The 111019-nt window shown below is 68.2% G+C and carries 102 protein-coding genes, 3 tRNA genes and 1 riboswitch (2 of these 106 cut by a window edge); of the genes, 55 read left to right on the plus strand and 50 right to left on the minus strand.

The window, feature by feature from the left end:
- Nucleotides 1–363, plus strand: partial view of a DUF4336 domain-containing protein gene (locus AC1Q87_RS17430; RefSeq protein ID WP_492610101.1) — the 3' portion only. It extends 339 nt beyond the left edge of the window; only the last 363 of its 702 coding nucleotides appear in the window; the start codon falls outside the window, past its left edge; the stop codon is at nt 361–363.
- On the opposite strand, the gene AC1Q87_RS17435 is transcribed toward AC1Q87_RS17430, so the two are convergent.
- Nucleotides 360–926 (minus strand): TetR/AcrR family transcriptional regulator, encoded by a 567-nt coding sequence (locus AC1Q87_RS17435; RefSeq protein WP_492610102.1) that lies wholly within the window; start codon nt 924–926, stop codon nt 360–362. The genes AC1Q87_RS17430 and AC1Q87_RS17435 overlap by 4 nt on opposite strands.
- Nucleotides 927–1068: 142 nt before the next feature.
- On the opposite strand from AC1Q87_RS17435, the gene AC1Q87_RS17440 reads away from it, so the two are divergent.
- Entirely contained in the window at nt 1069–2529 is a 1461-nt protein-coding gene (locus tag AC1Q87_RS17440) for a flavin monoamine oxidase family protein (protein ID WP_492610103.1), read from the plus strand.
- Here AC1Q87_RS17440 and cuyB read toward each other — a convergent pair.
- The 3 genes from cuyB to AC1Q87_RS17455 all read right to left on the minus strand — a co-directional run bounded on the left by cuyB (nt 2526) and on the right by AC1Q87_RS17455 (nt 4681).
- Nucleotides 2526–3215, minus strand: coding sequence for a cysteate racemase (gene cuyB, locus AC1Q87_RS17445; protein ID WP_492610104.1), 690 nt, complete (start codon nt 3213–3215; stop codon nt 2526–2528). The genes AC1Q87_RS17440 and cuyB overlap by 4 nt on opposite strands.
- A complete protein-coding gene (gene cuyA, locus AC1Q87_RS17450; protein ID WP_492610105.1) occupies nt 3212–4216 on the minus strand; it encodes a D-cysteate sulfo-lyase in 1005 nt (334 codons plus the stop codon). Before cuyA ends, cuyB begins: the two co-directional genes overlap by 4 nt.
- 69 nt (nt 4217–4285) lie before the next feature.
- Nucleotides 4286–4681: a DUF6491 family protein gene (locus AC1Q87_RS17455; protein WP_492610106.1), complete on the minus strand. Its 396-nt coding sequence runs from the start codon at nt 4679–4681 to the stop codon at nt 4286–4288.
- Between the two features lie 89 nt (nt 4682–4770).
- Nucleotides 4771–4878: riboswitch (TPP riboswitch) on the plus strand.
- Nucleotides 4879–4933: 55 nt separating this feature from the next.
- Between AC1Q87_RS17455 and thiC the strand changes: the two genes are divergently transcribed.
- A complete protein-coding gene (gene thiC / locus AC1Q87_RS17460; RefSeq protein WP_492610107.1) occupies nt 4934–6754 on the plus strand; it encodes a phosphomethylpyrimidine synthase ThiC in 1821 nt (606 codons plus the stop codon).
- A 127-nt stretch (nt 6755–6881) separates the two neighbouring features.
- Nucleotides 6882–7625 (plus strand): pentapeptide repeat-containing protein, encoded by a 744-nt coding sequence (locus tag AC1Q87_RS17465; RefSeq protein ID WP_492610108.1) that lies wholly within the window; start codon nt 6882–6884, stop codon nt 7623–7625.
- On the opposite strand, the gene AC1Q87_RS17470 is transcribed toward AC1Q87_RS17465, so the two are convergent.
- The 4 genes from AC1Q87_RS17470 to AC1Q87_RS17485 form a co-directional block, all read right to left on the minus strand.
- Nucleotides 7626–7841, minus strand: a complete 216-nt coding sequence (locus AC1Q87_RS17470; RefSeq protein ID WP_183776850.1) for a hypothetical protein — start codon at nt 7839–7841, stop codon at nt 7626–7628.
- 83 nt (nt 7842–7924) lie between these two features.
- A complete protein-coding gene (locus AC1Q87_RS17475; protein ID WP_492610109.1) occupies nt 7925–9958 on the minus strand; it encodes a hybrid sensor histidine kinase/response regulator in 2034 nt (677 codons plus the stop codon).
- A gap of 139 nt (nt 9959–10097) precedes the next feature.
- A complete protein-coding gene (locus AC1Q87_RS17480; protein ID WP_492610110.1) occupies nt 10098–10739 on the minus strand; it encodes a hypothetical protein in 642 nt (213 codons plus the stop codon).
- A 235-nt stretch (nt 10740–10974) separates the two neighbouring features.
- Complete coding sequence (locus AC1Q87_RS17485; protein ID WP_492610111.1) at nt 10975–11709, minus strand: HAD family hydrolase; 735 nt, start codon at nt 11707–11709, stop codon at nt 10975–10977.
- 173 nt (nt 11710–11882) lie between these two features.
- On the opposite strand from AC1Q87_RS17485, the gene AC1Q87_RS17490 reads away from it, so the two are divergent.
- From AC1Q87_RS17490 to pgsA, 4 genes are read left to right on the plus strand one after another with little or no spacing between them, the layout of a single operon-like run.
- The gene (locus tag AC1Q87_RS17490) at nt 11883–13673 is read left to right on the plus strand and encodes a long-chain-acyl-CoA synthetase (RefSeq protein WP_492610112.1); all 1791 of its coding nucleotides are present in this window, start codon (nt 11883–11885) and stop codon (nt 13671–13673) included.
- A 46-nt stretch (nt 13674–13719) separates the two neighbouring features.
- Entirely contained in the window at nt 13720–15588 is a 1869-nt protein-coding gene (gene uvrC / locus AC1Q87_RS17495) for an excinuclease ABC subunit UvrC (protein ID WP_492610113.1), read from the plus strand.
- A gap of 42 nt (nt 15589–15630) precedes the next feature.
- Nucleotides 15631–15903, plus strand: coding sequence for a hypothetical protein (locus AC1Q87_RS17500; RefSeq protein ID WP_492610114.1), 273 nt, complete (start codon nt 15631–15633; stop codon nt 15901–15903).
- A 25-nt stretch (nt 15904–15928) separates the two neighbouring features.
- Nucleotides 15929–16552, plus strand: a complete 624-nt coding sequence (gene pgsA, locus AC1Q87_RS17505) for a CDP-diacylglycerol--glycerol-3-phosphate 3-phosphatidyltransferase (protein WP_492610115.1) — start codon at nt 15929–15931, stop codon at nt 16550–16552.
- A gap of 30 nt (nt 16553–16582) precedes the next feature.
- On the opposite strand, the gene AC1Q87_RS17510 is transcribed toward pgsA, so the two are convergent.
- The 3 genes from AC1Q87_RS17510 to AC1Q87_RS17520 all read right to left on the minus strand — a co-directional run bounded on the left by AC1Q87_RS17510 (nt 16583) and on the right by AC1Q87_RS17520 (nt 18710).
- Nucleotides 16583–17200 carry a glutathione S-transferase family protein gene (locus AC1Q87_RS17510; RefSeq protein ID WP_492610116.1) on the minus strand — a complete coding sequence of 206 codons (618 nt, stop codon included), beginning with the start codon at nt 17198–17200 and terminating at the stop codon, nt 16583–16585.
- 74 nt (nt 17201–17274) lie between these two features.
- Nucleotides 17275–18165, minus strand: a complete 891-nt coding sequence (locus tag AC1Q87_RS17515; RefSeq protein ID WP_492610117.1) for a pirin family protein — start codon at nt 18163–18165, stop codon at nt 17275–17277.
- Between the two features lie 47 nt (nt 18166–18212).
- A complete protein-coding gene (locus tag AC1Q87_RS17520; protein ID WP_293405526.1) occupies nt 18213–18710 on the minus strand; it encodes an Lrp/AsnC family transcriptional regulator in 498 nt (165 codons plus the stop codon).
- Between the two features lie 141 nt (nt 18711–18851).
- Here AC1Q87_RS17520 and AC1Q87_RS17525 point away from each other — a divergent pair, with 141 nt between their 5' ends.
- Entirely contained in the window at nt 18852–22268 is a 3417-nt protein-coding gene (locus tag AC1Q87_RS17525; protein WP_492610118.1) for an indolepyruvate ferredoxin oxidoreductase family protein, read from the plus strand.
- A gap of 15 nt (nt 22269–22283) precedes the next feature.
- Here the strand turns inward: AC1Q87_RS17525 and AC1Q87_RS17530 are convergent, their stop codons facing one another.
- Nucleotides 22284–23462: a serine hydrolase domain-containing protein gene (locus AC1Q87_RS17530; RefSeq protein ID WP_492610119.1), complete on the minus strand. Its 1179-nt coding sequence runs from the start codon at nt 23460–23462 to the stop codon at nt 22284–22286.
- Nucleotides 23463–23553: 91 nt separating this feature from the next.
- Here AC1Q87_RS17530 and AC1Q87_RS17535 point away from each other — a divergent pair, with 91 nt between their 5' ends.
- Nucleotides 23554–24666 carry an NAD(P)/FAD-dependent oxidoreductase gene (locus AC1Q87_RS17535; protein WP_492610120.1) on the plus strand — a complete coding sequence of 371 codons (1113 nt, stop codon included), beginning with the start codon at nt 23554–23556 and terminating at the stop codon, nt 24664–24666.
- Here the strand turns inward: AC1Q87_RS17535 and AC1Q87_RS17540 are convergent.
- From AC1Q87_RS17540 to AC1Q87_RS17550, 3 genes are read right to left on the minus strand one after another with little or no spacing between them, the layout of a single operon-like run.
- Nucleotides 24663–25889 carry a PQQ-dependent sugar dehydrogenase gene (locus AC1Q87_RS17540; protein WP_492610121.1) on the minus strand — a complete coding sequence of 409 codons (1227 nt, stop codon included), beginning with the start codon at nt 25887–25889 and terminating at the stop codon, nt 24663–24665. The two genes, AC1Q87_RS17535 and AC1Q87_RS17540, sit on opposite strands and share 4 nt — an antisense overlap.
- A 17-nt stretch (nt 25890–25906) precedes the next feature.
- The gene (gene asnB / locus AC1Q87_RS17545; RefSeq protein ID WP_492610122.1) at nt 25907–27598 is read right to left on the minus strand and encodes an asparagine synthase (glutamine-hydrolyzing); all 1692 of its coding nucleotides are present in this window, start codon (nt 27596–27598) and stop codon (nt 25907–25909) included.
- Nucleotides 27598–28626 (minus strand): glycosyltransferase, encoded by a 1029-nt coding sequence (locus AC1Q87_RS17550; RefSeq protein WP_492610123.1) that lies wholly within the window; start codon nt 28624–28626, stop codon nt 27598–27600. Before AC1Q87_RS17550 ends, asnB begins: the two co-directional genes overlap by 1 nt.
- A 125-nt stretch (nt 28627–28751) precedes the next feature.
- Here AC1Q87_RS17550 and AC1Q87_RS17555 point away from each other — a divergent pair.
- Nucleotides 28752–28828: transfer RNA gene (locus AC1Q87_RS17555), tRNA-Met, on the plus strand.
- A gap of 62 nt (nt 28829–28890) precedes the next feature.
- Here the strand turns inward: AC1Q87_RS17555 and AC1Q87_RS17560 are convergent.
- A complete protein-coding gene (locus tag AC1Q87_RS17560) occupies nt 28891–29553 on the minus strand; it encodes a DsbA family oxidoreductase (protein ID WP_492610124.1) in 663 nt (220 codons plus the stop codon).
- Between the two features lie 152 nt (nt 29554–29705).
- Nucleotides 29706–29891 (minus strand): hypothetical protein, encoded by a 186-nt coding sequence (locus AC1Q87_RS17565; protein WP_492610125.1) that lies wholly within the window; start codon nt 29889–29891, stop codon nt 29706–29708.
- Nucleotides 29892–30001: 110 nt separating this feature from the next.
- Here AC1Q87_RS17565 and AC1Q87_RS17570 point away from each other — a divergent pair, with 110 nt between their 5' ends.
- Entirely contained in the window at nt 30002–30331 is a 330-nt protein-coding gene (locus AC1Q87_RS17570) for a hypothetical protein (RefSeq protein WP_492610126.1), read from the plus strand.
- On the opposite strand, the gene AC1Q87_RS17575 is transcribed toward AC1Q87_RS17570, so the two are convergent.
- Nucleotides 30332–30505: a hypothetical protein gene (locus AC1Q87_RS17575; protein ID WP_492610127.1), complete on the minus strand. Its 174-nt coding sequence runs from the start codon at nt 30503–30505 to the stop codon at nt 30332–30334.
- A 65-nt stretch (nt 30506–30570) separates the two neighbouring features.
- Nucleotides 30571–30981 carry a glycine zipper domain-containing protein gene (locus AC1Q87_RS17580; protein WP_492610128.1) on the minus strand — a complete coding sequence of 137 codons (411 nt, stop codon included), beginning with the start codon at nt 30979–30981 and terminating at the stop codon, nt 30571–30573.
- A gap of 253 nt (nt 30982–31234) precedes the next feature.
- Here AC1Q87_RS17580 and AC1Q87_RS17585 point away from each other — a divergent pair, with 253 nt between their 5' ends.
- A complete protein-coding gene (locus tag AC1Q87_RS17585; RefSeq protein WP_492610129.1) occupies nt 31235–31441 on the plus strand; it encodes a hypothetical protein in 207 nt (68 codons plus the stop codon).
- On the opposite strand, the gene AC1Q87_RS17590 is transcribed toward AC1Q87_RS17585, so the two are convergent.
- The 5 genes from AC1Q87_RS17590 to AC1Q87_RS17610 form a co-directional block, all read right to left on the minus strand.
- Nucleotides 31438–33078 (minus strand): M10 family metallopeptidase C-terminal domain-containing protein, encoded by a 1641-nt coding sequence (locus tag AC1Q87_RS17590; protein ID WP_492610130.1) that lies wholly within the window; start codon nt 33076–33078, stop codon nt 31438–31440. The genes AC1Q87_RS17585 and AC1Q87_RS17590 overlap by 4 nt on opposite strands.
- Before the next feature lie 100 nt (nt 33079–33178).
- On the minus strand, nt 33179–33802 hold the full coding sequence (locus AC1Q87_RS17595; protein WP_492610131.1) for a class I SAM-dependent methyltransferase: 624 nt from the start codon (nt 33800–33802) through the stop codon (nt 33179–33181).
- A gap of 39 nt (nt 33803–33841) precedes the next feature.
- A complete protein-coding gene (locus AC1Q87_RS17600) occupies nt 33842–34951 on the minus strand; it encodes a response regulator (protein WP_492610132.1) in 1110 nt (369 codons plus the stop codon).
- 183 nt (nt 34952–35134) lie between these two features.
- The gene (locus tag AC1Q87_RS17605; protein WP_492610133.1) at nt 35135–37660 is read right to left on the minus strand and encodes a TonB-dependent receptor; all 2526 of its coding nucleotides are present in this window, start codon (nt 37658–37660) and stop codon (nt 35135–35137) included.
- A 393-nt stretch (nt 37661–38053) separates the two neighbouring features.
- Nucleotides 38054–40888 (minus strand): TonB-dependent receptor, encoded by a 2835-nt coding sequence (locus AC1Q87_RS17610; RefSeq protein ID WP_492610134.1) that lies wholly within the window; start codon nt 40886–40888, stop codon nt 38054–38056.
- 400 nt (nt 40889–41288) lie between these two features.
- Here AC1Q87_RS17610 and queC point away from each other — a divergent pair, with 400 nt between their 5' ends.
- The 3 genes from queC to AC1Q87_RS17625 are packed head-to-tail and all read left to right on the plus strand — an operon-like array spanning nt 41289 to nt 43073.
- Nucleotides 41289–42020 (plus strand): 7-cyano-7-deazaguanine synthase QueC, encoded by a 732-nt coding sequence (gene queC, locus AC1Q87_RS17615; RefSeq protein WP_492610135.1) that lies wholly within the window; start codon nt 41289–41291, stop codon nt 42018–42020.
- A complete protein-coding gene (gene queE, locus AC1Q87_RS17620; RefSeq protein ID WP_492610136.1) occupies nt 42017–42649 on the plus strand; it encodes a 7-carboxy-7-deazaguanine synthase in 633 nt (210 codons plus the stop codon). The genes queC and queE overlap by 4 nt, the downstream gene beginning before the upstream one ends.
- Nucleotides 42650–42692: 43 nt before the next feature.
- Nucleotides 42693–43073, plus strand: coding sequence for a 6-pyruvoyl trahydropterin synthase family protein (locus AC1Q87_RS17625; protein WP_492610137.1), 381 nt, complete (start codon nt 42693–42695; stop codon nt 43071–43073).
- 6 nt (nt 43074–43079) lie between these two features.
- Here AC1Q87_RS17625 and AC1Q87_RS17630 read toward each other — a convergent pair whose 3' ends face one another.
- From AC1Q87_RS17630 to AC1Q87_RS17650, 5 genes are all read right to left on the minus strand, one after another.
- A complete protein-coding gene (locus AC1Q87_RS17630; protein WP_492610138.1) occupies nt 43080–44060 on the minus strand; it encodes an NADPH:quinone oxidoreductase family protein in 981 nt (326 codons plus the stop codon).
- Between the two features lie 57 nt (nt 44061–44117).
- Nucleotides 44118–44327, minus strand: coding sequence for a hypothetical protein (locus AC1Q87_RS17635; RefSeq protein ID WP_492610139.1), 210 nt, complete (start codon nt 44325–44327; stop codon nt 44118–44120).
- A 65-nt stretch (nt 44328–44392) separates the two neighbouring features.
- Entirely contained in the window at nt 44393–44902 is a 510-nt protein-coding gene (locus AC1Q87_RS17640) for a response regulator (protein ID WP_492610140.1), read from the minus strand.
- A gap of 136 nt (nt 44903–45038) precedes the next feature.
- Complete coding sequence (gene aroC, locus AC1Q87_RS17645) at nt 45039–46163, minus strand: chorismate synthase (protein WP_492610141.1); 1125 nt, start codon at nt 46161–46163, stop codon at nt 45039–45041.
- A gap of 171 nt (nt 46164–46334) precedes the next feature.
- Nucleotides 46335–47042 (minus strand): DnaJ domain-containing protein, encoded by a 708-nt coding sequence (locus tag AC1Q87_RS17650; protein WP_492610142.1) that lies wholly within the window; start codon nt 47040–47042, stop codon nt 46335–46337.
- 76 nt (nt 47043–47118) lie between these two features.
- On the opposite strand from AC1Q87_RS17650, the gene pdxH reads away from it, so the two are divergent.
- Both pdxH and AC1Q87_RS17660 read left to right on the plus strand, forming a co-directional pair.
- Nucleotides 47119–47784, plus strand: a complete 666-nt coding sequence (pdxH, locus tag AC1Q87_RS17655) for a pyridoxamine 5'-phosphate oxidase (protein ID WP_492610143.1) — start codon at nt 47119–47121, stop codon at nt 47782–47784.
- A complete protein-coding gene (locus AC1Q87_RS17660) occupies nt 47781–49283 on the plus strand; it encodes a bifunctional aminoglycoside phosphotransferase/ATP-binding protein (RefSeq protein ID WP_492610144.1) in 1503 nt (500 codons plus the stop codon). The genes pdxH and AC1Q87_RS17660 overlap by 4 nt, the downstream gene beginning before the upstream one ends.
- Here AC1Q87_RS17660 and AC1Q87_RS17665 read toward each other — a convergent pair.
- A complete protein-coding gene (locus AC1Q87_RS17665) occupies nt 49280–50458 on the minus strand; it encodes a BaiN/RdsA family NAD(P)/FAD-dependent oxidoreductase (protein ID WP_492610145.1) in 1179 nt (392 codons plus the stop codon). The two genes, AC1Q87_RS17660 and AC1Q87_RS17665, sit on opposite strands and share 4 nt — an antisense overlap.
- 254 nt (nt 50459–50712) lie before the next feature.
- On the opposite strand from AC1Q87_RS17665, the gene AC1Q87_RS17670 reads away from it, so the two are divergent.
- The 6 genes from AC1Q87_RS17670 to AC1Q87_RS17695 all read left to right on the plus strand — a co-directional run bounded on the left by AC1Q87_RS17670 (nt 50713) and on the right by AC1Q87_RS17695 (nt 54478).
- On the plus strand, nt 50713–52557 hold the full coding sequence (locus AC1Q87_RS17670) for a long-chain-fatty-acid--CoA ligase (protein WP_492610146.1): 1845 nt from the start codon (nt 50713–50715) through the stop codon (nt 52555–52557).
- A gap of 56 nt (nt 52558–52613) precedes the next feature.
- Complete coding sequence (locus AC1Q87_RS17675) at nt 52614–52967, plus strand: hypothetical protein (RefSeq protein ID WP_492610147.1); 354 nt, start codon at nt 52614–52616, stop codon at nt 52965–52967.
- 240 nt (nt 52968–53207) lie between these two features.
- The gene (locus AC1Q87_RS17680) at nt 53208–53417 is read left to right on the plus strand and encodes a cold-shock protein (protein ID WP_492610148.1); all 210 of its coding nucleotides are present in this window, start codon (nt 53208–53210) and stop codon (nt 53415–53417) included.
- 61 nt (nt 53418–53478) lie between these two features.
- Complete coding sequence (locus tag AC1Q87_RS17685; protein WP_492610149.1) at nt 53479–53697, plus strand: hypothetical protein; 219 nt, start codon at nt 53479–53481, stop codon at nt 53695–53697.
- The gene (locus AC1Q87_RS17690; protein ID WP_492610150.1) at nt 53694–54053 is read left to right on the plus strand and encodes a DUF6481 family protein; all 360 of its coding nucleotides are present in this window, start codon (nt 53694–53696) and stop codon (nt 54051–54053) included. Before AC1Q87_RS17685 ends, AC1Q87_RS17690 begins: the two co-directional genes overlap by 4 nt.
- Before the next feature lie 164 nt (nt 54054–54217).
- The gene (locus AC1Q87_RS17695) at nt 54218–54478 is read left to right on the plus strand and encodes a hypothetical protein (protein WP_492610151.1); all 261 of its coding nucleotides are present in this window, start codon (nt 54218–54220) and stop codon (nt 54476–54478) included.
- A gap of 46 nt (nt 54479–54524) precedes the next feature.
- Here the strand turns inward: AC1Q87_RS17695 and AC1Q87_RS17700 are convergent, their stop codons facing one another.
- From AC1Q87_RS17700 to AC1Q87_RS17725, 6 genes are all read right to left on the minus strand, one after another.
- The gene (locus AC1Q87_RS17700) at nt 54525–55424 is read right to left on the minus strand and encodes an MBL fold metallo-hydrolase (protein ID WP_492610152.1); all 900 of its coding nucleotides are present in this window, start codon (nt 55422–55424) and stop codon (nt 54525–54527) included.
- Between the two features lie 273 nt (nt 55425–55697).
- Nucleotides 55698–56612, minus strand: coding sequence for an NAD(P)/FAD-dependent oxidoreductase (locus tag AC1Q87_RS17705; protein WP_492610153.1), 915 nt, complete (start codon nt 56610–56612; stop codon nt 55698–55700).
- A gap of 113 nt (nt 56613–56725) precedes the next feature.
- The gene (locus AC1Q87_RS17710; protein WP_492610154.1) at nt 56726–57283 is read right to left on the minus strand and encodes a hemerythrin domain-containing protein; all 558 of its coding nucleotides are present in this window, start codon (nt 57281–57283) and stop codon (nt 56726–56728) included.
- 150 nt (nt 57284–57433) lie between these two features.
- The gene (locus AC1Q87_RS17715; protein ID WP_492610155.1) at nt 57434–60136 is read right to left on the minus strand and encodes a beta strand repeat-containing protein; all 2703 of its coding nucleotides are present in this window, start codon (nt 60134–60136) and stop codon (nt 57434–57436) included.
- A 147-nt stretch (nt 60137–60283) separates the two neighbouring features.
- Complete coding sequence (locus AC1Q87_RS17720) at nt 60284–61033, minus strand: SDR family oxidoreductase (RefSeq protein ID WP_492610156.1); 750 nt, start codon at nt 61031–61033, stop codon at nt 60284–60286.
- Nucleotides 61017–61640 carry a TetR/AcrR family transcriptional regulator gene (locus AC1Q87_RS17725; protein ID WP_492610157.1) on the minus strand — a complete coding sequence of 208 codons (624 nt, stop codon included), beginning with the start codon at nt 61638–61640 and terminating at the stop codon, nt 61017–61019. The genes AC1Q87_RS17720 and AC1Q87_RS17725 overlap by 17 nt, the downstream gene beginning before the upstream one ends.
- A gap of 172 nt (nt 61641–61812) precedes the next feature.
- Between AC1Q87_RS17725 and AC1Q87_RS17730 the strand changes: the two genes are divergently transcribed.
- On the plus strand, nt 61813–62412 hold the full coding sequence (locus tag AC1Q87_RS17730; RefSeq protein WP_492610158.1) for a PEPxxWA-CTERM sorting domain-containing protein: 600 nt from the start codon (nt 61813–61815) through the stop codon (nt 62410–62412).
- Nucleotides 62413–62472: 60 nt separating this feature from the next.
- Here AC1Q87_RS17730 and AC1Q87_RS17735 read toward each other — a convergent pair whose 3' ends face one another.
- Nucleotides 62473–62883 (minus strand): protein tyrosine phosphatase family protein, encoded by a 411-nt coding sequence (locus AC1Q87_RS17735; RefSeq protein WP_492610159.1) that lies wholly within the window; start codon nt 62881–62883, stop codon nt 62473–62475.
- A 105-nt stretch (nt 62884–62988) separates the two neighbouring features.
- On the opposite strand from AC1Q87_RS17735, the gene oppB reads away from it, so the two are divergent.
- Together oppB and AC1Q87_RS17745 are read left to right on the plus strand one after the other, a co-directional pair.
- A complete protein-coding gene (oppB, locus tag AC1Q87_RS17740) occupies nt 62989–63912 on the plus strand; it encodes an oligopeptide ABC transporter permease OppB (protein ID WP_492610160.1) in 924 nt (307 codons plus the stop codon).
- On the plus strand, nt 63909–64808 hold the full coding sequence (locus AC1Q87_RS17745) for an ABC transporter permease (protein ID WP_492610161.1): 900 nt from the start codon (nt 63909–63911) through the stop codon (nt 64806–64808). The genes oppB and AC1Q87_RS17745 overlap by 4 nt, the downstream gene beginning before the upstream one ends.
- Nucleotides 64809–64813: 5 nt before the next feature.
- On the opposite strand, the gene AC1Q87_RS17750 is transcribed toward AC1Q87_RS17745, so the two are convergent.
- Nucleotides 64814–65359 carry a hypothetical protein gene (locus AC1Q87_RS17750; RefSeq protein ID WP_492610162.1) on the minus strand — a complete coding sequence of 182 codons (546 nt, stop codon included), beginning with the start codon at nt 65357–65359 and terminating at the stop codon, nt 64814–64816.
- Nucleotides 65360–65368: 9 nt separating this feature from the next.
- Here AC1Q87_RS17750 and AC1Q87_RS17755 point away from each other — a divergent pair, with 9 nt between their 5' ends.
- The 3 genes from AC1Q87_RS17755 to AC1Q87_RS17765 all read left to right on the plus strand — a co-directional run bounded on the left by AC1Q87_RS17755 (nt 65369) and on the right by AC1Q87_RS17765 (nt 71457).
- The gene (locus AC1Q87_RS17755) at nt 65369–67045 is read left to right on the plus strand and encodes a peptide ABC transporter substrate-binding protein (RefSeq protein ID WP_492610163.1); all 1677 of its coding nucleotides are present in this window, start codon (nt 65369–65371) and stop codon (nt 67043–67045) included.
- Between the two features lie 223 nt (nt 67046–67268).
- Nucleotides 67269–70247, plus strand: a complete 2979-nt coding sequence (locus AC1Q87_RS17760) for a TonB-dependent receptor domain-containing protein (RefSeq protein WP_492610164.1) — start codon at nt 67269–67271, stop codon at nt 70245–70247.
- A gap of 160 nt (nt 70248–70407) precedes the next feature.
- Entirely contained in the window at nt 70408–71457 is a 1050-nt protein-coding gene (locus AC1Q87_RS17765) for a retropepsin-like aspartic protease (protein ID WP_492610165.1), read from the plus strand.
- Between the two features lie 4 nt (nt 71458–71461).
- Here AC1Q87_RS17765 and sppA read toward each other — a convergent pair whose 3' ends face one another.
- Nucleotides 71462–73237, minus strand: a complete 1776-nt coding sequence (sppA, locus tag AC1Q87_RS17770; protein WP_492610166.1) for a signal peptide peptidase SppA — start codon at nt 73235–73237, stop codon at nt 71462–71464.
- A gap of 236 nt (nt 73238–73473) precedes the next feature.
- On the opposite strand from sppA, the gene AC1Q87_RS17775 reads away from it, so the two are divergent.
- From AC1Q87_RS17775 to AC1Q87_RS17795, 5 genes are all read left to right on the plus strand, one after another.
- Nucleotides 73474–75258: a CIA30 family protein gene (locus tag AC1Q87_RS17775; protein ID WP_492610167.1), complete on the plus strand. Its 1785-nt coding sequence runs from the start codon at nt 73474–73476 to the stop codon at nt 75256–75258.
- A gap of 329 nt (nt 75259–75587) precedes the next feature.
- Nucleotides 75588–78602, plus strand: coding sequence for a TonB-dependent receptor plug domain-containing protein (locus AC1Q87_RS17780; RefSeq protein ID WP_492610168.1), 3015 nt, complete (start codon nt 75588–75590; stop codon nt 78600–78602).
- Nucleotides 78603–78807: 205 nt separating this feature from the next.
- Nucleotides 78808–79023, plus strand: a complete 216-nt coding sequence (locus AC1Q87_RS17785; RefSeq protein ID WP_492610169.1) for a hypothetical protein — start codon at nt 78808–78810, stop codon at nt 79021–79023.
- Complete coding sequence (locus tag AC1Q87_RS17790; protein ID WP_492610170.1) at nt 79010–79360, plus strand: hypothetical protein; 351 nt, start codon at nt 79010–79012, stop codon at nt 79358–79360. The genes AC1Q87_RS17785 and AC1Q87_RS17790 overlap by 14 nt, the downstream gene beginning before the upstream one ends.
- A 149-nt stretch (nt 79361–79509) precedes the next feature.
- On the plus strand, nt 79510–79977 hold the full coding sequence (locus AC1Q87_RS17795; RefSeq protein WP_492610171.1) for an Lrp/AsnC family transcriptional regulator: 468 nt from the start codon (nt 79510–79512) through the stop codon (nt 79975–79977).
- Here AC1Q87_RS17795 and AC1Q87_RS17800 read toward each other — a convergent pair.
- Entirely contained in the window at nt 79974–80546 is a 573-nt protein-coding gene (locus AC1Q87_RS17800) for a TetR/AcrR family transcriptional regulator (protein ID WP_492610172.1), read from the minus strand. The two genes, AC1Q87_RS17795 and AC1Q87_RS17800, sit on opposite strands and share 4 nt — an antisense overlap.
- Nucleotides 80547–80655: 109 nt before the next feature.
- Here AC1Q87_RS17800 and AC1Q87_RS17805 point away from each other — a divergent pair, with 109 nt between their 5' ends.
- From AC1Q87_RS17805 to AC1Q87_RS17830, 6 genes are all read left to right on the plus strand, one after another.
- Nucleotides 80656–81804: an efflux RND transporter periplasmic adaptor subunit gene (locus tag AC1Q87_RS17805; RefSeq protein WP_492610173.1), complete on the plus strand. Its 1149-nt coding sequence runs from the start codon at nt 80656–80658 to the stop codon at nt 81802–81804.
- A 24-nt stretch (nt 81805–81828) separates the two neighbouring features.
- A complete protein-coding gene (locus AC1Q87_RS17810; RefSeq protein ID WP_492610174.1) occupies nt 81829–85053 on the plus strand; it encodes an efflux RND transporter permease subunit in 3225 nt (1074 codons plus the stop codon).
- Nucleotides 85050–86453: an efflux transporter outer membrane subunit gene (locus tag AC1Q87_RS17815; RefSeq protein WP_492610175.1), complete on the plus strand. Its 1404-nt coding sequence runs from the start codon at nt 85050–85052 to the stop codon at nt 86451–86453. The genes AC1Q87_RS17810 and AC1Q87_RS17815 overlap by 4 nt, the downstream gene beginning before the upstream one ends.
- A 158-nt stretch (nt 86454–86611) precedes the next feature.
- A complete protein-coding gene (locus AC1Q87_RS17820) occupies nt 86612–87847 on the plus strand; it encodes a dipeptidase (RefSeq protein WP_492610176.1) in 1236 nt (411 codons plus the stop codon).
- 120 nt (nt 87848–87967) lie between these two features.
- The gene (locus tag AC1Q87_RS17825; protein WP_492610177.1) at nt 87968–88291 is read left to right on the plus strand and encodes a hypothetical protein; all 324 of its coding nucleotides are present in this window, start codon (nt 87968–87970) and stop codon (nt 88289–88291) included.
- A gap of 42 nt (nt 88292–88333) precedes the next feature.
- Entirely contained in the window at nt 88334–89143 is an 810-nt protein-coding gene (locus AC1Q87_RS17830; protein WP_492610178.1) for a L,D-transpeptidase, read from the plus strand.
- Nucleotides 89144–89226: 83 nt separating this feature from the next.
- Here the strand turns inward: AC1Q87_RS17830 and AC1Q87_RS17835 are convergent.
- A tRNA-Pro gene (locus AC1Q87_RS17835) sits at nt 89227–89303 on the minus strand.
- Between the two features lie 144 nt (nt 89304–89447).
- Between AC1Q87_RS17835 and AC1Q87_RS17840 the strand changes: the two genes are divergently transcribed.
- Nucleotides 89448–89521: transfer RNA gene (locus tag AC1Q87_RS17840), tRNA-Gln, on the plus strand.
- Nucleotides 89522–89682: 161 nt separating this feature from the next.
- The gene (locus AC1Q87_RS17845; RefSeq protein ID WP_492610179.1) at nt 89683–90147 is read left to right on the plus strand and encodes a hypothetical protein; all 465 of its coding nucleotides are present in this window, start codon (nt 89683–89685) and stop codon (nt 90145–90147) included.
- A 95-nt stretch (nt 90148–90242) separates the two neighbouring features.
- On the opposite strand, the gene AC1Q87_RS17850 is transcribed toward AC1Q87_RS17845, so the two are convergent.
- Genes AC1Q87_RS17850 through AC1Q87_RS17860 form a run of 3 tightly spaced genes read right to left on the minus strand, consistent with a single transcriptional unit; the run spans nt 90243 to nt 93391 of the window.
- The gene (locus AC1Q87_RS17850) at nt 90243–90785 is read right to left on the minus strand and encodes a GNAT family N-acetyltransferase (protein ID WP_492610614.1); all 543 of its coding nucleotides are present in this window, start codon (nt 90783–90785) and stop codon (nt 90243–90245) included.
- Nucleotides 90785–92866, minus strand: a complete 2082-nt coding sequence (locus AC1Q87_RS17855; RefSeq protein WP_492610180.1) for a S9 family peptidase — start codon at nt 92864–92866, stop codon at nt 90785–90787. Before AC1Q87_RS17855 ends, AC1Q87_RS17850 begins: the two co-directional genes overlap by 1 nt.
- A gap of 39 nt (nt 92867–92905) precedes the next feature.
- Nucleotides 92906–93391, minus strand: coding sequence for a peroxiredoxin family protein (locus AC1Q87_RS17860; protein WP_492610181.1), 486 nt, complete (start codon nt 93389–93391; stop codon nt 92906–92908).
- Between the two features lie 184 nt (nt 93392–93575).
- On the opposite strand from AC1Q87_RS17860, the gene AC1Q87_RS17865 reads away from it, so the two are divergent.
- Nucleotides 93576–94400, plus strand: a complete 825-nt coding sequence (locus AC1Q87_RS17865; protein ID WP_492610182.1) for a trypsin-like serine peptidase — start codon at nt 93576–93578, stop codon at nt 94398–94400.
- A 61-nt stretch (nt 94401–94461) separates the two neighbouring features.
- Here AC1Q87_RS17865 and AC1Q87_RS17870 read toward each other — a convergent pair whose 3' ends face one another.
- A complete protein-coding gene (locus tag AC1Q87_RS17870; RefSeq protein ID WP_436062492.1) occupies nt 94462–94911 on the minus strand; it encodes a MaoC family dehydratase in 450 nt (149 codons plus the stop codon).
- A 102-nt stretch (nt 94912–95013) separates the two neighbouring features.
- Here AC1Q87_RS17870 and AC1Q87_RS17875 point away from each other — a divergent pair, with 102 nt between their 5' ends.
- Nucleotides 95014–96573 carry an aminoacyl--tRNA ligase-related protein gene (locus tag AC1Q87_RS17875; RefSeq protein WP_492610183.1) on the plus strand — a complete coding sequence of 520 codons (1560 nt, stop codon included), beginning with the start codon at nt 95014–95016 and terminating at the stop codon, nt 96571–96573.
- A 42-nt stretch (nt 96574–96615) separates the two neighbouring features.
- Here the strand turns inward: AC1Q87_RS17875 and AC1Q87_RS17880 are convergent, their stop codons facing one another.
- Nucleotides 96616–98154 carry an acyl-CoA synthetase gene (locus tag AC1Q87_RS17880; protein WP_492610184.1) on the minus strand — a complete coding sequence of 513 codons (1539 nt, stop codon included), beginning with the start codon at nt 98152–98154 and terminating at the stop codon, nt 96616–96618.
- Nucleotides 98155–98294: 140 nt separating this feature from the next.
- On the opposite strand from AC1Q87_RS17880, the gene AC1Q87_RS17885 reads away from it, so the two are divergent.
- From AC1Q87_RS17885 to mopJ, 4 genes are all read left to right on the plus strand, one after another.
- Nucleotides 98295–99179 carry a crotonase/enoyl-CoA hydratase family protein gene (locus tag AC1Q87_RS17885; protein ID WP_492610185.1) on the plus strand — a complete coding sequence of 295 codons (885 nt, stop codon included), beginning with the start codon at nt 98295–98297 and terminating at the stop codon, nt 99177–99179.
- 56 nt (nt 99180–99235) lie between these two features.
- Nucleotides 99236–100447, plus strand: coding sequence for a DUF2336 domain-containing protein (locus tag AC1Q87_RS17890; protein WP_492610186.1), 1212 nt, complete (start codon nt 99236–99238; stop codon nt 100445–100447).
- 221 nt (nt 100448–100668) lie between these two features.
- A complete protein-coding gene (locus tag AC1Q87_RS17895) occupies nt 100669–101091 on the plus strand; it encodes a Ros/MucR family transcriptional regulator (protein WP_056015959.1) in 423 nt (140 codons plus the stop codon).
- A 214-nt stretch (nt 101092–101305) separates the two neighbouring features.
- On the plus strand, nt 101306–101797 hold the full coding sequence (gene mopJ, locus AC1Q87_RS17900; RefSeq protein ID WP_492610187.1) for a motility/cell cycle regulatory protein MopJ: 492 nt from the start codon (nt 101306–101308) through the stop codon (nt 101795–101797).
- Between the two features lie 4 nt (nt 101798–101801).
- On the opposite strand, the gene AC1Q87_RS17905 is transcribed toward mopJ, so the two are convergent.
- Both AC1Q87_RS17905 and AC1Q87_RS17910 read right to left on the minus strand, forming a co-directional pair.
- Nucleotides 101802–102227 carry a SufE family protein gene (locus AC1Q87_RS17905; protein WP_436062484.1) on the minus strand — a complete coding sequence of 142 codons (426 nt, stop codon included), beginning with the start codon at nt 102225–102227 and terminating at the stop codon, nt 101802–101804.
- A gap of 59 nt (nt 102228–102286) precedes the next feature.
- Entirely contained in the window at nt 102287–103075 is a 789-nt protein-coding gene (locus AC1Q87_RS17910; protein WP_492610188.1) for a sensor histidine kinase, read from the minus strand.
- Nucleotides 103076–103291: 216 nt separating this feature from the next.
- Here AC1Q87_RS17910 and AC1Q87_RS17915 point away from each other — a divergent pair, with 216 nt between their 5' ends.
- Nucleotides 103292–104767 carry a sensor histidine kinase gene (locus AC1Q87_RS17915; RefSeq protein ID WP_492610189.1) on the plus strand — a complete coding sequence of 492 codons (1476 nt, stop codon included), beginning with the start codon at nt 103292–103294 and terminating at the stop codon, nt 104765–104767.
- Here AC1Q87_RS17915 and AC1Q87_RS17920 read toward each other — a convergent pair.
- Nucleotides 104764–105645 (minus strand): hypothetical protein, encoded by an 882-nt coding sequence (locus AC1Q87_RS17920; RefSeq protein WP_492610190.1) that lies wholly within the window; start codon nt 105643–105645, stop codon nt 104764–104766. The two genes, AC1Q87_RS17915 and AC1Q87_RS17920, sit on opposite strands and share 4 nt — an antisense overlap.
- 126 nt (nt 105646–105771) lie before the next feature.
- On the opposite strand from AC1Q87_RS17920, the gene AC1Q87_RS17925 reads away from it, so the two are divergent.
- The 5 genes from AC1Q87_RS17925 (at nt 105772) to AC1Q87_RS17945 (ending at nt 110896) form a co-directional block, all read left to right on the plus strand.
- On the plus strand, nt 105772–106104 hold the full coding sequence (locus tag AC1Q87_RS17925; RefSeq protein WP_492610191.1) for a DUF1491 family protein: 333 nt from the start codon (nt 105772–105774) through the stop codon (nt 106102–106104).
- Between the two features lie 159 nt (nt 106105–106263).
- On the plus strand, nt 106264–106584 hold the full coding sequence (locus AC1Q87_RS17930; RefSeq protein WP_492610192.1) for a hypothetical protein: 321 nt from the start codon (nt 106264–106266) through the stop codon (nt 106582–106584).
- 42 nt (nt 106585–106626) lie between these two features.
- On the plus strand, nt 106627–108225 hold the full coding sequence (locus AC1Q87_RS17935) for a peptide chain release factor 3 (RefSeq protein WP_492610193.1): 1599 nt from the start codon (nt 106627–106629) through the stop codon (nt 108223–108225).
- A 185-nt stretch (nt 108226–108410) separates the two neighbouring features.
- The gene (locus AC1Q87_RS17940) at nt 108411–109787 is read left to right on the plus strand and encodes a hypothetical protein (protein WP_492610194.1); all 1377 of its coding nucleotides are present in this window, start codon (nt 108411–108413) and stop codon (nt 109785–109787) included.
- A gap of 71 nt (nt 109788–109858) precedes the next feature.
- Nucleotides 109859–110896: a TonB family protein gene (locus tag AC1Q87_RS17945; RefSeq protein ID WP_492610195.1), complete on the plus strand. Its 1038-nt coding sequence runs from the start codon at nt 109859–109861 to the stop codon at nt 110894–110896.
- Here AC1Q87_RS17945 and AC1Q87_RS17950 read toward each other — a convergent pair.
- Nucleotides 110893–111019: the 3' portion of a DUF2336 domain-containing protein gene (locus tag AC1Q87_RS17950; RefSeq protein ID WP_492610196.1), read on the minus strand. 971 nt of this gene lie beyond the right edge of the window; 127 of the gene's 1098 nt are visible here — the last part of the coding sequence; its start codon lies beyond the right edge, outside the window; its stop codon occupies nt 110893–110895. The two genes, AC1Q87_RS17945 and AC1Q87_RS17950, sit on opposite strands and share 4 nt — an antisense overlap.

The raw sequence follows: 111019 nt of genomic DNA on the forward strand, positions 1-111019 counted from the left end.
CCGGGCGACTGGCCCGCGGACCTCGACTACGTGCTGATGGCCGGCAACGCGATCACCACCGAGGCGGTGTTCTTCCACCGCCCCAGCCGCACGGTGCTGTTCACCGACCTGCTGCAGCAGTTTCCGCGCGGCTGGTTCAGCGGCTGGCGGGCGCTGGTCGCGCGGCTCGACCTGATGACTCAGCCCGAGCCCACCGTGCCCCGCAAGTTCCGGGTCGCCTTCACCGACCGCGCCGCGGGCAGGGCGGCCCTGTCGCGCATCCTCGACTGGCCGAGCGACAAGGTGGTCATGGCGCATGGAACCCCGGTCGAACGGGAGGGCCGCGCCTTCATAGCCGGTGCGTTTGCCTGGCTGACGCGCTAGCCGCGGCGGGCGAACAGTCCGTCCAGCATGACGTCCAACAGCTGCGTTCCCGGCGACCAGCGATGCTCGCTGACGGTGATCAGGTTGTGCGCCACGCCGATCATCATGCAGAGCAGCGCCTCGCCCTTGGCGGTCTTGTCGCCCGGGGCGATCTCGCCGGCGGCCTGGCAGTCGGCGATGGCTTCCGAGAACACCGCGTGACGGTCCGCGGTCTCGGGCAGGTGGGCGTAGAACACCTCGCCGTCCTCCACGCGGTCGTCGTTCAGATAGACAAGCCGGTACTGGTCGGGATGCGCCAGCCAATAGGCGAGATAGGCCTGGCACATGGCGCGCAGGCGTTGCTGCGGGCTCGCCGCCTTCGCCGCGGCCGCGTCGACCGAGGCGAACAGCGGGTCGAAGAACTGCTCCCAGATGTGGCGCAGCAGCTCGTTCTTGTTGCGGAAGTAGCCATAGAGGGCCATCGGCGAGCAGCCGGCCTCGGCCGCGACCTTGCGCATCGAGACGCTCTGGAAGCCTTCGGCCGCGAACAGCCCGCGCGCCGTGGAGATGATGCGCTCGCGCATGGCGTCCACCTGCTCCGGCGAGCGCCGGGGCCGTCCCCTCCGAGCCTGCGTCATCCATCCTCCGCGACCGAGAGAACCCTATTGCACGATCGCCGTTCCGCCATTTAATTATACGCGTATAATAAAATAATCGGAGGCGAGGATGCAGAACCAACCTGACCGGCGCGCTGTGCTCACGGCGTCGATGGCCGGAGCTTCGATGGCTGGTGCGATGGCGGTCGGCGGATCGGCGGGGGCTTCGACGCCGGCGGCGCAGACCGCCGACGTGATCGTGGTTGGCGGCGGCTTTTCGGGCCTGGCCGCGGCCCGCGCGCTCAAGGCGGCGGGACGGCGGGTCGTGGTGCTGGAGGCGCGCGAACGCGTCGGCGGTCGCGTGAAGCCTGGCCGGATCGCAGGGCTGACCATCGATCTGGGCGGCATGTGGCTCGGCCCGACCCAGACGCGGCTGGCCGAGTTGGCCAAGGGCTACGGCGTGGCCACCTATCCGACCTTCCTGGACGGCAAGAACCTCTTCGAGGTGAACGGCGTGCGCGGGACCGGACGCGGCGAGGACGCCTTCTCGGCCCTGCCGCCCGACGCCCTGGCCGACTTTGCCGCCATGGTCGGCGAACTGGAAAAGTTGGCCGGCAAACTGCCGCTCCACGCGCCCTGGACGGCGCCCGACGCTGCGAAGCTGGATGCGGTCACCTTCGCCACCTGGCTCGACGATCACGCCAAGACCAAGGGCGCGCGCGGCGTGTTCGAGATGCTGATCCCAGCTCTGTTCTGCGCGGAGCCGCACGACATCTCGCTGCTGTTCATGCTCTTCTACCTGAAGTCGGCCGGCGACCTTTCGACCCTGATCTCCTCGGGACCCGGCGGGGCGCAGAACCTCCTGTTCGTCGGGGGGCTGCACCAGGTGGCCGCCAGGATGGCCGCCGAGCTCGGCCCGGCGGTGAAGCTGAACACCGCCGTCCGCACGATCCGCCAGGACGCCTCGGGCGTGGAGGTGATCTGCGACAACGGGCGCTACACGGCGCCGCGGGTGATCGTAGCCCTGCCGCCGCCGCTCGCCGGCCGCATCGACTATGAGCCGCTGATGCCGCATGCGCGCGACGCCCTGGCCCAGCGGATGCCGATGGGCTCGTGCATCAAGGTCTGGGTGGCCTACGAGACCCCGTTCTGGCGCCAGGCGGGCCTCAACGGCTCGCTGTTCAGCGACGCCTTCGGCTTCGGCCCGGCCTTCGACGTCAGTCCGCCGGGCCAGCCGCACGGCCTGATCGCCGGCTTCTTCGACGGCGCCCATGCCGGCGAGTGGAGCCCGCGTTCTCCGGCCGAGCGGCGCGCCGAGGTGCTGCGGCTGCTGGTTGAGGGGCTGGGGCCGAAGGCGGCGACGCCGCTCGACTATGTCGAGCAGGACTGGTCGACCGAGCAGTGGTCGCGCGGCTGCTACGGCGCCTTCGCGCCGCCGGGCGTCCTGTCGGCCTACGGGGCCTCGTTGCGCGCGCCGGTCGGGCGCGTGCACTGGGCGGGGACGGAAACCTCCGAGACCTGGACCGGCTATGTCGAAGGCGCGATCCGCGCCGGCGAGCGCGCCGCCGCCGAGGCGACGGCCGCCGCCTAGAGCGCGGGGACCGGTTCGAGGCCCAGGCACACCGCCACGCAGCGGCGAGCCAGGGCCTCGCCGGCGTCGATGAACGGCCGTCGGATGTCGTCGGCCTCAAGCACCAGCGGGACCTCGGTGCAGCCGGCGATGATCGCCTCGGCCCCGCCTGCGGCGAGGTCGGCGGCCAGGGCGGCCATGCGCTCGCGCACCTCCGCTCCGCGTTCGCCGCGCTTGATCTGGTAGATCAGCGTCATGAATTCCTCCTGGCGCTCCGGCTCCAGGGTGACCATGCCCATGCCCTGGGCGGCCAGATACTCGCGATAGAGCTTCAGCGCGTCGCGGGTGCCCAGCACCCCGGCCCGCCGCGCGCCGCTGTCGCGGGCGGCGGCCGAGGCGGTGCCGATCATGTCGATCAGCGGCAGGCCGCTCGACCGGGTGATCACGTCGGCATAGGCGTGGGCGGTGTTGCAGGCGATGGCCAGCACGTCGGCGCCCGCGCCGTGCAGGGCGCCGGCCATCTCGGCCAGCACCGGACCGGGCTTGTTCAGCGGATCGTTGCGGTCGGGCACCTGCGGGTTGATGTCGACCAGGGTGCGGATGTGGTCCTGGTCGCGCTCGGCCGGGGTCAGCGCCTGCAGCTTGGCGAGGAAGTCCAGCGTCGCCGCCGGACCCATCCCGCCGAGAACGCCCAGGACCAGGCTCACGTCAGCGATCCTTCGAGTTCGCCGTGATAGCCGAACAGGCCCTGCGCGCCGCCGGTGTGCAGCAGCACGACCGTCTCGTCCTTGAAGGTTCCCTTGCGGGCCAGGTCGATCAGACCCTTGACCGCCTTGCCGGTGTAGACCGGGTCGAACAGCAGCCCTTCGGTCCGCGCCGCGAGCTTCAAAGCGTCGATCACGCCCTCGTCGATCAGGCCGTAGCCGGCGCCGACATAGTCGCAATTGGCGACCGTCATCTCGCGGGTGACGCGTTCGCCGTGGCCGAGCAGGGTCGCCGTCTCGACCGCCAGTTTGTGAACGTTGGCTTCCTGGACATCTTTCGGCGCCCGGACCCCGATGCCCAGCACCGGGATGTCGGCCCCAAGCAGGGCAAGGCCCGCGACCAGTCCGGCATGCGTACCGGCGCTGCCGGTCGCGGTGACGATACGGTCGATGGTCAGGTTTTCGGCGTCGGCCTGGCGCACCAGCTCCAGCGCGCAGTCGACGTAGCCGAGCGCCCCGATCGGGTTCGACCCCCCGCCTGGAATGACGTACGGCTTGCCGCCGCGCTCGCGCACCGCCTGCGCGGACTTTTCGAGCTCGGCGTTCATGTCGGTCCCACCCGGCACGTTCCTGATGGCCGCGCCGAGCAACCTGTCGAGAAGCACGTTGCCCGAGCCGTTATAGTCGACCGCATTCGACCCGGTGCGCTCCTCCAGGATGACCTCGCAGGCCAGTCCGAACCGGGCCGCGGCCGCCGCCGTCTGGCGCACGTGGTTGGACTGAACGGCGCCTTGGGTGATCAGCGTATCGGCGCCTTTCGCCAGCGCGTCGCCGACCAGGAATTCCAGCTTGCGGGTCTTGTTGCCGCCGCCGGCCAGGCCGGTGCAGTCGTCGCGCTTCACGTAGAGCGACTTGATCCCGAGTTCGGCCGCGAGCCGCGGGGCGGGCTCCAGCGGGGTGGGGAGGTGCGCGAACCGCGCGCGCGGGAACTTGGCAAGCTGCATGGGGTACTCCTTGGCCGCCTGCCTAGCACGCGGCCAAGGTCGCTCGCGAGCGTAGATTCGCCGCTGCGGCTAGGGCTTCACCTTGGACGGCAGCGCCGCGACCTGCTCGGGCGTCAGCTTGGTTATGTCCTTGATGATGCAAGGAGAAAGCATTCCGGGGCTGGTGCGCACCTTCAGGTCGAGGTCCAGCGGGCGGCAGATCAGGTCGACCCCCGCGGTCGGCTGCATGACCAGGGCGTCGTTGGAGCTGGCGCCGGTCAGGCAATTGCCCGCCATGCCCAGGCGAAAGACGTCGCGATGGCGCACCGAGAGATACAGGGTCTGGTCGTCGCCCTTGGTGTGATTGTCGATCTGGCTCATCCGGAAGCACTGGTTGGGCGCGGCGGCGGGCTTGGCGGGCTCCTGGGCGAGCGCGGGCGAGGCGAACGCGGCGGCCAGGGCGGCGGCGAGGAACAAGCGTGACATGGCGATCCTCCTTACGGGCTCAATCTAGGACGCAAGATTGCGGCTGGACGGCGGCGCTTTCAATCGGCGGCGTTCGCGCCTATGACTGGCGCTTGTCCTCGGGGGGCCGCGCTTAGGCGGCTGAGAGGCGGGCGAGCCCGCGACCCGTAGAACCTGATCCGGGTCATGCCGGCGAAGGGAAGGCGTTCCGAGCATGCACATGCCCGGATTCCCGGTCGCCGGCAGGCCTTCTGGCCGCATAGGAGCTTGCCGGTGAACATCCAGACGCCCGTCAAAGACGCCATTCCCACCGGCGAGCGCCCCGGCTCGCGCAAGGTCTACCAGCCCGGCGTTCTGTGGCCCGACATCCGGGTGCCGTTCCGCGAGGTGGCGGTGCATCCGTCGGCCAACGAGCCGCCGGTGACCATCTACGACCCCTCGGGCCCCTACACCGACCCGAACGCCAAGATCGACATCGACCAGGGCCTGGCCCGGGTGCGGGAGCCCTGGGTGGTCTCTCGCGGCGACATCGAAGTGGTTGAAAACCCTCGCGAAGTGAAGCCCGAGGACAACGGCTTCGCCAAGGGCGAGCATCTGGCGCCGCAGTTCAACGCGCCGCGCCGCGTGTACCGCGCCAAGGGCGGGGCGGCCGTGACCCAGCTCGAATATGCGCGCCGCGGGATCATCACGCCGGAGATGGAATACGTCGCCATCCGCGAGAACCTGCGCCGCCAGGAAAACGACGGCGCGATCCGCGACGGCGAGGACTTCGGCGCCTCGATCCCCGACTTCGTGACGCCCGAATTCGTCCGCGACGAGGTGGCCCGCGGCCGGGCGATCATCCCGGCCAACATCAACCACACCGAACTCGAGCCGATGGCGATCGGCCGGAACTTCCTGGTGAAGATCAACGCCAACATCGGCAACTCCGCCGTGCTGTCGACCGTCGCCGACGAGGTCGACAAGATGGTCTGGGCGATCCGCTGGGGCGCCGACACGGTCATGGACCTGTCGACCGGCAGGAATATCCACAACATCCGCGACTGGATCATCCGCAACAGCCCGGTCCCGATCGGCACGGTTCCGATCTACCAGGCGCTGGAAAAGGTGAACGGCGTCGCCGAGGACCTGAACTGGGAGGTCTTCCGCGACACCCTGATCGAGCAGGCCGAGCAGGGCGTCGATTATTTCACGATCCACGCAGGCGTCCGGCTGCCGTTCATCCCACTGACCGCCAAGCGCGTCACCGGAATCGTGAGCCGCGGCGGCTCGATCATGGCCAAGTGGTGCCTGGCGCACCACAAGGAGAACTTCCTCTACGAGCACTTTGAAGAGATCTGCGAGATCATGCGGGCCTATGACGTCTCGTTCTCGCTGGGCGACGGCCTGCGCCCCGGCTCGATAGCCGACGCCAACGACGCCGCGCAGTTCGCCGAGTTGGAGACCCTGGGCGAGCTGACGCCGATCGCCTGGAAGCACGGCGTGCAGGTGATGATCGAAGGGCCGGGCCACGTGGCCATGCACAAGATCAAGGCCAACATGGACAAGCAACTGGCCGCGTGCGGCGAGGCGCCGTTCTACACGCTCGGCCCGCTAACCACCGACATCGCGCCCGGCTACGACCACATCACCAGCGCGATCGGGGCTGCGATGATCGGCTGGTTCGGAACCGCCATGCTCTGCTACGTCACGCCCAAGGAGCACCTGGGCCTGCCGGACCGCGAGGACGTCAAGGAAGGCGTGATCACCTACAAGATCGCCGCCCACGCCGCCGACCTCGCCAAGGGCCATCCGTCGGCGCGGATGTGGGACGACGCGCTCAGCCGCGCGCGCTTCGAGTTCCGCTGGGAGGACCAGTTCAATCTCGGCCTCGATCCGGAAACCGCGCGCCAGTACCACGACGAGACCCTGCCCAAGGAGGCGATGAAGACCGCGCATTTCTGTTCGATGTGCGGTCCGAAGTTCTGCTCGATGAAGATCAGCCAGGACATCCGTGAGGCGGCCGCCAAGCAGAACGACGTCGCCGCCGGCATGGAGCAGATGAGCGAGAAGTTCCGGGCCGAAGGCGGGGAGATCTACGTCAAGTCGGAGTAGTCAGATCCACCGCTCATCCCGGCGAAAGCCGGGACCCCTGCGGCCTTGCCGCTTGCGTCCGATTTCGACGTGGATAGGGCTTAGTCAGCTTGGGTCCCGGCATTCGCCGGGGTGAGCGGAGGCGAGGATGGCGATCGAACTCAAGGCTGGCGCGGCGTTCGCCGATCTGGACCTGTCGGATCTCGACTTCACCGACGTCGATCTGACCGACGCCGTCTTCGAGGGCTGCACGCTCAGGGACGGCCACGTGCAGGGCGCGGTGATGCAGGGCGCGCGGTTCGCCGGTTGTCGGCTGATCCGCTGCCGGTTCACCCACGCCGACCTGCGTGAGATCGTCTTTCAGGACTGCAGCTTCGCCGACGACGACGGCCACGTCGGGGCGGTCTTCGCCTTCTGCCGGCTGGAAGAGGCGCGGCTGCGGAAATGCGACCTGTCGTTCGCCCGCTTCGAGCGTTCGAGCCTTTGGGGCGTCGAAATGGAGGCCTGCAACCTGCGTGGTTCGGCCTTTCCGCGCGCCGACTTCAGCCGCGCCTTCGGCCGCAACGTCGTGCAGTGGGCCGGCGCGTTGAAGGGCTGCAACCTGGAGCTCGCCGACCTGACCCAGCTGCGGCTGCCCAAGGGCGATCTCAATCGCTCAAGCTTCCGCGAAGCCGTGCTGGTCGACGCCGACCTGGAGGGGGCGGACCTGCGCGAGTGCGACCTGTTCCAGGCCCTGACCGTCGGCGCAAAGCTGGCCGGCGCCGATCTGCGCGGCGCGGAGGTGAGCGGCCTGAACCTTACGGAACTGGCCACCCTGCAGGGCATGAAGATCACGCTGGATCAGCAGTACCGGCTGCTGAACGCGATGGGCGTGGACGTCCACGCCGAGTGATCAATCGCGGTCGGCGCGGGCCTTCACCGGCTCGTCCTTCCAGACGCGGACGGCGACAGCTGCGGTGATCGAAGCGAGCACGGCGGTGATCGCGCCGCACCACTGCAGGGTGTTCATGCCCTCGGCGGCGAACCGGCCGACGGCGGCGCTGACGAAGAACACCAGGGCCGCGGTGCCCCACTCGGCGCCCCAGCTCGAAAACAACAGCTTCAGCATCAACTAGACCTCACGATCGCGACTGCGGCGGCAAAAGCCACAGCGAACGGCGTTCGGGAATGTGGCAAGGGGTCGCTTGGCCGTTAGGCGGCGACCGCGACCGCCTGATGATCAGCCACGGCCTGCAGCACGCCGAACAGCTTGGCGGCCTCGATCGGCTTGGCCATGTGGAGGTCGGCGCCTGCCGCCAGGCTCGCGGCCTGATGCGCGGGCAGGGCGTTGGCGGTGAGCATCACGATCGGGGTGTGGGACATGCCGCGCAGCCGCTCGCGCTCGCGGATGGCGCGCACGGCGGTCAAGCCGTCCATCACCGGCATCTGCATGTCCATCAGCACCAGGTCGAAGCGCTGGAAGGCGAAGGCCTCGCAGGCCTGTTCGCCGTTCTCGACGCAGACCAGGTCGACCGGCAGGTCGGCGAACAACACCTGCACGACGCGGCGGTTGGTCGGGTGATCATCGGCCAGCAGCACGCGCAGCGGCCTGTCCGGCGCGGCGGCCGCTTCGATCTCGGGTTCGGCGTGGGCGGGGGCGGCGACTGGCGTCAACGGCAGCCGGACAGTGAAGGTCGCGCCTTCGCCCAGGGCGCCGGTGGCGTCGATTTCGCCGTCCATCAGGCCGACCAGGTGTTTGGCGATGGTCAGGCCAAGGCCCGCGCCGCCATAGCGGCGGGTCTGCGATCGGTCGCCCTGCTCGAAGCGGCCGAACAGGCGCTCCTTGTCGGCCGGGTCGAAGCCGATGCCGGTGTCCTGCACGTCGATCCGCCAGCGCCCGGCGCCTTCGGCGCGGACCGCAATGGCGACATAGCCCTCGCGGGTGAACTTCACGGCGTTGGAGACGAGGTTGATCAGCACCTGCTTTACGCGCACGGCGTCGCCGACCACGACGGTTTCGACCGCCGGGTCGAGGTCCAGGATGACGTCGATCGCCTTCTCCTGGGCGCGCAGGCTGGCCATGGCGGCGACGGCGCGGATCGCCTCGCCGAGATGGAACGGGCGGTTCACGACCTCGACGCCGCCGGTCTCCATCTGCGACAGGTCGAGCACGTCCGAGAGCAGCCGCTCCAGCGACTCGCCCGAGCCCTGGATGATCCCGACCATCTCGGCCTGGGATGCGTTGAGCGGCGTCTTGCCCAGCGCCGCGGCGATGGCGTTGACGCCGTTCAGCGGGGTGCGGATCTCGTGGCTCATATTGGCAAGGAACTCGCTCTGCGAGCGGTGGCTGGCCAGGAATTCGAGCGCCGCCTTGCGGATCCGGGCGATCATCACCGCGCCGACCAGGCTGAAGGCCAGCAGCACCAGCGCGACCGGCAGGGCGGCGGCCCGGGCCAGGGCGGCGCCCGGCTTCTGCGGCGTCCAGCTGAGATAAAGCGGGGTCTCGCCCTGGCTGGTCGGCAGCATCAGCTCAGCGTCGCCAGGCCTGGCCAGCGATGCGCCGACGCCCGAGCGCAGGTTCTGCAGTTGCAGCCGCTCCTGCAGCTTGCCGAGCGACGCCGGGTCGATCTTCAGGACCATGACGACGATCGGGGCATAGGGGCGGCGCGGCGCCGCGGTGGCGAAGTCCGGCTGTACGAGGGTGGCGGAGACCAGATAGACGGCGCCGTCATGGGCGATGAAGTCGCTGGCCTGGATGGCGCGCGAGACCAGTTGGCGCGGGGCGTCCGCGCTGCGCCGGGCGATCGGTCCGCGCGCGGCCTCGGCCTCGCGGACGCGGGCGATCAGCGGCTCGGCCCCGTGGAATTTGCGATAGCTGGCCGGATCGACGGTCTGGCGGTGCAGGCGCGCGTAGAGCGGTCGGTTGTCGCCGTCGAGGACGAACAGGTGCTCGAAGTCGATGTTCTGGGCGAAGTAGTCGTTGAGGTTGGCGTCGGCCCAGACGGCGCTGAAGCGATTGTCGAGATTGACCACCGCCTCGTCCCAGTTGGTCTCGGGCAGGATCGACCGTTCGATCTCGGCGATGTTGGTCCGCACGCCGCGCTCGACCAGCGCAATCTCGCGGGCGCGGACGTCGTCGTCCACCTGCTTGGCCCAGATCAACAGGCTGGCCGCGAACACGGCCATTGCGCCCAGGGCCAGCGCGACCAACGGCGCCAGCAACCTAAACTCGGACTCCCGGCGCATCTCTCCCCGGCCCCTGACTCGGCACTACGGATCGCGACAGTGACGCCAAGGTGGTTAAGGGAGGGTGTGGCCGCGCTTGTTGCACGAAAAAGGCGACTCCCGTGCGGGAGTCGCCTTCCTCCGTCGCGTTCGGCGTCCGTTAGGGCGTCGGCTCCCCAGGGCTCTCCGGAGTCGTCGCCGGGGCCGATGACGCGGCCGGATCAGGTGTGGCCGGGACCGCCGGAGTTTCAGCCGCAGGCGCGGTGGTCAGCGCCGGCGGCGCGGCGGCCGGGGTCTGGCCGATCGCCGAATAGGGGATCGGCGCTTCGGGCAGGGTGGCGCTGGTGTCGGTGGCCCAGGCCTCCGGACTATCGGCGACGGGCGCCGGCGCCGGGCGGGCGCGAGCCGTGCGGACCGGAGCGGCGGCGGCGGGCGCGGCCTCACGCGCCACCGGCGGCGGAGCGGCCGGCGGGGTCAGCGCCGCGACGCTGGTGGCCGGCGGCGCGACCTCGGGCATGGTCGCGATCTCGGTCACCGGGGCGGCGGCGGCCGGGGCGGTCGCGTCCTGCTCGGCCAGCAAGCCGTCGCGCGGCTGCATCATCAGGAACGCCGCGGCGGCGAGCACGCCGGCCGTCACCACGCCGCCGACGATCATCGGCACGGGCGGGCCCTGACGCTTCTTGGCGCGGCGGGCGTAGATCGGGGTGTAGGCCTCGGTATCGACCTCGGCGCGCTCCATGGCTTCACGCGAACGCGCAGCCTCGAAGTTCTGTCGGGCGATCGGATCGTAGGTCGTCGTCATTTCTGCTCTCCCAGTCAGGGTTCGAAATGAGCAACGGCCGATCAGGCTTTGGTGTTCCGAAGTTTAGACTTTGAGGTGGTTCCGAATACCTGCTTCAAAGGTGAAATGCCTTGAAAATATAAGGGAGTTAAATCGACCTTGGGAGGTCGATATTTCTCGATGTGATGGCGCGGTGTTGCGACGAATTCCTGACGCATATCGGTTTGTTCGGTCCGATTGTCGCCAGGATGTTGCCTCAATTTCCGATGTGCGGGTTGAGTTCGGCGATCGACCGAACGATCCGATCCGGCCGGATCGGACTGTCCGGCGGCAAGCCTTCACCAAGGTGATCGTGCCAGATGGCGTAGATGCCCAGGCGCTGCGGCGCGGCCACCTCCCACTCCAGATTGTCGCCGACCATCCAGGTCTCGTGCGGCTTCACGCCCAGCACCTGCATGGCGTGCAGGTAGGCCTGTTCCTCCGGTTTGCCGAAGCCGGCCTCGCCCTCGATCTGCACGTGGTCGAACATCGGCGCCAGGTTGAAGCGCTCGACCTTGGCCCGCTGCGGTTCGGCCGCGCCGTTGGTGACCAGGGCCAGCTTCACGCCGAGATCGCGGAACGCCTGGATGGTCTCCAGCGCCCCTGGGAAGAACTTGGCCTGCTCCTCGCGATAGACGTGGAAGCGCTCGCCGAACGTCCGGGCGAATTCGGCGGTGAGGCCGGGCGCCTGCGTGCGCAGCTCGGCGAAGCCTTCTTCGACCGCCAGGATGCGGCCGGCGCCGAGATCCTTCCGCCAAATGGCCGCGCGGGCCTCGTCGGACCAGAAGCGGCGGAACCCGGCCTCCATCACGACGCCGGCGTCCTCGGGCGTCACCGGCGCGAAGCGCTCGCTAAACTCCTCGATCACCGCCTGCAGGATCAGGCGGCGCGAGCCGAAGGAGATGATGGTCTCGTCCAGGTCGAACAGAATCGCTTTGGGCAGGGAGCTCATGGCCTGCTGGGATGCCAGCGAAAGGCCAGCGATTCCAGCCCTCGGGCGCGCCGGGTGAGTCCTTTCCGCCACGCTCGGGCTCGCCTGACGCGTGTGTGACCGGATGCGGCCATGGCCCAGCTTGACCCCCCTGACCGGGCGCCTCCAAGGTGGCGTTCAGTCGGAGGGAATGAATGCGACTCAAGGCGCGTCTGGAGCGTGATTGGCGGTTCTTTCGCAGTCTGAGACGCACCCTCAAGCGGGTGAAGTCGATTGCGCCGACCTCGGACAACCTGATCTGCGACGACATCCAGGCGGCGGTCGATCAGTGGCGCGAACGGCCGGCCCTGACCTTCGAACACAAGACGATCACCTACGGAGAGATGGACGCCGTCGCCAATCGCTTCGCCCATTGGGCCAAGGGGATCGGCGTGCGGCGCGGCCAGACGGTGGCGCTCTTCCTACCCAACCGGATCGAGTACTTTCCGATCTGGTACGGTCTGACCAAGATCGGCGCGGTCACCGCCCTGATCAACAACCAGCTGGCCGGCGCGCCGTTGGCCCACTGCCTGAACATCTCGGGCGCGGCGCACGTCATCGTCGACGGGGAGACGTCGCCCGCGTTCGAGCAGGCCAAGGGGCTGCTTGAGCGGCCGATGCAGCAATGGGTGCTGGGCGGCCAGGCGCATGGCGACCAGCGCGACCTCACCCAGGCGCTGAAGAGCTGCAGCCAGCTGCCGCCGGACCGGTCGGTGCGCAACGGCATGACCGCCAAGGACACGGCGCTCTACATCTACACCAGCGGCACGACCGGGCTGCCGAAGGCCGCGCGCATCACCCATGTTCGCGCCCAGCTCTATATGCGCGGCTTCGCCGGCTCGACCGGAGCGACGGAGAAGGACAGGGTCTACGTGACCTTGCCGCTCTATCACGCCACCGGCGGGCTCTGCGCGCTCGGCGCGGCGCTGCTGAACGGCGGCTCGGTGGTGCTGAAGAAGAAGTTCTCGGCCAGCCACTTCTGGGACGACGTGGTCGCTGAGAACTGCACCATGTTCGTCTATATCGGCGAGCTGTGCCGCTATCTCGTGAACCACGACGAGGTCGAGGCCGAGCGCGCGCACAAGATCCGGCTGGCCTTCGGCAACGGCCTGCGCGCCGACGTCTGGGCGCAGATGAAGAGCCGCTTCCGTATTCCGGAGATCCTGGAGTTCTACGGCGCGACCGAAGGCAACGTCTCGATGTTCAACTTCGACGGCAAGGTCGGAGCGATCGGGCGGGTGCCGAAGTGGCTCAAGGAGCGGTTCAACTTCCGGCTCGTGCAGTTCGACGTCGAGAAGGAAGAGGAGGTGCGCAGCGTCAACGGCCTGTGCATCGAGGCCGGCCCCGGCCAGATCGGCGAGTGCATCGGCAAGATCGGCCACGACGCGCGCAGCGAGTTCACGGGCTATGTCGACAAGGCCGCCTCGGACAAGAAGATCCTGCGCGACGTGTTCGCCAAGGGCGACGCCTGGTTCCGCACCGGCGACCTGATGAAGACCGACGTCGACGGCTACTTCTATTTCGTCGACCGGATCGGCGACACCTTCCGCTGGAAGGGCGAGAACGTCTCCACCGGCGAGGTGGCCGGCCACCTGCAGGCGATCCCGGGCGTGGCCGAGGCCAACGTCTACGGCGTCGCCGTCGAGGGGGCGGACGGCCGCGCCGGAATGGCGGGGCTGGTGGTCGAGCCTGAGTTCGACATCAAGGTTTTCGAGGAGATCGTGAACCGCGAGCTGCCGTCCTACGCCCAGCCGGTGTTTGTGCGCATCCTGCCGGCTATCGAGACCACGGGCACCTTCAAGTACCGCAAGATCGACCTGGTGGACGAAGGCTTCGACCCGGCTCGGTTCAAGGGACCCGTCTATTACAAGGACCCGACCAAGGGCTATGTGAAGATGACCAAGCCCGGCCACGCCAAGATCCTGGCAGGCGGGGTGAAGCTCTAGCGCCGCACGCCCTGCGCTGGCCCGCGGACTCGCCTATATTGCCGCCATGCCGACCGACACGACCGCTGAAGCGCCCCTGCAAGGCGCAGCCCTGATCAAGGACGAGGTGCGCCGCCTGCCGGACGCGCCAGGCGTCTATCGCATGATGGGCGAGGGCGGCGACGTGCTCTATGTCGGCAAGGCCCGGTCGCTGAAGAAGCGGGTGCTGCAGTACGCGCAGGGCCGCTTCCACACCCAGCGGATCGCCCTGATGGTCGACCTGACCCGGTCGATGGAATTCGTCACGGTCCGTACCGAGACCGATGCGCTGCTGCTGGAAATCAACCTCATCAAGCAGCTCAAGCCGCGCTTCAACGTCCTGTTGCGCGACGACAAGAGCTTTCCCGAGATCGTCATTCGCCGAGACCACGAGGCGGCCCAGCTGCGCAAGCATCGCGGGGCGCACACGATCAAGGGCGACTATTTCGGACCGTTCGCCTCGGCCCATTCGGTGACCAAGACGCTGAATACCCTTCAGAAGGCGTTCCTGCTGCGCTCGTGCTCGGACAGTGTCTACGAGAGCCGCACGCGGCCCTGCATGCTGCACCAGATCAAGCGCTGCGCCGCGCCCTGCACCGGGCTCGTCAGCCTCGAGGACTATGCGGGACTCGTCGAGCAGGCCGAGGACTTCCTGCGCGGCAAGAGCCGGGCCGTGGTCGGCAAGCTGTCGGCCGAGATGCAGGCCGCCTCCGACGAGATGGAGTTCGAGCGCGCGGCCCGCATCCGCGACCGCATCCGGGCCCTGGCCTCGGTGGCCCAGGAGCAGCAGATCAATCCGGAGACCCTGGAAGAGGCCGACGTCTTCGCCCTGCACGCCGAGGGCGGCCAGGCCTGCGTGCAGGTGTTCTTCTTCCGGGCCGGCCAGAACTGGGGCAACCGCGCCTACTTCCCGCGGATCGACAAGACCGACGAGGACGCCGACGTCATGGGCGCCTTCCTCGGCCAGTTCTACGACGACAAGCCGATCCCGAAGCTGGTGCTGGCGAACATCGAGCCGGCCGAGTGCGAACTGCTGTCCGAGGCGCTGGCCATCAAGGCCGGGCGCAAGGTCGAGATCAACCGCCCCAAGCGCGGCGAGAAGGCCCAGCTGGTCGAGCATGCCCTGACCAACGCCCGCGAGGCCCTGGGCCGCAAAATGGCCGAGAGCTCGGCCCAGTCGAAACTGCTGGCCGGGGTCTGCGAGGCGTTCGGCCTGGAGGCCAATCCCGAGCGGATCGAGGTCTACGACAACGCCCACATCTCGGGGACCAATGCGGTGGGCGGGATGATCGTCGCCGGCCCCGACGGCTTCCAGAAGGGCCAGTACCGCAAGTTCAACATCAAGGGGACCGACCTCACACCCGGCGACGACTACGGCATGATGAAGGAGGTGATGCGTCGCCGCTTCTCGCGCCTGGTCAAGGAAGAGGAGGCCGGCGAAAACCCGGTGCGCCCGGACCTGGTGCTGGTCGACGGCGGGGCAGGACAGCTGGCCGCGGTGCTGGAAGTGATGGCCGACATCGGCGTGGACGACATCAACGTCGTCGGCGTCGCCAAGGGGCCGGACCGCGACGCGGGGCTGGAGCGGTTCTTCATCGAGGGCAAGACGCCCTTCATGCTCGAGCCGAAGTCGCCGGTGCTCTACTACCTGCAGCGCCTGCGCGACGAGGCCCACCGCTTCGCCAACGGCAGCCACCAGACGCGCCGGGCGATGGACATCAAGAAGAACCCGCTCGACGAGATCGACGGGGTCGGGCCGGGGCGCAAGCGCGCGCTGCTGCACGCCTTCGGGTCTGCGCGCGGGGTCAGCCGCGCCTCGGTCGACGACCTGGCCAAGGTCGACGGGGTCAGCGAGGCCTTGGCTCAGCGCATCTTCGACTTCTTCCGCAAGAGCTGAGCCTCGGGATAAGGTGCTCGCTCGTTGCCGAGGAGAGGCCCCATGTTCCGCATCGCCGCCGTCGCCGTGTTCGCCGCCCTGGTTCCCGCCGCCAGCGAGGCGAGCTCTCCCGACGCCTGGGAGGAGTTCCGCGCCGACGTCGCCGCCAAGTGCCTGGCCGCGGCGAAGACCACCGGCATGAAGACCCCCGAGGTGCTGGTGCATCCGTTGGGTACGGAGACCTACGGGCTTGCCGTGCTACGGGAGGGCGCGGACAAGCGAATCTGCGTCTATGTCAAGCAAACCCAGAAGGTCGAGCTGACGCCGGCCACCTAAAGGACCGCACTGCGTTAAAGCCGCCATGAAAGCTCTGCCGAACATTCTGACCTCGCTGCGGCTGGTCCTGACCCTCTTCGTGTTCCTCGCGCTGGCGACGGCGGCGGGGGCGATGCCCTATCTCAGCGAGCGGCTGACGCCCGAGGCGCAGTTCTCACTGCAGCGCTGGGCGTTCTGGTCGTTCGTGATCGCGGCGGTGACGGATTTCTTCGACGGTTGGCTGGCGCGCAAGCTGGACGCGGTCACGGTCTGGGGCGCGATCCTCGACCCGATCGGCGACAAGGTGCTGGTCTGCGGCGCGATCCTTGGCCTGCTGGCCATGGGCGGCCAGCCGGCGGTGGTGCTGCCGGCCGGGCTGATGCTGTTCCGCGAGTTCACGGTCAGCGCCCTGCGCGAGGTCGGCGCCGGCAAGGGGATCAAGCTGCCGGTCACCCTGCTGGCCAAGTGGAAGACGACGCTGCAGCTGACCGCCCTGGCGGCCGAGCTGCTGGTGGCCTCCTGGGGCGCGTTCGGTCTGCCGGCCGACCCGGCGATCGAGCGGCCGGTCACCCTGTTCGCTCACGGACTGATGTGGCTGGCGACCATCGTCACCCTGATCACCGGCGCCCAGTATTGGGAGCAGACCCGCAAGGCGCTGGTCGGGAAGTAGGGGCCCGCCTGGCGGCGAGCCCCGCAGGCGTCAGGCCGACGCCTTCTCGGCGGCGCGGGCCTTCACGCGCTCGACCCAGGCGACGATGTTCTTGTTGTCGGGGTTGATCGGCTGGCCGACCGACGCGCCGAACTGCAGGAAGCAGAACAGCAGGATGTCGGCGAGGGTGAAGCGGTCGCCCGCCACCCAGGTCTTGCCGGTCATCAGGCCGTCCAGCCAAGTGATCTTTTCCTGGGCCAGCTCCTTCAGGTCGCCGGCCGCGTGCGGGATCGTGCGCAGGCGGCTCTGGAACAGCGGCAGACCCTCGGCGAACCGGAAGCCGTTGGCCATCGGCTCGCAGATGTTGAGGTCGATGCGGCGGACCCACATGCGGGTGGCCGCGCGCTCCTCAGGCGTCGCGCCGATCAGCGACGGACCCGGCAGCTTCTCGTCGAGGTACTCGCAGATGGCGGTGATCTCGGCCAGGTGCGAGCCGTCGTCGAGCTCGAGGCACGGCAGCTGGCCGGCGGGGTTCTTGGCGACATAGGGCGGCTGGCGGTTCTCGCCGGCCATCAGGTCGACCTTCTCGGTCGGGATTTCCGCGCCCTTCTCGGCCAGGAACATGGCCACGACGGCCGGATTCGGCCCCATCGACGTGTAGAGTTTCATGCCGTCCTCCCTGGACTTTTGTGCGGGCGGCATTTGGCGCGCTTTACGTTGGGGCTATCAAGCCCCAACCACCCTCAGGACATGGGATTGGCGGCCGGCGGCGGCTCGGGCAGGGGGATGAACTCCTGGTCGTCGGCGTCGGGGAGTTTCATGCGCCCGGCGCGCCAGTCGGCCTTGGCCTGTTCCAACCGATCCTTGGACGACGAGACGAAGTTCCATTCGATCAGGCGCGGGCCGATCGGCTCGCCGCCCAGCAGCATGACGATGGAGTCGCTGATCGCCGTGAACAGGATGGGCTGGCCCGGTTCGAAGACCAGCATCTGGCCCTCGTGGAACTGGCGGCCGTCGACCTCGACCATCCCCTGGGCGACGTAGGCCGCGCGTTCCGGATACTCGGCCGGGAGCTGCGCGTGCGCGCCGGCGCTCAGATGCCAGTGGACATAGAACATCGGCGAGTGCGTCTTCACCGGCGACGAGACGCCGAAGGCCTGGCCGGCGATCAGCCGCGCCCACAGTCCCTTTTCCTCATGGGTCGGCAGGACGTCCGGCGCGTAGTGGTCGAACGCCGGCGCCATCTCCTCGTCCTCGACCGGCAGGGCGATCCAGGTCTGGATGCCGTTCATGCGGCCGCCCTTCTCGCGCAGGGTCTCGAAGCGCTCGGAGTGGGTGATGCCGCTGCCGGCGGTCATCCAGTTGACCTCGCCCGGTCGGATCGGCTGCACCGCGCCGACCGAGTCCCGGTGGGTCATCTCGCCCTCGAACAGATAGGACAGGGTCGACAGGCCGATGTGGGGGTGCGGGCGGACGTCGACCTCGCGGCCGAAGCCGGGCTCGAAGGCGGCCGGACCCATGTGATCGAAGAAGATGAAGGGACCGATCATCCGCCGCTTGGCGAACGGCAGGACACGTCCGACCTCGAAACCGCCGAGGTCCTTCCGCCGTTGGTCGATGACGAGTTCGATCATGGTCCGCTCCCTGCGCTCATTCCTGCGGAGGAGCGCAGGAACGGAGGCTAGCCTTGCGCGCTCACATAGGGGCTGACAAGGCCGAGCGGGGCGGCGGTGGTGTTCTTCACCGAGCGGATCACGATGCGGCTTTCGATGTTCGAAACCAGGCCCAGCGACAGGATTTTCTCACGCAGGAAGTCGTCGAACGCATGCATGTCACGGGTGACGACGCGCAGCTCGTAATCGGCCGAGCCGGTGACCGTGGCGCACTGCACCACTTCCGGCAGCTTGGTGATCGCAGTCTCGAAGGCGTCGAGGTTGTCCTTGGTCGGCAGGCTGAGCTTGACGGTGCAATAGACCTCGAAGCCCAGGCCCAGCAGGTCGCGGTCGAGGATGGTCACCCGGCGCTGAATGACGCCCGTGTCTTCCAACCGCTTGATCCGGCGCCAGCAGGGGCTGGAGGACAATCCGACCCGTTCAGCGATCTCGGCGACCGACAATCCGGCGTCGTGCTGGATGAGATCCAGAATCTTGGCATCGACCGCATCGAGGGCCTCGGACAATTTTTCCTCCATCAAACCGCATAAACTGGCGTCAATCTTGCCCCAAACCGACCTTGCGGGGGCACGCCTTTGGCAAGCAATTCCATCGAACTTATATGATCTTCTATTGGCATTGGGGAGCCGAAAAGGAAAGATATTGCTATGCGGCACGCTGACGTGACGCTCGACGACAAATTCCTGCTCACGGAAGGTCGAGTTTTCATCACGGGCGTCCAGGCGCTGCTCCGGGTGATGATGGATCAGCACCGCCTGGACAAAGCCGCGGGCCTGAACACGGCCGGATTCGTCTCCGGCTATCGCGGCTCCCCCCTGGGCGGGCTCGACCAGCAGGCGCACCGCGCCGGCAAGTTCCTCAAGGCCGCCGAGGTCGTCTTTAAGGAGGGCCTCAACGAGGACCTCGCGGCGACCGCCGTCTGGGGCAGCCAGCAGGCCAACCTGTTCCCGGGCGCGAAGTTCGATGGCGTCACCGGCATGTGGTACGGCAAGGCGCCCGGCGTCGACCGCACCGGCGACGCCTTCAAGCACGCCAACTTCGCCGGAACCTGGGCCAAGGGCGGCGTCCTGGCCGTGGCCGGCGACGACCACAACTGCAAATCCTCCACGCTCCCGTCTCAGTCGGAATACGCGTTCCAGGACTTCGAGATGCCGGTGCTGTCGCCGGCCGACGTGCAGGAAGTGCTCGACTTCGGCCTGATGGGCATCGCCATGTCGCGGTTCTCTGGGCTGTGGGTCGGACTGATCGCGCTGGCCGACACCATGGACTCCGGCGTCACCATCGACGTCTCGACGAGCCGCCACCAGATCACGACGCCGACGAACTTCACGATGCCGTCCGGCGGGCTCGGCATCCGGCTGAAGGACCAGCCGCTGGAAAAGGAGCGCCGGCTCCGCAACTTCAAGATCCCGGCCGCCCTGGCCTTCGCCCGCGCCAACCGCCTGGACCGGGTGATGCTCGGCTCCTCGCGCCCGCGGCTTGGCATCGTGTGCCAGGGCCAAGCCTACAAGGACGTCATCGAAGCGCTGGCGGCCATGGGCATCTCGGCCAAGCAGGCCTCCGATCTCGGCGTCGCCATCTACAAGGTCGGCATGCCCTGGCCGCTGGAGCCGACCGGCCTGCGCGCCTTCGCCGCTGGGCTCGAGACCCTGATGGTCGTCGAGCACAAGCGGCCGCTGATCGAGACCCAGGCCCGCGCCGCGCTCTACGACCTGCCGGCCCACGCCCGCCCGAAGATCGTCGGCAAGGTCGACGAGCAGGGCCACCCGCTGCTGTCGGAGCTCGGCTCGCTCTCGGTCGCCGAGGTCGCCCTGGCCATCGCCGACCGACTTCCGCCCGGCCCGCACATGGAGCGGGTCCACGACTATCTGTCGCGCGTGTCGGCCGCTTCGGTCGCGGCCGTGACCCTGGCCGCCGAGCAGCAGCGCAAGCCGTTCTTCTGCTCGGGCTGCCCGCACAACACCTCGACCCGCCTGCCCGAAGGGACCCGCGCCCTGGCCGGGATCGGCTGCCACTACATGGCCAGCTTCTCCGACCCGCAGACCGACCTGAACAGCCACATGGGCGGCGAGGGGCTGACCTGGGTCGGCTCGGCGCCGTTCACGACCGAGCCGCATGTGTTCGTGAACCTCGGCGACGGCACCTACAATCACTCCGGCTCGCTGGCGATCCGCGCCTCGATCGCCGCGAATTCACACGTGACCTACAAGCTTCTGTTCAACGACGCGGTCGCCATGACCGGCGGCCAGGCGGCCGAGAGCGGCTTCACCCCGGCCCAGATCACCCGCCAGCTGGCCTCGGAAGGCGTGACCAAGACTGTGATCGTCGCCGATGATCCCAGCCGCTACGAGGGCGTCACCGACCTCGCCCCCGGCGTCGAGGTCAAGCCGCGGTCCGAGCTGATGGACGTGCAGAAGATGCTGCGCGAAACGCCCGGCACGACGGTGCTGCTCTATGATCAGGTCTGCGCCACCGAGAAGCGCCGCCGCCGCAAGCGCGGCTCGATGGAGGTTGCGACCAAGCGCGTGTTCATCAACCCGCTGGTCTGCGAAGGCTGCGGCGACTGCTCGAAGAAGTCGAACTGCGTCTCGGTCGAGCCGCTGAACACCGAGTTCGGCCGCAAGCGCAAGATCAACCAGTCGAGCTGCAACACCGACTACTCGTGCCTGAACGGCTTCTGCCCGTCGTTCATCACCATCGAGGGCGGCGAGAACGCCCAGGCCAAGACCCTGCCGGCGCTGACCGCCGACTCCACGCCGCTGCCGACGTTCGAGCCGCTGGAAGGCGTGCGCAACATCGTCTTCACGGGCATCGGCGGCACCGGGGTGACCACCGTCGCCTCGATCCTGGCCATGGCCGCCCACGTCGACGGCCGCGCCTCGTCGGTGGTGGACATGACCGGCCTGGCCCAGAAGGGCGGGGCGGTATTCTCGCATGTGCGCATCGGCGAGACCGAGGAGACCGTCGTCGGCGGGCGCGTGCCGGCGGCCTCGGCCCACGTGCTGATCGCCTGCGACATCCTCTCGGCGGCCGGGGCCGACGCCCTCGCGCTTTACGCCAAGGACCGCACCGCCGCGGTGGCCAACGAGGACTTCGCGCCGACCGCCGACTTCGTCACCGACCGCGACGTCCGCTTCGATAGCGGCTCGATGTCCCGGCGGATCAAGGCCGCGGCCAAGACCTTCGCCGAGTGCCCGGCCCACCACCTGGCCGAGACCAACTTCGGCGACGCCATCTACGCCAACATGATCATGGTCGGCTTCGCCTGGCAGAAGGGGCTGATCCCGCTTTCCAGCCGCGCGGTCTACCGGGCCATCCGCCTCAACGGCGTGCAGGCCGACGCCAACCTCCAGGCGTTCGAGCTGGGCCGCCGCGTGGCCCACGACCCGAGCCTGGCCGCGGCGGCCGAGGACCATACGCCGACGCCCGAGACCATGCCGCTGGACGAACTGATCGCCCATCGCACCCGCGAGCTGACCGCCTACCAGAACGCCGCCTACGCCCAGCGCTACGCCGACCAGATCGCCAAGGTCGCGGCGGCCGAAGCGCCGCTCGGCGGCGAGGCGCTGACCCGCGCCGTGGCCGTGAACCTCTACAAGCTGATGGCCTACAAGGACGAGTACGAGGTCGCGCGCCTCTACACTGACGGCCGGTTCGCGCAGGAGCGTGCCCAGACCTTCAAGGGCGGCAAGACCAAGATCCTGCTGTCCCCGCCGCTGATCGCGCCCAAGGGCCCGGACGGCAAGCCGAAGAAGATCGAGTTCGGCGGCTGGATGCTGGAAACCGCGTTCCCGATCATGGCGAGGATGAAGGGCCTGCGCGGCGGACCGCTCGACATCTTTGGCCGCACCGAGGAGCGACGCATGGAGCGCGGCCTGATCGCCGACTACGAGGCGGGGCTGGCCAAGCTGCTGACCGGCCTCGACGCCGAGCGCCTGCCGCTGGCGGCCAAGATCGCGGCGGTTCCGCAGGCCATCCGCGGCTTCGGCCACGTCAAGGAAGCCTCGGTGAAGGTCGCCAAGGCCGACGAGGCCAAGCTGTGGGCCAAGTGGGAGGCGGCCTAGCTCCGCCTCCGCCGGCTAGCGGGCGGCTTGGCGGATGGCCTGGGCGAAGGCCATCTGCGCTTGCCAGAGTTCGTCCTTCGACGCCGCCGGCCAGGCCGAGTTGACGGCGATGACCAGCTTTTCGGCCGGATAGACGAAGATCTGCTGGCCGAAGATGCCCTCGGCCGCATAGCCGTCGGGGATGATCCACCAGAAATAGCCGTAGCCGGTCTCGACGCCGCCAGGCGGGAAGGACTGGTGGGCGCGGGTGGCGTCGGCGACCCAGCCGGCCGGCAGCACGTCCTGGCCGTTCACCTTGCCGTCTTCCAGCATGAACTGTCCGAGACGCGCATAGTCGCGGGCGGTCATCGACATGCAGCAGCCGCCGCGCTCGTGGCCGGCGGCGTCGTTCACCCAGATGGCGTCCTGCTCCATCCCGTAGGGCGCCCAGATCTTCTCGGAGAGATACTGCGACAGCGGCTTGCCGACGGCGTTGGAGACCAGGATGCCGGCCAGGTCAGTCTCGCCGGTCTTGTAGACGAATTTGGCGCCGGGCTCGGCCTCGCGCGGCAGCTTGCGCATGTAGCTGACGATCGGGTTCATGCCCGGCTCGCCCGGCGTGGTTCCGGCCTTGGCGACGTCGGAATTGAGGTCGGTGTAGTCCTCGTTCCACTTCACGCCCGAGGTCATGGTCAGCAGCTGGCGGACCGTCACGCCCTCGTACGCGCCGCCCTTGAGCTCGGGGACGTAGGTGGTGACGACGTCGTCCAGGCTCTTGATCTTGCCGTCCTTGATCGCCGCCCCGACTAGGGTGGCGGTGACCGACTTGGCGACCGAGAACGAGGTCCAGCGTTCGTCCGGCTTGCGATCGAGGCCATAGCGCTCGAGCACGATCTGGCCGTCCTTCAGCACCACGACGCCGGAGGTGTTCATCGCCGTCATGTAGCTGTCCACCGTGTGGCCCTGGCCGTTCCAGGTCCACTTCGGGTCGATCTGGCGGGGGCCGAGCGGCAGTTCGCGCACCTGGGCGCCGCGCGGCACGACCTGGACCGGCGTGACCTTCTCCATGTTGCGGTAGCCGTAGCGTTGCTGCTCCGGCGTCCAGGCCAGGATCGCGCCGCCGGCGGGCGGCGGCGGCGGATCGGCGGCCAGCGCAGCGCCATGCAGGCCGAAGGCGGCCGCCAGGACCGTCAGTGTGAGTCTGCTCGCGTGCATGGGCGCCCTCCCGCTCTATTTGTGATTGACGGCCAAGCTAGAGAGGCCTGGGCGGTTTGCATACCGCCGTGCTTCGGCTAGGCCTTCGCGTATGGCGGATTTCGATTTCGACGCGGTGGTGGTCGGGGCAGGGGCCGTGGGCCTGGCCTGCGGCTATGCGCTCAGCAGGCGCGGGCTGGTGGTGGCGGTGCTCGAGGCCGGGCCGATCATCGGCGAGGGCGTGTCGGCCCGCAATTCCGAGGTCATCCACGGCGGGCTCTACTATCCGACCGGCTCGCTGAAGGCGCGGCTCTGCGTCCAGGGCCGGCGCGCGCTCTACGCCTTCCTCGACGCGCACAAGGTCGCCTACGACCGTTGCGGCAAGCTGGTGGTCGCCACCAACGCCGAGGAGGTCGGACGGCTCGACGGCATTCTTGAGCAAGCCCAGACCAACGACGTCGAAGGCATGGCGCGCCTCACCAAGGCGCAGGCCCTGGCGCTCGAACCGCAGCTCAACTGTGAGGCGGCGCTGATCTCGCCCGAGAGCGGCGTCTTCGACAGCCACGGCTACATGCTGGCCCTGCAGGGCGAGATCGAGGCGGCAGGCGGGGCGGTGGTGACCTCGACGCCGTTCGAAGGCGCGACCCCGCTGGATGACGGCGGCTATTCGATCCGGGCGGGCGGCGCCGAGCCGACGACCTTGACCGCGCGCCTGCTGGTCACCGCCCCCGGGCTGTCGGCCCAGGCGGTCGCCGGCGAGATCGAGGGTTTCCCGAAGGATACGATCCCGCCGCTGCACTACGGCAAGGGCGTCTACTTCCGGCTCAGCGGCAAGGCGCCGTTCGCGCGGCTGATCTATCCGCCGCCGATCCCCGGCGCGCTCGGTACTCATTACCGCCGCGATCTCGGCGGCCAGGCCGTGTTCGGCCCCGACCTGCACTATGTCGACGAGCTGGACTACAGCGTCGATCCGGCGTTGGGCGACGAGTTCTACGCCTATATCCGCAAGTTCTGGCCGGCCCTGCCGGACGGCGCCCTGGCCCCCGACTACGCCGGCATCCGGCCCAAGCTGCACGGCCCCGGCGAGCCGCAGCCCGACTTCCGCATCGACGGTCCGGAAAAGCACGGCCTGGCCGGGCTCGTGACCCTCTTCGGCATCGAGAGCCCGGGCCTGACCTCCTCGCTGGCGATCGGCGAAGAGGTCGCCGGGCGGCTGGGCCTCTAGCCCTTCGGCGTGACCTTCAAGACCCGGCCGTTCTTGCTGTCGGTCGCGAGGTACAGCGCGCCGTCCGGACCGACGATGACGTCGCGGATGCGCTCGTTGAGGTCGGTCAACAGCCGCTCTTCGCCGACCACCTTGCCGTCCTTCATGACCAGCCGCACCACAGCCTTGCTGGCCAGGCCGCCGATCAGGATGTCGCCCTTCCAGGCCGGGAACAGGTCGGCCTCGTAGAAGGCCATGCCGGCCGGCGCGATCACCGGGTCCCAGTAATAGATCGGCTGCTCCATGCCTTGCTTGGCGGTGATGCCGTCGCCGATCTGCTTGCCGGAATATTCCAGGCCGTAGGTGATGGTCGGCCAGCCGTAGTCCTTGCCGGCCTGCGGCTGGTTCAGCTCGTCGCCGCCCCGCGCGCCGTGTTCGACCTCCCACAGCTTGCCGGTCTTGGGATCGATGGCGGCCGACAGGATGTTGCGATGGCCGTAGGACCAGATTTCCGGCTTCACGCCGGCCTTGCCGACGAAGGGATTGTCCTTCGGGATCGAGCCGTCCGAATTGATGCGGACCACCTTGCCCAGCGTGCCGTCCAGGCGCTGGGCCTGAACGCGGCCTTCCAGGATCGAACGCTCGCCGGTGGTGACGAACAGCGTGCCGTCCGGCGCGAACACCAGCCGCCCGCCATAGTGCTTGGTCGAGTTCAGCGACGGCGTCTGGCGGAAGATGACCTGCACGTTCTCGACGCGGTCGCCGGTCAGCTTGCCGCGCGCGACGGCGGTGTTGTTGGTCCCGTCGGCGGCCGGTTCGGCATAGGCCCAGTAGACCAGGCCGTTCTCGGTGAACTTCGGATCCACCGCCAGGCCCAGCAGGCCGCCCTGGTCGGCGCCGACCACGGCCGGCAGGCCGAGCACGGGCCCCGACAGCTTGCCGTCAGTCCCCAGGATCCGCAGTTGGCCGAGGTGCTTCTCGCTGATCAGCAGCCGGCCGTCGGGTAGGAAGGCCAGCCCCCAGGGCATGTCCAGTCCCTCGGCGACGGTGGTCACCTGAAGCGCGACGTTCGACTTCGCTTCAGGGGCGCGGGTCTGGCCGGCGAACGCCGGCTTCTGGTCGGGCGCGTTGGCGGGTTTGGAGGCGACCGGCGCGCCGGCGGCGTTCGATTGCGCCTGGCCGTCGGTTCCGCCGCAGGCGGCGACCAGGGCGGCGAGGGCGGTGGTGATCAAGACGCGGCGCATCAGCGGCTCCTAGGGGTTCAAGGACGTCCGGCGACGGCGGCCAGGGCATCGGCCGGCGCGGCGCCTTCAAGGTGGATCAGCGACCAGACTGCAAAGAACAGCAGAGGCCACTGTCCGGTTGCCTGCGCCGTAAAGGCCTGGCCGGCGTCGGGCCCCAGAACGCGGCGCACGGCCTCGACCTGGCCGATCCGGGCGGCGATCTCGCTGGCCCGCGGCGCGATCCAGGCGTCGACCGGGACGGTGAAGCCCTTCTTGCGGCCCCAGGGATCGGCAGCAGGGCATGCCTGCTCCAGCCACTTGCGCAGCAGCCATTTGCCGTAGCGGCCCTGGACCTTCATGCGGTCAGGCAGCGGGAAGGCGAACTCGGCGACCCGTGGATCCAGGAACGGCGTGCGCCCCTCCAGTCCGTGCGCCATCAGGCAGCGGTCCAGCTTCAGCAACAGGTCGTTGGGTAGCCAGGTGGCGATGTCGGCCCACTGGGCCCGCTGCAGCCCCGACAGGCTCTTGGGCGCCTGCGCCGCCGCGCGCCAGCGCTCGACGACGCCCTTGTCGTCATGGCGCGGCTCGGCCGGACGTCCGCCGAGCCAGGCGGGCCGCAGTGCGCGGCGATAGCGGCCATAGCCGCCGAACAGCTCGTCGCCGCCCTCGCCGGTCAGCACCACGGTCAGCGTGCCCTTGGCCGCCTCGGCCAGCTTGTAGGTCGGCAGCGTGGCGTAGTCGGCGGTCGGGTCGTCCATCGCCCAGGCGACTTGCGGCAGGATCCGCCAGAAGTCCTCCTCTCCGAAGCTGGTCTCGCGCCAGTCGAGGTTCAGCGCCGCAGCGACCCGCTCGGCCTGGCCGCGCTCGTCGCGCGCGCCGGGCGCATCGAACCCGCAGGTGAAGGCGGTGACCGGCCGGGCGTTCAACCGCGCCATCAGGGTCGCGATGGTCGCCGAGTCGATGCCGCCGGACAGGAACAGGCCGTAGGGCACATCCGAGCGCTGGTGCACCCGCACGCTGTCTTCGAGCACGGCGTCCAGGCGCTGGATCAGTGGGGCTTCGTCGCCGCCCCGCGAGGGCGGCCCTGCGACGATGGCCGAGCGAACCTCGCGCGGGACGATCTTGCCGTCGACGATCTCGACGATTTCGCCCGGCGCCAGCCGGCGCAGGCCCTTGAAGATCGTCTCGCCGGTCAGGGTGTAGTTGAAGGCCAGCAACTCGCGTGCGCGGTCTTCCGACAGCTCGGCGCCGATCAGCCCGGCCGCCAGGAACGCGCGGGGCTCCGAGGCGAAGGCCACCGAGCCCTCGTGTTCGAGCAGGTAGAGCGGCTTGATGCCGAACGGGTCGCGCACCAGCCAGGTGCGGCCGTCGTTGCCGACCAGGCAGAAGGCGTACATGCCGCGCAGCCGATGGAACGCCGCGGGCCCCTCCTGGGCGTAGATGTGCAGCAGCGGTTCGAAGTCCGAGCCGGTGCCCATCCGGCCCTCGAGACCGAACTCTTGGGCCAGCTCGACGTAGTTGTAGATCTCGCCGTTGCCGATGACTGTCGACCCGGCGCCGTGCAGCGGCTGCCAGCCGCCCTCCAGGTCGATGATCGACAGCCGTGCATGGGCCAGCGAGCGGCCGTCCGTCTCCTCGACGAACACCCCGTCCGGCCCGCGGTGGGTGAGGGCTTCGATCATCGGGCGGGCCGAGCCGCCCGCGCCGAGGATCCCGGCGATGCCGCACATCAGCCGGCTCCGTAGTCGGCGAACAGCCGCCGCCATTGGGCGACCACGGCGGCGGAGGAGAACTCGGCTTCCACACGCTCGGACCCGTTCTGCACCATGCGGATGCACAGCATCGGATCGGCGATCATCCGGTTGATCGCCTCGGCCAGTGCTCCGGCGTCGTCGATCGGGACCAGCAGGCCGTCTTCTTCGTTGCGGATCAGCGCCGACGGCCCCTGGCTGGCGGCGGCGACCACCGGCAGGCCGTGCGCCCACGACTGGATGACCACGTTGCCGAGCGGCTCATAGCGTGATGGGAAGACGCAGATGTCGGCCGCCCGATAGAGCGCCGACGGATCGTTGCGCCAGCCCAGGAATCGCACGCGGCGCGTAACGCCGAGCGCTTCAGCCATCGCCTTCAGCTTGGTCTCCAGCGCGCCGGCCCCGGCGATCCAGAGGTAGGCCTCGGGGATCTTGACCAGGGCCTCGAGCGCCACGTCGTGGGCCTTGGCCTCGTGCAGCCGGCCCATGGCCAGCAGCAGCGGGACGTCTTCCGGAGTGTTCAGCGTGGCTCTGTCGGCCGGCGCGGTGTCGGGCGGGGCCAACGCGAAGTTCGGGATGTAGCGGACCTTGCCCGCCGGCCAGCCCTGGCTCACCACCCAGTCGGCGATGTCCTCGGTGTTGGCGACCAGTTCTTCGAAGCCCTTGTAATACTTCAGGCTGTAATAGCCGCCGAGCCGGCCGATCCGCGCCCAGGGGCCGGTCGGCGTATGGCGCGCCGCCCGGTTCATCCAGGCCAGGGCCAGCTTCACGTCGTTGCGTCCGGCGAACGCCTTGATCTTCGGGCGGGTCAGCAGGTCGATCGGGCCGCCGAAGCGGAACACGCCGGTCGGCACGTCCAGCCGCTGCAGGGCCGATTCGCGATTCGGATTGGCGCGGATAGCGGCGGCCTGCTTGACCCCGTCGTCGGCCAGGGCCGCGATCAGATCGAGGAAATAGGTCTCCGCGCCGCCTTCGCCGGCCGTTCCCAAAAGATGCAGGACGCTCATGCCGGGGCGACCCTAGTGTGGGCCGCGGCAAAACGGAATCCGCTTTTGGGCGACAGGTCGCATCCTACCCGCTTGAAGATGCGAAAAACCCAATCTATAACCCGCGCCTCGCCGAATGGCCCGGCGGCTGGGTAGCTCAGATGGTTAGAGCGGTGGATTCATAACCCACAGGTCGGCGGTTCGATCCCGCCCCCCGCCACCACTTCAAAACGCTTCGGCCAGACGGCCGGAGAGTCTCAAGACATCGGTGTTTGGACGGCAGCCTCAGCTGGCCGCTGCCGCCGTTTCCGCGGCGATCGTGCGAATGGCCCGCTCGAACGCAGCGGCCGGTTGTCCGCCTGAGATGAGGTAGCGGTCGTTGACGATCACCGCCGGCACCGAGTTGACCCCCGCCTGATACCAGTGGCGCTCGGCGGCGCGGACCTCGTCGGCGTAGCGCCCGCTCTCCAGCACCTCGCGGGCGGCGTCGGCGTCCAGGCCGGCGGCCTGCGCGGCGGCGACCAGCACCTCGTGGTCGGCCGGGCTCTGGTTGTTCGTGAAGTAGGCCGAAAACAGCGCCCGCTTCAGCGCGTGCTGACCGCCGACGATCCCGGCCCAATGCAGCAGACGGTGAGCGTCGAAGGTGTTGTAGATTCGGCTTTGCTCGTTGGTCTTCATCGCGAACCCGACCTCGGCCGCGCGGGCGTGGATCGCGGCGCGGTTGGCGGACGACTGCTCGGGCGTCGCGCCGTACTTCTGGCCGACGTGCTCGACGATGTTCTGGCCCTCCGGCGGCATGTCCGGATTGAGCTCGAAGGGATGGAAGGTGATCTGCGCCTGCACCAGGTCGCCGACATTGCGCAGCGCTTCTTCCAGGCCGCCCAGCCCGACGATGCACCAGGGGCAGGAGACGTCGGAGACGAAGTCGATCTTCATGGGTTGGGTCATGGCGTTTCCCTGGGCCTGAACGAACAACGCCCGCGCCGGGGGGAGAGGCGCGGGCGTTTCTCTGTGGACGCGAGACCCGGCGGGGGAACCGGGGAGGGGTGCCTCGCTGTCGAATTGAAGATTGGAATTGGACCTTGGCTTTTCAATGGCCCCTACTGCGTCAATTCCGCGACCCAACGGCCCAGCGCCGCCATTTCCTCGCGCGAGCGGGCGATGTCCTGGCGGATCACCACGCAGGTCGCGGGCTCGAAGGCGCCTTTCTCCATATGGATTTCCAGGGCGGCGATCAGGGCCTCCTGCGCGGCTTCAGCGCGCGAGACCGGATAGGTGTTGGACAAGCTACTACTCCCGATTGCAACAACCTTGGCCTTAGGCGAGGAGCTGCGTCAATTGGGGAAGGGCTGATCTGCTATGAACGCGCACGTTGCCCGTCGGGCGCCAGTGAGCGATGATCGCCGACATGAGACTTGGGGCGGATGTGTTGAAGTCGTGGACCTTGCTGGCCGTGGTCGCCGCGACGATTGCGGGATGCTCGCCGCGCGAGTTCAAGGACCGCGCCGGCGAAATTCAGCTGTGGGCCCAACGCGGATTCGCTGAATCCCAGGCCGATTACGGCGACAGCTTCGCGTCCAGCGGCGGCGGGGGCGGCGGGGTCTATCCGCGGCCGCAGACCGATCCGGCGGCGGAAAAGGCGGCTGCGGACAAGGCCGCGGCGGACGCAGCGGCGGCCGCCGCGCCGCCGGCGCCCCAGCAGCGGTACGTGGTCATCATTCCCTGATCAGCTAGGACGCTGGTCTTCCAGTTCGCGCAGGCGCGTGAGCCCCCGCGCGTCGGTGGCGTGCCAAAAAGCCGGCAGGAAGCGGCGCAGTCCCGTGCGCCAGCGCTTGCGATAGCGCCACCCCTCGCCGTCGGGGGCGATGTCGAGTTCGTAGGCCGGAGGCGCCTTGTCCATCTTTGATCCTCACCGCGGTCCGTTGAGGCGCGGTGAGCAGGAACGGCGCCAGCCGGCCCCTGTCGTCAGCGGTGGTCGTCGCGCAGATAGACGACGTTGGCGCGGCTGGCGCTCATCAGATGGCCGATCAGGAAGCCAGCCAGGGCGGCGGCGGCCAGCGCCACGTAAGGCTTTTCGTGCACGAACACGTCGGCCTCTTCGGCGCGCTGCTTGGCCTGGACCTTCAGCTTGCCGTACTGGATTTCGGCCTCGCGGCGGGCCTTGCCGGCCTTGTCTTCCATGACGGAGCGCGCGTCGCGGGCGAAGGTCGTGGCCGCCTCGGCCAGGGCCCCAGACGCTGCGACGGCGCTCTTCTGGGCGCGCTTGGCCGCCCGCTTGGTTTCGGAGCGCACGTCGCTGGCGGCGTCCTTGAAGGTGTCGGCGGCCTCGCGCACGGCGTCGCGGGCCTCGTCGCTAGTTCCATAGGCGTTGGTCATGGATGCTCTCCGCTCGGTGGACGCGCAGCGCCCGGGTCTCCTGGGTGAGCCCTTGAAACGAGAGCGGAAAGCGAGGGTTCCGGTCAGCCCGGCGAAAAGGCGCCGCAGCGGTGCAGGCGCCACGCGCCGCAAAAATCCTGGGCGCCTACATCAATCTGACATTGCGCTGCAGCAGAATGAGGTTACCTCGACTTTTGCAAGTGCACAGTTGCGTAGGCCCCCTGCGGGTCAAATTGAGGCAATTCCGATGATCATGACGTCCCTTCGCGTTTTCCCCAGCCTGTTCATCGGCCGGCGTGAAGTCCTCCAGGCGGTCGAAAGCCCGGTGGTTTCCGAGACCGAGGCGGGGTCGGCGTTCCTCTGCGGCGCCTGCGAAGAAGTCGTGATGACCGGCCGCGACAGCGCTCAGATGCGCGACGTGGTCGTGAAGTGCCGCTGCGGCGAGTACAACCAGCTCTAGATCGCGACGATCCAGCTTCCGGTCAGGCTGGCCGCCGCCACTCCGACCAGGACCATCTGAGCGCCGCCGCTCAGCGAAATGACGACGTCCGCACCGACCTGGGCCACGGTCCAGGTCGCGCCTTCGCTGACCAGCACGCGGTCGCCTTCGGCGCGGTTGAAGTCCATCACGCGGTCGACGCCGGCGTCGCCCCAGGTGTGGAAGCTGTCGGCCCCGGCGCCGCCCCACATCGTGTCGTCGCCGCGGTCGCCGGACATCCAGTCGTCCCCGGCCTCGCCGTACATGATGTCGTTGTGTTGGCCGCCGCGCATGACGTCGGCCCCGACGCCGCCGTACAGCGTGTCGTCGCCCATGTTGCCATAGACCAGGTCGGCGCCGTTCTCGCCGAACAGCAGGTCGTTGTGCTGGCCGCCGACCACCCAGTCGTCGCCGTCGCCGCCATAGGCGGTGTCCTGGCCCTGGTTGCCGTGGATGTCGTCGAAGCCGGCGCCGCCGACGATGTAGTCGTCGCCGGTTTCGCCGCGCAGGAAGTCCTGGCCGTCGCCGCCGCTCAGGCTGTCGTTGCCGACCCCGCCATAAAGCACGTCGTCGCCGGCGCCGCCGGTCAGCGCATTGGCTGCGGCGTTGCCGTTGATGGTGTCGGCGCCGCTGCCGCCGATGGCGTTCTCGATCGTCACGCCGACGGCGACCGCGACATTGCCGACCAGGCCGCCGACGTTGGAGAATGCGCCTTCGCGCAGGTCGATCAGCTGGCGGACCACGAAGCCCGAGAAGTCGAACGTGTCGACGCCGCCGGCGTCCCAGACCGCGAAGATCAGCTTCTGGCCGGACGCGACCGCGTCGAACCACGGCCGTTCGGCGGTGGAGTTGAAGCCGTAGACCGTGTTCCCGGTCCGGGTCGACATGTTCGCCCCGTACTCGAGCTGTGCTGCGGCGATGTCGTCGAGCAGCGGCGCGGCAGAGTAGCGGCCGCCGAAGTTGGCGCCGGTGTTCTGTTCGCTGAAGTAGCTCATCACCGTGAACTGGCGAGAGTCTTCGTAATAGATCGCGTCGGCGCCGTAGGTGGGCGAGCCGTCGGCGTCGTAGTCGGCCGGGTGGCCCAGGCCGATGGCGTGGCCGATCTCGTGCACCAGCACCATGGCGCCATAGTTGCCGACCGCCGGATTGGCGTTGGTGCCCTTGGTCACGTTCACCCACACGTCGCCCGCGCGCGCAGAGGAGGCGGTCGAGCCGGGATAGTAGGCGAAGGCGGTGGCGTCCTCGGCCCCGCTCGAATAGTTGCCGAACAGGATCGTGGCGGAATCCGAATAGGCCGCCTCGCTGCTGCTGCCGATCCCGACGTGCATGAAGCGGATGTTGGCGACGTCGCTCCAGCTCTGAAGGGCCAACTCTGTCTGGGCGATCTGGGCGGCGTTGAAGCGAGAGAAGCCGGCGGTGTCGTCCGGCATGCTGGTCGGGGCGGTGGCGCGGAACGCGTAGGTGACCGTGGCCGGCATGCCCAGCACGCCCGACCAACCCGGTTCGCCGCGGATGATCTGGTCGGCCGCCTGCGCCACGGTGTAGCTCTGCTTGCCGTCGATCAGGCCGCCGCGGGAGTCGGCGTTCACGAAGTACTGCGGGGCGGATTCAAGCGACATGGGTAAGCTCCGTGCGCCTCTGGCGGGCGCGTGCGGCGGGTCTGGCTACAAGGCGCCAGGGCGCTGATCCACTCCTAGCGCGCGGGACTTGCGAAACACTTTACGTGGGCGTGGCGGCCCCCCACTCGTTCCATCCGGCGATGCGGGGCGTCCCAGGCAGGTACATCGTCTCCGACCGTTCGATACGAAACCCGGCGTCCGCGATGGCGCGGGTCACCGGCCGGGTCAGATGGCAGCCGCCGGCTAGGCGCTTCCACAGCGGCTCGACCCGCCGTTGCCACTTGGCGACGTCAGGATCTGGGGCCAGGCCGTGCTCGCAATAGAGCAGCCGCCCGCCGGGCCTCAGCACCCGGCGGGCCTGGGCCAGGGCGGCGGCCGGGGTATGCACCGAGCAGAGCGTGAAGGTGCAGACGACGGTGTCGAACGCGCCGTTCTCGAACGGCAAGTTCTCGGCGGTCCCATCGGCGATCGTGACGTCGAGCCGTGGGTCGCGGGGCGCCGCCATCGCCTGGGCGCGCAGTTCGGCCGCGGGATCGACGCCGGCCACGCTGGCGACCTTGTCCGCATCGTAGAGCGCAAGGTTGAGGCCCATGCCGACGCCAAGCTCCAGCACCCTGCCTTGCGCCAGCGGCACGACCTTGGCGCGCTGCTTCATCATCGGCGGCGAGGCGCACGCGCAGGTCAGCAGCTTGGGCAGGATCCGGCGTTCGTAAAAGGTGGCCATGCGCCGACGATGGCCCCAGTCGACGGGCGCGGCTAGCCCTTACGCTGCGGCAGCGTCGTCGCTCGAGCCGCCGAGGTTTTCTTGCAGCGTGCGCAGCAGATGCTCGGGCTTCATCGGCTTCTCGACGACGCCGTTCATGCCGGCCTTCAGATAGCCGGCGGCGTCTTCGGGATCGGCGTTGGCGGTGAGGGCGATGATCGGCACCCGGCCAGGGGCGCCGGGCAGGGCGCGGATCTCGCGCGTGGCGGTGACCCCGTCCATGCGCGGCATCTTGATGTCCATCAGGATCAGGTCGAAGCGGCCGGTGCGGGCGGCTTCGACCGCCTCGACGCCGTCGGTGGCCGATTCCGAGGTGCAGTCGAACATTTCGCAGAGGGTCTCGGCGACCATGCGGTTGGTGGCGTTGTCGTCGACGACCAGGATGTGGGCGGCGCGCTCGGTCTGGCCCAGGGTCTCCTCGGCGGGGACCTCTTCATGGGCGGTCGGCACGTCGACTTCGAAGACCAGGGTCTCGCCGGTTCCGACATTGGCTTCGGCCCGGACCTGTCCCTGCATCGCGTCGACGATCTTGCGGCTCAGCGCGACGCCGAGCGCGGTTTCCAGCCCGAACAGCGCCTCGATCTCGCGCAGATCCAGGGCGCGGTCGCCCATAACCCGGTCGGCGGCGCCGCGAATGCGGCCTTCCAGCCGCGTGGAGTCGCCGTCGGCCACGGCCTTGAGCGTCGCTTCGACCGCGCCGCGGCGCACGCCGGCCAGCGCCTGGGCGATGAAGGCGTCGAAGATCTGGTTGATGCGCCCGCTGTCGACCATGACCAGGGCGTCGGGATCGCCGTCGTAGGAGACCAGCAGGGTGACGCCGCCGTCGGTGGCGCGTTCTTCCCAGCGGGCCTGGACGTCGTCGGCGAGTTCGGCCGCGCGTCGCGGCTGCAGGTCGAAGGACAGGCCGTCCGAGGCGGCCGCCTTGAGGTCGGAGGAGGACACCAGGATCTGGCGAACCGCCCGGGCGGCCTCGGTGACGCCGGCGACGCAGGCCTGCGCATCCGCGCCCATCGGTTGACGGGCAAGGCGTTCGGCCAGCGCTAGAACGCCCTCCATCTGCTGATGGATTTCGCTCGTGACGCGCTCGTAGAAGAACTCGGGCAGAGACATGAACGCCAGGGTCCAAAGGGAACTTATGCTCAGCATGGGCCTAAGCGCTTGCGGAGACGTTAAATTCCACCCAGGGTTAGCGTAAATTGACGCTATGGCGAAAAGGCGGGTCGGGTTCCCGACAGCAGAAAGGGCGGCGGGATTTCTCCCGCCGCCCTTCGCCGTTTTCGCCAGGGACCTGGCTTAGAAGCGGTACTGCAGCTCCACGCCGTAGGTGCGCGGCTGGATCAGGCCGCGGGTGATCGCGGTGCTGGTCTGGCGCAGATAGTTCGTTCCGCCGACCGACAGGCCCGGGTTCGGGTTGGCGAACACCGCCGTCGGGTTGGTCGACGAGGTCGAGGTGAAGCCCTCTTCGTCGGTCACGTTCTTCACGTAGCCGATGAGCGAGTAGCGGTCCTGGGCGTCCTTCCACAGCACCCGCAGGTCGGCGGTGCCGTAGGCCGGCACGGCGAAGTCGGGGTTGTCGAAGGGCTGGTAGGTGGTCTCGTCGGTCCAGGTGTAGCTGCCCGAGAGGATCAGCGAGCCCGGCTCGAAGTCGAAGGTGTAGTTGGCGTTCAGCGCGAACTTGTTCTCCGGCGACTGGTAGATCTTCGATCCGGCCAGGTCCTGGAACACCAGCAGCACGCCGTTGGTCGTCGCCGTGCCGCCCGACGGACGGGCCGTCGACTTCAGAGCGCTCGGGTCCGCCGGGTCGTAGAAGCAGCAGCCCTTGGTGATCTCGGTGTGCAGGTAGCCGTACGAAGCCGAGATCTGCAGCGGCTGGATCGGTTGCCACATGGCTTCCAGTTCCAGGCCGTAGGCTTCGGCGTCGACGTTGACGAAGTTGTTCGAGGCCGAGGTGCCGGCCGCGTTCAGCTGCGACAGGTTCAGCTGCAGGCCTTCGAAGTCGTTGTAGAAGGCCGAGGCGTTGAGGATCAGGCGCCCGCCGATGGTCTGCTTCAGGCCGATCTCGTAGGCGTTGACGGTCTCTTCGTCAGCGGTCGGCTTCGGCGCCAGGGTGCCGAGCAGGAAGCCGCCCGACTTATAGCCGCGGCTGTACTTGGCGTAGACCAAGGTGTCGTCGTTCGGCGTCCAGTCGAGGTTCAGGGTGCCGGTGACGGCCGACCAGCTGTCCGACAGGTTGCGGAAGTTCTGCACGCCAGGGCGGGTCGGGTCCATGTCGCTGGACACGTCCACGGCCGCGCCGCCGAAGGCGCTGGTCGGGTTGAACAGCACGAGGCGCTGGGACTCGTAGCCGTCCTTTTCATCCTTGGTGTAGCGCAGGCCGCCGGTCAGCGCCCATTGGTCGTTGAACTCGTAGGTCGCCTGGCCGAACGCCGCCCACGCCTTGGATTCCAGTTGCGCCTGGTTGTCGGCGAAGTTGCGGGTCGGGTTGGTCGACGGCAGGCCGGCCGCGGCCAGGCTGGCGACGCCCGGCGCCGCGCCGTTGATCGAGCCGTAGTAGAAGGACGGCGTCGCCAGCTGCGCCTGCAGGGGGCTGCCGAGCTGGATGCGCTGCTTGTATTCTTCCTTGTACTGGTAGAGGCCGAGGATCCAGTTCAGCGGGCCGTCGCTGTTCGACGACAGGTTGATTTCGTTCGAGAAGTACCGCTTGTGCTCGTCGAAGTCGGTGGTCAGGTCGCTGAAGACCGGCACGCCGTTCATCAGATACGACGTCGTGCGGTTGGTGCCGTCGTAGTCGCCGCCGGTCTGGTAGTTGTACTGCTGGAAGCCGCCGATGTACTTCAGGCTCGCCCAGCCCAGATCGTAGGTGATCGAGGTCGTGAACAGGTGGTTGCCGCGCAGCTGGCCATAGCCGTCGCGGTTGGTCGATTGCTTGTAGGGATCGGCGACGCCCGGATTGGCGGTGGTCATCCCATACTGACCGTTCGGCACTAGGCCGCCGATCGGCTGGAAGAAGCGGGTGGTGTCGTAGGGCGTGATTTGGTTGGCGAGGCGGTCGCCGACGCCGGTCGAGTCATCCCAATTCGAGCGCGAGTAGCGGGCCCAGACGTCCAGGTTGTCGCCGAGTTCGGCTTCGGCCTGGATCTCGAAGTAGGTGCGCTTGATGGTGGCGCCGTCGTTGGCCCCGCCGATGTTCTCGATGAAGCCGTCGCGCTGCCAGTCCTGGCTGCCGCCGATCTTGAAGCGCAGGTTGTCGGCCACCGGGATCGAGACGACGCCTTCGATCTTGGTGCGGTCGAAGTTGCCGTAGCCGGCGCGGATCTCGCCGCCGAACTCGTGCGACGGGCGCTTGGAGATGGTGTTCAGCGCGCCGCCCATGGCGTTGCGGCCGTACAGCGTGCCCTGCGGGCCGCGCAGGATTTCGGTGCGCTCGACGAACAGCGAGCTCTTGAACAGTTCCGACGACGAGGCCGAGTAGAAGCCGTCGGTGTAGGCGGCCACGCCCGGGTCGTTGCCGATGTAGAAGGTGTTGCGGCCGGCGCCGCGCAGCGAGACGCGGTCGGTGCCCGAATAGTTCATGCCCGGGGTGAAGTTCACGAAGTCCTGGATGCCGGTCATGCCGCGGATGTCGCGCTGCTCGGAGGTGTAGGCCGAGACCGCGACCGGCACGTCCTGCAGCGCCTGCTCGCGCTTCTCGGCCGTGACGACCAGTTCTTCGATCTGGAAATCTTCCTGGGCGAAGGCCGGCGCGGAAATCGCCGAGAGCGTCAGAACCGAAGCGCTCAGGGCCAGCATGGTCCGCAGACGCGGGGCGTTGGTAGCCATCAAGTATCCTCCCAGGGCGGAGGGGCGTGGAGCGCCCTCTTCAGTCCGCCCGCATGATGTGCGGTGACACGGCGCGGGGAGGCGCCGAGGCGGGGAAACTCCGCCGGGTTGGCGCGGGCGTCAATGTGACCCTCGATAACTGAACGTAATTCAGTTGTGCTTTTGAAAGTCTGTGGCCGAAATACCGCGCTTTCAAATCGCGCGTACAAAAATGACCGCCGGTTTTTGACGGATTATGAATCAAAGGAAAACAAGGGTCTTGCGCGTGCGCGCGCTGCGGCGCGCCGTACCTGAATCGCAAAATGGCGTTCGGATTCTGCGGTGACGCCAAAGAAAAAGGCCGCCGTCCCGAGGGGCGGCGGCCAAGGCCTTACGGCTGGGTAAAACTGGTCGTCAGAAGCGCTTCTGCAGCGACACGCCGTAGGTGCGCGGCTCCGTGTAGAAGGCGTTGCGGAACAGACCCGAGGAGTCGTCGGTCAGGTAGAAGTCGGTGATCGCCTCCTCGTCGGTGGCGTTCTTGACGTAGGCGCCGATCTCCCAGCCGTTGGCCGGATTGCTCAGGGTCAGCGTCAGGTTGACGTTCTGCCAGTCGTCGATCCGGTCCGGCTCGGTGTTGTAGATCCGGGCGAAGGTCTCGGTCTGCTTGTAGTAGTCGCCGCGCGCGGTCAGCGACCAGTCGTTGCCGAAGTCCCAGGTGTACTGGGCGCCCAGCGAGACGGTCCAGTGCGGGGCGTTCGGCAGTTCCTTGCCTTCGAGCGACATCGGCACGCCGTCGCTGACCAGGCCGCCGAAGGCGTTGGTGCCGACCGCCAGCGCGCCGCTGCCGATGTCGGTGCCCGCGCCGGCCGTCGAGGCCGGGGTGCAGACGCCGAGCAGGGCGAACGGGTTGTTGGTGGCGTTCGACACCGCCAGCGCCGTCTGGGCCGCGGCCATGTTGACCACGCAGTTCGACGCCGCGCTCGACTTCACCAGCACCAGGTTCGGGTTGCCGCCCGTGCGGTTGAAGGTGTCGATCGAGGTGCCCGAGCTGATCTCGGTGTCCAGCCAGCCGATCTGCGCGTTGAGGCGCAGGCCTTCCAGCGGTTGCCAGACGCTCTCCAGCTCGACGCCCTTGATCTTGGCGTCGATGTTCTCGTTGGTGGAGGCGCGGTTGACGATCTTCGAGACCTGATAGCCCTGGTAGTCGTAGTAGAAGCCGGTCAGGTTCAGGGTCATCGTGCCGTTCAGCACCGTGTTCTTGGTGCCGATTTCGTAGGCGTTGATGAATTCCGGCTCGAAGGTCGGCGGACCGCAGATCACGCCGGCGCCGCCGCTGCAGGGGGAGTTCAGGCCCCCGGCTTTATAGCCGCGCGAGAAGAAGGCGTAGATCAGGGTGTCGTCGGTGAAGTCGAGGTCCGGCTTCCAGTCGAAGCCGATGCGGCCGGTGGTTTCCTTGAACTCGACATGCAGGATGTCGGGCGTGCCGGGGATCGGTCCGGCGATGCCGACGCCGGGAATGCCCAGGTTGACCTGGTGGTTCTCGACCTCCTTGTCGTCGACCGTATAGCGCAGGCCGCCGGTGAACTTCAGGGTGTCGGTCGCCTGCCAGTAGAGCTCGCCGAAGAAGGCGTGCGAGCGCAGGTCATAGGGGCCGTAGGCGTCGTAGTAGTTGCGGCCGACGCGGGTCGGCTCGTAGTTCGGATCGATCGAGATGCAGGGCGCGGCGCCGACGCAGTTCGGGTTGCCCGCGGCGAGCAGGTTGTTGATCTGGTAGTAGCCGGTCCCGGTGTTGAACATCACGTAGTAGTCGCCGGTCGCCTGGTAGCGAACCATGATCCCGCCGACGTTGAAGTTGAACGGGCCGTCATAGGCCGACTGCAGTCGCAGCTCCTGGCTCCAGCCCTTGGTGTAGGCCGACGAGATGTCGCTGGTCGTGAAGCGGTTGTACGGGCGATTCTGCGCGTCGTTGATCACGCCCCCGGGGAACAGCGCGGCGTAGATGGCCGCGTAGCCGGGAACCGCCGCGAAGGCGTTGACCGGGTTGGGAGTCGAGTTGAAGCTCGAGCTCGGGACGTAGCGGTTGTAGTCCTGGCGGGTATAGAGATCGAAGTCCGTATAGGACGTCAGCCAGGTCAGCCGCAGTTCGTCTGTCACGTCCCAGTCGACGTTGAACTGATAGATGTCGGTCGTTGACTGGTAGATCGGGTCGAAGGTCGACTCGATGTCGCGGACGTTAGTCGTCTGCATCTTGCCAGCGTAGGCGTCGCCGGTCTGGAAGCCGCCGAGCGCGCCGAACAGGCCGCCCAGCGTCGCCTGGGAGTTCACCGTCCCCAACGAGCCGGCCGAGTAGAGCGAGGTCGCCGAGCAGCCCTGGCTGAACAGGCCGCGCTGGATCTGGCCGATCAGGCCGCCGGCCGCCGCCGAGTAGCCGAGGCCGCCGACGTTCGAGGGGCCCAGGTCCTTGGTGCAGAACTGCTTGCCGATCCGCGAGCGGTTGTCGTCCTCGTCGAAGTGATCCCACAGGAAGTAGGCGTGGAAGGTGTCGGTCGGGTTGAACGCCAGGGTGACGCGCGTGCCGAACAGGTCGCGGTCGTCGGCGTCGTTGCCGGTCACCAGGTTGTCGCCGAACCCGTCGCGCTTCAGCCACGAGCCGGCGACCCGCAGGGCGAACTGGTCGCCCAGCGGCACGTTGATCATGCCGCGCAGCTTCATGGTGTTGTAGTTGCCGACCTCGCCGCGGATCATCGCCTCGAACTCGTCGATCGGCTTGGCGGTGATCATGTTGACCACGCCGCCGGTGGCGTTGCGTCCGTAGAGGGTGCCTTGCGGCCCGCGCAGCACTTCGACCCGCTCGACGTCGTAGAACTCGGTCTCGAACAGGTTGTTGGACAGCAGCGGGGCGTTGTTCAGGTGGATGCCGGTGCCGGCGTCGCCCGACCCGGCGACCAGCTTGGAGCCGATGCCGCGGATCTGGAAGTTGTAGCCGGTGAAGTTCCCCTTCGAGAAGTTCACGTTCGGGACGGCGATGACCAGGTTCGGGCCGCCGTCGATCTTGGCCTTTTCAAGCGCATCCTGGTTGAACGCCGACACCGCGATCGGCACGTCTTGGAGGGCTTCCTCACGCTTCTGGGCGGTGACCACCAGTTCTTGAATGACGTTCTGGGACCAGGCCGGAGACGCAACTGAACTCAACGCTACAGCGGACGCGCCCACGATCAGCAGGCTCCGCAAATGCAGAGTATTGAACATTCCAGGTTCCTCCCAAGACGCCCGAGGCTCTCTACAAACCGGCCCGGTGCGTCACCTTGCGCCGCACGAGATTTCGTCAAAGGGGTGGCGGCCACTCCCCCGACCAGCAAGGCTCGCGCTCAGTTATGGAGTCTGTCAACGTGACGACGTTAAGTTATCGACGTTCAGGGCAAAACTAACCAAACGCTGTTGCTGAAATGCATAGGCGCGATTTCTTTCAATTGTAGGTGGTCGTGAAGAGGTTTCCGGGGCGGAAGCTTGATGCGTTCCGGTATTCGAGATGCTGCAAGTGCGAGATCGTTGTTTCGCCAGGCCTTTTGGATTCCCGAGTATGGAGAATGGCGCGATCCGGCGACGCGCCGGGCTTCCGATTTGCGCTGCGCGCGCGCATATGGGGCCGATGAGCCAAGCTTCTCCGCAGTCCCGCGCCCTGGTCCTGTTCTCGGGCGGTCAGGATTCCAGCGTCTGCCTGGCCTGGGCGCTGGCCCGGCACGACCATGTCGAGACCGTCGGCTTCGACTACGGTCAGCGGCACGCGGTGGAAATGGAACAGCGTTCTGTGGTTCGCGAGGCCGTGCGCGCGCGGTTCCCGCAATGGGCCGGCAAGCTTGGCGAGGATCACGTCCTCGACCTGACCGGCTTCGGCGCGGTCGGCGACACCGCCATGACCCAGGAGCGGGCTTTCGAGATCACCGAGAAGGGGCTGCCGAACACCTATGTGCCCGGCCGCAACCTCGTCTTCCTGACCTATGCGGCGGCTCTGGCCGATCGCCGCAAACTGAAATTTCTAGTAGGCGGCATGTGCGAGACGGATTTCTCCGGCTATCCGGACTGCCGCCGCGAGACGCTTGAGGCCCTGGAGCGCGCCCTGAACCTCGGCATGGCCCAGGACTTTGTCGTCGAGACCCCGCTGATGTGGCTGACCAAGGCGCAGACCTGGGCGCTGGCCAAGGGCCTCGGCGGCGACGACCTGGTCGACGTCATCGTCGCCGACAGCCACACCTGTTACCGGGGAACCCGCGGCGCGCTGCACGATTGGGGACATGGCTGCGGCGACTGTCCGGCCTGCGACCTTCGCGCCAGGGGCTGGGCCGAGTGGGTCGAGGCCGGCCGTCCGGAACTGACGTCATGAGCTACGCCGTCAAGGAGATCTTCCTGACCCTCCAGGGCGAGGGCGGCCAGGCTGGCCAGCCGGCGGTGTTTTGCCGCTTTGCGGGATGCAACCTGTGGTCGGGGCGCGAGGAGGATCGCGCCAAAGCGGTCTGCACCTTCTGCGACACCGACTTCGTGGGCATGGACGGCGAGGGGGGCGGCCGCTTCGCCGGCGCCGAGGATCTGGCCGCTGCGGTCGAGGCGGCCTGGACCGGCGGCCCCGACCACCGGCTGGTGGTCTGCACCGGCGGCGAGCCGCTGCTGCAGGTCGATGCGCCGCTGATCGCGGCGCTGCACGCCCGCGGCTTCCGCATCGCGCTCGAAACCAACGGCACTCTGCCGGTTCCCGAGGGGATCGACTGGATCTGCGTCAGCCCCAAGGCCGACGCCGAGGTCGTGCAGACCCACGGCCAGGAACTGAAGCTGGTCTTCCCCCAGGCGCTGGCCGATCCGTCGCGCTTCGAGCACATGGATTTCGAGCGCTTTCTACTCCAGCCGATGGACGGTCCGGCGCGCGTCGAAAACACCCAGGCGGCGATCGCCTATTGCCTTGCGCACCCCCGGTGGCGTTTAAGCGTCCAAACCCACAAGTACCTCGGCATTCCGTGACACGCGCGCCAGGCGCGGCCGGACGGCCCAAGACCCCTCCCAGATGACCCAGCCGATTTTCGAGATCACCAAGGCCGCGACTTTCGACGCGGCGCACTACTTCGCCGAGGGACCGGAGCACCGGCCCTACAGGAACCTGCATGGCCACTCGTTCAAGGTCGAGGCGACCGTCCGGGGCGCGCCGCAGGAGCCGGTGGGCTGGGTGGTCGACCTGGCCGATCTCGATGGCGAGCTGAAGGCCGTCGCCGCCGAACTCGACCACGGCCTGCTCAACGAGAAGCCGGGTCTGGAGCGCCCGACCCTCGAGCACATCTGCCTCTATTTCGCCGAGCGCCTGCAGCCCAAGTTCCCGGGCCTGTCGCGCATCGTCGTCTCGCGCCCGACCATCGGCGAAAGCTGCGCCATGGCGGTTTCGGGCGCCTGACGCGCCTCAGGGGTCGGCGACCTCGATCACCGTCTTGCCGATCCCCTGGCCGGTCAGCGCGAATTCCAGCGCCTGCGCGAACGCGTCGAGCGCAAAGGCCCGGCCGAGCGGCGGCGCCAGGCGTCCCTCGCCGACCCAGTCCAGCAGCCGGTCCAGGTGCGCGCGGGCCAGTTCCGGCTCCAGCAGCATGAACTGACGCACGTCGACCCCGACCAGGGCCGCGCCTTTCATCAGGGGCAGGTTGGCGGGCAGGGCGGGGATCGGCCCGCCGACGAACCCCAGCACCAGATGACGCCCGCGCCAGCCGAGCGAGCGGAAGGCCGGTTCGAACAGCGGGCCGCAGACCGGATCGAACACGACGTCCGGTCCGCGCCCGCCGCCAGCGGCCTTCAGCCGTTCGCGCCAATCGTCGGGCGACGTGTCCAGCACCTCGTCGGCGCCTAGGGCCCGGCAGAAGTCGCGTTTGGCATCGCTGGACGCGGCCGCGATCACCCGCGCGCCCAGCAGCTTGGCGACTTGCAGTCCCGCGGCGCCCAGCCCGCCGGCCGCACCCAGCACCAGCACGCTCTCGCCGGGCTGCAGGTTCGCCCGGTCGGCCAGGGCGTGCAGGGCGGTGACGTAGTTGATGTGAAATCCAGCAGCTTGTGCGAACGCCATGCGCTCGGGGATCGGCCGGACGGCGGCGGCCGCCGCCAGGGCCTGCTGGGCGAACCCGCCGCGGACGCTGGCCATGACCCGGTCGCCGGGGGCCAGACCGGTGACGCCGGACCCGACCTTGGCCACGCGGCCGGCCGCTTCCTGGCCCGGCGTGTGCGGCAGCGCCGGTTTGACCTGGTAGCGGCCGAGCGCCACCAGCGCGTCGACATAACCCACCCCGCAGGCCGCGACGTCGATCAGCACCTCGCCCGGACCCGGCTCGAGCGGGGCGGCGTCGATGATCCGATAGTCGTCGATCGACGACAAACTGGTCGCCTGGACGATGCGCATGGGCGGCCTCCCTCGAGCCGCGATCTGAGATCGCTGACGCCGGGGCAGTCCAGGGCGTTACTTGCGCTTCTCGTCCTTGTCGCCGTCGGGGATGACCGCGCCGACGACCATGCCCGCGCCCTTGGCGGTGACGCCGACGGCTGCGCCGGTGACGCCGACGGCCGTTCCGACTACCGCGCCGGTGGCGGCGACCGCCAGGCAGCCCGACAGCGCCAGGGCCGCGCCCGCCAGCAGCGACAGCTGGGCGAGAATGCGAAGGGCGGGCATGCAGGGGTTCTCCGACAGGGACGCTTCCTGCCTACCGGCCGAACATCACCAAATGGTGGCGAACGCTAGAGCTCGAGCGCGTGGACGTTGCGGTGGTCGCCCACGCGCCGCCAGGGGCCTTCGAAGCTGGGGTCGCTGCGCCGGCGCCGGTCGGGACCGAAGTACTCGTCGGTGCGGATGAACGGGCGTGCGTGGTCGACCACCTGGGCCAGTCGCTCAATCACGCCGCGCGCGGTGATCGGCTTGCCCATGAACTCGTTGACCCCGGCGTCGCGCGCCTCCTGCAGCCGCTTCATCGTCGCGTGGCCGGTGATCATGATCACCGGCAGCATCGGGCCGGGGCTGTCGGGTCCGGTGCGCAGCGAGCGCACGAACTCGATGCCGTTCATCGGCTCCATCGCCAGGTCGGTCAGCACGATGTCGACGGCGTGGTTGCGCAACGCGGCCAGGCCCTCGACCCCGTCGCCGGCCTCGATGGTCTGGGTGATGCCCAGCGCCCGCAGGATCTGGGCCAGCAGCACGCGCGTGTGCTTGTTGTCGTCGACGATCAGGACCTTGAGGCGATCGAGGCGCACGTTCACCGCGCTGACTGTGGGGCCGAATCGCGAGGGTGCGTTCCGCGACAACAGCTGATTAGCTGGGCGAAAGTTGCACGGTCAATGCCATAAAACGGCGATTTTCGAGTGTCGAAATTCCGACGCCCGAAACGGGTCAGCGGCGCTCGGAGCCGCCCGGAACATAGGCGCCGCCGCCCGTCTGGGCCCGGTGGCGCAGGTAGGCGTCGGCCAGGACGCAAGCGGTCATCGCCTCGACCACCGGCACGGCGCGGATGCCGACGCAGGGGTCATGGCGCCCCTTGGTGCGCAGCTCCACTTCCTCGCCGGCCTCGTTGAGGCTGCGGCGCGGGGTGAGGATCGAAGAGGTCGGCTTGAACGCGACGCGGGCGACGACCGGCGCGCCCGAAGAGATGCCGCCCAGGATGCCGCCGGCGCTGTTGGACAGGAACAGCGGCTCGCCGTCGTTGCCCATCCGCATCTCGTCGGCGTTCTCCTCGCCCGAGAACGCGGCGCTGGCGAAGCCGGCGCCGATCTCCACGCCCTTGGAGGCGTTGATCGACATCAGCGCGGCGGCCAGTTCGGCGTCGAGCTTGCCATAGACCGGGGCGCCCCAGCCGGCGGGCACGCCGAACGCCTCGACCTCGACGATCGCGCCGGTCGAGGAGCCGGCCTTGCGGACCTTCTCCAGATGCTCCTCCCAGACCGGTACGGTCTGCGCGTCCGGGCACCAGAAGCCGTTCTCGTGGCGCTGGTCCCAGTCGAAGCGGCTGCGGTCGATGGCGTGCGGGCCGATCTGCACCACGGCGGCGCGGACGGTGACGCCCTCGATGATCTTGCGGGCCACGGCGCCGGCAGCCACCCGCGCGGCGGTCTCACGCGCCGAGGCCCGGCCGCCGCCGCGATAGTCGCGCACGCCGTATTTGGCGAAATAGGTGTAGTCGGCATGGCCCGGCCGGAACTGGGTGGCGATCTCGCCATAGTCGCGCGAGCGCTGGTCGACGTTCTCGATGAGCATCGAGATCGGCGTGCCGGTGGTCACCTGGCCGTCGGTGCGCTCGTCCTGGAATACGCCCGACAGGATCTTCACCGCGTCCGGCTCCTGGCGCTGGGTGACGAACTTGCCCTGGCCGGGACGGCGCTGGTCCAGCCACACCTGCACCTCTTCGGCGGTCAGGCCGATGCCCGGAGGGCAGCCGTCGACCACGCAGCCGAGGGCGGGCCCGTGGCTCTCGCCCCAGGTGGTCACGCGGAACAGATGGCCGAAGGTGTTGTGCGACATGGCGGCGCTTTTAGCGCCTTCCGCGGTTCTCTCAAATGGATCGTCCAAAAGGATCGTCATGGCCGTGCCGGCAGGTCCCGGCCATCCATATGCTCAAGTCTGTCCGGGGAGGCTGCGTCTATGGATCCCCGGGGCGCTGACGAGGCCGAGGATGACGAGCTTGGGGAGCGCTCAGGCCGCCCAGGCGGCGGCGAAGCGGCGGCGCAGCGTGCGGGTGGCGGTGTCGGTGGTGCGGGTCTGTTCGGTCAGGCGCAGGAACAGGTGGCCCTGCGGGTGGTCGCCCCGCGCCGGCAGTCCCTGTCCGGCCAGCCGCACCAGGCCGCGTTCGCCGACCTTCTTGGTGATCCAGACCACGCGGCGACCCAGCGGGGTGTCCACCGCCACCCGGCCGCCCTGGGCCAAGACGTGCGGATGCAGCGGCGTGGTGACCCAGAGGTCATGGCCGCGGACCATGATCTGCGCATCGCCGCGCACGGCGATCTCGAACATGTCGCCGCCGGCTCGCAGCAGGTCGCCCGAGCGCAGGCCGGCGGGAAGGGTGATCTTCAGGCTGCGCTGGTCGGCGGTTTCCTTCAGCACGACGCCGCCGTTCAGCGAGAGCAGCGGCGTGATCGGCAGGATCCTGTCGTCCTGGGTGGTTTTCCTGACGGTGGCGGGCGGCTGGATGACGCCGCCGGTCGGGATCGGCTCGCTGAGCAGGCGGTAGGCCTCGACCACCTCGCGGAACCGCTCGGCGTCGCCGCCGGGCCGGTCGGGGTGGGCGCTCTTGGCCGCCTCGCGGAAGGCGCAGCGCAGTTCGGCCGGCGTGGCGCCCGGCGCTGCGCCCAGCACCGCGCGCGCCCTCTTCCTGTCCAGCTTGGGTGACTTGGGCGCGGCCATCCGGCGACTGTGGACGGCGCATGGTCAACGGTGCGTTAAGCATGGCAAGCGCGCGCCAAGGCGCTATATCGGCGAGATGAGCGACAAGGCCGCAATTCCTCCCTCGCCCAGCGAGGACGACTACGTCCGCCAGGTGACCGCGGCCGAGCCGCCGCCGCTGCTGTCGGCCCAGGACCCGTTCGAGCTGTTCGCCGAATGGATGAAAGAGGCTGCGGCCAAGGAACCCAACGATCCCAACGGCATGGCCCTGGCCACGGTCGACGAGACCGGCATGCCCGACGTGCGCATGGTGCTGCTCAAGGACGCCGGCCCCGACGGCTTCGTGTTCTACACCAATCTCGGCAGCGCAAAGGGCCGCCAGCTGGCCGCCAATCCCAAGGCCGCGCTGCTCTTCCACTGGAAGTCGCTGCGCCGCCAGGTGCGGGTCCGCGGCGTGGTCGAGCCGGTGACGCCGGAAGAGGCCGACGCCTATTTCGCCACCCGCGCCCGACCGGCGCAGATCGGCGCCTGGGCCTCGGAACAGTCGCAGCAGCTGCCCGATCGTTTGGCCCTCGAAAAGCGCATCGCCGAAATCGGCCTGAAGTTCGGCCTCGGCAAGGTGCCGCGCCCGCCGCACTGGTCCGGCTTCCGCGTGAAGCCCGACGCCATCGAATTCTGGCGCGATCGGCCGTTCCGCCTGCACGAGCGCCTGGTCTTCGAACGCGTGGGGGAGGGCTGGACCACCCAGCGCCTCTATCCTTGACCGACGCCGAAGAGGCCGAAGTCGTCGCCTGGCTGGAAGGCGAGGCGCAGACCAAGATCGAGACCGGCTGCGCCTGGGTGTTCCTGGTCGGCGACACCGCTTTCAAGGTCAAGAAGCGGGTCGATCTGGGCTTCCTCGACTATTCGACCCTGGACCTGCGGCACTGGGCGCTGGAGCGTGAACTGCGCTTCAACCGCGCCGCCACCTCCGACATCTACCGCGCCGTGCGGACCATCACCCGCAAGCGCGGCGGCGGCCTGGAGCTCGACGGCCCCGGCGCGGTGGTCGAGTACGCCCTGGAGATGCGCCGCTTCGACGAGAGCTTCGTGCTCTCCGCCCGGCCCTGGGCGGTCGACGGCCCGCTGGCCGAGGCCATGGGCCGCGAGGTCGCCGCCGTCCACGCCAAGGCCGAGCTGCGCCCGCAGGGCGGCGGCGGCAAGGCGCTGAAGTATACGATCGACTCCAACGCCAAGCTGCTTCGTGAGCTGGCGCCCAAGCTCGGCGGGGCCCGCGTCGAGGCGCTGATCGCCGCCACCGACGCCGAGTTCTTCCGCCGCGAGGATCTGCTGAACGCGCGCCGCGACGCCGGTTTCGCGCGCCTGTGCCACGCCGACCTGCATCTCGGGAACATCCTGCTGGAGAACGGCAGGCCGGTTCTCTTCGACTGCATCGAGTTCAACGACATCCTGTCGGACATCGACGTCCAGTACGACTTGGCCTTCCTGCTGATGGACCTCGACTTCCGCCGTCGCCGCGACGCCGCCGTGCGCGTGCTGTCGGCCTATATCGACGAGGGCCGTCGCCACTTCGGCCGGGCCCTGCTGGACGGTCTGGCCGCCCTGCCGCTGATGATGTCGGTCCGCGCCGGGGTGCGCGCCCACGTCCAGGCCTACAGCGCGGACCTCGAAGGCGCCAGCGCCTATCTCGACGCCGGCTTGGCGCACCTCTCGCCGCCGCCGCCGAAGCTGACCGCGGTCGGTGGGCTTTCCGGGTCAGGCAAGTCGACCTTCGCGCGGCTGATCGCGCCCGGCCTGGGCGCGGCGCCGGGCGCGGTGGTCCTGCGCACCGACGAGATCCGCAAGCGCCTGCTCGGCGTCGCGCCCGACGCGTCGCTGCCGGCCAGCGTCTACTCGCCGGCCTTCTACCAGGAGGTCTACGACACCCTGCTGGCCGAGGCCCGCGCCCTGCTGGACGCCGGCCGCGCGGTGGTGGTCGATGCGACCTTCATCCAGCCCGAATTGCGCGCCCGCGTCGAAGCGCTGGCCCGCGAAGCCGGCGTGCCGTTCCACGGCGTCTGGCTGCAGGCCGCGCCCGAAGTCCTGGCCCAGCGCATCGAGGGGCGGGAAGGGGACGCCTCCGACGCCACGGTCGCCACTCTGCGCATGCAGCTCGACCGCGACGTCGGCCCGATAGACTGGGTGCGCGTCGACGCCTCGGGCCCGGCCCAGGACGCCGCCGAAGCCTGGTCCATCGAGCACGGCGGCTCGCCGCTGGCTTAGACCGCCTGCCCGGCCACCCAGCCCGACGACCACGCCCACTGGAAATTGTACCCGCCCAGCCAACCGGTGACGTCGACCACCTCGCCGATGAAGTAGAGCCCTGGCGCGGCCTTGGCCTGCATGGTCTTGGACTCCAGCGCGTCGGTGTCCACGCCGCCCAAGGTGACTTCCGCTGTGCGATAGCCTTCCGAGCCGACCGGCTTCACCGTCCAGGCGTTGACCGCGGTGTCTATGCGGCCGATGGCCTTGTCCGACAGGTCGCCGGCATTGGCCGGCGCCGCCGCCTCGTCGAGGATCATCTGCGCCACGCGACGGGGCAGGTGCTCGGACAGCACGGTGATCGCGGCCTGCTTGCCGCGGGTCTGGCGCGCCGTCTTCAAGGTCGCGGCGATGTCCACGCCGGGCGCCATCGAGACGGTGATCGCCTGGCCCTCGCGCCAGTAGGACGAGATCTGCAGGATCGAGGGCCCCGACAGCCCCCGGTGGGTGAACAGCATCGCCTCGGCGAACTTGATCTTGCCGCTGGCGACGACGGAATCCACCGCCACGCCGGCGAGCGGCTTCAGCCGCTCCAGCATCCCGATCTCGAAGGTCAGCGGGACCAGGGCCGGCCGCGTCTCGACGATGTTCAGCCCGAACTGACGGGCGATGTCGTAGCCGAAGCCGGTGGCGCCCATCTTCGGGATCGACTTGCCGCCGCTGGCGATCACCAGCGAGGCGCAGGTGACCGGTCCGCCGCTGGTGGACAGCGAGTAGCCTTCGTCCTCCTGCTCGACCCGATCGACGGTGGTCTTCAGCCGCAGGGTCACGCCGGCCTGGCGCATCGCCCCGGTCAGCATGGCGATGATCTCCTTGGCCGAGCCGTCGCAGAACAGCTGGCCCAGGGTCTTCTCGTGATACGCGACGCCCTCGCGCTCGACCCAGGCGATGAAGTCCTTGGCCGTGTAGCGGCGTAGCGCCGAGATCGCGAAGTGCGGATTGGCCGAGATGAAGTTGGCCGGCCCGGCGTTGATGTTGGTGAAGTTGCAGCGGCCGCCGCCGGAGATGCGGATCTTCTCGCCCGGCGCAGCGGCGTGGTCGATCACCAGCACCTTGCGGCCGCGCTTGCCGGCCTCGATGGCGCACATCATGCCCGCCGCCCCGGCGCCGATCACCACGACGTCGAACTGATCCACCTGGGTCCTCGCAACTTGCGTGAAGGAAAGTCGGCCCTTCGATAGGACCGGCCCCCGGAAGTCAACTGACGGTTCGCCGCGCTTCCTCCTCGGGCAGGCGCCATGCCGCGGCCCCTATTCTTGCGCAAAACACCATGCCGCAGCGTGGTTTGGCCACAAGCCCCTGTTCACCGAGCCGCGTTGCGTTAAGGACTTGGTGAATCTAGCTTGCGCCAGCCCCAGAGAGGGCGGCGTCGTCGGGAGGAAGTACGAGTATGCAAGGTTTGATGCAGGACTGGCCGCTGACGGTCGACAAGATCCTCGACCACGCCAAGGCCTGGCATGGCGGCCGCGAGGTCGTCAGCCGTTCGGTCGAAGGACCGATCGTCCGCACCACCTACGCCGCGATCCACGAGCGCGCCAAGCGCGTGTCGAACGCCCTCAAGGCCCTGGGCGTGGTCCCGGGCGACCGCGTCGCCACCCTGGCCTGGAACACCGGCCGCCACATCGAGGCCTGGTACGGCATCATGGGCATCGGCGCGGTGTGCCACACCCTGAACCCGCGCCTGTTCGCCGAGCAGCTCGTCTACATCATCAATCACGCCGACGATAAGGTCATCTTCACCGACCTGACCTTCCTGCCGATCCTGGCTTCGATCCGCGATCAGATCCCCGGCGTGAAGCACTTCGTCGTCTTCACCGACGAGGCGCACCTCGGCGACCAGCTGCCCGGCGCGCTGGCCTATGAGAGCCTGATCGAACAGGCCTCGGCCGACGTGACCTGGGGCGGCTTCGACGAGAACACCGCAGCGGGCCTCTGCTACACCTCCGGCACCACCGGCAATCCGAAGGGCGTGCTCTACTCGCACCGCTCGAACTTCCTGCACACCCTGGTGACCATGGGCGGCGACGTGCTCGGCATTCGGGCCACCGACACCGTGCTGCCGGTGGTGCCGATGTTCCACGCCAACGCCTGGGGCCTGGCGTTCTCGGCTCCTGCGGTCGGCGCCAAGCTGGTCATGCCGGGCCAGAAGCTCGACGGCGCCTCGGTGCACGAGCTGCTCGAGACCGAGGGCGTCACCTTCTCGGCCGCCGTTCCGACCGTCTGGCAGATGCTGCTGCAGCACCTGCGCGCCACCAAGAGCCAGCTGACCACCCTCAAGCGCGTCGTCATCGGCGGCTCGGCGGTGCCTGAGAGCATCGTGCGCGGCTTCCGCGACGAGTTCGGCGTCGACGTCACCCACGCCTGGGGCATGACCGAGACCTCGCCGCTCGGCACCCAGGCCACGCCGAACGCCGCCATCGCCGCCATGGACGCCGAGGCCCAGCTGCAGTTCAAGCTGAAGCAGGGCCGCGCCCCGCTCGGCATCGAGCTCAAGCTGGTCGACGACGAGGAGAAGGACCTGCCGCACGACGGCGCCACCTTCGGCCGCCTCAAGGTCGCCGGCCCGTTCGTGGTCGGCCAGTACTTCAAGTCCGAGGGCGGAAACATCCTCGACGACGCGGGCTTCTTCGACACCGGCGACGTCGCCACCCTCGACGAGCACGGCTTCATGCAGATCACCGACCGCGCCAAGGACGTGATCAAGTCGGGCGGCGAATGGATCTCCTCCATCGAGATCGAGAACATCGCCGCCGGCCACCCGAAGGCCGAACTCGCCGCGGTCATCGGCGTCGCCCACCCCAAGTGGGACGAACGCCCGCTGCTGCTGGTCAAGCTGAAGGCCGGCGAAAGCTCGTCCAAGGAAGAGTTCCTGCAGTTCCTGGAAGGCAAGATCGCCAAGTGGTGGACGCCCGACGACGTCGCCTTCGTCGAGGACATCCCGCTCGGCGCCACCGGCAAGATCGACAAGAAGCTGATCCGCGACCGGATGAAGGACTATGTCCTGCCGACCGCGGCGACCGGCGGGGCCGCGGCCCTGGCCGTCTCGCCGGAGCCGAAGATCTACGCGCCTGAGCCCGCAGCCCAGGCGCCGGACGACGGGTCCTGGCTGCAGTGGACGCCTGGCCCCGATCAGGCGGTCGATCGCGCCGCGTCGCCGCCGCGTGCGGCTCCGACGGCCAAACCGCAGCCACCGGAGGCCCCGGCGGACGCCGTGCGCCCTTTTCGGCGGAGCTGACCGCGTCTGAGCCGGCCATCGCGCCGGCTCAGGGGCGGCCGGCTGCATCCGTTCTGGTGCGTCAGCCGGCCGTCTCGCACGGCTTCGCCGAACTTTATCTGAATGGCGCGACCCTGATCGCCCTGGCGCCGGCCTGCCTGGTCGCCGTCGGGGTGATCGCGCCCAAGCTCGGTCTGATGAGCGAGGGCGTCGGGGTCGGGCTCGTCGCCATGGAGTGGGCGCCGCACGTCGCCCTGGCCAGCGTCGCCGGCGGCTTCTTTGCCGCGCTGGTCGCCCTGCTGGCCGGCTTCTCGCGGTTCTGGCTGCGCGCGCTGCTGGTGCTGGCGATCACCACCGCGACCTTGTTCGCTTATGTCTGGGACCGCGAAGTGCGTCAGCCCGCCGCCGAGGCGCAGGTGACGCTCCGCTGAGGCGGAGCTAGGCCCGCCGAACGACCCGATCTTCCCGCCGCCTTCCAGCGCTTCCATAATTGCGTCTGGCGTGAAGTACTTATTTTCGCTATAAGCCACAATCGAAGATCGCTTTTGGCTCGGTTGTTCTCATCGCTTTTTCTTCAAGAAGCGGCCCGAGCCGACCTCAACCTTCTCCGAAAATTTGATCCGCGGCCCCGTACTGGGCGCGCGAAAACTTGCGCCTGAAAGGTGACAATTATGACGACTGGCATCGTGAAGTGGTTCAACCCGACCAAGGGCTTTGGCTTTATTCAGCCTGATGAAGGCGGGGCCGACGTGTTCGTGCACATCAGCGCCGTCGAGCGTTCCAGCCTCGGCTCCCTCGAAGAGGGCCAGAAGCTCGGCTACGAACTGGAACTGGACTCGCGCAGCGGCAAGATGACCGCCGTGCAGTTGCAAGCGGTCTAAGCGTCTTGTCATCCGCCCGGACCGGCCCAGCTTCTCCAGCCGGTTCGGCGGAGGAACGCTCATGACCATCTCCACCATCGAGCGCGCGTACGAGATCGCCCGCTCGGGACAGGTGCGCGATCTCGCCACGCTCAAGCTGCGGCTTGAAGGGGACGGGTGTCGCGCAGTGGAGGCCCTGCTCGCACCGCGGTCCCTGCGCCGTCACCTCGAGGCCATCTGCGTCGCGGCGTTCAAGCCGGCGCAGGTCGACCCATCCGCGGACAACCGAAAGCACAAATGAACGAAACTCAACGCACTGAATTCGCCGAACGCCTGAAGACGGCCGCCGCTGCGCGCAGCGCGCTTCTGGCCAAGCTTCGGCCGAAGCCCATGGTCGCGGCCGCCCAGACACCCGACCGCAGCGCCGCGCGCGCCGCCGAGCTAGAACAGGTCCGAGCCGCTCGCCGCCAGGCCAAGGCCGACAAGCAGCAGGCGGCGGCCGACGCCCAGGAAGCCGCCCGTCAGGCGGGCGAAGCCGCCGCCGCGGCGTCGCTCGACGCCAAGCGCGGTGAACGCAAAGAGCGCAAGGCGCTCACCAAGGCCGAGCAAAAGGCGAAGCGCGACCTGCGCTACGCCGCGCGCAAGGCCCGCCAGTAGTCACCCACAGGAGCACCGATGGCGAGGAAGCCGAATTACCAATTTGAGCGCATGGAGCGCGAACGCCTGAAGGCGAACAAGACCGCGGCCAAGGCCGCGGAAAAGCGCGAAGAGCGCGAACGCGCGCGGGCGCTCTCGACCCCGCCGGAGGAGGACAAGTAGCCATGTCGACCAGCGTCGTTTACAGCCATGAGACGGTCAGTCTCGACGGGCAGGTCTTCTCCGACTGCGAGTTCTTGAAATCCCGCCTGATCTACGCCGGCGGCGAGCCGCCGATCTTCGAGAACTGCCGCTTCCAGGACTGCGAGTGGCGGTTCGACGGCCCGGCCGGTCGCACACTCGCCTATCTCAAGAACCTGTGGGGCGCGGGCGAAAAGGCCTCGGTCCAGGCCGCAATCAAGGAAATCACCGGCGTCGCCCGCTGAGGCGACGTCTGCGCTCCAGCCGGCGATTCGCGGCGGCTCGGGCCCCTCAGCTCGCCAGGCGGTAGTCGCTGTCCAGGCCCGGGTCGCGGTCGTCGCTGACCACCACGCCGCGGCGGGTGAGGTCGATCATGTGGCCCAGCACCGAGCGGGCCGCGGCCGGCCACAGCCGCTTGTCCACCTCGGCGTAAAGCACCGGCACCATGTCCTTGATCTTGCCGTGGCCTTCGCCGACCGCCTTCAGCACCTGCGCCTCGCGGGCGCGGCGGTGGGCGATATAGGCTTCGATGAACGGGCGGACCTTCAGCACCGGCGGACCGTGCGTCGGCCACAGAATGTCGAAGTTCCGGTCCTTCACCAGGTCCAGGCTCTCCATGTAGGCGGTCATGTCGCCGTCGGGCGGCGACACCACCGTCGTCGACCAGCCCATGATGTGGTCGCCCGAGAACAGCGCGTTCTCTTCCTTCAGCGCAAAGCAGATGTGGTTGGAGGTGTGGCCCGGCGTGGCGATCGCCTCCAGCGTCCAGCCCGGCCCTTCGAAGATCGCCCCCCCGCCGCAGATGTCGATGTCGGGGGTGAACGACAGGTCGTGGCCGGCCTCGGTGATCACCGTCGAGTCGCCAGCCTTCGCGCCCACCGCGCAGCCGTAGATCTTGGCGCCGGTCTTCTCCTGTAGCGGGCCGGCGAGGGGCGAATGGTCCGAGTGGTGGTGCGTCACCAGGATGTGGGTGACGGTCTCGCCCTCCAGCGCCGCCATCAGCGCGTCGAGATGCTCGGGCATGTCGGGGCCGGGGTCGATGACCGCCACCTTGCCCTTGCCGATGATGTAGGTGCCGGTGCCCAAATAGGTGAACGGGCCGGGATTGTTGGCCACCACCCGGCGGATCAGCGGCGAGACCTGGTCGCAGGCGCCGTACTCGAACTGAATCTCACGAACATAAGGGATCATCGAAAAGTCCTTGGGCGGCGCCCGTCTTGCTGTCCTGCCCTCGAACTTGGGGTGCGAGGTCGGTCATGGTGACGGACACGGCGATTTATGTATCAAAACGGCTTCAGAGGGTGGCCTTCGCGCTGCTCTGTCTCGTCGCGGCCCAGCTGGTGCTGGCCGTCGCGAGTTGCGAACCCGAGCAGGTAGCCATGGGCGCCGCCCGGGTGCAACTCACACAGCAGCCCTGAGCCGGGCGCGGGCGGTGATCGAGCGCCGTCGCGTCCCGAAGCGGCGCTACGTCGTCTCCGATTGACGCAGGCGATTGTGGATCGCCGTGGCGGCGATCGCGGCCTCGCCCTCGGCGGTGCTGATCTGGTTTAGGCCGCGCACTAGGTCGCCGGCCGCGAACAGCCCCCGCACTGTGGTTTCCTGATGCTCATCGACTACAAGGCGCCCGTCGCCCGCCACCTGCGCGCCGGCGGCGACGGCCAAGTCGCAGCGTGCGCGGACCCCGAATGCTGAATAGACCGCGTCGAACCGGCGGGACGCAGCCGCCGTGACGCAGATGGCCGTCTGGTCGTCAGTCTCGAACGACAGGGCGGACACCGGTTCTTCCAGAACGGCGATCCCCGCGGCGGCGAGACGCTGTCGCTCATTGTCGGGCAACGCCAGCGGCAAGCCTGTGTGGATCAGCGTGACGGCGTCGCTATAGGTCTTGAGGAACAGCGCCTCGCGGGCGCCCAGCGCGCTATCGCCGATCACCGCAAGCACCCCGTCGCTGGCCTCAAAGCCGTCGCAGATGGGGCAGATTCGTAGCAGCCCGGTTCGGACCGCGTCCGCCACGCCCGGCAGGTCGGGGGTGCGATCGACCACTCCGGTGGCGATGAGCACCGCTTTGGTCAGATGGTCCTCGCAGTCGATCTCCAGGTGAAAGCCGCTCTTCGTCGGGGTGATCGACGTGACGTGGCCGGTGTCTATCCGGGCGCCGTAGCGTTCGGCCTGGGTTTGCATCCGCGCCAGCAAGTCGGCGCCGACGATCCCGTCTGGAAACCCAGGATGGTTGCGCGTGCGGGGAATCCAGCCGGCTCGGCTCTCTCCATCGTGGAAGACCCGGAACCGGCGTTTGAAGCGTGCGAGATAGATCGCCGCCGTCAGCCCGGCCGGGCCGGCCCCGACGATGACGACATCGGCTGTCTGTACGTCGGCCATCTGTCAGAGCGCGACGACGGGGCGATGCTGGTCAGTTTCGGCCACGGGGCCTCCTGCGGCGCGCGGGCGGCGCTGAACCTGATCGGAACAGCGCCGGGAGCGTCCCGTCGGCGTTAGTTGGGCTTCGACTTCGCGAGCTGAGCCATGAGCTCCTGCTTGCGCGCTTTGAGGCTCTCGCCCATGGCGTCCAGATCCTCGTCACCCTTCTTTGCCTGGGCGAAGATGCCGCCTGGCTGCTCCTCCTCCTTTACGTGGTGCTTGATGTACTCGCCTAGGACCTTGACTTTGGCGTCGTAGTATTCGTCGCCGGGAGACATGGCTTCGATTTCGGCGATTAGTTTCTTGGCGCCATCATGCTCGACATAGGCTTCGTCCAGCATGTCGTCCTCCACCTCGCCACGTTCTGCGGGATAAAAGATCTCTTCTTCGATGCGGGTGTGGACCTTCAGAGCAAGGGCGATCTTGTTGAACATCCCCAACTTCTCGCTCTCTGCTTCCAGCTGTTCGTACTCGTCGAACCAACCCTCGACTTCGCGGTGGTCCTTCTTGAGCAGGCTGATGGCGAGGGGGTCCGGCCGGCCCGTACGGCGTGTGCGGCGCGCCGTTGCGGCGGGCGGCGTCTTCGGTGCGGTCGTCTTGGAGGCAGCGGGTTTTGTGGCGGTAGTCGCCATGACATCAACTTTCATTTGGGGGGTGTAAGGGAAAGCCCTCCCGCCGAACGAAGTTCCTCGAATGTCGCGCTGGGGTGATCACGGTTTGTGTCAGCCCCGCGCTGTACTCTTTGGGCGCCCCCGCCAAGCCGGCTCAGGCCGAGCTGGCGATTATGCAAACCATCCCTGCGTGACGCTGCCGGCCGCGACGCCGACCAGCAGGACGCTCCCCCCGCCCGTGAAGCTGATCAGCGCGCCCTCGGGTGTCGCCGCGACGCTCCAGCGCGCGCCGGCCAGGTCCACGTCCAGGCCGATACGATCGCCCTGGCTGAAGCTGAAGTCGGTGACGACGTCGGCCCCTCCACCGACCCCGAACATGAAGACGTCGGCTCCGGCGCCGCCGGTCAGCGTGTCGGCCCCCGCGTCGCCGAACAGGATGTCGTCGCCCTCGTCGCCGAACAGCGCGTCGTTGTCGCGACCGCCCAACAGCACGTCGTTGTCGCGCTGGCCGTATAGGGTGTCGGCGCCCTGGTTGCCCTGGACCGTGTCGGCGCCGCGCCCGCCCATCAGCAGGTCCGCGCCTTCGCCGCCCTTAATCTGGTCGTCGCCGGCGTTGCCGTTGATGAAGTCGTCGCCGGCCCCGCCCGAGAGCGTGTCGGCGTCGTCCGGCTGGTCGGGGATGGGGCCGCCGCCGCCCCAGATCACGTCGTCGCCGTCGCCGCCGTCGACCTTGTCGGCGCCGAGGTCGGCATAGATGACGTCCGCGCCGTCGCCGCCGCTGACGGAATCGTCGCCGCGCCCGCCGAGCAAGGTGTCCGCGCCGCCGCCGCCCGACAGGCTGTCGGCGCCCGCATTGCCATGGATCCAGTCGTTCCCCTCGTAGCCCGCTACGACGTCGTCGCCGCCGCCGGCCGAGGCCTGGCCTCCCGCGGCGGGCAGGTTGATCACGTCGGGGCCGTCGCTGGGGGCGGTCGAAACGCCTCCTCCGCCGCCACCGCCACCGCCGCCACCGCCGCCACCGCCACCGCCGCCGCCGCCGCCGGGCGGGGCGTAGGTCAGGGTGACGTCGTTACCGTCGCCGCCGACATAGCTGATCGTGAAGTCGCGTCCGCCGACCGTCAGGCGGGCGCCTTCGCCGAGGCCGGCGAAGGTCGCGTTGATGGCGTACGAGCTGAGATTGTCGATGATCTTGAAGACGCCGGACGTCGGCGCAAATCCGTTCACCAGACTGACGTCCAGCGTCGCGCCGGTCAGCACGACGCCTCCGGTGACGACGATCTTGTCGTGCTGGCTCGGACCGCCAAGCTCGATCTGCAGGGAGCCGCCGCTGAAGTAGTTGAGGTAGCCGGTGCTGAACGCGCTCAGTCCGCTCGGCGCGAGCGTGCCGCCTGAATAGATCATGACCGTGCCGGACGTGCCGCCGGAACCGCTGACCAAGCCTGCGTCCTTGATGATGAGCCACGAGCTGATCGTCGAGTTGACCCGCAATTCGCCTGCCGTGACGTAGAAGTTGCCGCTGCCGCTGCCGCCGCCGCCGCTGGTTTCGCCGCCAGTCAGGATGAGGACGCCGCCCCCCTCTTTGGTGAGCGACGCACTGGCGACTATCGCGCCGTTCAGCGTGCCCTGGACGCCAGTGTCGACGATGATCGTCCCTGTACCGGAGACGGCGTTCGCGAATTCGCGTTCGGCGTTAATTCTGAGCGCGCCGCCGTTGAAAAACAGCGTCCCAGCGCCGAGAGCGTTGTTGTTGCCCGCGATGACGGTGCCGCCCGTGAAGGCCATCGTACCGGCGAACGTGTTGACGCCGGTGAGGATGAGCGTCCCGCTCCCGAACATCGCCACGGAGTGCCCGGCGCTTCCGGCGATGACTCCGCTCCAGGTGAGTTCGCCATGTGCTTCGAGGTGCGTACTCCCAGCAAGCGTAAGGCCGCCGCTAACGGTCACGGCGCCGGATGCTACGCGGATCGTCCCGCCGGCTCCGTCGCCGGTATCGATCGTGATGTTGTCGGCGACGGTGACGCCGGCGCCGATCTCAAGGCGCGTAAAGCTGCCGAGGCTGACGCCTCCGGCGCTCGTTCCCAACGCGGCGCCATCGGTGATTTTCAGCACGCTGCTTTGCCGGATCGCGATGTTGCCGGAATAGCTGCCGTTGGCCCCGCCTAGGGTCAGCGTCCCGCCCCCGGCGTGCGTAAGATCCCCGGAGCCGGTCAGCGCGCCCGTCAGGGTCACGTCCGAAAGGATCTCAAGGCGCGACGCGGCAATGACGTTGATGCTGTTGTCTATGGTGGTCGAACCCGAGATACGGAGCGTGCCGCCGCTCAGCGTCACCCCAGCTGAACCGAGTTGAGCGTCGGCCGTGATCTGCGCGGCGCCGCCCGAAATGTTCAGGCCGCCCGACCAACCGGCGTTGTCGCCATGAAGGTACAGGGCGCCTGCGCCGGATTTGATGAGCGCCCCAGTCCCTGTCAGCGGGGTCAGCGAGATCGATTCGCCGCTAGCGGTGGAGACGGTCAGATCGGCGCCGACGTTCATCTTGTAGCTTAAGCCGTACCCGATCGACGCCGAGCCGGTGATCGTGAGCGGCGAGACGACGCTCACGTCGCTTCCAAGTGTGATCATACTTCCGCCGGAAAGCGGCGAAGCGAAACTGATCGTGCCGCCCGGCGACACCCAGTTCAGCGCCTCCCGCAGGCTGAGGCCGGCGCCGTCCGCCGTGTCGGCCGCCAAGTCCGCCCCCAGGGTGGCGTCGGCTCCGCTGTCGCTGCTGGTCGTCACCGTCAGCGCGTCTTCCACGGCCGCCGCCGCTCGCGCATGCGCAAAGCCGTCCGTCGGCTGGAGGCTCGCAGCCTCCCAGCCCGCTTGATTGACGCTCATACCCTTCGCCCCCCGGCAAAAATGACGGCCCGTGGACCGCCTTGCGCCGCGCATCTCGCATCCCGGATGAGCGGCGAACTCCCCTCTGACAACTCAAGGTAAGGTCAAGCTTCGCGCGGCGCGTCAAGGCGATGCGCGTCCTGGGGGTTAGCCTCGGCGCATGATCCGCTCGCCGACGCCGGGCGCGACGCGCATCAGGATCGGCAGCAGCTTGGCGCGGTCGACATAGACTTCGCGCCGACCTGCCAGGATCGCGTCCACCACTTCGTCGGCGGCTTCGGCCGGGGTGATCTTGCCGTCGCCGCGGCCGGCGGTCATGTCGGTGTCGACCAGGGCCATGATCGCCTCGATCACCTGCACGTTCGGCGCGCCGTCCTCGCACTGATAGCGCAGCGCCTTCGTGAAGCTGCGGACCGCCGCCTTGGTCGCGCAATAGACCGGCGAGGAGGTTTTCGGGGCCAGGGCCAGGCCGCTGGTGACGTTGACGATGGCCGCCGAGGGCTGTCGGCGCAGGTGGTCCAGCAGTCCGGTCGAGATCGCCACCACCGCGTCGAGGTTCAGGCTGATCTCGCGGCGCAGGGCCGGACGCAGCGCCTCGACGTCGTCGGCCAGGAAGTCGGTCAGGGTCTGGGCGCCGGCGTTGTTGACCACCACCGACAGGTCCGGATGCCGGCGCGGCAGGTCGCGGACGAAGGCGTCGGTCTGCTGCGGGTCCGAAAGGTCGACCGGCCAGGCCGTGACCCGGCGCGGATGCTGCGCGTGCAGCCGCGCCAGCCGCTCGCCGTCGCGGCCGGCGGCGATCACCAGCGCGCCCTCGGCCAGGAATCGGCGGGTCAAGGCCAGACCGATGCCGCGCGCCCCGCCGGTGACCAGGATCGTCCTATCGCGCAGCTGCATGGGAGGGCACCTTTATGGCGGGCCCGAACACCTGGCGGACCAGGGCGCGGGCGGTGGCGGGATCGGGCGGGACCTGCAGCACCAGCAGCTGGAAGAACGGCGCCCCCAGCAGCAGGTCGAGCAGCAGGCCGGTGTCGGCGTCGGCGGGCGCCAGGCCCTGGCGCTTGGCTTCCTCGACCAGACCACGCAGCGGGCCGTGCTCGCGCGCGCCCTGGGTGACCTGGGTCATCGCCCGTGCGAGCTCCGGCTCATGCGCCGCATGCGAGACGACCGCGCGGATGGCGCCGCCCAACGGGCCGTCGGCGAAGGCGGCCATCTTGGCGGCCAGCACGGCGGCGATGTCCTCGCGCACGTCGCCGGTCCGGGCCGGGGCGGCGTGGGCCTGGCGCAACCCGTGCTGGATGGCCTGGGCGAACAGCGCCGGCTTGCTCGGCCAGCGGCGATAGACGGTCGCCTTGCTGGCGCGGGCGGCCGCGGCGATGTCGGCGGTGCTTGTCCCGGCGTAGCCGCGCTCGGCCAGCAGCCGCAGCGTCGCGGCGAGGATCGCGGTGGTGGCCTCCTCGTCGCGCGGACGTCCGGGGCCGATGGCGATGGTATCGGTACTCATGGGTACCATATTGGCGGCCAGAAATGAGTACCGTCAAGTACCGATTTTGCGGCTGGGTTGGCACGACGCCTGCTTGCACCCGTCCGACGCGAGTTGATTTCGCCTCTGACGGGTCGAAATGGGACGAGCAAGGTTCGCGGCGAGGTCGCCGCACAATTTGGGGCTTGAGACCATGAAGAAGCTGATTGCAGGCGCGATCGCCGCCGGAACCCTGATGTTCGGCCTGCCGGCCGCGGCCGCCGTCACGGTGGCGGACTTCCGCTCGGACTCCCACCTGCCGGACTACAGCTCGAGCAGCGGCAAGATCTATCAGAGCAACGGCGCCGTCCTCGGCGCCGGCTACGAGCTGGGCGGTGACGACTTCGTCTCCAACGCGTCGGGCTGGGGCGGCGGCGTGGTGTTCGTCGACTGGGACGCGGTGACCAACATCATCACCCTGCGCTCGCAGGACACCTGGGACTTCCAGACCTACAGTCTCGCGATCAGCAACGTCCTGTTCGACCGCGCCCAGAAGATCACTGGCGTCACCCTGCTGAGCAACAATCTCACCGACAGCGGCGTCGTGCCGACGCTCAGCTTCACCGGCAATTCGATCAACATCGGCTACGCTCGGCCGCAGACCTTCAACTTCACCGGCGGCACGGCCAGCTTCCAGGTCGCGCTCAGCGCCGTTCCGGAGCCGGCCACCTGGGCGATGATGATCATCGGCTTCGGCGCGGTCGGGACCATGGTCCGCGCCTCGCGCCGCCAGAACGCCTTCGCCGCGATCTGAGAAGCGCCGACCTACGGACGATGGCCCGCTCCCGTCATCCGGGGGCGGGCCTTTTTCGTGTCAGCGCGGGAAGGCGCCCGAGAGGTCGTAACCGGCCTGGGCGCCCAGCTCGACAAGCTCGTCGGCCGAGCGCTCGTCGGCCTGGAACTGGCCAAGCGACCAGGTGACGATCGAGCGCGTGCCCGAGCGGCAGAAGGCCAGCACCGGCCCGCCGGCGGCCTCGACGGCGCGATAGTTGGCCTCGACCTGGTCGGGGGTCGGGCCGCCGCGCACCGGGATGTGGACGTAATCCAGGCCGGCCGCCTTGGCCGCCGCCTCGATCTCGGCGCTGGTCGGCTGGGTGGGGTCCTCGCCGTCCGGGCGATTGTTGATCACTAGCTTGAAGCCCTGGGCCGCGGCGCTCGCCAGGTCGGCGGTCGAGATCTGGGGGGCGACCGAAAGCTGGTCGGTGACGCGTCGGAAGTCAGTCATCTGCAATACCGCTAGGAGGGGAGGGGGCGATCGTTTGACATCATCGGGGGCCGGTGAAAGTTTCGCAACGCCCGGCCGACGATCGGCCGTCACCTTGAGCCCCTGATGTTCCGCTTCATCGGCCGCCGCCTGCTGGTGGCCATCCCGACCCTGTTCCTGGTGGTGACAGTCGCATTCTTCATGATGCGCGCCGCCCCGGGCAGCCCGTTCGACATGGACCGCAAGCTCTCGCCCGAGATCGAGCGGAACGTCATGGCCAAGTACGGCATGGATAAGCCGCTGCACGAACAGTACTTCAACTATCTCCGCGACGTGACCCACGGCGATTTCGGTCCGTCGCTGAAGTACAAGGACAAGTCCGTCCTCCAGATCCTGCAGGAGAACTACAAGGTCAGCCTGGTCCTCGGCCTGTCGGCGATCATCCTGGCCAGCGTGGTTGGGGTGACCCTGGGGGTGCTGGCCGCCCTGCGGCAGAACAAACTGGTCGACTACGGGGTCATGGCGGTGGCCATCATCGGGGTCTGCATCCCGACATTCGTCACGGCGCCGCTGCTCGTGCTGATATTCGGATCGAAACTTCAGCTTTTGCCTTCTGGCGGTTGGAACGGCGGGGCGCTCGCAAACCTGATACTGCCGGTCGCGGTGCTGGCCCTGCCGCAGATCGCGATCATCTCGCGCCTGACGCGGGCCGGCATGATTGAAGTGCTGCGCTCGAACTACATCCGCACCGCCCGCGCTAAGGGCTTGCCCGAACACAGGATTGTCGGAAAGCACGCGCTGCGCGCGGCGATCCTGCCGCTGGTCAGCTATCTCGGCCCGGCATGCGCGGGTCTGCTGACCGGCAGCTTGGTGGTGGAAAAGATCTTTAACCTGCCGGGACTGGGCAAGTTTTTCGTCATTTCGGCGCTCCAGCGCGACTACACCGTGGTCATGGGCATGGTGATTTTCTACGCCGCCCTGATCCTCGTCCTCAACCTGATCGCCGACCTGCTCTATGCGGCGCTTGATCCCCGCGTGAGGCTGTCGTGATCCTGGCTCCCGGTTCGCGCGCCGGCGCGCAAGTCATGGAAAAGGCTGTGAAAGGCCGCAGCCTGTGGGACGACGCGCTGCGCCGCCTGTTCCGCAACTGGGCGGCGGTCAGCGGCATGGCGGTGCTGGCGGTGCTGGTGCTGGTCGCCATCGTCGGGCCGCACCTGGTCCCGTTCAGCTACGACCAGATCAACAAAGACGACGTCTGGGCCCCGCCGCTGACCGCCGGCCATCTCTTGGGCGCCGACTCGCTGGGCCGCGATTTGCTCGCCAGGCTGCTTATGGGGCTTAGGGTTTCGCTGGCCATCGGGCTGGTGGCGACGCTGGTGTCGCTGGTCATCGGCATCGCCTGGGGCGCGGTAGCCGGCTATGTCGGCGGGGTGCTGGACGAGATCATGATGCGCGTCGTCGACGTGCTCTACTCGCTGCCTTTCATCTTCTTCGTGATCCTGCTGATGGTGACCTTCGGGTCGAACATCATTCTGATCTTCATCGCCATCGGCGCCGTCGAGTGGCTGACCATGAGCCGCATCGTCCGCGGCCAGACGTTGGGCTTGAAGCACAAGGAGTTCGTGGAGGCCGCGCGCGCCGCGGGCCTCAGCCAGGCCGGCGTCATCTCGCGCCACATCATCCCCAACCTGCTTGGGCCTGTGGTGGTCTATGTGACCCTGACGATACCTGCCGTTATCCTGGCGGAGAGCTTCCTCAGCTTCCTGGGCCTCGGCGTGCAGCCGCCCATGGCCTCGCTCGGCACGCTGATCGCGGGCGGGGCGCAGGACATGGAGCTGGCTCCCTGGCTGCTGATCTTCCCCGCCCTCACCATGGTCGTGACGCTGATGAGCTTCAACTTCATCGGCGACGGCCTTCGGGACGCGATCGACCCGAAGGACCGCTGAGGCCGCTAACGCACCCGCTTGGCGCGGGCGCCCGACTGGCCGTCCACGCTGAGGAAGTAGCCGCCGACCGCGCCCTTGCGGACTTCGACCTTGCTGCCCTTCTTCGGCTGCCGGCCGAGATCGGCGGCGTCGTAGAACTGCCAGACCGCGCCGCCGGTGAGCTCGAACACCCACTTGCCGTCGCCGCCGCGATAGGCGCGCTCGACCGTGTCCTCGATGCGGCTGGCCTCCTCGGGGGTGGCCTCGGCCTTGTTGAACATGTCCAGGGTCGGCAGGCTGAGTCCGAAGGCCTGCTTGCGCGCGGCCTTGGCCTGCTCGCGGTCGACGACGACGATGTCGCCCTTCTTTTCGGCGGTGTCGATGGCGCCGGCGGCGGCGTCGTAGCAGGCCAGGCGTTCGGTCGGGTCGCTCTTGGTCTTGCAGTCCAGCAGCGATTGCAGCACCGCAGCGCGGCCTTCTGGCTTGGCCTGGGCGGCGGCCTGACCCGCGGCGGCGAGGGTGGCCAGCAGGGCGATGGCGGTCAGCTTTGAGCGCGTGGGAAAGTGTGTCATCCGTGACCCATGGTTTCGACGTCCCGCATTGATAGGGCGCTCCGGGCGCTCGGCAATACGCTGATCCTGGCGACTGCAGCGTTTTCCATCGCCGCCTGCGCACCGAAGGGGCCGTCGCGGCCGCCGTGCCCGGCGGGGCAGGTCTGCATCCAGGCGGGCAACGTCTCCGAGCCGGTGACCCTCGATCCGCACAAGTCGACCGGCACCTGGGAAGACCGGATCATCTCCAACCTCCTGATCGGGCTCACGGACTCCGACGAACGGGGCGAGGCGGTCCCGGGCATGGCCGAGCGTTGGGAGACCAGCGCCGACGGCCTGGTCTGGACGTTCCACCTGCGCGACGCCAACTGGTCGGACGGCGTGCCGGTGACGGCGGACGATTTCGTGTTCTCGCTGCGGCGCATCCTGCTGCCGGAGACTGCGTCGGAGTACGCCTCCGTCCTCTACCTCATCAAGAACGCCCAGGCCGTGAACGAGGGCAAGGCGCCCGCGGAGACGCTCGGCGTGCGGGCGATCTCGCCGAAGGTGCTCGAGATCACGCTGAACCATCCGGCTCCGTATCTGCCGGAGCTCGCCAAGCACCACACCATGTCGCCGCTGCCCAAGCACCTGCTCGACAAGGTCGGCGAGAAGTGGGTGCAGCCCGGGACGTACCTCTCGAACGGCCCCTACATCGTCACCGACTGGAAGCTCGGAGACTACGTGCGGCTGGTGAAGAACCCGCGGTTCTACGAGGCCGACAAGGTCTGCGTCGATCAGATCTACCTCTATCCGACCCCGGACGCGGCGATGGCCGAGCGCCGAGTGGCGCGCGGGGAACTGGACATGAATGCGGACATCCAGTCGAACCGCATCGCGTTCCTGCGCGAGACCATGCCCGGCTACGTGCGCACCCACACCTACCTGGGCGTGACCTATCTGGCGTTCAACTCGAATGTCCCAGCCTTCAAGGACAAGCGCGTGCGCCAGGCGCTGACCATGTCGATCGACCGCGACTTCATCACTGAGAAGCTGCTGCGCGGAGGGCAGACGGCGGCCTACACCTTCGTGCCGCCGGGTGTCGCCGACTACAAGCCCGCGCAGCCGCCGGCTTGGGCCGGTTGGCCGCTCGAGAAGCGACAAGCCGAGGCGCGCCGCCTGTTGGCCGAGGCCGGCTACGGGCCGAAGAACCCGCTGCGGTTCGAGATCAAGCACCGCAACACGCCGGATCCGATGTTGTTCATGCCGGCCATCCAGGCCGACTGGAAGGAGATCGGGGTCGATGCGCGCCTGGTGCAGAACGAAGCCCAGATCGCCTATGCGGCCTTCCGTTCGCGAGACTTCGACGTCGCCGACGCCGCCTGGATTGCTGATTACAACGACGCGATGAGCTTCCTGTACCTGCAGCAGTCGGCGACCGGTCCGCAAAATTATGGCGATTATCGCAATCCGGCCTACGACGCGCTGCTCGCCAAGGCCGACGCCGAAGTCGACGCCCAGGTTCGCGCCGGTTACCTCGCTCAGGCCGAAGCGTTGATGCTCGATGACGCCCCAGTTGCGCCTATCTACTTCTACGTGAACAAGAATCTCGTCTCACCGAAGGTCACCGGCTTTGTCGACAACCTCGTCGACCAGCATCGCGCGCGTTACTGGTGTGTCGCCAAAGGCACGCCTGGGGCGGAGAATTCCGTTACGCCAAAAGGGTAAAATCGTGCGCGACAGCCCCGCTCGGGCACAATCTGTGACCAGAATGCGACAGGTTGGCGTCCACAACATTGCGGTCGCGTAAACTGCGTTGACCCTCCTGCTGTAAGCCCCGTAACTCCAAGGTAACCGGGTTCGGCTTCGAATCCGGGACCGAACCTTTTGTGGGGAGCGGGAATCGCCACCGTCTCGGTCGGCGGACCGCTGGAGGATCTAGACCTTGAAAATGACTACGCAACGTGGACGCCTTCTGGCGTCGTCGATGATTTGCGGAATCGTCGCTCTCGGCGCCGGCCAAGCGGTCGCCCAAGACTCGGAAGTTTCCGAAATCGTCGTCACCGGCTCGCGCATTCCGCAGCCGAACCTGACCAGCGTCAGCCCGGTCCAAGTGGTCGGTTCGCAAGAAGTCACCCTGGGCGGCCGTCCGGTCACCGCCGACTTCCTGAACCAACTGCCGCAAATCTCGCAGAACGCCGCCAACGGCCTGTCGTCGACTTCGAACCCGCTGTCGGGTCCGGGCGGCGTGGCCACCATCGATCTGCGCGGCCTGGGCCAAACCCGCACCCTGGTGCTGGTCGACGGCCGCCGCCTGGGTATCGGCGACCCCAACACCGGCAACCCGAACCCTTCGCCCGACATCAACCAGATCCCGAGCCAGCTGATTGAGCGCGTTGACGTTCTGACCGGCGGCGCCTCGGCGACCTACGGTTCGGACGCCATCGCCGGCGTCGTGAACTTCGTGATGAAGCGCGACTTCGAAGGTCTGCAGATCGACGCCAACTGGGGCGTCTATCAGCACAACCAACACAACGAGTTCGTCCAGAGCCTGCTCGGCCCGCGCCAAGTCGCTCAGCCGAAGGAAAACACCTGGGACGGCGCGTCGCGTGACCTGAGCATCGTCTACGGCGCGAACACCGAAGACGGCCGCGGCAATGTCACCGCCTACTTCACCTACCACGACCAAGAGCCGGTCACCCAAGGCAAGCGCGACTGGTCGGCCTGTCAGGTGGTCGCCAGCGCCGCCGGCGTCGCCAGCTGCGCCGGTTCGCCGAACTCGAACCAGTGGTTCCGCGCCGACGTGGCCAACGCGCCGCAGTTCGCCGTGGTCGGCAATGAGTTCCGTCCGTACGACGCGAACGCGCGCACCACGCCGCCGCCGCTGTTCAACTCGAACGAGTACTCGTACCTGATGCAGCAAAGCACCCGCTACAGCGCGGGCTTCTTCGCCAAGTACGACGTGAACGATAACTTCAAGCTGTACTCCGACTTCTCGTTCATGAACGACCGCACGAACGTGCAGATCGCGCCGACCGGCCTGTTCCAAGGCAGCGGCCCGTCTCCGACGAGCGGCTTCCTGGTTAACTGTGACAACCCGTTCCTGAGCGGCCAGCAGCAAGGCGCCATCGGCTGTACGCCGGCCATGGTCACCGCTGGCGACAGCGTCGACATGTACATCGGTCGCCGGAACATCGAAGGCGGCGGCCGCGTCGGCTTCTACGAGCACCAGAACTACCGCGTGGTCCTGGGTTCGCGCGGCGAGATCGCTGGTCCGTGGACCTACGACCTGTACGGTTCGTACTACTACACCAGCCTGTACCAAGCCTCGCAGAACTACCTCTCGATCTCGAAGATTCAGAACGCCCTTCAGGTCGTCCAAGGCGCGAACGGTCCGGTTTGTATCTCGGGCGGCGACTGCGTCCCGTACAACATCTTCCGCGACGGCGGCGTGACCAACGAGGCCCTGTCCTACCTGGCCGTCAACGGCACCTCGCGCGGTGCGGTCAGCCAGCGGGTCGTTGAAGGCACCATCACCGGCGACCTGGGCGAGTACGGCGTGAAGTCGCCGTGGGCTAACGACAGCGTGGCGGTCAACTTCGGCTTCCAAAACCGTCGTGAGCACCTGGAATACGCACCCGACGTCGCTCAGCTGAGCGGCGATCTGTCGGGCGCCGGCGGCGCTTCGGTGACCATCGACGAAAGCATCGCCGTGACCGAAGGCTTCGGCGAAGCCCGCATCCCGCTGATCCAGGACATGGCCTGGGCCAAGGATGTCGTCCTCGACGTCGGCTACCGCTACTCGGACTACTCGACCGGCATTACGGCTGACACCTACAAGGTGGCTCTGCAGTGGGCGCCGACCGACGACATCCGCTTCCGCACCTCGTACAACCAAGCGATCCGTGCGCCGAACCTGCTCGAGCTGTACACCCCGCAGTCGGTGACCAACACCAGCCAGGTGTCGGTCGACCCCTGCGCTTCGGGCGCTCCGGTCCCCGCCAGCCAAGCCGCGTGCATCAACACCGGCCTGACCGCGGCGCAGGTCGGCAACGTTCCGCAGTGCCCGTCCGGCCAGTGCTCGGTTCTGACCGGCGGTAACCCGGACCTGCAGTCGGAAGAAGCCAAGACCTTCTCGATCGGCTTCACCCTGACCCCGACCTTCCTGACCGGCCTGACCGCCAGCCTGGACTACTTCACGATCGACCTGGAAGGCACGATCGGGAACATTCCGCTGGGCGTGATCATGCAGCGCTGCCTGGAAACCGGCGACGAACAATTCTGCTCGCAGATCGTTCGTAACCCGGTCAACGGCGCTCTGTTCGGTGACGACGTGGCGGCCGGCGGTTACATCAACGGCGCCAACGTCAACATCGGTTCGGGCACCACCTCGGGCGTCGACGTGCAGGTCAACTACAACCTGCCGATGGAAATGGTCGGTCTGGACGAGTACGGCCGCGTCTCGCTGGCTCTGAACGGCGCCTACCTGATCGAAACCACCACGATCCCGCTGCCGGGCGAGAAGGAATACGACTGCGCCGGCCTCTTCGGCCCGCAGTGCCAGACCGTCTACCCGAAGTGGCGTCACCAGCTGCGCGTGAACTGGACCACTCCGTGGGACATGACGTTCTCGGCCGCCTGGCGCTACATCGGCGAAGTGAAGCTGGAAACCGACACCCAAGAGCCGACCATCGGCACGGGTTCGCAGAATGCGTTCAACCACACCCTGCCGGCGCGCAGCTACCTCGACCTGTCGGGCGTGTGGAACATCAACGACACCTTCACGGTGCGCGCTGGTGTGAACAACGTCCTCGACCAAGACCCGCCGCTGGTGAACTCGCGTATCGTGGGCACCGGTCTGCCGAACACCTACCCGACCTACGATCTGCTGGGTCGCAAGCTGTTCATCGGCTTCACGGCCAACTTCTAAGACGCATTCCCGCAAGGGGAAGCGAAGGGCGGCGGAGCAATCCGCCGCCCTTTTTCTTTGCCCGTCGGTCGCGCCGCGGCCCTGGTTCGACGCGCGTCGCTGGACAGCATTCCAAGGCGCGCCAATGTGGGCGCAGGATCGCCGGTGAGGGAGGAAGCTGGTGCAGTCACTCGACAGGCGGACCGTGGGCCTGGGCCTGATCGCGTTGACCGGCTGCGCCGCGACGCCGCGGTCGCCGCCGGTGATGGTCAACATGGCCCACCTGCAGCCGCCGGAGCCGGTCACCCCTGGCGACGAGGGCGCCGCGCTGGCCACCGACGCCGATATGTCGGGACGAGTCACGGCGCCGGTTCGCATCAACGGCCAGGGGCCCTTCGATTTCGTCGTCGACACCGGCGCCAACCGCACGGTGATCACCAGCGAGCTGGCCGCACGCCTGGGCTTGCCGGACGCAGGGCCGGCCGACGTTCACGGCGTGGCGGGCATCGAGCCGTCCAACACCGCCACCATCGATCTGCTGGAGGTGGATGCGGTCGCCACGCGCGCCATCCGCGCGCCGACCCTCAGCCGCAGTCGGCTAGGCGCCGATGGCCTGCTGGGCGTCGACGTCTTGCGCGGCCGGCGGGTGACCATCGACTTTCTGCGGGACGAGTTCCGGATCACGCCCTCGCGCGGGCCGGGCAGCGCGGCGCCGCAGGCGGGCGTCGGGGTCAGCGCCGCGGCGGCGAGCCGGCTGCCGCAGGCCGACGCGACGAGCGGACGGCAGATCGTGGTGCCGGCCCGCTATCGCTTCGGTCAGTTGATCATCATCGGCGCCGATGTCGCGGGACGGCGGGTGACCGCCTTCATGGACTCAGGCTCGCAGAGCACGGTCGGGAACGAGGCCCTGCATAAGCTGGTCATCGGAACCGAGGAACTGCGTGCGCCGCGCTACGTCGTGCCGGTGCTGAGCGCCACGGGACAGACAGCGCGCGGCGAGTTGGCCGTGCTGCCGCTGCTGCGGATCGGCGGCCTGGACATCACCGGCCTGATGACCGTCTTCGCAGACCTGCATGTCTTCGACATCTGGGACCTGAAGACCCAGCCCAGCCTGCTGATCGGCGTCGATGCGATGCGCCAGTTCGACGCCATCACCCTGGACTACGGTCGCCGGCAGGTAATCTTCACCCTGCCGAGCCGCGGTCCGCGACGGCGCCGCCCGGCGACCTGACCGGCTACTTCACCGGCGTCGGCGACAGGACCATGGCCCCCTGGCTGCGCATCCGCTCCTGGGCCATGTCGTCCAGCAGCCCCTTGGCGCGGGGATCACCGAAGATCCAGGCCGCGGCCGCCAGCGTCCGAGCCGAGTTCGCCGAGACGCCGAGCGCGCCTTCGAGGGCCTCGAACGGGGAGACCTGGGTGGTCATCCGCTTCAGGCGCACGTCGCCTTGCAGGCCGGCCAGAGCCTTGGCCTTGTCGACGGCCTGGTAGAAGCCGCCGACCTCGTCGACCAGGCCGATCTCGCGGGCCTGTGCGCCGGTCCAGACCCGACCCTTGGCGATCTCGCGCACCCGTTCGGGCGGCAGCTTGCGGCCCTCGGCAACGCGGTCGATGAAGTTGCCGTAGATGCGGTCCATCCAGCCGGAGAAGGCGGCGCGCTGGGCCTGGTTCATCTCGCCGCCCGCCCCGAAGGCGCCGGCGTATTCGCCGCCGACCCCGATCTGGCGGATGTCGACCCCGAAGCGTTCGAGCGCCGGGCCGAGCGCGAACTTGCCCCCGAACACGCCGATCGACCCGGTCAGGGTGGTCGGGTGAGCGACGATCGCCGAGGCCTCGCTGGACACCCAGTAGCCGCCCGAGGCGGCATAGGTGCCCATCGACACGACCACCGGCTTCTTGGCGGCCTTGGCGGCGCGCACGGCGGCGAGAATTTGTTCGGAGGCGGTGTCCGAACCGCCGGGGGAGGAGACGCGGAAGACGATGGCCTTCACGTCCTTGTCCTCGATGGCGTCGTAGAGCGCCTCGGCGATGTCGTCGGAGTACATGGCCGAGGACGAGGAGAACGGATTGGCCGTGCCGTCGTGGCCGGTGACGATCGCGCCTTCGCCCTCGACAATCGCGATCGCGGGGCCCGGGCGCGGCACGCGCTCGCGGCTGGAGCGCATGTACTTTTCGAACTCGACCAGCTCGGCGCCCTTGCCGGCCTTGGCGAGCACGGCAGTCTCGGCGTCCTTCACCTGGCCGACCTTGTCGATCAGCTTCAGCTTGAGCGCGTCCTCGGCGATGTAGGGGCCCGCCTCGAGGTTCGTGCGCAGGACCTGCGGCGTCTGTTTGCGGTCTGTGGCCGCGTTCACCAGCGTCGAGCCGTAGACCGAGCCCATCCAAGAGAGCTGGGCCTCGCGGTGCGGCGCGGTGTAGTCGCTGTAGAGGTACGGGTTCACGGCGTTCTTGAATTCGTAGCGCTGCTCGTAGTCGGCCTTGACGCCGTACTTGTCGAAGAAACGCTTGAAGAACACGTCCTCGGAGGCGATGCCGGTGGCCTGCAGCGAGGCGCCGGGCTGCATCCAGAACTCGTCGGCCGCGGCCCCCAGCATGTAGGTCGAGGTGACCACGCCCGAGGGATAGAGCCCCTGGCTGTGGGCGATCACGGGCTTGCCCGAGGCGCGAAACTTCTTGAGCGCGAGGCGGATCTCGTCCGCCGCGGCCGGGGGCATGCCGCCCTCGGGCAGGCGCACCAGCACGGCCTTGACCTTGCCGTCCTTGCCGGCGCGGTCGAGGGTCTCGATCACCGACATGACAGACATCGAACGGCGGCCGATCGAAGCGAACGGATTGACCGGATCCTGGTCGGTCAGCGGGTCGCGCAGGTCCAGCGCCAGAACGGTCTGGGCGGGCGTGGGCGCCGGCTTGGCGGCCCCGGCGGCCATGACGATCAGCAGGAACGGAACGCCGATCAGAAACAGCACCAGGCCCGCGAAAACGCCGGCCATGGTGAGGAGGAATTGCTTCATTGGGAGGTCGCCAGGGAGGGAGTGTTCGACGCACAGGCTACATGTGCCCGCGTTGCGTTCAAATGAAGACGTTGTCAGGACTTGGCGCAGGCGCGTAGATCCCCGGTAACGGGCAAGTTCATCCCTCGGAACGGCGATATGAATCGCCTTCTTGCCGAGCCAAGCCTAACTGGACGCAATTCGGGGAACGGGCGCGGCTCGTCCCGTCAGTCCAGTGACGAGTATCGGGGGTGCAGGTGAGCGTGGTTCGAAACGGGTGGCGTGCCGCCGGCTTGGCCGCAGTGGGTGGAATGCTGGCGTTCGCCGGCGCGGCGCAGGCCCAGGGACGCCCGGTGGCGATCATCGGCGCGACCGTGTTCGACGCCACTGGCGCAGCGCCGCAGGTAGCCAACGTCATCATCCAGGACGGCCGCATCGCTGACGTCGGCCCGGGCGTGAAGGCGCCGCGTGGCGCGGTGGTGATCGACGCCAAGGGCAAGGCGCTGCTGCCGGGCTTCTTCGATGTCCATACCCACTGGACCCCGGCCGGCGACCCGCGGATCTCGCCGCAGATCGCCAACGCCTACATCGCCGCTGGCGTGACCACGGTGAACGACTTCCACCAACAGCCGGAATCGTTCGAACCGCGTCGCCGCTGGATCGCCTCGATGGCATCGCCGCACGTGAACTTCGTTGCGCGGATGAGCACGCCGGGCGGCCACGGCGCCGACTGGGCCGACCGCGCCACCACCAAGTGGGTGAACTCGCCGCAGGGCGCGCGCCTTGAGGTGAAGGCGCTGGTTCCCTACAAGCCCGATTTCATCAAGGCCTTCGCGGACGGCTGGCGCTATGGCGCGTCGGCCGACAACACCAGCATGGACGAGGGCACGCTCAGCGCTCTGGTCGACGAGGCCCACCGCAACAACCTCAAGGTCCTGACCCACACGGTCACCGTCGACCGCGGGGCGATCGCCGGCCGCGCGAAAGTCGACGTCATCGCCCACAGCCTGCAGGATCGCGAAGTCGACCAGGCGACCATCGATGCGATCAAGGCCGGCGGCACGGCCTACGCGCCGACCCTGGCCGTCTACGATCCGGGCAAGGCCGGTCCTACCCAGAGCGAGGAGGCCCGCCGCCGCAGCGAGCAGAAGTTCGGCTACGCGCTGCACAACGTGAAGGCGCTGCACGACGCTGGCGTGACCATCGCGCTCGGCACCGACGCCGGCATGACCGGCACGCCGCACGGGACCTCGACGCTGAAGGAGCTGGAGCTGCTGGTGCGCGCGGGGCTGACCCCGTCGCAGGCGCTGATCGCCGGCACCGCCAACAGCGCCAAGGTGCTGGGCGAGCTGGACGATCGCGGCACCATCGAAAAGGGCAAGCGCGCCGACATCGTGCTGATCGCCGGCCAGCCGTGGACCAACATCGCCGACGTCTACAAGACCGATCGCGTGTTCGTGGACGGCGTCCAGGTGCACGGTCCGGGGACCAAGCTGCCGGCCGCCAACGGCCAGAAGTCGATGCCGGTGATCAAGGCCAAGGGCCCGCTGATCGACGACTTCGAAAGCGCCCGCTCGACCTACGACACCCTGCGGATGGACGACATGGACGGCGGCATCGACCGGACCGTCCAGGTGGCGCAGGTGATCAACCGCACGGCCACCGACCATGCGCTCAGCATCGCCGCCCGGATGTCGGCCAAGGACGACGCCAACGCCGGGGTGATCATTCCGCTCAGCCGCGGATCCGTCGAGCCGGTCGACGTGCGCGCCTACAAGGGCGTGCGCTTCGAGCTGCGCGGCGACGGCAAGGCCTACGATCTCGGGGTCAACACCCAGAACGGTCGCTGGATCGCTGAAGTCGCCTCCGGTTCCGAGTGGGCGACGGTCGAAGTGCCGTTCAGCGCCCTCAAGCGCACGAGCGGCCGGGGCGCCGGAACCGGCCCCTGGACCGGCGACGACGTCCTGGAGATCACCGTCGACGGCGGCCGTCCCGCCGGCGAGAAGATGTGGCTTGAGATCGACAATCTCAGTTTCTACTGAGGATCTCAGCGTTCCCTGCGTCTGGTTATTGAGCGCACGCGCCGGCCCTGCCGCCGCGTGCGTTCTGCTGCGCGTTAGCGGACTGGCGGCTTAAGTTTCCGTTCAGTTGTGGCCAATACAGCGGGCTTGGCGTGTCCGATCGGTGGCTGCAATGCCACAGACGCCGTTATTTCTCGCCGGGTCAAAGCGAGAAGGGTGACGTGGCGGCAATGATCAGGTGTTTGTCACGCCAATGTCGATCCTTGCTGCCGCGGCTGCAAATTGACACAGTACACTTATGGGTTGAGGGGATAATCTCAATGAATTCTCGTATGTCTTGGCGGAACGCCATGCTTGCGACCTCGGCGCTCTGCGCCCTCTCCATCGCCGGCGCGGCCAACGCTCAGACGGATGGCGACCTGGTCGAAGAAATCGTCGTCGTCGGTTCGCAGATCGAAGGCGCGAAGGTTACGGCGGCTCTCCCCGTCACAGTGGTCGATCAGGCGCAACTGGCGAACGTGGCCGCCACTTCCGGCGACGACCTGTTCCGCTCCATCCCGCAGATGGGCGACGTCAGCTTCAACTCGAGCTACCTGCCGAACTCCAGCAACAGCGCCCGCGGCGACGTCGGTTCGGTGAACCTGCGCAACCTCGGCGTCGGCAACACCCTGGTCCTGCTGAACGGCCGCCGCGTCGTGGCCCACCCGACCAGCCGCGCCGACGAGAACCTGGTGCCGGTGCTGACCTACAACACCAACGCCATTCCGGTGAACGGCCTGAAGCGCCTGGAAGTCCTGCGTGACGGCGCCGCGGCGCTGTACGGCTCGGACGCCGTGGCCGGCGTGGTCAACACCGTGCTGATGGACGACTTCGACGGCCTGACCGTCGACGCGCAATACGGCGCCGCCGAAGGCACCAACATGCGCGAGTACGAGTTCAACGTGCAGGCGGGCCGCAACTTCCACGAAGGCCGCGGCAACATCAGCCTGTTCGCCAACTACACGAACCGCACGTCGCTGAACGCCTGGGACCAGGACTACACCTCGTCGTCCGACAAGACCCCGCTGTTCGCGGGCACGTCGTATGCGGGCAACGTCACGCTGGACGACCGCCTGACGGCGACGCCGTGGTCGAGCCTGACCGCGGCCGGCGGCATCGTGCGCCAGAACGGCGTGGCCCTGACCAGCACCACCGGCGCCTATCACATCCAGCCGTCGACGAACTCGGCCTGCGCGGCTCAACTGGGCGGCGGCATCTGCCTCGCCTCGGGCGCGGCGGCCACGTCGGCGACCGGCGCCGACCGCAACCTGCGTTTCGACACCGGCACCTTCAACACCTCGGTCATGCCCGAGCTGGAGCGGGTCAACCTGTTCCTGACCGGCAAGTACGACATCACTGACGACGTGCGTGCGTTCGGCGAAGTCGGCTTCTACACCGCCACCACCCACGCGGTGCAGACCTCGACCACCAATCTCAGCACCCTGCCGATCGCGATCGCGGCCACGAACTATTACAACCCGTTCGGCGCCACGACGATCAACGGCCAAGCGAACCCCAACCGCCTGGCTGGCCTCAGCGTCGGCGCCGCCGGCGTCGGTTCGACGATGAACGCCTACAACTTCGTCGACGTCGGGCCGAACCGCGTCGACGTCGAGAACGAGCAATGGCGCTTCCTCGGCGGCCTGAAGGGCCAGAAGTTCGGCTTCAACTGGGAAGGCGCGCTGCTCTATTCGAAGGCGCAGGTCGAAGACACCTCCGACGGCATCAGCGCCACGGCTCTGCAGCGCCAGATGGCCCTGGCGACGCCGGACGCCTACAACCCGTTCAACGGCGGCAGCCTGGACAATCCGAGCATCGGCGACAACCGCCCGAGCTCGCAGGCCGCGATCGACGCGATCCGCGTGAAGACCGTCCGCAAGAACACCAGCAGCCTGGCCATGGCCGACTTCAAGGTCTCCAAGGTCGACCTGTTCCAGCTGCCCGGCGGCGACGTCGGCTTCGCGGCCGGTGTCGAGTACCGCCGCGAAACCCAGAAGGACGACCGTGACGCCCGCCTGGACGGGACGATCTCCTTCACCAACTCGGCGACCGGCGTCACCTATGCCAACGACCTGGTCGGTTCGAGCCCGTCGCCCGACACCAAGGGCTCGCGGAACGTCACCTCGGCCTATCTCGAGTTCGCGATCCCGCTGGTCTCGCCGGAAATGGAGATCCCGTTCGTCCACAACCTGGAAGCCCAGGTCGCCGGCCGCTACGAGAGCTTCAGCGACGCTGGCGACGTGGCCAAGCCGAAGGTCGCCATGGCCTGGGACGTCATCGACGGCCTGCGTTTCCGCGGTTCGTGGGCCCAGGGCTTCAAGGCTCCGAACCTCGAGCAGGTCAACGCCACCCTGGTGACCCGTTCGAACAACCGCCGCGACTGGTACCGCTGCGACGCCGACGTCCGCGCCGGCCGTCTCGCCAGTCTGCAGGCCTGCGCCGCGCCGGCCACGGCCGAACGCCGCTCGGGCAATCCGGAGCTGAAGCCGGAAGAATCGGAAACCTGGGGCGTGGGCGTGGTCTATGAGCCGCGCTTCATCCCGGACGACTTCGGCCGCTTCACCTTCACCGTCGACTACTGGCGCGTGAAGCAGGACGGCATCGTCGGTCTGTTCGGCGGCGGCAACGCCATCACCGCCGACTACCTGGCGCGCCTGAACGGCTCGTCGTACGCCAGCGTGGTTCGCGCCGCGCCGACCGCTGACGACATCGCTGCCTATGCGGGCACCGGGCTCGCCCCGGTCGGCCAGATCCTCTACATCACCGACCAATACCAGAACCTGCTGCCGCAAGAGGCGCGGGGCCTGGACATCGGCGTGATGTGGAACCTGCGCGGCACCCAGTACGGCGACTTCAGCGTCAACTTCAACGCCGCCCACCTGATCAAGTTCTACCGTTCGCCCTCGCCGGGCGTGGCTGAACTGATGGCCGCGCAAGCGGCCGGCGAGATCGACCCGACGATCTTCATCGGCGGCGGCGGCGATCTGGTTCGCCAGGACGGCCGTCCGGAGTGGAAGTGGTCCGCCTCGGCGACCTGGAGCTACGACCAGTGGACCGTCGGCGCGTTCACTCAGTACATCGGCGACGTTGAGGACACCGCCCTGGTGGACTCGGCCGGCACCCCCTGGGTTGTCGACTCGCAGCTGACCGCCAACCTCTACGGCCAGTACGAGTTCACCGAAGGCCTGGCGTCGAACACCCGCCTGCGCGTCGGCGTGCGCAACATCACCGACGAGAAGCCGCCGCTGGCTTCGGACGGCTATCTGGGCGCGCTCTACCAGCCCTACAGCCGCTACTGGTACGTGAGCGTCCGCAAGTCCTTCTAAGGCCTTCCGGAAAACTTCGAAGACCAAGCGCCGGCCGGCTCCGAGAGGAGCCGGCCGGTTTGCTTTTGGGCCATGCGCGGCGCGGCGGCGCTTGTCGTGAAACTTCGCCGCGCCGCCGCGTTGAAGGCCGCCACAACGCGCGAAAGCCGCGCTGGCGCGAGGCTAGGGATAGCAACCAAGAGACAATTGGTTTTGGAGGCGTGCCGTGAAGCTGTGGGGCCAGATTTCGATCGAGCTCAACGTAGGCGACTATGTCGAGGCCGCCGAGCATCAGCGCCGGCTTGAGGCGCTGCTGGCGCAGGTGAGGGCGGTCTATCCGGACGCCAAGCTACTGATGCGCGAGCGCCGCGAGCGCCGGCCCACGCCGTCCGTGCGCACGTTGCCGGCCGAGCTGGCGGCCAGCGTCCATGCGGACCGGTGAGGCCGTGGGATCGCGGCGCGTTCTTATCGAGGCCCTGGCCCTGTTCCGCAGCCTCAACCCGACCATCACCGTCAACGAGATCGCGACGTTCCTGCACGCCTGCGATCATGAGGGCCTGACCATCCAGGACCTAGCGGTCCTGGCGCAGATGACCGAGCCGACGGCTTCACGCAGCATCCGCTCGTTCGGGCCGCCGGGATCGGAGTGGGCGAGGGCGCCGGCCTGCGGGCTGGTCGAGGCGTTCCTCAATCCCAACGATGGCCGTAGCCGCGTGCTGCACCTGACCGCGGCCGGGCGCGCGGTGCGCGGTCGACTCGACGCGATCCTCAGGCCCTGATCGGCGCGAGCGCTTTCACCTGGAAGGTCGGCCCGTCCGTAGCAGGCGCTGCGCCTTGGACGCGCCGGAGTCGCCGTTTGTCGCGAATGTCATGACCTGGAGCGCTCGTCGCGCCATTCGATCACTGCGAATGGCTGGAGGCGACGGCGATGGAGATGCAGCTCGACCGGTTGGACATGCAGATCCTGTCGGCGTTGCAGGTGTCCAACCAGACCAGCGCCCATGAACTGGCTTGCCACGTGCCGCTGTCGCCCTCGGCGATCCAGCGCAGGATCCGCAACTATCGCAGCAACGGCGTCATCGCAGCCGACGTCTCAGTGCTCGATCCGCGGCTGGCGGGCGACCATATCTCGGTGATGGTGATGATCCAGTTGGCCCAGCAGGGGCCGGCGCGCCTCGCCGACGTGCGGGCCAGGCTGATCCGCTCGCGCCACGTGCAGGTGGTGATGGAGCTGTCCGGGGCCTACGACTTGATGTGCATCACCGTGTTCGAGACCATGGATGCGTTCAACGCCTTCATGGACGCGGAGATCGCCGAACATCCGTCCGTGGGACGTTTTGAGGCTGTGTTCGTGCGGCGGCGCGTGAAGTTCGGCGCCACGCTCCCGCTGACCTAGGGATCGACCGCCGCCTGGATGACCTTGGCCAGCCTGCGGCGCAGGGCGGCCTGTCCTTCGGAGTCGAGATCGTGGTCGTCGGTGATGGCGCGGGAGATCGCCACGCCCATGATCAGGTCGCCGGCCAGGCGGGCTCGGACGTCGGCCTCCGGGCCGCCCAGATAGGCGGCGAAGGGATCGTGGAACCAGGTCCGCATGGAGCGGCGAAGCGGCTCTGCGGCGGCCGGCGACGAGGCCGAGCGCAGCATGATCAGCAGGTGGTCGAGGCCGTCCTGGCGGTCGGGATCGTCCAGTAGCTTGTCGGCGACCCGCTCGCCGAACTGGCTGAGTTCGCCCTGGAAGAGTTCCGTAGCGTCAGGTCCGCAGTTCAGAACCTCGACGAAGAGCTCTTCCTTGGAGCCGAAATAGCGAGAAACCAGCGCGGCGTCGACGCGGGCTTCGGCGGCGATCTCGCGGAGACTCGCGCCGTCATAACCCTCTTTGGCGAAACGATTTTTCGCCGCATCGAGGATTGCTTGTCTCGTCGCCGCCGCGTTGCGCGCGCGCACCGGCGCCACATTTTCGGCCATTTTCGCCGTTCGCTCCCTTGTTGTCATCGGCTGTTGACATATGTAGGCGCTATCGATGTAAAAGTCATCAACCGTTGACTTGGGCGCTCCCCCGCCCGTGGGATAAATCATGCGAAAGTTTCTCGCGCCGTTCGTCGCAACGGCCGCCGCTGCATTGGTTCTGGCCGGATGCGGCAAGCCGGAAGGCCCTCCGCAAATGCCTCCGCCGGAGGTGTCGGTCGCCACTCCGCTGCGGCAATCGGTCGTCGATTGGGATGACTTCACCGGTCGTTTCGAGGCGCCCGAGCGCGTCGACGTGCGCGCGCGCACCAGCGGCTACATGCAGGCCGCCCATTTCCGTGAAGGCCAGTTCGTCAAGAAGGGCCAGCTGCTGTTCACGCTCGACCCGCGTCCGGCCGAGGCGCAACTCGCCGCGGCCCGCGCGCAGGCCAAGCTCGCCGCCGCCGACCTCGCGCGGGCCGAGACCTTGCTGAAGGTTCAGGCCATCAGCCGCGAAGAGTACGACAACAAGCGCGCCGCCAGCGAAGTCGCCCAGGCGACGGTGCAGGCCCGTGCGCTGGACCTGGAATTCACCCGCGTCACGGCGCCGACATCGGGCGTGGTTTCCGACCGTCGCGTCGATCCGGGCAATGTCATCTCGGGCGGCGGGGCCGGTGCGGACGTGCTGACCACCATCGTCTCCACCACGCCGATCCACTTCCTGTTCGACGCCTCCGAAGCCCAGCTGCTCAAGGACCAGCGCGCGACGGGCAAGGGCGGCAAGGTGCAGATCCGCCTGCAGGACGAGGCCGAGTACCGCTGGACCGGCCAGGTCGACTTCACCGACAACAGCATCGACGGCGCGTCCGGCGCCATCCGCATGCGCGCCGTAGTGCCCAACCCCAACGGCTTCCTGAAGCCGGGCATGTTCGCCAAGGCCAAGGTCGAGGGCGGTCAGGCCTATGACGCGCTGCTGGTGCCGGAAGACGCGATCGTCGCCGACGGCGCCCGCAAGGCGGTCAACGTGGTGGCGGCCGATGGCTCGGTGACCCTGAAGCCGGTCGAGCTTGGCCCGACCGCGCAAGGCCTGCGGGTCATCCGCAGCGGCATCAAGGCCGACGACAAGGTCATCGTGAACGGCGGCGTGCGCCTGATGGGCCCCAACATGAAGGTCAAGGCCAAGGTCGTGACCATCGAGCCCAAGAAGGCCGCAGCGCAAGCTACGTCCACTGTCACCATTCCCGTGGCCTCGAGCGCCACGCCGGTCGGCGCCCGCTAAGGGCCCGATCCAGGAACGGAATCCATGCGTTTCTCGCACTTCTTCATCGACCGCCCGATCTTCGCGGGCGTGCTGTCGGTGTTCATCGCCCTGATCGGGGCCTTCGCCTTGCCGCAGCTGCCGCTGTCGCAGTATCCGGACATCGCTCCCCCGACCATCGCGGTCACCGCCGTCTATCCAGGCGCCTCGGCCGAAACCCTCGCCGAGACCGTCGCCGCGCCCATTGAGCAGGAAATCAACGGCGTCGAGGGCATGCTCTACATGACCTCGTCGTCGACCGCCGACGGCATGGCGACGATCTCCGTGACCTTCGAGCCGGGCACAGACCTCGACGCCGCGCAGGTGCTCGTCCAGAACCGTGTGGCGCTCGCCACGCCGCGCCTGCCCGAGCAGGTGCGCCAGGTCGGCGTCACCGTGAACAAGCAGCTCTCGGGCTTCCTGCTGCTCGTCGCGCTGACCTCTGACGATCCCAAGGCCGACCTCGACCACATCGGCAACTTCGCGAACTCGACCGTTCGCGACCGCATGCTGCGCATCAAGGGCGTCGGCGGCGTGCAGGTGTTCGGCGGCGGCTTCTATTCGATGCGGGTCTGGATCGACCCGGGCAAGGCCTCGGCGCGCAACCTGACCTCCGACGAGATCGTGGCCGCGCTGCGCGCCCAGAACGTCCAGGCCGCGGGCGGCGCCCTCGGCCAGGCTCCCAACGACACCGGCGCGGCCTTCCAGCTGCCGGTGCAGGTGCAGGGCCGTCTGGCCGATCCGGAAGAGTTCGCCAACATCGTCATCCGCACCGACGCCGACGGCCGCGTGACCCGCGTCCGCGACATCGGTCGCGTCGAGCTGGGCGCCCAGGACTACGGGATGCGCGGCTACTTCGACGGTAGGCGCGGCATCGGCCTGGCGATCATCCAGCAGCCGGGCGCCAACGCCCTGTCGACCGCCGCCGAAGTCATGAAGGCGGTCGAAGAACTCAAGCCGTCCATGCCGCAAGGCGTGAGCTATTCCATCCCCTACAATCCGACCGAATTCGTCCAGGCGTCGGTCTCGTCGGTGCAGAGCACCTTGTTCGAAGCGGTGATCCTCGTGGTCGTCGTGATCATGGTGTTCCTGCAGACCTGGCGCGCGGCGATCATCCCGATCCTCGCCATTCCGGTGGCGCTGGTCGGCACCTTCGCAGTGCAGCTGGCGCTCGGTTACTCGCTCAACTCGCTGTCGATGTTCGCCCTCGTGCTGGCGGTCGGCATCGTGGTCGACGACGCCATCGTGGTCGTCGAGGCGGTCGAACGGAACATACGCCGAGGCATGACGCCCAGAGAGGCGGCGTTCAGGACCATGGACGAAGTGTCCGGCGCCCTGATCGCCATCGGCCTGGTGCTGCTGGCCGTGTTCGTCCCGACCGCGTTCATGCCCGGCATCCCCGGCATGTTCTTCCGCCAGTTCGCCGTGACCATCTCGGCGGCCTCGGTGATCTCGCTGCTCACGTCGTTGACCCTGTCGCCGGCCCTGGCCGCCCTCCTGCTGAAGCCGCACGTCGAGCATTCGCTCGACACCGGCCCGCGCTGGATGCGGCCGATCAAGATGGCTGGCCACAAGTTCAACAGCGGCTTCGACTGGCTGAGCGACAAGTACGGCGCGCTGACGGCCCGCCTGGTGCGCGCGAGCATGATCGTGCTGGTGATCTATGCGGGCCTGATCCTGCTGACGGGCTGGCGCCTGACCGCCACCCCGACCGGCTTCATCCCGCAGCAGGACCAGGGCTTCCTGATCGGCGTCGTCCAGCTTCCGCCGGGCGCCTCGCTCGAGCGCACGGACGCTGTCGTCCGCCAGGCCGCGGCGATCGTGCAGGACACCCCTGGCGTCCAGGGCGTCTCGGCCTTCGCCGGCCTCGACGGGGCCAGCTTCTCGGCCATGTCCAACGGCGGCGTGTTCTTCGTGAAGCTCGACGACTGGTCCAAGCGCGGCAAGGAACTGAGCGCCGACAACATGGCCGGCATGGTCATGGGTCGCCTGTCGGGCATCCAGGAAGCCAATATCTTCTTCCTGGCGCCTCCGCCCGTCGAGGGCATGGGCAACGCCGGCGGCTTCAAGATGATGGTCCAGGACCGCTCGGGCGCCGGCTACGCCGCGCTGGAGCAGGCCGCCAACGGCCTCGTCGGCGCCGCTTCGCAGACCCCGCAGAGCACGGTCGGCGTCTTCTCGCAGTTCAACACGGGCTCGCCCCGGGTGACCGCGGAGATCGACCGTGACAAGGCCCTGCTGATGGGGGTTCAGCCCGGCGCGATCTATGACGCCATGAGCACCTATCTCGGCTCGACCTACGTCAACGACTTCAACCTGCTCGGCCGCACCTTCCGGGTGACCGCGCAGGCGGAGTCCGACGCGCGGGACGATCCGTCCGACATCGCCGGGATCAAGGTTCGTTCGGCTTCAGGCGGCATGGTGCCCTTGGGCTCCCTGGCGACGGTGAAGGACGACACCGGCCCGGTCCGCGTGGTGCGCTACAACCTGTTCCCGGCCGCAGAAGTGCAGGGCGGGGCGCCTCCGGGCGTCGCCTCAGGCGATGCGCTCACGGCGATGGAGCAGCATGCGGCCAAGGTGCTGCCCCCCGGCTTCAGCTACGAGTGGACGGAACTGGCGTACCAGGAGAAGGCGGCCGGCAACTCCGGCGCCCTGATCTTCGTCCTGGCGGTGGTGTTCGTGTTCCTGGTGCTGGCCGCCCAGTACGAGGCCTTCACCTTGCCGCTGGCGGTCATCCTGATCGTGCCGATGTGTATCCTCGCTGCGATCCTCGGGGTGAACCTGCGGGGCCAGGACAACAACATCCTGACCCAGATCGGTCTGATCGTGCTCGTCGCGCTCGCCGCCAAGAACGCGATCCTGATCGTCGAATTCGCCAAGCAGGCGGAAGAAGACGAAGGGGCCAACCGGTTCGACGCGGCCATACAGGCGGCACGGACGCGTCTGCGGCCGATCCTGATGACCTCGTTCGCCTTCATCCTGGGCGTGCTGCCGCTGGCGATCGCCACGGGGCCGGGGGCGGAGATGCGTCAGGCGCTCGGCACGGCGGTGTTCTTCGGGATGCTGGGCGTGACCGTCTTCGGCCTGATCTTCACGCCGGTCTTCTACGTGCTCTGCCGCTGGCTGGCCGCTCGCCTGCCGAAGGCCAAGGGCAAGGAAGAGAAGACCTATCCGACCACCGGGGGCGGCACGCCGCACCACCCGCTCGAGTATGAAGGAGGCGCGAAGTGATCCGCCTTAAGCTGATCTCTGCGCTGCTGGGCGCCACGGCGCTGAGCGCCTGCGCCGCCGGACCGAACTACACGGTCCCGGCGCCGGTGGCCTCCGGGCAGGGGACGTTCATCTCGGCCGAGCCGGCGATCGCCGCGGCCGAGGCCCCGCCCGGCGACTGGTGGCGACTGTTCCAGGACCCGACCCTCGACGGTCTGGTCCAGGAGGCCCTGGTCGCCAACAAGGACGTCGCCGTCGCCGCTGCGAACCTCTCGCGGGTGCGGGCCGTGCTGAGCGAGACCCGCTCGGGGCTGCTGCCGTCGACCACCATCTCGGCGTCGGGCCAGCGTGTCCGGGGCCAGGACGTGGTGACGGGCCAGTTCGCCGACGGCGACCAGTACCGGGCCGGCTTCGACATGTCCTACGAGGTCGACCTGTTCGGCCGCGTGCGTCGCAGCCTGGAAGCCAACCGCGCCGACGTGGCTTCCGCCCAGGCGGCGCTCGACGTGGTGCGGGTCTCGGTCGCGGCCGAGACCGCTCGCGCCTATGCCGATATCTGTGCGGCCAACGCCCAGATTGCGGTGACGCGGCGCACGATTGAACTGCAGCAGAACACATACGACCTGACCGCCCGTCAGCTCGAGGCCGGCCGCGGCACCGCGGCCGACACCTCGGCGGCGGCGACGCAGCTGGAGACCTCGAAGGCGGCGTTGCCGTCTCTCGACGCTCAGCGCTCGGCGGCGCTGTTCCGACTGGCCCTGCTGACCGGCAAGACGCCGGCTGAGGCGCCCCAGGCGGTGCTGAGCTGCCAGACCACCCCGCAGGTGGCCCAGGCGATCCCGGTCGGCGATGGGGCGGGCATGCTCGCCCGGCGTCCGGACGTGCGCCAGGCCGAGCGCGAGCTCGCCGCGGCCACCGCCCGGATCGGCGTGGCGACCGCCTCGCTCTATCCGTCCGTGACCATCGGCGGCGGCATCGCCACCACGGGCGCGCGCACCGGGGATCTCGGCGACGACTACACCTTCAATGTCGGGCCGCTGATCAACTGGAGCTTCCCGAACATCCTGGCGGCCCGCGCTCGCGTGAAGCAGGCCGGGGCCGGGGCCGAGGCGGCGCTGGCCAACTTCGAAAAGGCCAACCTGACCGCGCTGCAGGAGACCGAGACGGCGTTGACCCAGTACGCCCGCGAGCTCGATCGCCGCGCCGCGCTCAAGCGCGCCCGCGACGAAGGCGCGACCGCGGCCCGGCTGGCGCGCCTGCGCAACGAGGCCGGAGTCGACAGTCTGCTGAACGTGCTGGTGGCCGAGCGTCAGCTGGCCTCGCTCGAGGCCCAGCTCGCCCAGTCCGACGCCCAGGTGACGACCAACCAGATCGCCCTCTTCAAGGCGCTTGGCGGCGGCTGGGAAGCCGGCGGCGAATGACCTGCGCAGGGCGGGGGAAGTTCCCTCGCCCTGTCGCCCGCAGCGGCTTGGCTGCTAGCTGCGGCAGAAAATCTTCATTGAGACAATAATTCCTATCAACATTGTAGGAATGTAGCGGCGGTCGCGCTGGGGCGGCGCCGGTTTCATTGGAGACAACCATGATCTCGAGCGTGCGCTTGGCGCGTCGCACCCTGCTGGCCGCGGGGACGATGCTGACCTTGATGTCGGTTCCCGCCGTCGCCGCGGACGTCACGGCCGTCCACGGGCGGGCCCTGGTCCTCGACGGCCACGTCGACGTACTGCTGCCGGGGACCAACGCGCGCTACTACGCGCCGGACGGCAAGTCCTATACCGAGCTCGACAAGCTCAAGGCCGGCGGCGTCGACGCGCTGGTCTATGCCGTCGCCGTCTCGACCGGGCCGGACACGCCCGAGGGCCATGCCGCCGCTCGCGCGGAGGCCGACGCCAAGCTGGCGGCGATCCGCAAGCTGGCGGCCGACCATCCTGCCGACATCGCCATCGCCTTTTCCGCCGACGATGTGCGCAGGATCGTCGGGCAGGGAAAGATCGCGGTGCTGATCGGCTTCCAGAACGCCTATTCGTTGCAGCCCGACGTCGCCGAGTTCGATCGCCTGAAGGCCGACGGCGTGAGGGTCGCGGCGCTGAACCATGCCGGCAACAACGCCTTTGCGGACTCTTCGCGGCCTCAGCAGGGCAAGGGCGAAGAGCACGGCGGATTGTCGCCGCTGGGCAAGGCGGCGGTCGGGCGGCTGAACGACCTGGGGGTGCTGATCGACGTCTCGCAGCTGACGCCGAAGGGCGTGTTCCAGACGCTGGAGCTGACCCGCACGCCGGTCGTGGCGACCCACTCGGCGGCGCGCAGCCTGGCCGACAACACGCGCAACCTCTCGGACGCCGAGCTCGACGCGATCAAGATCAACGGCGGGCTGGTGCAGGTCGTGCCGTTCAACGCTTATCTGCTGCCCGCGCCGGCCGACTACGCGCCGCGATTGAAGGCGTTGCGGGCCCAGTACGGGCTGGCCGCCGACAAGCCTGGCTACCAGGGGGCGGACGACCTGCCGGCCGAGCGGCGCGACGCCTTCTTCGCCGCCTACCGGGCCCTGTCGCCCCAGGCCACGCTGAAGGACTACGTCGATCACATCGACTACATCGCCAAGCGCATCGGCCCCGACCACGTCGGCGTCGGGACGGACTTCAACCATGGCTCAGGCATTCCCGGCTTCCGGGACGAGGCCGACGCCGCCAACGTGACCGGCGAACTGCTGGCGCGCGGCTATAGCGAGGAGCAGGTCGACGCGATTTGGGGCGGGAACTTTCTGCGCGTGCTGGCGGCGGCCGAAGCGGGCGCTAAGGGACAGTCCAAGGCCGACTAGACAGGGGCGCAGCCGCGGGCGGCATCAGCAGACAAGCGGACGCGAACTAAGGGATTCGCCGGGTATGGGCGCTCAGCAGATTGGGCGACCATTCGTTCTCAACCATAGAGGACGTGCGAAATGGTCCGACTGATGAATCCCTGGGCGAGCGTACGCTTCGCCTCGCTCCTGGCGGTAGGCGGGTTGGCTTTGAGCGGCTGCGCCACAACTGACTATGTCGATCAGCAGATCGCCACGGTGAATGGGCGCATCGACGCTGTCGACGCCAAGGCGACTGACGCTATTCAGCGCGCCGACGCGGCGAACAGCGCGGCCCAGGCCGCTTCCAACGACGCTCGGAACGCCAACCAACGGCTCGACCAGCTGACGGCTCGCGTTGATCGGAACGAGCAGATGGCCGTGCAAGCGGCGTCCGCACGTGCCTCGAAGATGCCGAGAAACTGATCGTCCCAATTTCGACGATCTGCGCCGTCATACGTTCGTTCTTTGCGCCGCCTGTTGCGGCGTTGGGTTGGTGGGACGAATTCCATGCGCGATGCTTTGAAAGCGGTGTTGGCGGCTTGGGCGCTTGGCGTGCTGTCGGTCGGGGTCTCTGCAGCCTCGACCGCGGCCGCCGCTACGCCTGAACATTCCGAGTCGAAGCCGACGCCGGCCTCGAAGGAGGTCGTGCGGCTCGCCGACTGGGTGATCGCTTCGGGTGACTACAACGGTCTGCCGTTCATTATCATCGACAAGGTGTCGGCCGAAGTGTTCGTCTTCGGCGCCGACGGCCGTCTGCGAGGCGTGGCGCCGGCTCTGCTGGGGTTGGCGCGCGGCGACGATTCGGCGCCAGGGATCGGCGAGAAAGAACTTTCTAAGATCCCCCCTGAAGAGCGCACGACGCCTGCCGGCCGATTCGTCGCCAGCTTCGGCGATGAGCAGGGCGACAAGGACATCTTCTGGGTCGACTACGAGACTGCGGTCTCGCTGCACCAGGTGGTGACCAACAATCCGCGGGAGCACCGTCTGCAGCGCCTGGCGTCGCCGGGCACTGACGACAATCGCATTACGTTCGGCTGCATCAACGTGCCGGTCGAGTTCTATCAGAAGATCGTGCTGCCGACCTTCACCGGCACCAAGGGCGTGGTCTACGTGCTGCCCGAAACGCGCCCGCTGGAGCAGGTCTTCCTGGACTTCCAGCCGCAGGACGATTCGCGCTCGCAGCTGGCCGCCACCAGCGCGCCGGGCGTCGACGCGTCCGACACCGTCGCCGGCGGGCCGACGAACGTCTTTCCGTACTCGAACGCACATCGTTGAGGAGGGCGAAGCGCGCCTGGCGCTTGCGTCACGGCGTCCCACCGCCGTGCTCTAAATCCGCCCTCGGGATGGGCGGGAAAAAATGGTCGGAGTGGCAGGATTCGAACCTGCGACCCCCGCGTCCCGAACGCGGTGCTCTACCAGACTGAGCCACACTCCGACTTGGGAGGGCGCCTTATAGAGGCGATCGTTCTGCACCGCAAGCGGGTCAGAAAGACCTTTTTTGGGGCGTTGCATCCGGCGAACTGTTGGGCTATCTCCACGCCCTCGCCGCGGGGGACATATCCTCCGTAGCCGTTCCTGCTGGGGAATGGTGTAATGGTAACACTGCGGTTTTTGGTACCGTCATTCTAGGTTCGAGTCCTAGTTCCCCAGCCATCTCTCCCTAAAATTCAGAGACATCCGCCGCGACAGCGTGTCCCCACTTGGCGCGCCGCTTCAGTAGCGTCGGCCCGGCGGTTGCTCGTCCCTTCCATTTGCACGGCGAAGCTGTAGCGTCCGCACAAGTTGGGAGGGGGGCGACGATGAAGGTTGTGATCGTGGCGGGCGCGATCGTGCTGTCGCCGGCCATAGCGCAGGCCGCAAATCTGGACCTGCTCTGCGAAGGCGCGGCCCTCGTGACGTCGACCGAGACGAGCAAGATCGACACCGGGATCAGCAACGGCTTCGGCGCCAACCGCAAGATGACCATGGAGACGGAGAGCGTGCGCAGCATCGACCGTTCAGTGGCCATCCGAATCCGCGACGACGGCACTGGCGATGCGAAGTTGCCGGGCTGGGGCATGCCGCTCTGGGTCACAAAGAGCGAGGACGGGTGGCGTCCCCTGACCGAGCTCGTCGTCGCCGATGACCAGATCACCGGCAGCTTTTCGCTCAACGCCATCAACAACCCGTCGTTCGAGATCAATCGAAAGACCGGCAAGATGACGCTTCGGGCTCGCGGCGTCCGCTTCAGCGGCGAGTGTGCGAAGGGGCCCGACAAAGATGCGCCGAACAAGTTCTGACGCTTGCGCAGGCGCGCGCCGCAAGTGAGAGCCGGCCTAGGAGCTCCAGGCCGGCGCCCTACGCGGGCCGCCCCGTAACCGCTCCTGGGGGCGCTCTAGGCCCCGCCCAGGACCATTCCGGCCGCGTCGGGCGCGCTGGCGTCGCCGCCGTTCAGCGCCTTGCGCATCCAGACGATGTCGACCCAGCGGCCCTTCTTCCAGCCGAAGCTCTTGCCGACGCCGGCGTGCTCGAATCCGAGCGCCTTATGCAGGCCGATCGAACCCGCGTTCTCGGAGTCGCCGATCACCGCGACCACCTGGCGTATGCCGAACTCTTCGCAGGCCTCAATGACCGCGCCCAGCACCGCCTTGCCGACGCCGCGGCCCAGCGCGTCGGGCGCGATGTAGACGCTGTCCTCGACCGTGTAGCGATAGGCCGCGCGCGGCCGGAACGGGCCGGCATAGGCGAAGCCCAGCACGCGGCCGGCGTCCTCGGCGACCAGATAGGGCAGGCCGCGCTCGACGATCGCCTGACGGCGGGCCGCCATGTCCTGAATGGTCGGCGGGACCTCTTCGAACGTGCCGAAGCCGTTCAGCACGTGGTGGCCGTAGATCTCGGCCAGCGCCGTGGCGTCTTCCGTCGTCGAAGCCCTGACGATCACTGTTCCCAACCCCGTTCCTGCGCCCAGATTGCAAAGGCGTAGTCGAGCGCGATCTCCTTGAGGAAGTCGAAACGGCCGGAGGCGCCGCCGTGGCCGGCTTCCATGTTGATCTTGAGCAGGATGGGGGCGTCGCCCGTCGTGTTGTCGCGCAGCCTGGCGACCCACTTCTGCGGCTCCCAGTAGGTGACACGCGGATCGCTGAGCCCGCCCGTCGCCAGGATCGGCGGATAGGGCTGGGCCGCGACCTGGTCGTAGGGACTGTAGCTCGCAATGCGGTCGTAGGCGTCGGCGTCCTCCAACGGATTGCCCCATTCGGGCCATTCCGGCGGGGTCAGCGGCAGGGTGGTGTCGCTCATGGTGTTGAGCACGTCGACGAACGGCACGGCGGCGATGATGCCGCTCCAGAGGTCCGGGCGCATGTTGACCACGGCGCCCATCAGCATGCCGCCGGCCGAGCCGCCATAGGCGACCATCCGCCCGGCCTTGCCGTAGCCGTTGGCGCTCAAGTGCTCGGCGCAGGCGATGAAGTCGGTGAAGGTGTTGGTCTTCTTCTCCTTGCGGCCGTCGAGGAACCAGCCCCAGCCCTTGTCCGAGCCGCCGCGGATATGCGCCACCGCCCAGATCCAGCCGCGGTCCACGAGGCTGAGGTTGCGGATCGAAAAGGTCGGCTCCATCGCGTGGCCGTAGGAGCCGTAGCCGTAGAGCAGCAGCGGCGCGGAGCCGTCGAGCGGGGTGTCCTTCAGCATCAACACCGTGACCGGCACCTGCGCCCCGTCCGGAGCGGTGGCGTAGAGGCGGCGCGCGACATAGCGGGCGGGATCGTGGCCGGAGGGGATCTCCTGGGTCTTGCGCAGCGTCCGCTCACGGCTGGCCATGTCGTAGTCGAACCACTGCCGCGGCGTGGTCGGCGACTGGTAGACGAAGCGGGTCAGCGTGGTGTCGTACTCCAGCCCGCCTTCCAGCGAGAGGGCGTAGGCCTCCTCGTCGAAGGCGATCTCGTGGCTGGCGCCGTCACGGGCCATGATCACGATGCGGTCGTTGGCGTTCACCCGCTCCAGCCGCGCCAGGAAGCCGGCGAAGGCCGCAAAGCCGGTGATGAAGCGGCCGGGCTCGTGGGCGACGAAGTCGGTCCAGGTGGCGCGGGAGGGGACCGGCGCGAGCGACTGGACGAGCTTGAAATCCACCGCGTCGTCGGCGTTGGTGCGGATCACCCAGCGGTCCGACCAGTGGTCGAGTTCGTACTTCACGCCTTCCTGGCGCAGTTCGGCGACGATCGGGGCGGCCGTCGGGTCGGCGGCCGGGATGAGCCAAAGCTCGGTGGTCTCCTGGTTGCCGACATGGATCAGCAGGTGGCTGCGGTCCGACGCCAGGCCGACGCCCAGGAACATGCCCTCGTCGGCCTCCTCGTAGACCAACACGTCTTCGCCGCCGCGGGCCGGGCGCCGATAGACCTTTGAGGGGCGGGCGTTCTCGTCGCGCCAGATCCAGAAGAGCCACTCGCTGTCAGGCGAAAAGACGAACGAGCCGTAGGCGCTGTCGATGGCGTGGTCGAGCGTGCCGCCGCTCTCCAGGTCCTTCACGCGGATCGTGTAGTACTCCGAGCCCTGTTCGTCGGCGGCCCAGGCGTAGAGCTTGTGGTCGGGGCTGTGGCTGGCGGCGCCGACCTGGAAGAAAGCCTTGCCCTTGGCCAGGGCGTCTTCGTCCAGCAGCACCTGTTCCTCGCCGCCGCCGCGCGCGCGGCGGCCGTGGACGGGGTGTTCGGCGCCGATCTCGTAGCGGGCGTAGTACTCCCAGGGGCCGTCAGGGGCGGGGACGCTGGAATCGTCCTCCTTGATGCGACCCTTCATCTCGGCGAACAGCTCGGCCTGCAGGGTCTCGGTCTTGTCGAGCAGCGCTTTGGTGTAGGCGTTCTCGGCCTCCAGCTGCTCGCGGATGTCAGCCCGCAGGACCTTGGGGTCGCGCAGCACTTCGCGCCAGTTGTCGTCCTTCATCCAGGCATAGTCGTCGGTGCGGGTGCGCCCGAGCTGTTCGATGACCTTGGGGAGGCGGGCGGCGGCGGGGGGCTTGGGAGCGCTCATGGCAAGCTACATGCGCCGCCGCGGGCCGAGCCTCAAGGCCTAGAGCAGAACCGCGTCCACCGCCGTGCAGGCGAACTCCTCGATGGTGTTCTCGACCGCCAGCTTCTCGATCACCGCGTCCTTGAGGATCATGGTGTAGCGGGCGCTGCGTTCGCCCAGGTGGAAGCTGTCGGCCCGCACGCTGAGGCCGAGCTTGCGGGTCAGTTCGAGATTGCCGTCGGAGAGGAAGCGGATTTTGCGGCCGGGGTCGAGGTCCTGGGCCCAGCGGTCCATGACCCAGGGATCGTTGGGGGTGATGCAGGCCAGCACTTGGAATCCGGCCGATCGCAGCCGCTCGGCGTTGCCGATGAAATCGGGCAGGTGCTTCTGGGCGCAGGTCGGGCTGAAGGCCCCTGGCATGCCCATGAGGATGGCGCGTTTGCCCGCAAACAACCGCTCGGTCGACAGGACCGCCAGCTCGCCGTTCTGGAGTTCTGCAAGGGAGGCCGGGGGGATCCGCAGCCCGGCGACGATACGCTTCAACATGCTCGGCTCAACTCTCCGTGCGAGTCTTGCGCTGGCCTCCCTACTGGCCGCTTAATTGCGCACACGGAGGCGCCGCGCGGCAATCGGGCGCGGTCAAGCGGACTTTCCGCTAACGGCGTTCTTAACTAAGTAACGCTCATCGTCGGGGAGCGTACGAGTTCTTTAGTTTCTAGGGGCGAATGCCTTGGATCTTGCAGTTGAGCTGATACACGCGACCGTCCAGCTGGAGCAGCCGCTGGGCGATGGAACGCGCACGGTGGGCACTGGGTTCCTCATCGCGGAAACAGGCCCCGACGGCGCGCCGCGCACGGTGCTGGTGACCGCCAACCACGTGCTGGCCAAAATGCCGGGCGCTGAGGCGCGGATCGGCTATCGGATTTCCAATCCCGACGGCAGCTGGAGCTACTCGCCCCAGACGCTGAAGATCCGCGACGCCAGCGGCGCGCAGCTTTGGACCAAGCATCCCTCGCGCGATGTCGCGGCGATCTCGATCACCGCGCCCGAAGCCTTCGCCAAGTCCGCCATCCCGATGCAGTGGCTGGCCGGCGACGACACCTTCCAGTCGAACCACATCGGGGCCGGCGACGAGATGATGGCCCTGGGCTTCCCGCGCGGGCTGGCGGCGAACCAGGCGGGCTTCCCGATCCTGCGGTCGGGCCGCGTGGCCTCGTTCCCGGTGGCCCCGGCCCAGGTGTTCCCGACCTTCCTGCTCGACTTCACGGTGTTCCCGGGCAATTCGGGCGGCCCGGTCTTTATGTCGCAGGCGGCCCATCGCCGGGTCGGCGGCGCCGACGCCGGCCAGGACGTTCAGTTCATCGCCGGCCTGCTGACCCAGCAGGTCGAGCTGAACAACGAACGGCTTGAAATCGGCATTGTCACCCACGCCAAGTTCATCCGCGAGACGATGGCGCTCATGGACGACCCGCATGCGCCGATCACGGTCGCCCGGGCCGAGACGATGACCGGCGCGCGCGCCGCTTCGGCCGAGGAAGCGGTCTCGCCGCAATGAAAATCGCCGCCCGTCGCGATGACGGGCGGCGTTCTCATGTTCTGACGATCAGTCGGAGCGCTTAGGCGCCGTAGACCACCGAGATGGTCTCGGCGATGCAGGCGGGCTTGGTCTCGCCTTCGATCTCGATCGTGCACTCGTTCTTCAGCTGCATGCCGCCGGCCTTGGCTTCGGCGCCGATCAGCTTCTGGCGCATCCGCACGCGCTTGCCGACGCGGACCATGTTGATGAAGCGAACCTTGTCCGAGCCGTAGTTGATGCCGCGGGTCACGCCCTTGATCGGCAGCATGCCGGCGCCCAGGAACGGGATCAACGACAGGGTCAGGTAGCCGTGGGCGATCGGGCCGCCGATTTCCTTGGTGGCCCGTTCCACGTCGACGTGGATCCACTGATGGTCGCCGGTGGCTTCGGCGAATTGGTTCACTCGCTCTTGGGTGATTTCGACCCAGTCCGACACGCCGACTTCCTGACCGACCAGGCCGGCCAGATCCTTGAACTCCACCGGGTTCATCGTTTGCTCCCAAATCAATTGAAACAGATGTTCGAGGTCTAGCACCTGTCTGGGCGCTCGCAACGCCTTTACGCCGCCGCCAGGGACATTAAAGAGCGCCGTATGCAACGAGCTCTCAGCGTCAGCCGGATGACCGGCAACAAGTCGACCTTCCCCGACTGGTACCAGGCGATCGTCCGCGAGGCGGACATGGCTGAGTCCAGCCCTGTGCGCGGCTCCATGATCATCAAGCCGTGGGGCTATGGCGTCTGGGAACGGATCCAGCAGACCATGGACCGGCGGATCAAGGAGATGGGCGTCGACAACGCCTACTTCCCGCTGTTCATCCCGCTGGGCTTCTTCGCCAAGGAGGCCGAGCACGTCGACGGCTTCGCCAAGGAAATGGCGGTGGTGACCCACCACCGGCTGAAAAGCATCGACGGCAAGCTGCAGCCCGATCCGGACGCCAAGCTGGAAGAGCCGCTGATCGTCCGTCCGACGTCGGAAACGATCATCGGCGACGCCTTCTCGCGCTGGGTGAAGAGCTATCGGGACCTGCCGCTGAAGATCAACCAATGGGCCAACGTGGTCCGTTGGGAGATGCGCACGCGCCTGTTCCTGCGCACCTCGGAGTTCCTCTGGCAGGAGGGCCACACCGCCCACGCCACGCGTGAGGACGCGCTGGCCTCGACCCTGCTGGCGCTGGAGATGTACCGGGAGTTCTCCGAGAACGTCCTGGCCATGCCGGTGGTCGCCGGCGAGAAGCCTGAGAACGAGCGCTTCCCCGGCGCGGACGCGACCTATTCGATCGAAGCCATGATGCAGGACGGCAAGGCCCTGCAGGCCGGCACGTCGCACTATCTGGGCACCAGCTTCTCGCGGGCCCAGAACATCCGCTACCAGAGCGACAGCGGCGAGGTGGAGTTCTGCCACACCTCCAGCTGGGGCACGTCGACCCGCATGATCGGCGGCGTGATCATGACCCACGGCGACGACGACGGCCTGCGCCTGCCGCCGGCCATCGCGCCGCGCCAGATCGTCATCGTGCCGATGTTGCGCGGCAAGGAAGAGGACGCCCAGGTCCTGGCCTTCGCCGAGGCGCTGGTGAAGGACCTGAACGCCCAGGTCGCGCTCGGCGAGCCGATCCGCGCGCTGCTGGACGTCAAGGACCAGAAGTCGAGCGACAAGCGCTGGAACTGGGTGCGCCGCGGCGCGCCGGTGATCGTCGAGCTCGGTCCGCGCGACGCGGCCGGCGGTCAGGTCAGCTTCATGCGCCGCGATCGCCTGCGCGACGGCGACAAGGTGAAGTCCCAGGCCCTGGCGCGTGACGAGTTCGTCGCCCAGGCTCCGGCGCTGCTGGCCGAGATCCAGCAGTCGCTGTTCGACGAGGCCAAGGCCCGCCTGGACGCCAACATCCGCAGCGATCTGACCAGCTTCGAGCAGGTCGCCGAGTACTTCGGCCAGCTTTCGGACGAGGACGAGGAAACTTCGGCCTTCAAGGGCTGGGTGCGCGCCTCGTGGAGCCGCCCGACGGGCGCGGAACTCGACAAGGTCGTCGAGCGCCTCAAGGCGCTGAAGCTGACCCTGCGCAACGCGCCGAGTCAGCAGCCGGCGAACTTCGGTCCGTGCGTCTTCACCGGCGCGCCGGGCGTCGAGGAAATCCTGATCGGCCGTTCCTACTGACGAAGAGGCCGCCGCCCCGACAGGCGCGGCGGCCGTCTTACGCTAGACGATCCGCGAGCCTTCCTTGCCCCAGTAGGCGTCGCGGATCAGGCGCTTGTAGAGCTTGCCGGTCGGGTGACGCGGCAGCTCCTGCATGAAGTCGATCACGCGCGGCGACTTCACATGGCTGAGGTTGGCGCGGCAGAAGGCGGCGAGCTCGGCCTTCAAGTCTTCGCCCGCGGCGCTCCAGTCCATCGGCTGGATCACTGCGATGACCTGTTCGCCCATCTCCTCGTGCGGGCCGCCGACCACGGCGGCGTCGGCCACCTTGGGGTGGGTGATCAGCAGGTTCTCGAGCTCCTGCGGATAGATGTTCACCCCGCCCGAAATGATCATGAAGCTCTTGCGGTCGGTCAGATAAAGGAAGCCTTCCTCATCGACCCAGCCCACGTCGCCAAGGGTCGTCCAGCCGTACTTGTTGGTGTTCTCGGCGATCTTCTCGGGGGCGTTGTGGTAGCTGAGCGGCGTGCCGCCGCCGAAGTAGACCGTGCCTTCGGTGCGGGCCGGAACCTCCTCGCCGTCCTCGCCGACGATGTGCAGCTCGGCGGTGGTGGCCTTGCCGACCGAGCCCTTGTGGGTCAGCCAGTCGTGCGGGCCGATGTAGCAGAAGCCGTTGCCCTCGCTGCCGGCGTAGTACTCGTGGATCACCGGGCCCCACCAGGCCATCATCTGCTCCTTGACCGGGATCGGGCAGGGGGCGGCGGCGTGCACGGCCGAGCGCATCGACGAGACGTCGTACTTGGCGCGCACGTCGGCCGGCAGCTTCAGCATCCGCACGAAGTGGGTCGGCACGAACTGGCCGACATCGACCTTGTACTTCTCGATCAGGCCGAGGGCGTCTTCCGGATCGAACTTCTCCATCACCACGACGGTGCCGCCCAGGCGGTGGACGCTCATGCACCAGCGCAGCGGCGCGGCGTGATAGAGCGGCGCCGGCGAGAGATAGACGCTGTCGTTCTGGAAGCCGAACAGCCCCTGCGCCATCATCGCCAGCGGGCTGGGCGCATCGATCGGGGCCCCGGTCAGCGGCGGCTTGATGCCCTTCGGGCGACCGGTGGTGCCAGAGGAGTAGAGCATGTCGGTGCCGGCGCTCCCGTCGGCGATGGGCGTGGCCGGCTGCACATCGCGCGCAGCTTCGAAGCTCTCGTAGGGCGCGCGCGGCTGGCCGACCATGAACAGCTTCACGCCCGGAAGGAGAGGCGGCAGTTCGTCGACCACGGACCCGACGCCGGTCGAGGTGACCAGCACCTTCGCCTCACAGTCCTTCATGATGTACTCGATCTCGCCGGCGGTCAGCTTCGACGAGATGCAGGCGAAATAGAGCCCGGCGCGTTGTGCGGCCCAGGCGATCTCGAAGAATCGCGGGTGGTTCTCCATCAGGATGGCGATGACGTCGCCGGTCTTCAGGCCCAGCGAGCGGAAGAGCTGAGCGCCCTGGTTCGAGCGTTCGTCGAGCTGCTTGTAGGTCACGGTCTCGCCGGATCCGGCCATGACGAAGGCGGCGCGGTCGGGGTGGGTCTGGGCGTGGCTGGCCGGATGCATGAACTCTTCCTTGCGGCGGCCGGACGCTCTCTGGCGCCTCGACCGTCCTCCCAAAGTTATCGTTGTTAAGGCGAGTATGCGGGCCTTGACGGACCGTCCGTCAAGCGGGGCGGAGTAGACGAAATTTCAGGGAGGATCAGATGGCCACGCACAGTTTCGAGACCCTCGGCTACGGCGTCGAGGATGGGGTGGCGACGATCACCCTGAACCGCCCGGACAAGCTCAACGCCTTCAATACCCAGATGATGAAGGACCTGATCGCGGCGTTCGATGTGACGGACGGCGACGATGCGGTGAAGGCGGTGATCGTCACCGGCGCGGGGCGCGCCTTCTGCGCCGGCGCCGACCTCTCGGCCGGCGGCGAGACCTTCGACTACGACAAGCGCGGCGGCGAGGATCGGGCGGCGCGGACCCGCGAGGGCGTCCAGCGCGACGGCGGCGGCCTGGTCTCGCTGCGCATCTACGACAGCCTCAAGCCGGTGATCGGGGCGATCAACGGGCCGGCGGTGGGCGTGGGCGTCACCATGCAACTGCCGATGGACATTCGGATGGCCTCGACCGACGCCCGCTTCGGACTGGTGTTCGCCCGCCGCGGCCTGAACCCGGAAGCGGCCTCGTCTTGGTTCCTGCCGCGCCTGGTCGGCGTCCAGACGGCGTTGGAGTGGTGCTACACCGGCCGCGTGTTCCCGGCGCAGGAAGCCTTCGACCGCGGATTGGTGCGCTCGCTGCATGCGCCGGACGACCTGCTGCCGGCGGCCAGGGCCCTGGCCAAGGAGATCGTCGAGAACACCGCCCCGGTCTCGATCGCCCTGACGCGGCAACTGCTGTGGCGGATGGCCGGAGCGTCGCATCCGATGGAGGCGCACCGCGCCGACAGCCGCGGCATCCAGACCCGCGGCGCGATGGCCGATGCCCGCGAGGGCGTCATGTCGTTCCTCGAAAAGCGGCCGCCGTCGTTCCCGAACAAGGTCTCCAGCGACCTGCCCGACATTTGGGAGCACTGGTCGGCGCCGACCTTCAAGTGAACACACGGTTAAGCGCAATGTGATTCGATAGCGGCAGGTATTCGTTCGGACCTTGCATGAACCTGCCGACGCTGATGACCGAGCTAGACGCCCCGCCCGCCTCGCGGGCGCGGGCGAACTTGCTCAAGCGGCTGGCGGACGTCGTCTGCCTGCCGATCTCGCGCATCAACGCCTTCGAGCGGGCGATGACCGCCGACTTGCTGGCCGACATGCTGCGCGAGGCCGAGCCGGTCGAGCGCAAGAAGGTGGCGCGCCGGATCTCCGGACTGACCGAGATCCCCGCCGGCCTGGCGCGGCTGCTGCTGCGCGACGAGGTCGACATCGCCGAGGAGCTGCTGCTCAACGCCGCGACCCTGTCGGACGCCGATCTGCTCGACTGCGCCCGGCTGATGAACCTCGAGCACCGGCGACTCATCGCGCTGCGGCGCGGGGTCAGCGAAGTCGTCTGCGACGTGCTGATCGAGTTCGGCGAGGTGCTGGTCCTCGAATGCCTGCTCAAGAACGACGAGGCGAGGTTCTCGACGGGCGGCATCGAGGCGGTGGTCGCGTTGACCCGCGGCGACCCGCGGCTGACGACGATGCTGCTGCGGCGCCCCGAGCTGCGCCCGGCGCACGCCTACGTGCTGTTCTGGTGGGCCGACGCCGAGGCGCGGCGGGTGATCCTCCAGCGCTTCGCGGTGTCTCGTGAAGTCCTGCAGGACGCGACGAGCGATATCTTCGCCATGGCGGCGGCCGAGCGCTGGCAGGATTCGCTGTCGCGCAAGGCGCTGCAGTTCATCGAACGCCGGCAGCGCAACCGCGCGGCTGTCGAGCGCAGCCCCTATGACAACCTGGAGGCGGCGATCACCGCGGCCGCCGACGGCGTGACGCGCGAGGTCGCCGAGGAAATTTCCTACCTGTCCGGCCTCAAGCCGATGACCGGCGCCAAGATTTTCACCGACGCCGGCGGCGAGCCGCTGGCGATCCTCTGCAAGGCCACCGGCCTGCCGAAGGCGGCGATCCGCGCGCTTTGGCGCGGGCTCAAGCGCGACGAGACCGAGGCCGACGGCGCGCCGTCCGGCGCTTTGGAGCGCGCTTTACTGGTCTACGACATGATTGCGGTGGACCGTGCGCAGACCGTGCTCAGGTATTGGAACTGGTCTCTGACCTCTGCGCTCACACCAGCTCTGCTGCGCGCCATACGCGACGGCGACGAAGACGGCTTCGACGAATACTCAGGTCCGCAGAAGGCCGCCATGCTGGCGTTTTCCAAGGACTTTGGCCGCTAATCACTACAGGTTGCGACGCATTGCCGCGTCGCAATAGTAGGTATTGCACAACCGATCGGTGCACCGCGACGCTTAGACTTAACGATAAGCGTGTTCCTAGAAGAACAGCAACGTATTGTATGCTTGTGCTTCAGTTGGGTTCCAGATATCAACGCGTCCACTGATGTCGTGAATCAGTCATCCCCCAACTTGGTGCACCCGCACTCACGGAACCGAGAAATATGGACGAGAAGTCGGAAGTCATTGAGATGACGGCGGATATTGTTTCCGCTTATGTCGGGAACAATTCGGTGGCTGCTGCCGACCTCCCGAACCTTATCCAGAGTGTCCATCGGGCGCTGGCCGGCATTTCCACCGGTTCCGACGTGCAGGAAGTGGCTCCTAAGGAGCCGGCCGTGCCCGTGCGCCGGTCGATCACGCCTGATCATCTGGTCTGTCTGGAAGACGGCCGGAAGTTCAAATCGCTCAAGCGCCACCTGCGCACCAAGTACAACATGAGCCCGGAAGAGTACCGCGCGAAGTGGGGCCTTCCGAAGGACTACCCGATGGTTGCGCCGAACTACGCCAAGGCGCGCTCGGACCTGGCCAAGCAGATGGGCCTGGGGCAGGGCGGCCGGCAGGCCCCGCGCAAGCGCTCCAAGTAAGCGTTTCGCCAAGACGGACTACCGAACGCCCGCCCTCACCGGCGGGCGTTTTTCATGGCGCATGAAGCCGGTGCGTCCCCGCGCCACGGTCAAGCTCCGCCACCTTTCGGCCCGATTTCTTTCCGCGCGATTAGGATTTCCCCTTGCCGGAGAATCACCCTCTGGGCGATAAGTGATTCGTCGTGATTCCAAGGGGTTGTTAAGGAATCTGAATATGGCCGCACAGATGGGGGCTTCAGCGGCGGCCGCGCGCGCACACGAGGAACTGTACGCCTATTGGGCCGGATTGCGGCGCAGCGGGCGTCTGCCGGGGCGCGACGACATCCACCCGGACGACTTCAAGCGCCTGCTGCCGACCATCAGCCTGATCGACGTCCGCCGCGACCCGTTGGAGTTCCGCCTGCGCCTGGCCGGCACCGGGCTCTACGGCGTCTATGGCCGCGAGATCACCGGCCGGACCCTGCCTGAAGCCTACAGCGCCAACGCCGCCGACTATTGGCGCCGCGAGCTGACCAAGGTGGTCGAAGAGCGCCGCCCCTCGGTGGGCGTGCACAGCCTGGCTTGGCGCGGAGCGGCGCACATCTCGATCCTGTGGCTGCGGTTGCCGCTGGCCTCGAACGGCGCCGATGTCGACATGATCCTCGGCTATGACGCCGTGGTCGGCGTCCAGGGCGACACGGTTTCCAGCGGCATCCGCGCCGCCTGAACCGTCACGCGGCGGTCAGCGCTTCGGCGTCGCGGTGGATCCGGGCGGCCATCGAGGCGAGACCGTTGGAGCGCTGGGCCGAAAGATGGCCGGCCAGTCCCAGTCGGTCGAAAGCAGACTTCACGTCGAAGGCGACGATCTCGTCCGGTCTCCGGCCGGAAAACAACCGCAGCAGAACCGCGATCAGGCCCCGCACGATGTGGGCGTCGGAATCTCCACGGAAAGTCACCGCGCCATCGGCCTGGGGCTCGGTCACCAGCCAGACCTGGCTGGCGCAGCCGCGCACCTTGTTGGCGTCGCTGCGCTCAGCGTCCGATAGCGGCGCCAGCTCGCGGCCCAGATCGATGACGTAGCGATAGCGCTCTTCCCAGTCGCCAAGGAGGTCGAACTCTTCGACCAGGTCGGCCAGGGCGTTGTCGATCGTGCTCATAGCAATGGCGACTTAGGCGCCGGGGCGCGCTTGTGCAACGGCTTTCGCCGTCAGATCGCCTAGCCGCCGGGCAACCGGACGCGGGCGGTCAGCCCTTGGCCGGGCGCCGAGCTCAACTGCAGGCGGCCGCCCATGGCGGTGCACAGCAGTTCGACGATCGGCAGTCCCAGACCGGCCCCCTCGCTGCGCCGGGTCAGCGCATTCTCGCCCTGTTCGAACGGCCGCAGCAGGCGGGGAATGTCCTGCGGGTCGACGCCGGGGCCATCGTCGACGACGGCGATCTCCACATGTTCGCCGGCGCGGGTGGCGTAGACGCGCACGACCGCGCGATCCGGAGAGAAGATCACCGCGTTCTGGATCAGGTTGCTGAGCAGGTTGCGTAGCCCGCGGGCGTCGGCGGTGACCGACGGCAAGGCGCCGCGCTGCAGAACGATCACCTCGACGCCGCGCGGGCCGGTGTCCTCGCGCAGGCCGTCGAGCACGTCGTCGAGCGCGTGATCGAGCGACTCTGGACGCAGGTCGAAATCCATGGCCCCGCCTTCTAGCCGGGCGATCTCGAGCACCTGGTTCACCAGCCGCAGCAGACGTGCGCCGCTGGTGTGGATGATGCTCGCATATTCCTTGTACTGCGGGGCGCCGAGCGGGCCGTAGAGCTCGGACTGCAGGATCTCCGAGAAGCCGAGGATCGAGTTCAGGGGCGTGCGCAGTTCATGGCTGGCCATGCGCAGGAACGAGCGCTTGGCTTCGTCGGCGATGACGTCCCGGCGTTGGCGCGCGGCCGCTCGGGCGTCCGGCTCAGGGGCCGAGGCCCGAGACGCGTCGGGCGGAAGATAAGCCGCATGGGCCATGTGCAAACTCTACGAGCCTCGCGCTCCGGTACTGAGCGGAGCCTAGCCAGCCCGCGCTTACGATTTGGTTTCGACGGCCGGGGGCCTCGCCGGACTATGTACCCAACTCGGGTCGCCCGCGGCGCGAGCGGCCTCGCAGGGACTCGCCCGCGCCGCTAGAGTTAAGGACAACAATCCTCTGTCGAGTCGCCCGCCAAAGGAGCTGCGAGCCCGCCCGTGATCGAAAGTCCGCCCGCCAGGACTCTATCGACGACCAGGTCCGCAGGCCTGGTCTCGATCCTTGCGATCGTCGGCCTCGGGGCGGCGGCGGCGAGCGCGGCTGCGCTGACCGGCGGCGTGGGCAGTCCGCTGGCCGTCTGGTGCCTAGCGCCGCTGGTGGCGGCCGTCGGCGTTGGGCGCGGCGAGCGGCTGGCGCTCGGGGCGGCGGTCTCGCTGGCGGCGGTCGGCGTGGCGGCGATCGGCGGGCTGACGCTCTCCGGATACGTGCTGGTCCCCGCGGCCGCGGCGGTGGTCAGCGCCTTTGCGCTCACCTCGACCGTGCTCGGCCTGGCCGCGGCGCTGGTGGTCCTGCAGCGGAACATGGGGCGCGAGGACCGACGCCAGCGCCTGGCCTTGGCGCAGCTTCGCCAAGTGCTGGACGAGCAGCCCTTTTTGCTGGCGACCCTCGATCAAAGCGGCCTGATCGGCCGGACCTGGGGCCGCGAACCGGCCGGCGCGCGGGGCGTCTCCAGCACGGGGCTGACCATCGTCGACCTGGCGAGCGAAGCCGATCGTCCGCGGCTGCGCCAGGCGCTGGCCGCCGCGCGGGCGGACGGCGCGGCAGAGGTCGCATTCGCACCGGCGGCCGAGCCCCAGGCCTGGCTGGCGGTCAGCCTGCGCCGCACCAACTCCGGCCGGCTGATCGGCGTGCTGCGCGACGCCGCGGCGGCCCACGCGCGCGAGCTGGAGCTGGAGCAGGCCCGCAGCGACGCGGAGGCTCAGAACGCGGGCAAGTCGCGCTTCCTGGCCAATATGAGCCACGAGCTGCGCACCCCGCTGAACGCGATCATGGGCTTCTCGGACATCATGCGTCAGCGGCTGTTCGGGCCGCTGTCCGATCGCTACGCTGAGTACGCCGAGCTGGTTCACGAGTCGGGCGGTCACTTGCTCGACCTGATCAACGACGTCCTCGACATGTCCAAGATCGAGGCCGAACGCTTCGAACTGGCGCGCGAGGCGTTCGACGGGCGCGAGGCGGTGTCGAGCGTCCTGCGGCTGATGCGCGGCCAGGCGGACCGGGCCGGCGTGCAGCTGCGCGGCCTGCTGCCGCGCGAGCCGCTGGATGTGTTCGCCGATCGGCGGGCGCTCAAGCAGATCGCGCTGAACCTGATTTCCAACGCCCTGAAGTTCACGCCGCGTGGCGGATCGGTGACGGTGACCCTGCATGCTGACGGTTCGGTGATGGAGCTATTGGTCGCCGACACCGGGGTCGGGATCGGGCCCGAGGACGTCACGCGGCTGGGGCGGCCGTTCGAACAGGCCGGCGGGGCTGCGCAGCGCGCGGCGGGCACGGGTCTTGGGCTGTCGCTCGTGCGTTCGTTCGCCGAACTGCACGGCGGCGAGATGATCATCGAGAGCCGGCTGGGCGAAGGGACGACGGTCTCGGTCCGCCTGCCGGTGATCGATCAGCCGGCGGCGGCGAACGCGCCCTAGCGGGTCGCGACCTGCAGGAAGGCGCGGCCGGCGGCGAAATCGCCGACTTCCACATAGGCGCGGCGGACGACCTCGCCGTCAGGACCGGCGAACAGAAACTCGACCGCCACGGCCTCGCGCGGATCGAGCTCGGCCAGGGCGTGGGCCGCCGCGGCCGGGAAGCGGAACGCCCACCCCGACTTGAAGCTCTTGGGCAGCAGATCCTGCCCGGCCGGGCTGCGCGCCTCGGCGGTGTAGGTGTTGCGGCCGGCGGCCGGCGGCAGGCGCCTGGCCAGCGGCAGCTTGCTCAGGGGCTGGCCGCGGGCGTCGAGATAGGGCCCGAGGGTCGCGTCGGCGTCGCGCAGGACCAGCCGCGCGCCATAGGGGGTCTTGCCGTCGGCGAAGTTGGCGACCGCCATCAGCGCGTTGGCGCCTTCGCGGCCGGCCAGGCCGAAGACCATCTTGTTCCAGCCGAAGCTGGCCGACTGCTGCAGGCGCCAGCGGACGCCGCCGGAGCGGTCGGCGCGCCATTCGGCCATCTCGCCGGGATAGGTCATCCGGGTCAGTTGCGCGTAGCCCTCGAAGGCCTCGCGCACGCGGCCGGCGGCCAGGGTCATGTCGGCGGACTTGCATGGCGTCGCTGCGGCCTTGGCGCGGGCGCGCCGTTCCAGCTGGGCCAGCTCGGCCTTGTCGGCGCCCGAACGGATCGCCGCGCCATGCGCCTGCATGCGGCCAGCCGCCAGCGCCGCGCCGACCGGCGGCGCGAACAGGCTGCACCTGGCGTCGGCGGCGGTCATCACCGTGCGTTCGTAGAAGAGGTCGGCGGCCGCGGCTGCAGCCGAGACTCCGGGCGCTGCGAGAAGCCCCCCCGCCGCGGCCAGCCCCATCCATCCACACACGACGCGCCGCGCGGTTCTGCGCGTACTCGTCATGCCTTCTGTTTTTCTCGTATAGGTTCGAGATCTTGCGGCCGAGCCTAGTGTCCCGGTCTTTCCGTTCCGTTATCGAGACGCCGTTCGACGACCATGCTGCTTTCCTCCGACATCTGGGTCGCGGCCCTGATCCGCCGCGTTGAGCTGGGCGGCGGCTTTGCGGTCGTGGTGCGCAAGGGCGACGCGCGGGCCGGCAGCGTGCTGGTCAAGGTGCTGAACCGCGGCGACGGCACGAGCCGTCTCTATGCCGAAGCCACCCGCGGCGACGGCGAGCGGGTCTGGATGAGGCCGCAGGTGTCCGACCAGGAAGCCGATCTCGACAAGTACATCGAGCGCGCGATCCGCATCGACCCCGACATCTGGGTGGTGGAGATCGAGGACCGCGAAGGCCGCCACTTCCTGATCGAGCCTGTCGAACAGGGCTGACCAGCGCGGTTAGCGCGCGATTCACCGCCTTTCTCAACGGGCGCGAAAGCACGCTCGTGGCACACAGCAGCGTTCCACGAACGCGAGCGCTTGCTTGGTATGCTCTTCCTGCTGAATGACGTCGTCCTGAACCTGAGTGGAGCAAAGCTCTCGCCGAAAGTGGCGGGTCGCAGGTTCCGGGCGTTGCCGTTCAATGTGGTCAGCAAGCTGGGCCAGGAGCTCTATGCCGAGGAGCCGCTGCTGCACTTCGACCGGCCCGAACGGGCCAAGCGGCTGGCGACCCTGATCATCGCCAAGGCCCCCTCGATCAACGCCGCCCTATTCGTCGCCCCGGCCTATGGCTGCGCGCCGGAGGACGTGAGCCTGCGCTACGCCAATGTCGACTTCGAGGTGATGGCGCGGCTGTCGAGCCGCCAGGACCAGGGAATGCTGGACACCGTGTGGACCGATCGCCAGGTCTGGCGGCGCCTGGCCGCATAACGCGGGCTTTCGCCCAGCGCCGCGCTGCGCTAAGCGCCGTCCATGAGCACCTCTCCCGCCGCCGAGGCCGCGCGCCGGCGCACCTTCGCCATCATCTCCCATCCGGACGCCGGTAAGACGACCCTGACCGAGAACCTGCTGCTGGCCGGCGGGGCGATCCGGGCGGCCGGGGCCGTGCGCGCCCGCGGCGAGAACCGCCGCACCCGTTCCGATTGGATGAAGATCGAGCGCGAGCGCGGGATTTCGGTCTCGGCCAGCGTGATGACCTTCGACCACGACGGGCTGATGTTCAATCTGCTCGACACGCCCGGGCACGAAGACTTCTCGGAAGACACCTACCGGACCCTGACCGCGGCCGACGCGGCGGTCATGGTGCTGGACGCCGCCAAGGGCATCGAGCCGCAGACCCTGAAGCTGTTCGAGGTCTGCCGCCTGCGCGACATCCCGATCGTGACCTTCATCAACAAGATGGACCGCGAGGCGCAGGACCCGATTGAACTGCTCGACGAGATCGCCTCGAAACTGGCGCTCGACCCGGCGCCGCTGTTCTGGCCGGCTGGGTCCGGCGGGCGGTTCAAGGGCATGCTGGACCTGCGCAACGAGCAATTCTTCCCCTTCGCCAAGAAGGGCTCGGATTCCGACGAGGGGCATCCGGCCTCGGTCGCGTTCAAGGGCAATGCGGTGGTCAGCTACCTCGATCCCGAGGAACAGGCTGAGCTCGAAGAGAACGCGATGCTCGTGCGCGAGGCGTCCAAGCCGTTCGACCCCAAGGCGTTCCTGGAAGGGCACATGACGCCGGTGTTCTTCGGTTCAGCCTTGCGCCACTTTGGCATCGACCAGCTGCTGGCCGGCTTGGGCGCCTATGCGCCGCCGCCGAAAGCGGTCGCGGCGGTGCGGGCGGGGGAAGAGACCCACGTCGCGCCGGGCGACAAGGAAGTCACCGGCTTTGTGTTCAAGGTCCAGGCGAACATGGACCCCAACCACCGCGACCGGATCGCCTTCCTGCGACTAACGTCGGGCCGGTTCAACCGCGGCATGAAGCTGAAGGTGCAGAACACGGGCCGCCAGCTGTCGGTCAACGCGCCGATCATGTTCTTCGCCTCGGACCGCGAACTGGCCGAGGAGGCCTTCGCCGGCGACGTCATCGGCATTCCGAACCACGGGGTGCTGCGGGTCGGCGACAGCCTGTCGGAAACCGGGACGCTGCGTTTCGCCGGCCTGCCGAACTTCGCGCCGGAAATCCTGCAACGCGTCCGCGTCAAGGATCCGCTCAAGGCCAAGCACCTGAAGAAGGCGCTGGAAGGCCTGGCCGAGGAGGGGGTGACCCAGCTGTTCCGGCCGGTCATCGGCGCGGACTTCATCGTCGGCGCCGTCGGCCAGCTGCAGTTCGAAGTCATGGCCGATCGCCTGGCCAACGAGTACCAGCTGGAAGTGATCTTCGAGGCCGCGCCTTACTCCGAGGCGCGCTGGCTGTCGGGCGAGAAGGCCGATGTCGAGGACTTCGCCAACAAGCACAAGGGCGCGATGGCCACCGACATCGACGACCAGCCGGTGTTCCTCGCCAAGTCCGCTTGGGAAATCGGCTATGTCGGCGAGCGTTTCCCGAAGATCGGCTTCGAGCGTTCCAAGGAACGTGCTTAACAGCCGTTAAGCAAGTTCGGCGCCAGAACGCGGCTGGCGCCGAACACATTTTATTTAGTTATTGTTAACCATAACCCTCGCGTTAACCACTTGTTTACGAACTCGGCTCCGGCTTTGCTGTTTCCGGTCTGAACCTTCCGTAGGCGTCCCGTGTTGAGACGTCGCGAGGTGATCGGAGCCTTCGCATGTTCGAGTTCGGTCGAGAGCTGAAGCGTCTGTTCGGCGCAGACGCCGTGAACGCCCCCCGCGACGGGCTGACCGGCGGCGACGCCTCGCTGCTGGAGCTGCTCGACCTTCGGATGATCACCGAAGAGGGCCGCGCGGCCGACATCGCCGCCGGCCGGGTCGGCGCCAAGGACAAGGCCCAGCGACGCCTGGAGAGCGCGATCGTCTGGCGCGAGGTCGCCCGCCGTTCCGGCGACGCCGCCATCCTGCGCAAGGCCGCAGCCACCGCCGAAGCGGCCGCCGAGGCTTTCGATCGTGAACGCCGGCCCGACGGCTGGGCCCGCGCCCGCTGCGAGCAGGCGTTCTGCGCCATGCTCGGCGCCGAGGTGTTCGGCGACGAAGGATTGAACGCGGCGGCCGACGTCGCCTTCCGCGAGGCCCGCGCCGCGGCGCGGGGCGGCCTTTCGCTGCCGCTGGCCGACATCGGGATCGCCGCCATCGAGGCGCGCGAACAGATGGCCACCGGCGACGCTCGAGCCGCCCGGGCCGTGGCCCTGCGCTTCGCAGCCCCGATCGCCGGCCTGCAAAGCCTGACCCGGCGTTGCCGCGCGGCCCGCCTGCTGGCGGTCGAGGCGCGCCTGGTGCTGGCCGACATCCTGATCGGTTGGGGCGCGCGGCTGCGCGACGACGACATCCTGGCGCTCGGACGGCAGGAGGCCGATCGAGCCGCCGAAGGGCTGGACCCGGCCTACGAGCCGCTGAGCTGGGCGCGCGCCGGGGCGCTGCGCGGCCAGGCGATGGCGTTGCAGGGCGAGAACGCCGGCGAAGTCGAGGTGCTGGCCCAGGCGGTCGGCGCCCTGGCTGACGTGGTCGGCGAACTGTCGCGCGAGCACAGCCCGCTTGATTGGGCCCGGGTGCAGACGGCGCTGGCCCAGGGCCTGCAGGCGCTGGGCGAGGCGGGCGCCTCGGAGCGCGCCTACGAACAGGCCGTCACCTGCTACGACCGCGCCGCGCATGTGCTGAAGAGCACGCCGGGCCTGTCGCTGCGGGCGTTCGGCGCCTCGAACCGGGCGCTGTGCCTGGCGCGTTCGGCCGAGTTGTCGGGCGACCTGACGGTGCTGGACGCCGCCGAGGCCGCCTTCAAGATCGAACTGGCGGCGATTTCGGCCAAGCGCGAGCCGGCGGCCTGGGCGCTGCTGCAGGTCAATCTGGCCCGCCTCTACGAAGCGCGCATGGACATCACCGGTCTCGACCGCGGCGAGCGGGCGAACGCGGCCATGGCGCTCAACGCCGCCCTCGACGTGTTCGGCGAACTCGGGCTCCGCTCGCTCAGCATTATCGCCGCCGACGCGCTGGAGCGGCTGGCGAACGCGGTCCCCGTCCGACCGGCCCCGTAAGCCTTGCAACCCATGGTCGCTTACGCCAGCATGGCGCGAGCAACCGGGGGGATTGCATGTATCGTGCGGGATTGGCTGCGATCTTGGCGGCGTGCCTGATCGGGGACGCGGCGCAGGCGGGTGAGACGGTCGCCGACTGGCGAAAGAAGCCGACCCCCGAGCAGTTGTTCGCGGTCTGGCCGACCGAAGCCTGGCAAAAGGGCGTCAACGGCAAGGCCGTGATCAGCTGCTTGGTCAGCGTCCAGGGCGCGCTCTACGACTGCAAGGTCCAAGGCGAACAGCCGCAGGGCATGGGATTTGGCGCCGCAGCGATCGCCCTGACGCCGCAGTTCTTGATGACGCCGGCGACGCGCGACGGCAAGCCGGTCGTCTCCAACGTTCAGATCCCCATCAACTTCAGCGGCCTGTCGCCCAGGGTTACTGGCTCGCATCTGCCTGGCGGAGCGATGCCGCCGATGACCCGCAAGGTGGTTTCGAACCTCGTCTGGGATCAGGCGCCGACCTATGCCGAAGTCGCCGCGGTCTATCCGGAAAAGGCCCGGGCCGCCGGCGTCGCCGGCCGCGTCACCCTCCGCTGCACCCTGAAGGCCGATGGCCGCCTGACCACGTGCAGCACCTTGACCGAGGAGCCGCCGCGCATGGCGTTCGGCGCCGCGGCAAAGTCCCTGTTGCCGAAGTTCCAGGCCCCGACGCAGTTCGCAGACGGCAAGCCGATCGCCGGAACCCTGACGCAGGTGCCATTCGTCTTCACGCCGGACATGCTCGATCCTGAGAAGCGGGTCGTCGGCAAGGCGTCGTGGGCCGTGCTGCCTTCGGGAGATGCGATGAGCGCCGGCTATCCTCGCAAGGCGCTGGACGCCGGGGTCGCGCAGGCGCGCGTGACGATGACCTGCGTCACCGGCGCCGGCGGCAATCTCGAGGGCTGCGCGGTGAGCAAGGAAGATCCGGCGGGGCTCGGCTTCGCCGAGGCGGCCCTGGCGCTCTCGGAGTCCTTCCGGATTCGCCCGTGGACGGATGACGGACTGCCGACCATCGGCGGCACGATCAACGTGCCGATCCGGTATCAGGCTCCGACGCCGCCCGCGTCGAAGGAGGGCGCCGCCCCCTAGGCGGCGGCCATGTCGCCGGCTTTGCGGCGCATGCGCCAGAAGCGGATCGTGCGCTGGGCGGCTTCGCGGGGCAGGTTCTCGTAAAGCTCGCCGTACTCGCGCGCGCGGCCCATGGCGTTGGCG

It is taken from the genome of Phenylobacterium sp. GW823-FHT02A09 (genome assembly GCF_058797775.1).

What these genes read in the sequence shown, in the direction of transcription:
- AC1Q87_RS17435 (WP_492610102.1), bottom strand. Translation starts at nt 926, where the DNA reads ATGCGCGAGCGCATCATCTCCACGGCGCGCGGGCTGTTCGCGGCCGAA.
- AC1Q87_RS17440 (WP_492610103.1), top strand. Translation starts at nt 1,069, where the DNA reads ATGCAGAACCAACCTGACCGGCGCGCTGTGCTCACGGCGTCGATGGCC.
- cuyA (WP_492610105.1), bottom strand. Translation starts at nt 4,216, where the DNA reads ATGCAGCTTGCCAAGTTCCCGCGCGCGCGGTTCGCGCACCTCCCCACC.
- AC1Q87_RS17455 (WP_492610106.1), bottom strand. Translation starts at nt 4,681, where the DNA reads ATGTCACGCTTGTTCCTCGCCGCCGCCCTGGCCGCCGCGTTCGCCTCG.
- AC1Q87_RS17465 (WP_492610108.1), top strand. Translation starts at nt 6,882, where the DNA reads ATGGCGATCGAACTCAAGGCTGGCGCGGCGTTCGCCGATCTGGACCTG.
- AC1Q87_RS17470 (WP_183776850.1), bottom strand. Translation starts at nt 7,841, where the DNA reads ATGCTGAAGCTGTTGTTTTCGAGCTGGGGCGCCGAGTGGGGCACCGCG.
- AC1Q87_RS17475 (WP_492610109.1), bottom strand. Translation starts at nt 9,958, where the DNA reads ATGCGCCGGGAGTCCGAGTTTAGGTTGCTGGCGCCGTTGGTCGCGCTG.
- AC1Q87_RS17480 (WP_492610110.1), bottom strand. Translation starts at nt 10,739, where the DNA reads ATGACGACGACCTACGATCCGATCGCCCGACAGAACTTCGAGGCTGCG.
- AC1Q87_RS17485 (WP_492610111.1), bottom strand. Translation starts at nt 11,709, where the DNA reads ATGAGCTCCCTGCCCAAAGCGATTCTGTTCGACCTGGACGAGACCATC.
- AC1Q87_RS17490 (WP_492610112.1), top strand. Translation starts at nt 11,883, where the DNA reads ATGCGACTCAAGGCGCGTCTGGAGCGTGATTGGCGGTTCTTTCGCAGT.
- uvrC (WP_492610113.1), top strand. Translation starts at nt 13,720, where the DNA reads ATGCCGACCGACACGACCGCTGAAGCGCCCCTGCAAGGCGCAGCCCTG.
- AC1Q87_RS17500 (WP_492610114.1), top strand. Translation starts at nt 15,631, where the DNA reads ATGTTCCGCATCGCCGCCGTCGCCGTGTTCGCCGCCCTGGTTCCCGCC.
- pgsA (WP_492610115.1), top strand. Translation starts at nt 15,929, where the DNA reads ATGAAAGCTCTGCCGAACATTCTGACCTCGCTGCGGCTGGTCCTGACC.
- AC1Q87_RS17510 (WP_492610116.1), bottom strand. Translation starts at nt 17,200, where the DNA reads ATGAAACTCTACACGTCGATGGGGCCGAATCCGGCCGTCGTGGCCATG.
- AC1Q87_RS17515 (WP_492610117.1), bottom strand. Translation starts at nt 18,165, where the DNA reads ATGATCGAACTCGTCATCGACCAACGGCGGAAGGACCTCGGCGGTTTC.
- AC1Q87_RS17525 (WP_492610118.1), top strand. Translation starts at nt 18,852, where the DNA reads ATGCGGCACGCTGACGTGACGCTCGACGACAAATTCCTGCTCACGGAA.
- AC1Q87_RS17530 (WP_492610119.1), bottom strand. Translation starts at nt 23,462, where the DNA reads ATGCACGCGAGCAGACTCACACTGACGGTCCTGGCGGCCGCCTTCGGC.
- AC1Q87_RS17535 (WP_492610120.1), top strand. Translation starts at nt 23,554, where the DNA reads ATGGCGGATTTCGATTTCGACGCGGTGGTGGTCGGGGCAGGGGCCGTG.
- AC1Q87_RS17540 (WP_492610121.1), bottom strand. Translation starts at nt 25,889, where the DNA reads ATGCGCCGCGTCTTGATCACCACCGCCCTCGCCGCCCTGGTCGCCGCC.
- asnB (WP_492610122.1), bottom strand. Translation starts at nt 27,598, where the DNA reads ATGTGCGGCATCGCCGGGATCCTCGGCGCGGGCGGCTCGGCCCGCCCG.
- AC1Q87_RS17550 (WP_492610123.1), bottom strand. Translation starts at nt 28,626, where the DNA reads ATGAGCGTCCTGCATCTTTTGGGAACGGCCGGCGAAGGCGGCGCGGAG.
- AC1Q87_RS17560 (WP_492610124.1), bottom strand. Translation starts at nt 29,553, where the DNA reads ATGACCCAACCCATGAAGATCGACTTCGTCTCCGACGTCTCCTGCCCC.
- AC1Q87_RS17570 (WP_492610126.1), top strand. Translation starts at nt 30,002, where the DNA reads ATGATCGCCGACATGAGACTTGGGGCGGATGTGTTGAAGTCGTGGACC.
- AC1Q87_RS17575 (WP_492610127.1), bottom strand. Translation starts at nt 30,505, where the DNA reads ATGGACAAGGCGCCTCCGGCCTACGAACTCGACATCGCCCCCGACGGC.
- AC1Q87_RS17580 (WP_492610128.1), bottom strand. Translation starts at nt 30,981, where the DNA reads ATGACCAACGCCTATGGAACTAGCGACGAGGCCCGCGACGCCGTGCGC.
- AC1Q87_RS17585 (WP_492610129.1), top strand. Translation starts at nt 31,235, where the DNA reads ATGACGTCCCTTCGCGTTTTCCCCAGCCTGTTCATCGGCCGGCGTGAA.
- AC1Q87_RS17590 (WP_492610130.1), bottom strand. Translation starts at nt 33,078, where the DNA reads ATGTCGCTTGAATCCGCCCCGCAGTACTTCGTGAACGCCGACTCCCGC.
- AC1Q87_RS17595 (WP_492610131.1), bottom strand. Translation starts at nt 33,802, where the DNA reads ATGGCCACCTTTTACGAACGCCGGATCCTGCCCAAGCTGCTGACCTGC.
- AC1Q87_RS17600 (WP_492610132.1), bottom strand. Translation starts at nt 34,951, where the DNA reads ATGTCTCTGCCCGAGTTCTTCTACGAGCGCGTCACGAGCGAAATCCAT.
- AC1Q87_RS17605 (WP_492610133.1), bottom strand. Translation starts at nt 37,660, where the DNA reads ATGGCTACCAACGCCCCGCGTCTGCGGACCATGCTGGCCCTGAGCGCT.
- AC1Q87_RS17610 (WP_492610134.1), bottom strand. Translation starts at nt 40,888, where the DNA reads ATGTTCAATACTCTGCATTTGCGGAGCCTGCTGATCGTGGGCGCGTCC.
- queC (WP_492610135.1), top strand. Translation starts at nt 41,289, where the DNA reads ATGAGCCAAGCTTCTCCGCAGTCCCGCGCCCTGGTCCTGTTCTCGGGC.
- queE (WP_492610136.1), top strand. Translation starts at nt 42,017, where the DNA reads ATGAGCTACGCCGTCAAGGAGATCTTCCTGACCCTCCAGGGCGAGGGC.
- AC1Q87_RS17625 (WP_492610137.1), top strand. Translation starts at nt 42,693, where the DNA reads ATGACCCAGCCGATTTTCGAGATCACCAAGGCCGCGACTTTCGACGCG.
- AC1Q87_RS17630 (WP_492610138.1), bottom strand. Translation starts at nt 44,060, where the DNA reads ATGCGCATCGTCCAGGCGACCAGTTTGTCGTCGATCGACGACTATCGG.
- AC1Q87_RS17635 (WP_492610139.1), bottom strand. Translation starts at nt 44,327, where the DNA reads ATGCCCGCCCTTCGCATTCTCGCCCAGCTGTCGCTGCTGGCGGGCGCG.
- aroC (WP_492610141.1), bottom strand. Translation starts at nt 46,163, where the DNA reads ATGTCGCACAACACCTTCGGCCATCTGTTCCGCGTGACCACCTGGGGC.
- AC1Q87_RS17650 (WP_492610142.1), bottom strand. Translation starts at nt 47,042, where the DNA reads ATGGCCGCGCCCAAGTCACCCAAGCTGGACAGGAAGAGGGCGCGCGCG.
- pdxH (WP_492610143.1), top strand. Translation starts at nt 47,119, where the DNA reads ATGAGCGACAAGGCCGCAATTCCTCCCTCGCCCAGCGAGGACGACTAC.
- AC1Q87_RS17670 (WP_492610146.1), top strand. Translation starts at nt 50,713, where the DNA reads ATGCAAGGTTTGATGCAGGACTGGCCGCTGACGGTCGACAAGATCCTC.
- AC1Q87_RS17680 (WP_492610148.1), top strand. Translation starts at nt 53,208, where the DNA reads ATGACGACTGGCATCGTGAAGTGGTTCAACCCGACCAAGGGCTTTGGC.
- AC1Q87_RS17685 (WP_492610149.1), top strand. Translation starts at nt 53,479, where the DNA reads ATGACCATCTCCACCATCGAGCGCGCGTACGAGATCGCCCGCTCGGGA.
- AC1Q87_RS17690 (WP_492610150.1), top strand. Translation starts at nt 53,694, where the DNA reads ATGAACGAAACTCAACGCACTGAATTCGCCGAACGCCTGAAGACGGCC.
- AC1Q87_RS17695 (WP_492610151.1), top strand. Translation starts at nt 54,218, where the DNA reads ATGTCGACCAGCGTCGTTTACAGCCATGAGACGGTCAGTCTCGACGGG.
- AC1Q87_RS17700 (WP_492610152.1), bottom strand. Translation starts at nt 55,424, where the DNA reads ATGATCCCTTATGTTCGTGAGATTCAGTTCGAGTACGGCGCCTGCGAC.
- AC1Q87_RS17705 (WP_492610153.1), bottom strand. Translation starts at nt 56,612, where the DNA reads ATGGCCGACGTACAGACAGCCGATGTCGTCATCGTCGGGGCCGGCCCG.
- AC1Q87_RS17710 (WP_492610154.1), bottom strand. Translation starts at nt 57,283, where the DNA reads ATGGCGACTACCGCCACAAAACCCGCTGCCTCCAAGACGACCGCACCG.
- AC1Q87_RS17715 (WP_492610155.1), bottom strand. Translation starts at nt 60,136, where the DNA reads ATGAGCGTCAATCAAGCGGGCTGGGAGGCTGCGAGCCTCCAGCCGACG.
- AC1Q87_RS17720 (WP_492610156.1), bottom strand. Translation starts at nt 61,033, where the DNA reads ATGCAGCTGCGCGATAGGACGATCCTGGTCACCGGCGGGGCGCGCGGC.
- AC1Q87_RS17725 (WP_492610157.1), bottom strand. Translation starts at nt 61,640, where the DNA reads ATGAGTACCGATACCATCGCCATCGGCCCCGGACGTCCGCGCGACGAG.
- AC1Q87_RS17730 (WP_492610158.1), top strand. Translation starts at nt 61,813, where the DNA reads ATGAAGAAGCTGATTGCAGGCGCGATCGCCGCCGGAACCCTGATGTTC.
- AC1Q87_RS17735 (WP_492610159.1), bottom strand. Translation starts at nt 62,883, where the DNA reads ATGACTGACTTCCGACGCGTCACCGACCAGCTTTCGGTCGCCCCCCAG.
- oppB (WP_492610160.1), top strand. Translation starts at nt 62,989, where the DNA reads ATGTTCCGCTTCATCGGCCGCCGCCTGCTGGTGGCCATCCCGACCCTG.
- AC1Q87_RS17750 (WP_492610162.1), bottom strand. Translation starts at nt 65,359, where the DNA reads ATGACACACTTTCCCACGCGCTCAAAGCTGACCGCCATCGCCCTGCTG.
- AC1Q87_RS17755 (WP_492610163.1), top strand. Translation starts at nt 65,369, where the DNA reads ATGGTTTCGACGTCCCGCATTGATAGGGCGCTCCGGGCGCTCGGCAAT.
- AC1Q87_RS17760 (WP_492610164.1), top strand. Translation starts at nt 67,269, where the DNA reads ATGACTACGCAACGTGGACGCCTTCTGGCGTCGTCGATGATTTGCGGA.
- sppA (WP_492610166.1), bottom strand. Translation starts at nt 73,237, where the DNA reads ATGAAGCAATTCCTCCTCACCATGGCCGGCGTTTTCGCGGGCCTGGTG.
- AC1Q87_RS17780 (WP_492610168.1), top strand. Translation starts at nt 75,588, where the DNA reads ATGCTTGCGACCTCGGCGCTCTGCGCCCTCTCCATCGCCGGCGCGGCC.
- AC1Q87_RS17790 (WP_492610170.1), top strand. Translation starts at nt 79,010, where the DNA reads ATGCGGACCGGTGAGGCCGTGGGATCGCGGCGCGTTCTTATCGAGGCC.
- AC1Q87_RS17795 (WP_492610171.1), top strand. Translation starts at nt 79,510, where the DNA reads ATGGAGATGCAGCTCGACCGGTTGGACATGCAGATCCTGTCGGCGTTG.
- AC1Q87_RS17800 (WP_492610172.1), bottom strand. Translation starts at nt 80,546, where the DNA reads ATGGCCGAAAATGTGGCGCCGGTGCGCGCGCGCAACGCGGCGGCGACG.
- AC1Q87_RS17805 (WP_492610173.1), top strand. Translation starts at nt 80,656, where the DNA reads ATGCGAAAGTTTCTCGCGCCGTTCGTCGCAACGGCCGCCGCTGCATTG.
- AC1Q87_RS17810 (WP_492610174.1), top strand. Translation starts at nt 81,829, where the DNA reads ATGCGTTTCTCGCACTTCTTCATCGACCGCCCGATCTTCGCGGGCGTG.
- AC1Q87_RS17820 (WP_492610176.1), top strand. Translation starts at nt 86,612, where the DNA reads ATGATCTCGAGCGTGCGCTTGGCGCGTCGCACCCTGCTGGCCGCGGGG.
- AC1Q87_RS17825 (WP_492610177.1), top strand. Translation starts at nt 87,968, where the DNA reads ATGGTCCGACTGATGAATCCCTGGGCGAGCGTACGCTTCGCCTCGCTC.
- AC1Q87_RS17855 (WP_492610180.1), bottom strand. Translation starts at nt 92,866, where the DNA reads ATGAGCGCTCCCAAGCCCCCCGCCGCCGCCCGCCTCCCCAAGGTCATC.
- AC1Q87_RS17860 (WP_492610181.1), bottom strand. Translation starts at nt 93,391, where the DNA reads ATGTTGAAGCGTATCGTCGCCGGGCTGCGGATCCCCCCGGCCTCCCTT.
- AC1Q87_RS17870 (WP_436062492.1), bottom strand. Translation starts at nt 94,911, where the DNA reads ATGAACCCGGTGGAGTTCAAGGATCTGGCCGGCCTGGTCGGTCAGGAA.
- AC1Q87_RS17875 (WP_492610183.1), top strand. Translation starts at nt 95,014, where the DNA reads ATGCAACGAGCTCTCAGCGTCAGCCGGATGACCGGCAACAAGTCGACC.
- AC1Q87_RS17880 (WP_492610184.1), bottom strand. Translation starts at nt 98,154, where the DNA reads ATGCATCCGGCCAGCCACGCCCAGACCCACCCCGACCGCGCCGCCTTC.
- AC1Q87_RS17885 (WP_492610185.1), top strand. Translation starts at nt 98,295, where the DNA reads ATGGCCACGCACAGTTTCGAGACCCTCGGCTACGGCGTCGAGGATGGG.
- AC1Q87_RS17890 (WP_492610186.1), top strand. Translation starts at nt 99,236, where the DNA reads ATGAACCTGCCGACGCTGATGACCGAGCTAGACGCCCCGCCCGCCTCG.
- AC1Q87_RS17895 (WP_056015959.1), top strand. Translation starts at nt 100,669, where the DNA reads ATGGACGAGAAGTCGGAAGTCATTGAGATGACGGCGGATATTGTTTCC.
- mopJ (WP_492610187.1), top strand. Translation starts at nt 101,306, where the DNA reads ATGGCCGCACAGATGGGGGCTTCAGCGGCGGCCGCGCGCGCACACGAG.
- AC1Q87_RS17905 (WP_436062484.1), bottom strand. Translation starts at nt 102,227, where the DNA reads ATGAGCACGATCGACAACGCCCTGGCCGACCTGGTCGAAGAGTTCGAC.
- AC1Q87_RS17910 (WP_492610188.1), bottom strand. Translation starts at nt 103,075, where the DNA reads ATGGCCCATGCGGCTTATCTTCCGCCCGACGCGTCTCGGGCCTCGGCC.
- AC1Q87_RS17925 (WP_492610191.1), top strand. Translation starts at nt 105,772, where the DNA reads ATGCTGCTTTCCTCCGACATCTGGGTCGCGGCCCTGATCCGCCGCGTT.
- AC1Q87_RS17935 (WP_492610193.1), top strand. Translation starts at nt 106,627, where the DNA reads ATGAGCACCTCTCCCGCCGCCGAGGCCGCGCGCCGGCGCACCTTCGCC.
- AC1Q87_RS17940 (WP_492610194.1), top strand. Translation starts at nt 108,411, where the DNA reads ATGTTCGAGTTCGGTCGAGAGCTGAAGCGTCTGTTCGGCGCAGACGCC.